This window comes from Micrococcus sp. M4NT (genome assembly GCF_033790745.1).
Lineage (GTDB): Bacteria > Actinomycetota > Actinomycetes > Actinomycetales > Micrococcaceae > Micrococcus.
Window position 1 is genome coordinate 56,804 of the sequence record NZ_JAMYEH010000007.1, and the last position, 109,879, is coordinate 166,682.

The window sequence follows — 109,879 nt, forward strand, 5'->3', positions numbered from 1 at the left end:
GCGGTTCCGCCCCAGGTCGGCGGCCTCGCCGAGTGCGCTCAGGCGCTCGTCCAGGGTGGCGACGGCGCGGCTCATCGGGCGTCCTCCTCGGACTCGGCGACGAGGCGGCCCTCGACGACGTCGGCGGGAGGGGTCGTCCGCTCGGCCGGTGCGGCCGCGGTGAGGTCGACGCCGGGAAGGGCGGGCTCATCGCCCTCCTCACCGGGGTGGCCGTCGAGGCCGGCCTCCACGCCGCGACGCAGGGTCGGGACGAGGGCGCGCAGCGCCGCGGTGTCCGAGGGGTCGCGGTCCAGGGCGAGCAGCGGCAGGAAGCGGCCCGCGAGGACCTCCTCGAGCAGCGTCCGCACCCGGACCTCGAGGAGGTCGTTGGCGCGCTTGGCCATGCGGCGCACGGCGTCCTCGCCGAAGATCGACTCGAGCAGCTTCTGGCCCACCACGGCGGCGCCGCCGGCGATCCCGACCTCGATGCCGGCCAGCCCCGCGGTGGAGGCGAACGAGAGGACCATGAGGGACACGGCGGCCGCGTTGACGCCGAAGGCGGCCAGGCGAGCCCTGGTGCGGCGGCCGGCGCCCTCCTCCTCGATGAGCGACAGCACGTCCTGCTGCCACGTGCGGACCACGGCGGCGGCGCGCTCGGACACGTCCGCGGGCAGCGCGCCGAGGTCACGGCCGGCCACGAGGGCACGGCCCGCGGGCTCGGCCGCCCAGCGGCGCTCCACCTGCTCCGCGGCCGTGGCGACGGCCTCCACCATGACGGCGTGCAGCCCGGTCTCGAGCGCCGACTCGACCTCCTCCACCGGGGCCGGGCGGCCGCGCACGAGGGCGGTCACGCGGTCGCGGATGCGGCCGATCGCGCTCTCGACTCCGCGGAAGAACTCGCCGGTGCCCACGAAGTCCTGCCAGCGGGCCAGCACCTCCCCGCGCAGGAGCGTCCCGTCCGAGGTGGCGTGCTGGACGGTCTCCACCGCCTGCTCGGTGGCGTCCGTGACGGAGCGGGCCAGGCCGGCTGCGGCCACCTGCTGGTCCTCCTCGGCGCGGGCGAGGTCCTCCACCCGGTCCGCGAGCTGCGCGAGGACGCCGTCCACAGTGCGGCGGGCCACGGCGGAGCGGGTCTGGGCGTCGTGCGCGAGCTCCTCGAGCCACGCGCGGAGGCTGGCCACATGCTCCTGCGGGAGCAGGCCCGCCTCGTCGAAGCGCGTCTCCGGGATCACGTGGATGCGGGCGTCGGGCAGGCCGTGCTCGGTGAGCATGCGCTGGAGGTCGGGGGTGATGGACTCGGCGTCGCCCTCGGGCACGCGGCCCAGCACGACGGCGACCGTGATGTCGCGGGCGGCCGCCTGGTCGAGGAGCTGCCACGGGACGGCGTCGGCGTAGCGGTGCGCCGTCGTCGTGAAGATCCACAGGTCCGCGGCCTCGAGGAGCTGGCGGGCCAGGGCGCGGTTCTGGTCGGCCACGGAGTCGATGTCCGGGGCGTCCACCAGCGCGATGCCGGCGGGCAGGGAGGGCTCCGCGACGAGCGCGACCGTGTCCATCGCGTTCGAGTCCGGCTCCACGGGGCCGCCGGCCTCCGTGCGGTGCACGGTCACGCGGGCCAGGTCCGGCAGCACGCGGGGGCCGGTGAACCACGCGGCGTCGGCCGGGTTGTGCAGGAGCAGGGGCTGGCGTGTGGTGGGGCGCAGGGCCGAGGAGCGGGAGACCTGGTGCCCCACGAGGGCGTTGACCAGGGTCGACTTGCCCGCGCCGGTCGAGCCGCCGACGACGGCCAGCAGGGGGGCGTCGAGGGAGTCGAGGCGGGGAAGGACGTAGTCGTCGATCTGGTGGAGGGTGCGCTCGCGCTCGGCCCGGTCCGCCTGCGCGGACGGCGTCTCGAAGCCGAGGTCCAGGTCGGCGACGTGGTCGCGGACGCGGCGGACGGCGGTGTCGATGCCCGGCGTGGCGGTGCCCTGCGGCGGAGTGGCGGCGTTCTCGTCAGTGGGATGCACGCGTCCCATTCTCACACGAGGGGCCCGTCCGGGCCCGGAACAGGACGGGTGGGCACTGCCCCGGAGACGGCGCAAGCCCGGTCCAGATGGACCGGGCTTGCGTCACTCACGTGACCCCAGCGGGATTTGAACCCGCGTTACCGCCGTGAGAGGGCGGCGTACTAGGCCGCTATACGATGGGGCCGAGCTGCCCCCGGCATCGCTGCCGGAAGCGGGTGGAGAGTTCTGTGCGCCTGCCTCTCCGAGCAGGTGGACGGCTCGTATGACCGTCCGTGCACCGCGTCCGTGGACGTGATGCGTGCGTGACCCCAGCGGGATTTGAACCCGCGTTACCGCCGTGAGAGGGCGGCGTACTAGGCCGCTATACGATGGGGCCGTGCGCGCCGACTGCTGTCAGCGCTCACTGAGTCGAAGACTCGCTGGGGTACCAGGACTCGAACCTAGAATGACGGTACCAGAAACCGTTGTGTTGCCAATTACACCATACCCCACTGCATGTCAAGCATCGCTTGACATCAGTGCTATTCACAAGCTGGATGTCCCCGGACCTCTCCGGCAACGAGTAGGAACTCTACCCCATGCCCGGCGCCCACGCAACATCGGCGTCAGAGCCAGGTGAGCAGGCCGCCGATGGCGTCCATCCGCCAGCACTCCCGCTCCGCGTCCCAGCGCGGCGCGACGGGGGCGGCATCGGCCGCCGGGTCCTGATCGGGCTCGGGCGCCGTGGCGTCGCGCGGGACCCCCGCGTCGTCGGGCGCGAGCCAGACGGGGACCAGCCCGGCGCCGCGAGCCCCGGCGACGTCGCTGGACAGGCTGTCCCCCACCATGAGCGTGCGGGCCGGCTCGGTCCCCATCCGCTCGCACCCGGCGAGGAACGGCGCGGGGTCCGGCTTGGGGGCACCGGCCGTGTCCGAGCCGATGAGCACGCGCACCCAGTCCAGGCCGAGCGCGTCCGCCTTGCCCCGCTGGTACTCCTCCACGTTGTTCGTGACGATCCCCACCGCGCGGCCGGACGCGCGCACCGCGGCCAGCACGTCCGCCGTCGCAGGGAAGAGCGCCCAGTGCGCGCGGATCTCGTCCTCGTAGTCCGTGAGCCACAGCGCCTCGAGCGGCTCGGCCGTCTCCGCGGGCGCGCCCAGGCGCTCGAGCGCCGAACGAGCCCGGGCCAGCCGCTGCCCAGCGAAGCTCAGCTCGCCGGCGAGGTAGCGGTCGTAGTGGCCGTCGGCGTCCGCGGCGAACGCCTCGACGGCTGCCGCGAGCACCCCCGGGGCCACGCCGCCCACCCCGGCCCACTGGTGGTGCATGGTGGCGTGGAACGCGGCGTGCTGGGCCGTGCGCAGGTCCAGCAGCGTGTCGTCGAGGTCGAAGAGGACCCCGTCCCACGCGGGGGCCGACGGGCCGCCGGCCCCCGAGGCGCGGCTCACGCGTCCGTGGGCAGCGCGGCGTCGAGGCCCTGCTCCGCGGCGAAGCGGTCCAGGCGGGCCAGCGCGGAGTCGCGACCGAGGATCTCGAGGGACTCGAACAGCGGCGGGGACACCTTGCGGCCGGTCGCGGCCACGCGCACGGGCCCGAAGGCCTGGCGCGGCTTGAGCTCGAGTCGCTCCACGAGGGCCTCGCGCAGCGCGGCCTCGATCCGCTCGGTGGTGAACTCGTCCGCCGGCAGGGCGGCCAGCGCCTCGCGGGCCGCGGCGACGGCGGCGCGCAGGTCCGCGGGCATGCCCTTGAGGGCCCCGGCCTCCGTGGCGATGTCCCCGTCCTCCGTGAAGAGGAAGCGCAGCATCTCGACGGCCTCGCCGAGCAGCTGGACGCGCTCCTGCACGAGCGGCGCGGCGGCGGCGAGGATGCGCTGCTCGCGCTCCGTGAGCTGGGCGTCCACGAGGCCGGCGGCGTGCAGGTACGGCACCAGGCGGGCCTGGAAGTCGGCCGGCTCCAGCATGCGCACGTGGATGCCGTTGATGGCGATCGCCTTCTTCTCGTCGAAGCGGGCGGGGTTGGCCAGGACCTTGTGCACGTCGAAGTTCTCGATGAACTGCTCGGGCGTGAAGATGTCCTCGTCCGCGGAGAGCGACCAGCCCAGCAGGGCCAGGTAGTTCAGCAGGCCCTCCGGGATGAAGCCGTTGTCCCGGTGCAGGAACAGGTTGGACTGAGGGTCGCGCTTGGAGAGCTTCTTGTTGCCCTCGCCCATCACATACGGCAGGTGGCCGAACACCGGCATGTACTGGGCGACGCCGATCGCGTACAGGGCGCGGTAGAGCGCGATCTGCCGGGGGGTGGAGGAGAGCAGGTCCTCGCCGCGCAGCACGTGGGTGACGCCCATGAGCGCGTCATCCACCGGGTTCACGAGCGTGTAGAGCGCCGAGCCGTCCGCGCGGACCACCACGAAGTCCGGCACGGAGCCGGCCTTGAAGGTGATCTCCCCGCGCACCAGGTCGGTGAAGGTGATGTCCGTGTCCGGCATGCGCACGCGCCACACCGGCGTGCGGCCCTCGGCCTCGAAGGCGGCGACCTGGTCCTCGGTCAGGTCGCGGTCGACGCCGTCGTAGCCGAGCTTGGGGTCGCGCCCGGCGGCCCGGTGGCGCGCCTCGATCTCGTCCGGGGTGGAGTAGGAGGGGTAGATGTGGCCGCCGGCCTTGAGCTTCTCGATGACCTCGGCGTAGATCTCACCGCGCTGGGACTGGCGGTAGGGCTCGTGCGGGCCGCCCACCTCGACGCCCTCGTCCCAGTCGATGCCGAGCCAGCGCATGGCCTCGAGCAGCTGCTGGTAGGACTCCTCGGAGTCGCGCTTCGCGTCCGTGTCCTCGATGCGGAAGACGAGCGTGCCGCCGGTGTGGCGGGCCCAGCCCCAGTTGAACAGCGCCGTGCGGACCATCCCGACGTGCGGAGTTCCCGTGGGCGAGGGACAGAAGCGCACGCGCACGGGAGTGTCGGCGTCCACCTGGGGGACGTCGGCGAAGATCGCGGGCGCGTTCTCGGGGGCGGTGGTGTTCTCGGACACGGGGGCGGTGGGCTCAGTCATGATGCCCCGAGTCTACGCGGGGCTCCCCCGGGCTCAGCGGCGGAAGGGGGTGGCGAGCACGCCGATGCCCTCCACCTCGGCCTCGACGCGCTGGCCCTCGGCCACCGTGCCGACGCCGGCCGGGGTGCCGGTGAGGATCACGTCGCCCGGCAGGAGGGTGAAGATCTCCGAGGCGGCGGCCACCAGCTCGCGCACGCCGAAGACCATGTCCGTCGTCGTGCCGTCCTGGCGGGTCTCGCCGTCGAGCCGGGAGGTGACCCGCAGGCCGCCGGCGGCCTCCACGTCCAGCTCCGTCTCGATCCACGGGCCGAGCGGGCAGGCGCCGTCGAAGCCCTTGGCGCGGGCCCACTGCAGGTCGGTCCGCTGGGCGTCGCGGGCGGTGAGGTCATTGCCCACGGTGTACCCGAACACCACGTCGTCCACGCGGTTCAGCGGGACGTCCTTGCAGATGGTGCCGATGACGACGGCCAGCTCGGCCTCGTAGGACACCTCGTCCGACCAGGAGGGCAGGGTCACGGGCTCGTTCGGCCCGACGACCGAGGTGTTGGGCTTGAGGAAGAACTGCGGCGAGGTCGGGGTCTCGTTGCCGAGCTCCTTCGCGTGGTCCGCCCAGTTGCGGCCGACGCCCACGATCTTCGAGCGCGGGATGATCGGCGCGACGAGGCGCACGTCCTCGAGCCGGTGCGTGGTCCGGGTGGGCTGGACCCCGTGGAAGAACGGGTCGCCCTGCAGGGCGGTGATCGTCAGCTCGGAGAGGTCGGCCCCGGCGGGCCCCTCGACGACGCCGTAGGTCGGTTCTGCCTTGTCCACGAAACGAGCGATGCGCATGGGGCCAGCCTAGTGGGCGGGCGCTGCCCCTCAGCAGCAGCGGCTGCCCGGGTTCGCGTCCTGCTTCGCGTACTCGTCGCGCCAGAACTCGCGCTCGCTCATCGGTTCCTCGCCCGGATGATGCGCCCGGTGGTGGGCCAGGTAGGCGTCGTACTTCCCCTCCCCCGTGAGCTGGCGCAGCCACCAGCGGACCGAGGCCCACGCGCCGCGCCGGCCGCCGACGCCGGACGCGGCCTCCGCGGGGGAGGCGACGTCCGGCGTCGTGGTGTGCGGACCGGGCACGTCAGTGCCCCCGCACCGGCTGCTTCTCCACCGGCAGGGCGTCCCACTGACGCTGGATCTCCTTCTCCTCGGCAGTGGCCGCGAGGCCGGCCGGGGCGAAGCGCGTCGAGGGCACGTACGGGTCCTCGTGGTTGGGCGCGTCCACACCGCGCAGCGCGCGCAGGGTGGCGAGCACGGACGTGGTGATCACGATCAGGGCGAGCACCAGGAACACCACCGAGAGCGTGCCCTGGATGGCCGTGTTGCGGACCACCGCGTCCATGGCCTCGGGCGTCTTGGCGGCGCCGAAGCTCGTCTTGCCGGCCGCGATCGCGTCCTGGAACGCACGGTGCTGCGCCCAGTAGCCGACCGCCGGCACCGGCGAGAAGATCTTCTGGAAGCTCGCCACGGTGGTCACCACCGTGATGAACGCGAGCGGCAGGGCCACGATCCACAGGCCCTTCCCGCGGGTGCGGCGCGCCACGATGGTGAGCACGACGGCGAGCGCGATCGCCGCCAGCAGCTGGTTGGCGATGCCGAACAGCGGGAACAGGGTGTTGATGCCGCCGAGCGGGTCGGTGACGCCCATGATCAGGACGGCGCCCCACGCGGCCACCATGATCGCGGTGCACACCCACGCGCCCACGCGCCAGGACGGATCCCGGAAGCGCGGGACGACGTTGCCCAGCGAGTCCTGGAGCATGAAGCGTGCCACGCGCGTGCCGGCGTCGACGGCGGTGAGGATGAACAGCGCCTCGAACATGATGGCGAAGTGGTACCAGAAGCCCATGAGGGCCTCGCCGCCGACCAGCTGGCCCATGATGAGGGAGAGCCCGACGGCGAGCGTCGGGGCGCCGCCGGTGCGCGAGACCACCGTCTCCTCGCCCACGAGGTTCGCGAGCGTGGTCAGGTGCTCCGGGGTGACGTCCACGCCGGCCAGGCCGAGGGACATGACCCAGGCCGCCGCGGACTCCGGGGTGCCGCCCGTGAGCGCGGCGGGGGCGTTCATGGCGAAGTACACGCCGCGGTCGATGGACACGGCCGCCACGAGCGCCATGATGGCCACGAAGGCCTCCATGAGCATGCCGCCGTAGCCGATGAAGCGGGTCTGACGCTCCTTCTCCACCATCTTCGGCGTGGTGCCGGAGGCGATGAGGGCGTGGAAGCCGGAGAGCGCGCCGCACGCGATGGTCACGAACAGGAACGGGAACAGCGAACCCGGCCAGACGGGGCCGGCGTTGCCCGAGGCGAACTCGGAGAACGCCGGGGCGGTGATGCGCGGCTGGACGATGACGATGGCGACAGCCAGGCCCGCGATGACGCCGATCTTCATGAAGGTGGAGAGGTAGTCGCGCGGGGCGAGCAGCAGCCACACGGGCAGCACGGCGGCGATGAACCCGTAGGCGATGATCGCCCAGGAGATCGTGACGCGGTCCAGGGTGAAGAGGGCCGCGCCCCACTCCGTGCCGGCCACCCAGCCGCCGCCGACGATGGCGGCCATGAGCAGGACGAAGCCGATGACCGAGACCTCGGTGATGCGGCCCGGGCGCAGGTAGCGCAGGTACAGGCCCATGAAGAGGGCGATCGGGATGGTCATGCCGACGGAGAAGACGCCCCACGGGGACTCTCCCAGGGAGTTGACGACGACGAGGGCCAGGATCGCGGTGATGATCACCATGATGAGCAGCGTGGCGATGATGGCAGCGGTGCCGCCGAACCGGCCGAGCTCCTCCCGGGCCATCTGGCCGAGGGAGCGGCCGCCGCGGCGCATGGAGAAGAACAGCACGAGGTAGTCCTGGACCGCGCCGGCGAGGATCACGCCCACGATGATCCAGATGGTGCCCGGCAGATAGCCCATCTGCGCGGCGAGCACCGGGCCGACGAGCGGGCCGGCGCCGGCGATGGCGGCGAAGTGGTGGCCGTAGAGCACGCGGCGGTCGGTGGCCACGTAGTCGCGGCCGTCGGCGCGGTACTCGGCCGGGGTGGCGCGGGTGTCGTCCGGGCGGACGATGAGGCGCTCCACATACCGCGAGTAGAAGCGGTAGCCGATCAGGAACGTGGCCACGGACGCGAACACGAACCAGATGGCGTTGATGGACTCGCCGCGGTGCAGGGCGAGCATGGTCCAGGCGACGCCGCCGAGCAGGGCGAGCAGGGCCCAGACGGCGATGCTCACGGGGGTCCAGCGGGGGCGGTGCTCCGCCTCGACGGGCGGCAGCTGTGCCTGGCCCTCCTCGGGGTGGGGGGATGTCCCCTCGGCGGGGGCGGGGATGGAGGAGCGGTGCGAGCTCACGGAGACTCCTGATCGCGGGTGACGGATTCGACCCAGGGAGTGTCTCACGTCTCACCGCGGTACCCGCGCGCCGGTCGCTCGGCGACGGCGGCGCCGTCGGTCGGGCCGCCGTCGGATCTGACGACGTGGACAGGGTCTGCGTCCTGGACGCAGACCCTGTCCATGCATGCAGACCCTGGCTCGGGCCTGCTCAGACCAGGCGGTGCAGCCAGCCGTGGCGGTCCTCGACCGTGCCGGTCTGGATGCCCTCGAGCTCGGCGCGGATCCTGAAGGTGACGTCGGCGCCGCCGGCGGACTCGATGACGTCGTCCCCGTCGAGCAGGCGCCCGATGGGCGTGACCACCGCGGCCGTGCCGCACGCGAACACCTCCGTGATCTCCCCGGAGCGCACGCCCTCGGCCCACTCGGCCAGGGTGATGCGGCGCTCCTCCACCGTCAGGCCCATGTCACGACCCAGCTGGAGGATCGAGGAGCGGGTGACGCCCTCGAGGATGCTGCCGCTCAGCGCGGGGGTGACGAGGCGACCGTCGGAGAACACGAAGAACACGTTCATGCCGCCGAGCTCCTCGATGGCGTCGTCGTTCGCGGAGTCGAGGAAGACCACCTGATCCGCGCCCTTCGACGCGGCCTGCAGCTGCGGGAGGAGGGACGCCGCGTAGTTGCCGCCGGTCTTCGCCGCGCCCATGCCGCCCTTGCCCGCGCGGGCGTACTCGCGGGAGACCCAGATGGTGACGGGCTTGACCTCGCCGCCGAAGTAGTTGCCGGCCGGCGAGGCGATCACCATGTAGCGCACCTCGCGCGCCGGCCGCACGCCGAGGAACGCCTCCGTGGCGATCATGAAGGGGCGCAGGTAGAGGGACTGGCCCTCGCCGTCCGGCACCCACCCCTGGTCCGCCTCCACGATGGCCTTCAGGGAGCCGAGGAAGATCTCCTCGGGCAGCTCGGGGAGGGCCAGGCGCACGGCGGAGCGGTTGAGGCGCGCGGCGTTGGCCTCGGGGCGGAACGTCCACACCGAGCCGTCACCGTGGCGGTAGGCCTTCAGGCCCTCGAAGATCTCCTGGGCGTAGTGCAGCACGGACGCCGACGGGTCGAGGGAGAGGGGGCCGTAGGGCTCCACGCGGGCGTCGTGCCACGCGCCGCCGTCCTCGCTCCACGTCCAGTCCACGGAGACCATGTGGTCCGTGAAGACCTTGCCGAAGCCGGGGTCCTGCAGGATCTCCACGCGCTCCTCCTCCGAGAGCGGGGAGAGGTGCGGCTGCCGGGTGAACACGGTCTCGGACACGAGGGATCCTCCATCGGGGTGGGGCGGGTGGGCGCGGGTCCATCGTAGACCCGTGGGGGCGGCGGTCTGTGGCGCGCGTCTCAGACGCGGCGGGCGACGTCGGCGCCCACCTCGGCGGTCGAGCCCCGATCGCCGTCGGCGCGGTCCTCGAGGTGCGCCCACACCGCAGTGCGCACGCGTCCCGCCGCGCCGGCCTCCCCGACGTGCTCGAGCAGCAGGGCGGCGGAGAGGATCGCGGCGACCGGGTCCGCGACGCCCTGGCCGGCGATGTCCGGCGCGGAGCCGTGGACCGGCTCGAACATGGACGGTGCCGTGCCCTCCACGTTGATGTTGCCCGAGGCGGCGAGGCCGATCCCGCCCGTGATCGCGGCGGCGAGGTCCGTCAGGATGTCGCCGAAGAGGTTGTCCGTGACGATCACGTCGAAGCGGGAGGGGTCCGTCACCAGGAAGATCGTCGCGGCGTCCACGTGCATGTAGTCCCACGTGACCTCGGGGAAGTCGGCGGCCACCGCCTCCACGGTGCGGCGCCACAGGTGCCCGGCGTGCACCAGCACGTTGTGCTTGTGCACGAGGGTCAGGCGCTTGCGCTCCCCCGCGTCCGCGCGCTCGAAGGCGTCCCGCACCACGCGGCGCACGCCGTGGGCGGTGTTGACGGACACCTCGGTGGCGATCTCGTGCTCGGTGCCCTCGCGGATCACGCCGCCGTTGCCCACGTAGGGGCCCTCGGTGCCCTCGCGGACCACCGTGAAGTCGATGTCCCGGGGCTGCGTCAGCGGGCTCTTCGCACCCGGGTACAGGGTGGCGGGACGCAGGTTCACGCCGTGGTCCAGCGCGAAGCGCAGGCGCAGCAGCATCTGGCGCTCGATCAGCCCGGACGGAATGCGCGTGTCCCCGGGGGCGGCGCCCACCGCGCCGAAGAGGATCGCGTCGTGGCCGCGCAGGGCCTCGAGGGTCTCGTCGGTCAGGGTCTCGCCGGTCGCCAGCCAGTGCTCGGCGCCGAGCGCGTAGTCGGTCAGCCGGGCCTCGGGGCGGCCCTCGGCGGCGAGCGCCGCCTGCAGGACGGCCACGGCCTGCTCCGTCACCTCGGGGCCGATCCCGTCACCGCCGATCACGGCCAGGTCCAGGGCCGTCACGTCGGTGCTGCGCAGGGCGTCGGTGCGGGGCGTCTCGGTCATGCGCTCCAGGCTAGGACCGGGCCCCGCCCGGACCACATTGTGTGACGCGGCGTCTCACCTCGTGGACAGCAGGACGGCGACGGCGGCGCGCCGGCCGCCGGACCGGGGCGCCGCCGTCGGGGGCGGGGTGAGGTGCCGCTCAGCCCTCGGCCGCCTCCTCGTGGCGCGGGAAGACGCCCTCGGGCTTCGGCAGGGGCGTTCCGGGGACGAGGTCGTCGCCGAACGCGGCGAACGAGCGGGCGCCGGTGCCCGAGGCGCCGGTGCGGCCGGCGTCGCCCTCGGCGGCCACGCCGAGCAGGTCCAGCAGGCGCGTGGCCGAGCCGGGCATGACGGGCTGCACGAGCAGCGCGACGCGGCGCACGGCCTGCAGCGTCACGTAGAGCACGGTGCGCATGCGCGGCTCGTCGGACTTCTTCAGCACCCACGGGGCCTGGTCCGCGAAGTACGCGTTGACCTCGCCGAGCACGCGCCACGTCTCCTCGAGCGCCGCGTGGAAGTCCTGCTCCGCATAGGCGGCGCGGGACTTCTCCAGGAGCGCGTCCACCTGGGCGAGGATCGCGGTGTCCGCCTCGCTGAGCCCGCCCGGCCGGGGCACGGCGGCGTCGCAGTTCTTGGCCACCATGGAGAGCGAGCGCTGGGCCAGGTTGCCGAGGTTGTTGGCGAGGTCCGCGTTCTTGCGGCCCACCACGGCGTCGTGGCTGTACGAGCCGTCCGCGCCGAAGGGGAACTCGCGCAGCAGGAAGAAGCGCACGGCGTCGAGGCCGTACCGGGCGACCCAGTCGGCGGGCGCCACCACGTTGCCCAGCGACTTGGACATCTTCTCGCCGTTGTTGTTCAGGAACCCGTGGATCATGACGCGCTTCGGCAGCTCGATCCCGGCGGACATGAGGAACGCGGGCCAGAACACGCAGTGGAAGCGGGAGATGTCCTTGCCGATGATGTGCACGTCGGCCGGCCAGTACCGCTCCACCGCGGCCGGGTCCGTCTCCGGCCAGCCGGCGCCCGTGAGGTAGTTCGCGAGCGCGTCCACCCACACGTACATGACGTGGTTCTTCCGGGACTGGGCATCCTCGGCGGACGGGTCGGCCGGTGCGGGCAGCGGGATGCCCCAGTCGAAGGACGTGCGGGAGATCGAGAGGTCGGTCAGGCCGCCCTCCACGAACCGGATGACCTCGTTGAACCGGGAGGACGGCGCGGCGAAGCCGGGGTTCTCCCGGTACATCTGCAGGAGCGGCTCCTGGTACGTGGAGAGGCGGAAGAAGTAGGACTCCTCCTCCGTCCACGTCACCTCGGTGCCGGTCTCGGTCGCGCAGCGGGTGCCGTCCTCGCGGACCTCGGTCTCCTCCTCGGTGAAGAAGCGCTCGTCCCGCACGGAGTACCAGCCGGCGTAGCGGTCCAGGTAGATGTCCCCGTTGGCCTCCATGCGGCGCCAGATCTCCTGGGCGGCGGCGTGGTGGTCGGCGTCCGTGGTGCGGATGAACCGGTCGTAGGAGACGTCCAGGACCTCGTCGTCCATGCGCCGGAACGCTCCGGAGTTGCGCGTGGCCAGCTCCAGGGGCGTGACGCCCTCACGCTCGGCGGTCTGCGCCATCTTCTGGCCGTGCTCGTCCGTGCCCGTGAGGAAGCGCACGTCGCGGCCGTCGAGCCGGGCGAAGCGCGCCATCGCGTCGGCGCCCACCATCTCGTAGGCGTGGCCGATGTGCGGCTCGCCGTTCGGGTAGTGGATCGCGGTGGTCAGGTAGTAGGGCACACGCTCGTCAGTCACGGTCAGCGAGTCTACCGGCGGGGCCCCCGGCCGTCCCGCTCCCCTCCACGACGTCGGCGCGCCACCTCGGGGAGGCGACGCGCCGACGTCGGCGGCGGGCCGGTCGACGCCGGCCGCGGGCTCACTCGGAGAGGTCGATCTCCGCGGCCCGCTCGGCGCCGATGGCCTGCGCGAGGGCGCCGACCGTTCCCGCCGCCATGCCGGCGTCGAGGGTCAGGACCGCGAGCGCGGTGCCCTCCGCATCGCGGGACACGTCCATGCCGGCGATGTTCACGCCCTGCTCCCCCAGCGCCTGGCCGAGGATGCCGACGACGCCCGGGCGGTCGGCGTAGCCGAACACGAGCAGGTGCTCGGCGAGGGGCACCTCGATCTCGTGGCCGTCCACGCCCACGAGCTTCTGCACCTGCTTCGGGCCGGTCAGGGTGCCGGTCACGGAGGTCTTCTCGCCCGTGGACGTCACGCCGCTCACGGTGATGGCATTGCGGTAGGACTCCGCCACCGGGGTCGTGGTGAGGCGGCTCTCCACGCCGCGCTGCTCGGCCAGCACGGGGGCGTTCACGTAGGAGACCTGCTCGGAGACCACGTCGGTGAACACGCCCTTGAGGGCGGCGAGGCGGACGGCCTTCACGTCATGCTCGGCGATCTCGCCGGCCACCTCCACGTCCACCGACTCGAGAGAGGCCTCGCCGACGAGCGCGCGGAGCGTGCGGCCGAGCTTCTCGGCCAGGGGCAGGCCGGGTCGCACGTCCTCGTGGATGACGCCGCCGGCCACGTTCACCGCGTCGGGCACGAGCTCGCCGGCCAGGGCGAGGCGCACGGACTTGGCGACGGCGACGCCGGCCTTCTCCTGCGCCTCGGCGGTGGAGGCGCCCAGGTGGGGGGTGACGACGGCGGAGTCTTGCTGGAAGAACGCGAGGTCCGTGGCGGGCTCGGAGCTGAACACGTCGATGCCGGCGCCGGCGATCGCTCCGGAGTCCAGGGCGCGGGCGAGGGCGTCCTCGTCCACGAGGCCGCCGCGGGCCACGTTGATCACGTACGCGGTGTCCTTCATGCGCGCGAACTGCTCGTCCGCGATCATGCCGACCGTCTCCGGCGTCTTGGGCATGTGGATGGTGACGAAGTCGGACTGCTCGAGCAGGGCGTCCAGGTCCACGAGTCTCGCACCGAGCTGCTGGGCCCGGGCGGCGCTGATGTAGGGGTCGTACGCGAGGATCTCCATGCCGAAGGCCTTCATGCGCTCGGCCACGAGCGCGCCGATGCGGCCGAGGCCGATCACGCCGAGCTTCTTCTCGAACAGCTCCACGCCCGCGTACTTGGAGCGCTTCCACTCCCCCGCCTTGAGGGCGCGGTTCGCCGGGGCGATGTTGCGCGCCACGGAGAGGATGTGGCCGCACGTCAGCTCGGCGGCCGAGACGATGTTGGAGGTCGGCGCGTTGACCACCATGACGCCCGCCGCGGTGGCGGCGGGGACGTCCACGTTGTCCAGGCCGACGCCGGCCCGCGCGATGACCTTCAGGTCCGTGGCCGCGGCGATGGCCTCGGCGTCCATCTGCGTGGCGGAGCGCACGAGGATCGCGTCCACGCCGGGCAGATCCGCCAGCAGGCGGGCGCGGTCGGCGCCGTCGGTGTGGCGGATCTCGAAGTCGGGGCCGAGGGCCTCGACGGTGGCGGGCGAGAGTTCCTCGGCGATGAGGACGACGGGCTGGGCGGCGCTCACGGGCGGCTCCTTGTTCGGCGGTGGCACGGTGGGGCGACGTGGGCAGATGGTGCGCGGCCCGCGTCGCCGCCTCGAGCCTAGCCGCATGGATCTGTCATGGACCGCAGACGACGGCGGCGCCGAAGGGAGTCCCGTGCGACGCCGAAGGGAGTCCCGTTCGACGCCGAAGGGAGTCCCTTTCGACGCCGCAGCCGAGTGGTCACGACACGCCGTCACGTCCGCGGTGCACGTGGCGTGTCGTGACCACTCGAGGGTCCGGGCCGCGGCTCAGCGGGCCGCGGTGCCCTCGGTGTAGTCGTCGTCGGTGTCCTTGAGCCACGCGAACATCTGGCGCAGCTCGCGGCCGGTCTTCTCGATCGGGTGGGCCTCGCCCTTCGCGCGGAGCTCCGTGAACTCCGGGGCGCCGGCCTTCTGGTCCTCCATGAAGCGCTTCGCGAAGGCGCCGTCCTGGATGTCGGCCAGCACGGCCTTCATGTTCTCCTTCACGGAGGGGTCGATCACGCGCGGGCCGGAGACGTAGTCGCCGTACTCGGCCGTGTCCGAGACGGACCAGCGCTGCTTGGCGATGCCGCCCTCCACCATGAGGTCCACGATCAGCTTGAGCTCGTGCAGCACCTCGAAGTAGGCGATCTCGGGCTGGTAGCCGGCCTCCACCAGGGTCTCGAAGCCGTACTGCACCAGCTGGGACGCGCCGCCGCACAGCACGGCCTGCTCGCCGAAGAGGTCCGACTCGGTCTCCTCGGTGAAGGTGGTCTCGATGACGCCGGCGCGGGTGCCGCCGATCGCCTTCGCGTAGGACAGCGCCAGCGCGCGGGCCTCGCCGGAGGCGTCCTGCTCGACCGCGATGAGGGCGGGCACGCCGCGGCCGGCCTCGAACTCGCGGCGAACCACGTGGCCCGGGCCCTTGGGGGCCACGAGGGCGACGTCCACGCCCTCGGGTGCCTTGATGTAGCCGTAGCGGACGTTGAAGCCGTGCGCGAAGAACAGGGCGTCGCCGTCCTGGAGGTTCGGAGCGATGTGCTCGGCGTACACGTCGGCCTGCACCTGGTCCGGGGTGAGGATCATGATGAGGTCGGCTTCCGCGGCGGCGGTGGCCACGTCCACGACGCGCAGGCCCTCGGCCTCGGCCTTCGCACGGGACGTCGAGCCCTCGGCGAGGCCGATGCGGACGTCCACCCCCGAGTCGCGCAGGGACAGCGAGTGCGCGTGGCCCTGCGAGCCGTAGCCGATCACGGCCACGGTGCGGCCCTGGATGATCGAGAGGTCGGCGTCGTCGTCGTAGAACTTCGTGGCGGTCATTGCGGTCTCCTAGCGGTGAGGGGGATCAGAGGGTGTGCGGGCTCGGCGGCCGGCTCAGCGGGCCTGGGCCCGGTCGGTCATGGAGCGCGAGCCGCGGGACAGGGCCACGGTGCCGGAGCGGACGAGCTCGCGCACGCCGTACGGCTCCATGAGGTCCAGGAAGGCCTGGAGCTTCTCCCGGGTGCCGGTGGCCTCGAGGGTGAGCGAATCGGGGGCCACGTCCACCACGTGGGCGCGGAAGAGGTCGGCGGCCTGCACCACCTGGCCGCGGGTGGCGGCGTCGGCGCGGACCTTGACCAGCAGGTGGTCGCGCTGCACCGAGGAGTCGTCGGCCAGCTCCACCACCTTGAGCACGTTGATCAGCTTGTTGAGCTGCTTCGTGACCTGCTCCAGCAGGTGGGCGTCCGCGTCCACCACGACGGTGATCCGGGAGACCCCGGGCACCTCGGTGACGCCCACGGCGAGCGAGTGGATGTTGAAGGCGCGGCGGGCGAACAGGCCGGCCACGCGGGTGAGCGTGCCCGGGACGTCCTCCACGAGCACGGACAGGGTGTGTCGTTCCACGGTCATCGCTCCTCAGTCCTCCTGGTCCCACTCGGGCGTCATCCCTCGGGCCACCTGGATCGCGTCGTTGCTCACGCCCGCGGGGACCATGGGCCACACCATCGCATCGCGGGAGACCACGAAGTCGACGACGACGGGGCGGTCGTCGACCTCCAGGGCCCGGCGGATGGTGTCGTCCAGGTCCTCGGTGCGCTCGCAGCGCAGCCCGACCGCGCCGTAGGCGTCCGCCAGCTTCACGAAGTCGGGCACGCGGGCCGTGCCGTGGCCCGTGTTGAGGTCCGTGTTGGAGTAGCGGCCGTCGTAGAACAGGGTCTGCCACTGGCGCACCATGCCGAGCGAGGAGTTGTTGATCACCGCCACCTTGATGGGGATCCGGTTGATCACGCAGGTGGCGAGCTCCTGGTTGGTCATCTGGAAGCAGCCGTCGCCGTCGATCGCCCAGACCACGCGGGCCGGGTCCCCGACCTTGGCGCCCATCGCGGCGGGCACGGAGAAGCCCATGGTCCCCAGGCCCGCGGAGTTCAGCCACTGCCGGGGGCGCTCGTAGTGCACGAACTGACTGGACCACATCTGGTGCTGGCCCACGCCGGCCACGTACACGGCCTCGGGGCCGGAGAGCGCGGAGAGCCGCGAGATCACGTGCTGCGGGGCCATGAGCCCGTCCGCCGGATCGGTCCAGCCGAGCGGGTAGGTCTGTCGCAGCCGGTCCAGCACGGCCCACCACGGGGCGAGGTCCGGCAGCGGCGCCTGCTCGGCCGCCGCCCGCAGCGCCGCCGTGAGGTCCGGGATGACCTCCTTGACGGACCCCACGATCGGCACGTCCGCGAGGCGGTTCTTCGAGATCTCGGCGGGGTCCACGTCCACGTGGATCACGCGCGAGCCCGGAGCGAAGGACTCGAGGTGCCCGGTCACGCGGTCGTCGAAGCGGGCGCCGAGGGTGATGAGCAGGTCCGCCTGCTGGAGGGCGGCGACCGCCGGCACCGAGCCGTGCATGCCGGGCATGCCGAGGTGCTGGGGGTGGGAGTCCGGGAACACGCCGCGCGCCGTGAGCGTGGTGACCACGGGGGCGCCGGTGGCCTCGGCCAGCTCGCGCAGCTCCGCGGACGCCTCGCCGCGGGCCACGCCGCCGCCCACGTACAGCACGGGGCGCCGGGCCTCGGCGATGAGGCGGACGGCCTCCTTGACCTGGCGGGGATGGCCGCGCAGCACGGGTCGGTAGCCGGGCAGCTCCAGCCGCGGCGGCCAGGAGAACTCGAGCTCGCCCTGTTGGGCGTCCTTCGTGACGTCGATCAGCACGGGGCCCGGACGCCCCGTGGTCGCGATGTGGAAGGCCTCCGCGAGCGCCAGCGGAATGTCCTCCGCGCGGGTGACGAGGCGCGAGTGCTTCGTGATGGGCATCGTGATGCCGACGATGTCCGCCTCCTGGAAGGCGTCCGAGCCGATGGCCGCGGAGGTGACCTGGCCCGTGATGAACACGACCGCCTGGGAGTCCATGTGCGCGTCGGCGATCGCGGTGACGAGGTTGGTGGCCCCCGGCCCCGACGTCGCGATGGCCACGCCGGGACGGCCCGTGGCGAGGTGGTAGCCCTGGGCCGCGTGGCCCGCGCCCTGCTCGTGGCGCACCAGGATGTGGCGGATGACGGAGGAGTCCATCAGCGGGTCGTACGTGGGGAGGATCGCTCCGCCGGGCAGCCCGAAGACGTCCGTGACCCCGAGCTCCTCGAGCGCGCGGATCAGGCCCTCGGACCCCGTCATGCGGGTGGGCTCCACGCGATTCCCCGGGCCGGGGACGCGCGGCGCCGCGGACTCGGGGCGGGGGGTCGGGCTCATCAGTGCACCTCACTGCGCTCATCGCTGCTGGCGTCCGGCATGCGGGGCACGCCGGACGATGGTCCGGGTGATCCGTCGGGGTGGCTGGGGGTGTCCTGCCGTGCCGGGCGGATCGGAGTGCGGTCACGGCCTGAGGTGGGGCCGCCGACCGCCGGGTCGTTCGTCGGTGGCTCCAGTATGGGGACCCCTGCGTGGCGACCACCACTTGAGACATCCATGTCTCGCCATGTGAGACGTGGCCCACGCGGCGCCCCCGTGCGCCCATGCCGCGGCACCTGCGTGCCCGCCCGCTCCCGCCTCCCGACTCAGGCCTCGGGTCTCGGGCCTCCGGCCTCCGGCCTCAGCCCAGGTACGCACCCTCGGCCGCGGAGTGCACGAGCTTGGCGTACTTGCCCAGCACCCCCGTGGTGAACTTCGGCGGGACGGGCGTCCAGTCCGCCCGGCGCGCCTCCAGCTCGGCCGAATCCACCAGGATGTCGAGCGCCCGGCCCGCGATGTCCACGCGGATCCGGTCGCCGTCGCGCACCAGGGCGATCGGCCCGCCGTCGGCCGCCTCGGGCGCGATGTGCCCGATGCACAGGCCCGTGGTGCCGCCGGAGAAGCGCCCGTCGGTGAGGAGCAGGACGTCCTTGCCGAGACCGGCGCCCTTGATCGCGCCGGTGATGGCGAGCATCTCCCGCATGCCCGGGCCGCCGCGCGGGCCCTCGTAGCGGATCACGACGACGTCGCCCGCGGCGATGGTGCCGTCCTCGAGGGCGTCCATGGCGGCGCGCTCGCGGTCGAACACGCGGGCGGTGCCCTCGAAGACGTCCGCGTCGAAGCCGGCGGACTTCACGACGGCGCCCTCCGGGGCGAGGCTGCCCCGCAGGACCGCGATGCCGCCGTTGGGGTGCATGGGCTCGTCCATGCGTCGGATGACGGTGCCGTCCACGGGGTCCGGCGCCAGGGCGGCGAGGTTCTCGGCAAGGGTCTTTCCCGTCACCGTGAGCGCATCGCCGTGGAGCAGCCCCTCGTCCAGCAGCGCCTTCATGACCACGGGCACGCCGCCCACGCGGTCCACGTCCGTCATCACGTAGCGGCCGAAGGGCTTGAGGTCGGCGATGTGCGGGACGCGGTCGCCCACGCGGTTGAAGTCGTCCAGGGTGAGGTCCACGCCGGCCTCCCGCGCGATCGCGAGGAGGTGCAGCACCGCGTTCGTGGAGCCGCCGAACGCCATGGCCACGGCGATGGCGTTCTCGAACGCCTCCTTCGTCATGATGTCCCGGGCGGTGATGCCGAGGCGCAGGAGATGGACGACGGCGGCGCCGGAGCGGCGCGCGAAGTCGTCGCGGCGGCGGTCCGGCGAGGGCGGCGTGGCCGAGCCGGGCAGGGACATGCCGAGCGCCTCGCCGATCGAGGCCATCGTGTTGGCGGTGTACATGCCGCCGCACGCGCCCTCGGTGGGGACGATCGCCTTCTCGATGCGCAGCAGGTCCTCCTCGCTCATGAGGCCGCGGGCGCACGCGCCGACCGCCTCGAACGCGTCGATGATCGTCACCTGCTTCTCGGTGCCGTCGGAGAGGCGCGCGTGGCCGGGCATCGTGGAGCCGGCGTAGACGAACACGCTGGCCAGGTCGAGGCGGGCCGCGGCCATGAGCATGCCGGGCAGGGACTTGTCGCAGCCGGCCAGGAGCACCGAGCCGTCGAGGCGCTCGGCCATCATGACCGTCTCCACGGAGTCGGCGATCACCTCACGGGAGACGAGGGAGAAGTGCATGCCCTCGTGGCCCATCGAGATGCCGTCCGAGACGGAGACGGTGCCGAACTCGAGCGGATAGCCGCCGTCGGCGTGGACGCCCTCCTTGGCCGCCTGGGCGAGACGGTCCAGGGAGAGGTTGCACGGCGTGATCTCGTTCCAGGAGGACGCGATGCCGATCTGGGGCTTGGCGAAGTCGTCGTCGCCCAGGCCCACGGCGCGGAGCATGCCGCGCGAGGCGGCGCGCTCCATGCCGTCGGTGACGTCGCGCGAGCGCGGCTTCATGTCCGGGGCAGGCGTGGCGGGGGCGGTGCTGACGGGGGCTGCGGAGCCCTGGGCCTCGGTGTTCTCCATGGGCGCAGTCTAGGGACGGCGGGCCCGCCGGCCGTGGGACGGGTCACGATGTGACACGACGCGGAGGGGTCCAGCTCGGACGCCTCACGTGGCGCCCTCCTGCCGCGACGCGTAGCGTGGGACACATGGACTCCCCCCGCCTCATGCGCCGTCTCCGCGCCGCATTCGACGCGCGGGTGTTCAACCACGGCGACTACAACCTCGTGTACGGGCAGCCCTCCGGCTCCTCCACGCCCCTCGTGATCGGCTACCGCCACGTGCCTCTCGAGATGGTCCTCTGCCCTGTGGACCCGGCCGCCGAGCCGGTGCTCCGCGCGCCGCAGGAGCCGGACCCCGTGACGGTGGGGCTGCACAACGTGGCGACCGTGGCGGACACGGGCTCCGGTTACCAGGTGGAGACCGTCACCGGCTTCCGCACGTGGTTCGACGTGTCCGAGCACGCGCGTGTCCCTGTGGGGGATCTCACCGAGGACGGTGTCGCGGATCTCGACCAGCGCGCGGACGCCGCGGATTTCCACGGATTCATGACCGCGTTCATGGACGAGCTGGACCGGCTGTATGCGGTCTCGGACCCGGCGGAGGCGGTCACGCCCGACCCAGGCTTGGACGGCGCCCCGAAGACCTGGTAGGGTTTCCACTCGTTGCACGGCGCGCCGGTGAGAATCGGAAGGCCGTACGGCGCCTGCACCTCTAGCTCAATTGGTAGAGCATCTGACTCTTAATCAGCAGGTTCCGGGTTCGAGTCCCGGGGGGTGCACCAGAAGGAGAGGGCCCCGTCATCGCCGCCGCGATGACGGGGCCTTCTCGTCTCCGCGGGTCGTCTCCGCGGACCGCTCGCCTCCGCGCGGGCGCCCCGCCTATCGTGGGCGGCATGACCGACGCTACCTCCTCCCGCCTCCAGCCCGGCGACGTCGCCCCGGCGTTCACCCTCCAGGACCAGGACGGGCGCCCCGTCTCCCTGCGCGACAGCGCGGGCAAGAGCACGATCGTCTACTTCTACCCGGCGGCCTCCACGCCCGGGTGCACCACCCAGGCGTGCGACTTCCGCGACAGCCTCGCCTCCCTCGCCGGCGCCGGCCACGTGGTCCTCGGCATCTCCCCCGACCCGATCGGCAAGATCATCCGCTTCGCGCAGAAGGAGCAGCTCACGTTCCCGCTCCTCTCGGACGAGGACCACGCCGTGGCGCAGGCCTACGGCGCGTGGGGGGAGAAGAAGAACTACGGGAAGGTCTACGAGGGCCTGATCCGCTCCACCGTCGTCGTCGGCCCCGACGGCCGGGTCGTCCACGCGCTGTACAACGTGAAGGCCACGGGCCACGTCGAGCGCCTGCGGCGCCTCCTGGGCGTCACCGACTGAGGGACCGGCCGGTAGGATCTGAGCTCGCCCCCGAGGAGCGGGGCAGGCGGGCGTGGCGGAATTGGCAGACGCGCTGGATTTAGGTTCCAGTGTCGAAGGACGTGGGGGTTCGAGTCCCCCCGCCCGCACAGCACTGACACGAGGAGACGGACATGGAGCTCAGCCGTCGCGGGTTCATGGGCCTCGGCCTGGCCTCGCTCGGCGTGGGCCTGAGTGGGTGCGGGCGGGAGGCCCCGGCCACGCCTGCCGCGTCCACCCCCACTGTCCCGTCCGCGGCGCCCGCAGCCCCCGCGGTCCCTCGGCCGTTCGTGGTGGGCGCGCCGGGCCGCCCGCTCACGCGTGACCCCGCGGGCGCCTGGGACGCGGAGACCTTCCGCCTCTCCCGCCAGGTGCTCGAGACGCTGCTCGGCGTGGACCCGGACACGGGGGCCCCGACCCCCCAGCTCGTGGAGTCCCACACGGTCTCGGACGACGGCCTCACCCACGAGTTCCGCCTCCTCGACGGCCTGGTCTTCGAGGACGGCGCACCGTGCGACGCCGCCGCCGTGGCCGCCAACGTCACGCGCTGGTCCACGCCGCCGACCCCCGTGGACGGGACCGTCGCGATGCCCTCCCCGTTCGTGTCCGCGTTCGGCGGACACGCGGGGACCGAGGAGACCGCCTTCGCGGGCGTCGAGACGCCCGACGAGCGGACCGTCCGACTGCGCCTGCGCTCCCGCCTCCACCACCTCCCCGCGGCGCTGAGCTCCCCGCCCTTCGCCATCTCCTCCCCCGGCTCGTGGGGCCGGACGGTCCGGGTGGGGGACGCCGACGTCGTCACCCCCGCGGGCACCGGGGCCTTCCGCTGGGCCACGGCCGAGGAGGCCGCCGCGCACGCGGCGCGGGAGCCGGCGGCCGCGGACCCCGCCGACGTCACCCTGCTCATGCCCGCCGACCGCCACCGCGGGGACGCGCCCGCCACGGGGCCGGTGGCCGTGCACGCGTGGGGCCGGGCGAGCACCCGCCTGCGGGAGCTGCGCCGGGGCACCGCGGACGTGATCGACGTGGTGGCCCCCAGCCAGCTGCGCCCCCTCGTGGAGGCCGGCACGCAGGTCCTCCCCCGCGATCCCCTGGCCGTGCTCTACCTCGGGATGAACCTGGCCCATCCGCAGCTGCGCTCCCAGCATCTGCGCCAGGCCGTGGCCCACGCGGTGGACCGCGGGCGGCTGGCCTCCAGCGACGTCTTCCTCGAGGGCACCGCCCAGGCCCACGACCTCGTTCCGCCGGCCCTCGGCGTCGGCGACGAGGAGGCGGAGCACCACGACCTCGATCCGGACCGCGCCGAGCGTCTCCGGGAGATGTCCGGGTACGCGGGCGAGCCCCTCGAGTTCCTGTACCCCCTGGCCACGGGGCGCCCCTCCCTGCCCGAGCCCGAGCGCGTCTACGCGATGGTCGCGGCGGACCTGGGCGCGGTGGGGATCACGGTGACCCCCGTGCCGGTCCCGGACGACGAGGACTACCTGCGGGCCGTGGTCTCCCGGCCCACCCGGGCGTTCCACCTCATGGGCCGCGGCGGCGCCTACCGCGACCCCCACGCGTTCCTCGAGCCGATCGCCCGCTCGGGCCGGGCCGAGACCAACTACGTCAATCCCCGGGTGGTGCGCGACCTCGCGGCCGCCGCCGCGGAGCCCGACGACGACCGACGCCGCGAGCTGCACCGCGGCGTCGTGCGTGCGATGGCCCTGGACCTGCCCGCCCTGCCGCTCGTCTACCCCATCTCCGCGCTGGCCACGGGGCCCAGGGTGGCCTCGTACCCGACCTCCCCCCAGCTCGACGAGCCCTTCGCGCGCATCGGCGTCACGGACGCCTGACCCCCTCGGCCCACGCCCCCGGAGCGGGGGCGTCCGGTAGTAGAGTGGGCCACCGCGGCATCGACCCGCGGCCCCCCGCAGAACCGAGGGACCCGCGGTGCCCCACCACCGTCGATCTGTCCCAGGAGTAGACCGTGTCCACCACCTCTTCCACCACCCACGACGTCGTGCTGATCGGCGGCGGCATCATGTCCGCCACCCTCGGCGTGATGCTCCAGAAGCTCGAGCCCACGTGGTCCATCGCCCTGTGCGAGAACCTCGACCAGGCCGGTCTGGAGTCCTCCGACCCGTGGAACAACGCCGGCACGGGCCACGCGGCCCTGTGCGAGCTGAACTACTCCCCGATGGGCAAGGACGGCCGGGTGGACGTCACCAAGGCCCTCGGCATCAACGAGCAGTTCATGCTGACCCGCCAGTTCTGGTCCGCCCTCGTGAAGGACGGCACGCTCAAGGACCCGAAGTCCTTCATCAACCCGCTGCCGCACATGTCCTTCGTGTGGGGCGACGACCACGCCGACTACCTGGGCAAGCGCTACGAGGCCATGTCCGCCGAGCCGCTCTTCGCGCAGATGGAGCACACCGAGGACCCGGCGACGATCGCCGAGTGGGCCCCTCTGCTCATGGAGGGCCGCCCCGCCGGCCCGCGCGTCGCCGCCTCCCGCGTGGCCGGCGGCACCGACGTCGACTTCGGCTCCCTCACCCGCCAGCTCGTGACGAGCATGGCCTCCCACGGTGCCGAGGTGCGCTTCGGCCACAAGGTGACCGGCCTGGAGCGCGGCACCGACGGCCGCTGGGAGGTGACGGTCAAGAACAAGGCCGCCGGCTCCACCGTCACGGACCGCGCCCGCTTCGTGTTCGTCGGCGCCGGCGGCGGTGCCCTGCACCTGCTGCAGAACTCCGGGATCCCCGAGGCCAAGGGCTTCGGCGGCTTCCCCGTGTCCGGCCAGTTCTTCCGCTGCACCGACGACGCCGTGGTGAACCGCCACATGGCCAAGGTGTACGGCCAGGCCGCGGTGGGCGCCCCGCCCATGTCCGTCCCCCACCTGGACACCCGCTTCGTCAACGGCAAGCGCTCCCTGCTGTTCGGCCCCTACGCCGGCTTCTCCACCAACTTCCTCAAGACCGGCTCCTACCTGGACCTGCCGCTCTCCATCCGCCCGCACAACCTGCCGGTGATGCTCGACGTGGCGAAGGACAACATCCCGCTCACGCAGTACCTCGTCTCCGAGGTGCTGAAGCCGCGCTCCAAGAAGGTGGACACGCTCCAGGAGTTCTACCCGGAGGCCGAGGGCTCCGACTGGGAGCTGATCACCGCCGGCCAGCGCGTGCAGGTGATGAAGAAGAAGGGCCGCTTCGGCGGCGTGCTGCAGTTCGGCACCGAGGTCGTCACCCACGCGGACGGCTCCCTCGGCGGCCTGCTGGGCGCGTCCCCGGGCGCCTCCACCGCCGCCCCCATCATGGTGAAGCTGCTCGAGCGTTGCTTCCCCGCCAAGATGGGCGCATGGGACTCCACCCTCAAGGAGCTCATCCCGTCGCTGGGCCACACCCTCAACGAGGAGCCGGAGCTGCTCCGCGAGGTCACCGACGCCACCGCGGCCACGCTGCAGCTCGGCTGACCGACCATGGGAGCGCTCGCCCGGTTCTCACTGTCGCAGCGGGCGCTCGTGGCGCTCATCACCGTGTTCGTCGCGGTGTTCGGCGTCATCTCCGCCGGTCAGCTCAAGCGGGAGCTCATCCCGTCCCTCGAGCTGCCCGTCATCTCGGTGTCCACCACCTACCCGGGCGCAAGCCCGGAGGTGGTGGACGCCACGGTGGGCGAGCCCCTCGAGACGGCCCTGCAGGCCGTCGAGGGGCTCGAGTCCTCCCAGTCCACGTCGCGCTCCTCCTTCAACGCCGTGCAGCTGCGCTTCGAGTACGGCACGGATCTCAACCGGGCGCGCTCCCAGGTGGACCGCGTGATCTCCAACCTCGGCGCCCAGCTGCCGGAGGAGACCGAGACCACCTCCTTCGCGGGGTCGGTCTCCGACTTCCCGGTGGTCTTCCTCGCGCTCTCCGGGGACGAGGACCTCAACGAGCTGCGCCGCCGGGCCGAGGACGTGGTGGCGCCCCGCCTGCAGAAGCTCGACGGCGTCCGCGGCGCCCAGGTGATCGGCGGCACCGAGGAGTACGTCTCCGTCGTGCCGGACCAGCAGGCCCTCGCCGCCGCCGGGATGACCACCCAGGACATCACCACGGCCCTGGAGGAGAACGCCGGCCTGTTCCCCATCGGCCAGGTCACGCAGGACGGGATCACCTATCCGGTCCAGGCCGGCTCCCCGGTCGAGTCCCTCGAGGAGCTCTCCCAGGTGACCGTCACCCCCGGCTCCGGGTCGGACTCCGGGTCCGCGGGCGAGACCTCCGGCGCCGGGGGCGGCGGACCGCCCGCCCCGGGCACGACGACGCCCGATGAGGCCACCGCCCCCGGGACCGGCGCGGCGCCGGCCGCCCCCGCAGCCTCCTCCGAGGGCACCCCCCGGCCGCTGTCGGAGGTCGCCGAGGTGAGCCTCGCCGCCGAGGACCCCACCTCCGTGACCCGCACCGACGGCGCGGACACGCTCTCGCTCTCCGTCACGGCGATCCCGGACGCCGACCTCGTGGCCGTCTCCCAGGCGGTGCGCGACGCGATGCCGGAGCTCGAGTCCCTCCTGGGCGGCGGATCCCACCTCGCGGTCGTGTTCGACCAGGCGCCGTTCATCCAGCAGTCCATCGACAGCCTTCTCGTGGAGGGCATGCTGGGCCTGGCCTTCGCGGTCCTCGTGATCGCCGTCTTCCTCCTCTCGGCCCGCTCCACGCTCGTCACGGCCGTGTCCATCCCGCTCTCCCTGCTGGCCGCGCTGATCGGCGTGAGCGTGGCCGGCTACTCGCTGAACACCCTCACCCTCGGTGCGCTCACCATCTCGATCGGCCGCGTCGTGGACGACGCGATCGTCGTCGTCGAGAACATCCGGCGGCACCTGAGCCTGGGCGAGGACCGGCGCACCGCCATCCTCGAGGGCACGCGGGAGGTGGCCACCGCGGTCACCGCCTCCACCCTCGTCGCCGTGGCCGTGTTCCTGCCCATCGGGTTCGTGGGCGGCCTGGCCGGCGAGCTGTTCCGCCCCTTCGCGGTCACGACGACGATCGCCCTGCTCGCCTCCCTCCTGGTGGCGCTCACGATCATCCCGGTGCTGTGCTGGTGGTTCCTGCGCGCCCCGCGGCGTGCCGCGGACGCGCCGCGCCAGGCCGCCGACGCCCGTCCGACGGCGCACCGCTCGTGGCTCACGGACGCGTACCGCCCCGCACTGCGCTGGACCCAGCGGCACGCCAAGGCCACCCTCGCGGCCGCCGTCGTGCTCCTGGCGGGCACCGCAGCGCTGCTGCCCCTGGTCCCCACCAACCTGCTCGGCGACTCCGGACAGAACTCCTTCGTGGTCACCGCTCAGCAGAGGCGGGGCACCTCGCTGGAGGCCACCGCTGCGGCGGCCGAGAAGGTCGAGCAGTCCCTGATGGACACCGAGGGCGTGGAGACCGTGCAGTTCACGGCGGGTGGCCAGGGAAGCTTCTTCGGTGCCGGCGGCGCCGCGGACAGCGCCCAGTTCACGGTCGTCACGGACGAGGACGCGGACCAGGAGGCCCTGCAGGACACCGTGCGGCAGGGCCTGGCCGCGCTCGAGGGCGTGGGCGAGGTGTCCCTCTCGAGCCAGCAGGGCCCCGGCGGCTCGCAGGACATCGACGTGTCCGTGCGCGCGTCCTCGCCCGAGGCGCTCGACGAGGCCGCGAACACGGTGGCCGAGCGGCTGCGCGGCGTCGAGGGGGCGCGGGAGGTCAGCACGCCCGCCTCGGACACCCGCCCCACCTTCCAGGTGGACGTGGACACCCAGGCCGCCGCCGAGCGGGGCCTGACCGAGGAGGCCGTCTCGGGCCAGGTGGCCGGTGCGCTGCAGGCCCTGCCGGTGGGCGACGTGCGGTTCGGCTTCCAGGAGTACACGGTGCGGCTGGGCGACCCGGAGCCCGTGGAGACCCTCGACGAGCTGCGCGCCGTCCCGGTGCAGACCCCGCAGGGCCCCGTGCCGCTCGAGGAGCTCGCCGCGGTGTCCCAGCGCGAGGTGCCCGCGAGCGTCACCTCCTCCAACGGCGAGCGCACCGCCGTGGTGAGCGTGAAGCCGGAGGGGCAGGACCTCGGCGCGGTCTCCCGGGGCGTGGGCGAGGCCCTCGACGGCCTCGAGCTGCCCGAGGGGGCCACGGCCACCATCGGCGGAGCGGCCACCCAGCAGGAGCAGACGTTCCGGGACCTGGGGCTCGCGCTCCTGGCCGCGATCGCGGTGGTGTACGTGGTCCTGGTGGCCACGTTCAACTCGCTGCGCCAGCCGCTCGTGCTGCTCGTGTCCATCCCGTTCGCCGCCACGGGCGTCGTCCTGGCGCTGCTGGTCACGGGGACCGCGCTGGGCCTGCCCACCATGATCGGCGTGCTCATGCTCATCGGCATCGTGGTGACCAACGCGATCGTGCTGATCGACCTCATCAACCAGTACCGGCGGGACCACGCCATGCCCCTGGACGAGGCCATCGAGCTCGGCGCGCTCAACCGCGTGCGCCCCGTGGTGATGACGGCGCTGGCCACGGTGCTCGCCATGATGCCCACGGCGCTCGGGATCACCGGCCACGCGGGCTTCATGTCCCAGCCGCTCGCCGTGGCCGTGGTGGGCGGCCTGGTCTCCTCCACGCTGCTCACGCTCGTGCTGGTGCCGGTCCTCTACCGCATGATCGAGTCCCGGGGCGAGCGGCGCCGCGTGGCCGAGCTCGAGGAGCGCCGGGCGGCCGAGGCCGAGGAGCGGGAGCGGATCGACGCCGAGCGCCGTGCGGCGGAGGCAGAACGGGCCGCGGCCGGGCAGCGTGCCGGCCAGACCGGGGTGCCGGGGGCCGACGGCTCGTCGGCAGCGGGGTCCTCGGCCGGGGCGGGCTCCTCGGCCTCCGGCGGCGGACGTCGCCGTGGCCTGCCCTCCCGCCTCCGGACGGGGCTGGCCGGGATGGCCGGACGGCGGCGCCGCCGGGCCTGAGACGCCACCGTGCCCGAGGCGCCGCGCGACGGCGCAGGACGAGGGGTCGACCGCTGCGCGGTCGGCTCCTCGCCCGTCGGGCGGCTCCCTCAGGTCCCGTCGTGGACGGCGAGGCTCGAGCCGCGGCGGTCCTTGCGGACCTCGAGGCGCACGCCGATCTCCTGCTTCATGCGGTCCACGTGGGAGACAAGCCCCACCGTTCGCCCGCCCGAGCGCAGGGAGTCCACGACGTCCAGCACGTCGTCGAGCGTCTCGGAGTCCAGCGAGCCGAAGCCCTCGTCCACGAAGAGCGTGTCCAGCTCGATGCCGCCGGACTCCGCCTGCACCGTGTCCGCGAGGCCCAAGGCCAGGGCCAGCGAGGCCATGAACGTCTCCCCGCCCGAGAGCGTGGAGGGGTGCCGCGTCTCGTCGACGTAGTGGTCACGGACCACGAGCTCCAGGCCCTTGTTGCCGCGGCCGCCCACGGCGTCCGAGTACTCGATGCTGTACCGGGCATCCGTCATGGCCAGCAGGCGCTCGGTCGCCGCCGCGGCGACCTCCTCGAGCCGGCCGGCCAGCACGTAGCTGGTCAGCGGCATCTTGAGGCGGTTCTCCCCGCCCCCGCGCACGAGCGCGAGCAGCTGCGTGACCGTGCGGTGCTCCTCGATGAGCGCCGCGGAGCGGCCCAGCACGTCGGTCAGCGCCGCGGACTGACGGCGCACCGTCGCCACCAGGGTGTCCAGCCTGCCGACGGCGGTGGCCCGCTCCGCGCTGGCCGCCTCGGCGGCGGCGAGGCGTTCGGCCGCGGCGGCGCTCTCCTCCTGGGTCGGGGCGGCGGTGCCGGCCTCGGCGAGGGCACGGCCCTCGGCGACGAGCTCGGTGGTTCCGAGCTCGGCCAGGCGGGCGCCCTCCTCGTCCCACGCGCGCACCCGAGCGGTGAGGGCGCTCGCGTCGTCGTCGTCGAGCCGTGCCTGCGCCGCCGCCTCGGCACCGGTGAAGTCCTCCGCGGCGAGGGCGGCGGCGAGGGCCTCCGCGGTCTCCGCGCGCACGGCAGCGGCACGCGCCTGCGCCTCGGCCGCGTCGGCGAGGGCGCGCAGGGCACGGCGGGCGCCGCCGACCTGGCCGCGGCGGACGTCCAGGTCCTCGGCGTCGGCCTGAGCGGCCTCGACCGCGGCCCGCAGCTCGAGGAGCCGCTCGGCGCGCCGCGCCGTGGCCTCCTCGAGGCGCTCGGCCTCGAGCGCGAGGGCGGCGTCCGCCGACTCCGCCGCGGTCTGCGCCGTCTCGAGCTTCGTCAGGGTCCGGCGGTCCGCGGCCAGGGCCTTGGCGACGGCGGCGAGGTCGGCCTGCTCGGCCTCGGCGGCACCCAGGGCCGCCTCGGCCTCCTCCACGCCGAGCCCGCCGGCGGCGTCCCGGGCCTCTCTCAGGGCGGACTCTGCCCGCTCCCGGGCCGCCTCGGCCTGGGCGGCCGCGGCGCCGGCGCGGTCCCGTGCCTTCTCCGCGGCGGCGACGTCGGCCTCGGTCACCGTGGTCGCGGCCGCGGGCGCCGGACGCGGGTGCGCCGGGGACCCGCACACCGCGCACGGCTCCCCCTCGACGAGCTGCTCCGAGAGCTCGGACGCCGCCTGCTCGTAGCGCGAGCGCAGCAGCCCCACGTGCTTCTCCGCGGCCGCGCGCTCCCGCGCGACGAGCCTCTCGTGATCGGCGCGGGCCCTCTCGGCGGCGGCACGACGCTCCTCCGCCAGTCCGGCCGCGGCACGCCGCGTGCGGGCCTCCTCCGCCCGGCCGTCGACGGCCGCGCGGGCGCCGAGCCGGGCCCCACGCGACTCGACGGCCTCCCGCGCGGCCGCGATCGCCGTGGCACGCGCCTCTCGCTCGTGAGCCCCCGCCGCACGTTCCCCGTCGATCGCCTCGCGCCGGGCGCCGCCGGCGGCCTGCTCCTCCTCGAGCCTCGCCATCCGGGCGCGGTCCTTCACGGCGGCCTCGACGGCGTCCGCCGCGCGGTCCGCCCGCTGCAGCGCGGTGCGGGCGAGCGACACCGTGGCGCCGGCGACCTCGTCCTGCTCGCCCTCCCCGGAAGCCTCGCCGAGCCACGAGGCGGCCAACGGCTCGGCGGCGACCCCGGCCGCCGCCGTGGCCGCGCGCTCGCCCTCGGCGTGCTCCGCGTGCTCGGCGCGCCGGGCACGCGCGGCCGCGGCGAGCACGCGGCCCGCCCGCTCATGGGCGAGCACCGCGGCACGGCCCTCCCCGGTCTCCCGCGCGGAGGCCTCGTGCACGGAGAGACGGTCCGTCCATCCGGCCGCGGCCGCGAGGGAGGCCGCCGTGCGCTCGAGCGCGCGCACGGCGGCGCGGGCGTCCCGCTCCGCCGTGTGGGCCGCGGTGAGTCCGGCTCCGGCTGCCTCCCGCGCGGCATCGGCCCGCCGCACGGCGAGGTCCAGGAGGCCCTCGTCCGTCTCGGGGTGCGGCTCGGGCGCGGGCCAGTCCTCGCCGAGCTCCTCGCGCATCGCGTCGCGCAGCTGGGCGCGCGCGGCGTCGGCGATCGCGGCGTCCGCGGCGACGGCTCCGTCCAGGCGGGAGGCCTCCCCCTTGAGATGCTCCTCGACGCCGTCGAAGCGCTGCGTGCCGAAGAGGCGGCGCAGCAGGGCCCGGCGGTCGTCCGACGTGGCGGTGAGGAACTGCGCGAACTGGCCCTGGGGCAGCAGGACGACCTGCATGAACTGATCGGCGTCCAGGTGCATGACGGAGGCGATCAGCTGGCCCACCTCGTCCGCGCGGGTCAGCGGGGCACCCCACTCCCCCTCCGCGTGCTCGCGCAGGGACACCGCGGCCTGCGTGGAGGTCAGGCCGTCACCCTTCTTCTTCTTCCGCAGGTGCTTCGGGGAGCGGAGCACCTCGAAGCGGCGGCCCTGCACCGAGAACTCCAGGAGCACCTCGGGCGTCACGGCCCCGGGCTCGCGCAGCGTGGTGACGAGGGACTCGGGCAAGCGGCCGCCCGGCACCGAGCCGTACAGGGCATAGCAGAGCGCTGCGAGGATGGTGGACTTGCCGGCGCCCGTGGGGCCGTCGAGCAGGAAGAGGCCCGCGGCGTTCAGCGCGGCGAAGTCGACGTCCTGGCGGTCCGCATAGGGGCCGAGCCCCTGCAGCCGCATCCGGTGGATCCTCATGCGCGCACCTCCGCGAGTCTCGACGCCTCGAGGGCGTCCTGGAGCAGGGCCGCCTCGGCCGGACTGGCCGCGCGCTCCCGCACGTGGTCCACGAACCCGGTGGTCAGCGCGAGGTCCGAGGGGGCCTGGCGGAGCGCGTCCGCGTAGGTGCGCTCGCGCGTCCTCCTCCCGCCCGCCGGCTCGTGTCGGAACACGAGGACGTGCGGGAAGCGCGTCTTGAGGCGCTCGAGGGCGCGCTCGGGCCGCTCGTCGTCGGTGACGGTCGCCTGCACCCAGCGGTCCTCGGCGTGGGCGAACTCGGCCGAGCCCAGCAGCGCGTCGAGGGGCCCGGCGATGACCGCCAGCCGGCGGCCGGCCTCCCAGTCCACGGCCTCGACGGCGGGCACGGCCCCACCCTCGACCGTGACCAGCCACGCCCCCTTGCGGTGGTTCGCCTCGGAGAAGGAGTAGGGCAGCGGGGAGCCGGAGTAGCGCACGTGATCGGCGAGGCGCTGCCGCCCGTGCAGGTGGCCCAGGGCGACGTAGTCCAGCCCCGCGAACACGGACACCGGCACCTGGCCGAGCGTCCCCACAAGGGCCTCAGGCGTCCCGCCCGGATGCTCGACGTGCTCACCCTCCCCGATGTCCCGCTCGCTCTCCGAGCCGTGCCCGCCCGCGGCGAACAGGTGCGCCATGACGACGCCCGCGACCGGGCTCGCGCTCTCGGCGCGCCTGGCCTCGAGGTCCTCCCGGATGCGACGGACGGCCTCGGTCATGACGGCCGTGTGGTTCGGCTCCACCTCCCACGCCTGGCCCTGATGGCGTGGCTCGAGGAACGGCACCCCGTACACGGCCACCGTCTGCCCGGGCTCCCCCTCGCCGCGCGCGCCGTCGTCGTGCCTCTGCCGCAGCAGCACCGGGCGCGCCAGGTCCGCCGCGTCCGCGCGCACGTGGACCCCCGCGGCCTCCATGAGGCCGCCGCCGAAGCCGAGCCGCACCGCGGAGTCGTGGTTGCCGCTGGTCAGGACGACCTCGGCGCCCGCAGCCCGGATCTGCCTCAGCGCGCGATCGAGCAGCCGGACCGCGTCCGCCGGCGGGAGCGCGCGGTCGTAGACGTCCCCGGCCAGCAGGACGGCGTCCACCCGGTGCTCCCGGACGGTGTCCACGAGGACGTCGAGGACGTGAGCCTGGGCGTCGAGCAGTCCGGTGCCGTGGAAGGAGCGCCCGAGGTGCCAGTCGGACGTGTGGAGGAGCTTCATGCGACCCACTCTAGGAAGACGCCGGACACGGGAGGAGCATCCGGTCCGCCTCGTACGATGAGCGCATGTCCGAGCAGACCTCTGAGCAGGCCCCCACGCCCGCCGCCGCGCCCGCCCTCCCCGCCGACGAGCACGCCCGCCGCGTCCTCGCCCTCCTCGCGGCCGGCGCGGCCGGAGACGCGCTCGGCGGCGTCGTCGAGTTCACGCCCGCGTCCGGCATCACGGCGCAGCTCGGCCCCTCCGGCGTGACGGACGCGGTCGCGCTCATGGCGCTGGACGGGGCCCGCTCCCTCCCGATCACGGATGACACCCAGATGACCCTCTACGTGCTCGACGGCCTCCTCGAGTGGATCGAGTGGCAGAACGCCGGCCAGGCCTCGGACGCGGCCGCGTGCGTGTGGCTCGCATGCCTGCGCTGGTACGCCACCCAGCGCGGCTCGCTGCCCGAGGGCGCCCCGCCGGTGCCCGGCCGGTGGATCGACGAGCACGAGGAGCTGCGCGTCCAGCAGGCCCCGGGCAACGCGTGCCTGTCAGGGCTGGCGGATCCCGGCATGGGCCTTCCCGGGGACCCCCACAACCCGGAGTCGAAGGGGTGCGGCACGGTGATGCGCTCGGCCCCGTACGGCATGGTCCCGGGGCTCGAGGACCACCACGTCGCCTCGTTCGCGCGCCAGGGCGCCGTGCTCACGCACGGCCACCCCACCGCGTGGGTCAGCGCCGCGACGCACGCGCTCGTGATCGCCGCCCTGCTGCGCGGCGCGACGCTCCCCGACGCCGTCGCGCACGCCCGCGCCTGGGTGGAGGACGCCGGCGAGGACGGCCTGGAGACCGCCGCCGCGCTCGAGGCCGCGGAGCGCCTCGCGCAGGCGGCCTCCCGCGACGACGGAGACCTGGGCGCGCCCGGTTCGCTGCCGCTCGCGCTCGGCGAGGGCTGGGTCGCCGAGGAGGCGTTGGCCATCGCGGTCTTCGCGGCCCTCGTGGCGGACCGGGTCGCGGACGGTCCGGAGGCGGCGCTCGCGCTCGCGTTGCGGATCGGCGTGAACCACGGCGGCGACTCGGACTCCACCGCCTCCCTCGCCGGCCAGCTGCTCGGGGCGCGCCACGGCCTGGCCGTCTTCGGTGCGGAGGCCGACGTCGATCCGGCCTCCGACGCCGCGGCCGCGTGCGTGCCCGCGTGGATCGCCGAGCGCGGCGTGGTGATCGAGGCCGCGCGCCGCTGGAGCGCCGCCACCACCTGAGCGTCCGGCCCTCCCCCACGGTCCGGTGCGCCGAGTCAGCGGGCGGGGCCGGGCCAGTTCTCGTCGAGCATCTGCAGGAACTCCGCCTCCGTCACGAGCGCGACAGGCTGGCCCGCCGCACGGCGGCGCAGGGCGTCCTTCGTCTTGCGGTGCGTGAGGGCGGGGGTGGCCGCCGCCGGGGTGCCGCCCAGCACGTCGGACGCCTCGAAGCCGTCGCCCACCACGAGCATGGTGGTCTGCGCCGAGACGCGACTGGCGGTCTGCGCGCCGAACGCGGCCGCCCGCTCCTTCGCGGCCTGACGGGACATCCCGATCCCGCCGGTGAACACCACCGTCTGGCCGAACAGCGGGTGGGAGGGGTCCGCGTCCGGGTTCGGCACGGGGTTGGCCCCCTCCTGCGGCCAGCGCATGAAGTCGGGCATCTCCCGTTCGTCCCGCAGGGGCACGAGCGCGTCGAACACGCCCGCCGTCAGGCGCGCCTGACGGGTCGCCCGGGACTCCTCACCGACGCCGTGCGGGCGCCCCTCGAGTCGGCCCACGGCGAGGCCGTGGTCGCGCACGAGCGCGTCGATGCGCCGGACGGACGGGGCCGCCGTCGTGCGCGTCTCCGGTGCCTGCTCCGTGCCCGGCGACCGCCGGGCGACGTCGATGAGGATGGCCGCGCAGGCCTCGGCGTCCGCGAGCGCGTCGTGGTGGCGGCCCGGCGTGAACCCCGCCTCGCGCGCGGCCGAGGGCAGGGCGTAGGAGGGCAGGTCGTAGGCCCTGCGGGCCAGCATCAGGCTGCACGCGTAGTCCAGCGTGGGCACGTCGCGGCCCGAGACCTCGAGGGCGGACTCGATGACGCCGAGGTCGAACCGGGCGTTGTGGGCCACGAGCACGTCGGCGCCGACGAACGCCGCGAGGTCGTCGAAGACCTCCGCGAAGCGCGGGGCGCCGCCCACCTGGTCCGGGGTGATCCCGTGGATCCGCACGTTGCGCGGGTCGAAGCGGTCGAAGCCGGCCGGCGGGCGCACGAGCCACGAGGCCCGCTCCACCATGCGGCCGTCCCGCACGCGGACGAGGCCCACGGCGCACGGCGAGCCCCGGAAGCCGTTGGCCGTCTCGAAGTCGATCGCGGTGAAGTCCAGTCCCGCGTGCCCCGCCACGGGGACCCCCGGGCCGCCGCTCACGAGCGGGCGGCCAGGGCGTCCACCAGGTACGGCAGGAGCGCCCGGAACGCGTGGCCGCGGTGGCTGATCGCGTTCTTCTCGGCGGAGCTGAGCTGGGCCGTGGACTCGTCCCGGCCGGTGGGGCGCAGGATCGGGTCGTAGCCGAACCCGCCCTCCCCGACGGGCGCGCGCAGCAGGGTGCCGCGCAGGCGGCCGTGCTCCACGTGGGTGAAGTGGATGCTGTGCACGCCCCGCGCGTCCGGCGTGCTGGGCACCGCGAGCGCCGCGGCGCACACGAACTCGGCGCCGCGGTGCGCATCCGGGACGTCCGCCAGCTGCGCGAGCAGGAGCTCGAGGTTGGCCCGGTCCTCCCCGTGGGCCCCGGACCAGCGGGCGGAGAAGATGCCGGGCGCCCCGCCGAGCACGTCCACGGCGAGGCCGGAGTCGTCCGCCACGGCGATCAGGCCGGTGTGGGCCGCCACCGCGCGAGCCTTCTTGAGGGCGTTCTGCTCGAAGGTGACCCCGTCCTCCACGACGTCCGGGGCGCCCACGGCGCCCGCGTCCACGACGGCGGCGTCCACGTCCAGGCCCGGCACGGCGCCGGCGAGCAGCTGGCGCAGCTCCCGGACCTTGCCGGCGTTGCGGGTGGCGAGCACCACGCGGGCGCCCTCGGGCACCCGGGTCGTCTCCCCTGCGCTCACGCGTCGGCCCCGGCGGCGTGCGCGGCGAGGGTCTGCGCCTGGATGCGGGCGAGCTCGGTGGTGCCCAGGAGCGCGAGGTCGAGGAGGGCGTCCAGCTCGGCGCGGTCGAAGGGAGCGCCCTCGGCGGTGCCCTGCACCTCGACGAAGGTGCCCGAGCCGGTGACCACCACGTTCATGTCCGTCTCGGCCTTGACGTCCTCCACGTAGGGCAGGTCCAGCATCGGCGTGCCGTCGATGATGCCCACGGACACGGCGGCCACGGAGTCCTTGAGGACCGTGGCGTCCTTGCGCAGGATCCCCTGGCGCTGCGCCCAGCCCACGGCCTCGGCGAGCGCCACGTAGGCGCCGGTGATGGCGGCGGTGCGGGTGCCGCCGTCGGCGTCCAGCACGTCGCAGTCCAGGACGATCGTGTTCTCCCCCAGGGCGTCCAGGTCGATCACGGCGCGCAGCGAGCGGCCGATCAGGCGGGAGATCTCATGGGTGCGCCCGCCGATCTTGCCCTTGATGGACTCGCGCTGGTTGCGCTCGGAGGTGGCGCGCGGGAGCATCGCGTACTCGGCGGTGACCCAGCCGGTGCCCTCGCCCTTGAGCCAGCGCGGCACACCCTCGGTGAAGGAGGCCGTGCAGAGCACGCGCGTGTCCCCGAACTCGATGAGGGCCGAGCCCTCGGCCTGCCGGGACCAGCCCCGCGTGATCGTGATGGGACGCAGCTCGTCGACGGCGCGGCCGTCCTGGCGGGAGTTCGGTGCGGGAACGCTCATGCCCCTCAGTCTAGGCGCGCCCTCAGACGCCGTAGCTCAGCCCGGAGACCGCGACGGCGAGCGGGCCCTCGTACGTTTCGCGTGCCTCGGCGGCGGCCCGCTGGGGGTCGTTCCACACGGGCAGGTGGGTCAGCAGGAGGCGGCGGGCACCCGCCTCGGTCGCCATCCGCCCGGCCCGGCGGCCGGTCAGGTGGACCCCGTCGATCCCGTCGTCGCGGCCCTCGTGGAAGGCCGCCTCGCACAGGAACATGTCCGCGTCCCGCGCGGCCTCCACCAGACCCTCGCACGTGTCCGTGTCGCCCGAGTACGTGAGCACGCGGGTGACGACGGCGCCGGTGGCGTCCACCTCGTCGGCCTCCACGCGCAGGGCATAGGCCTCGTCGATGGGGTGGCGGACCGGCACGGGGGTGATGCGGAACGGGCCGAAGGAGACGGTGCTCCCGGCCTGCCACACGCGGAAGTCGAAGTCCTCCCGCATGCCCGGATCCGGGTCCATCCCGTAGGCCTCGGCGAGCCGGTCGGCGGTGGCGGCCGGGCCGTAGACGGGCACGCGGCCCGCGGTCCAGCCCTCCGGGTTCCAGCGGATGGCCACGTGCAGGCCGCACAGGTCCATGCAGTGGTCCGGGTGCAGGTGGGAGAGCATGACCCCGTCGAGGTCCTCGAGGCCGATGTAGCGCTGGAGCACGCCGAGCGAGCCGTTGCCGAGGTCCAGCAGGATCCGCCACGTCCGCGGGGTCACGCCGTCCTCCGCCACGCCCTGGGCGGAGACCAGGTAGCACGAGGCCGGCGAGCCGGGGCCGGGGAAGGAGCCGGAGGCCCCGATGATGGTCAGCTTCACGGCGTGCCCCTTCGTTCGGAGTCCAGACGGGCGATCAGGTCGGGCGTCAGCTGCGCGAGCGCGGCCGTGGGGTAGCGCTCCCGCACCGTGTCCATGCGGGCCACGGACTCCACCTCGGGGCCGAGGAAGCGGCGGGCGAGCGCCTGGAAGTGCCGGGGGTCGCCCGTGGACATGAACCGGTGGGAGGCGGACTGGCCGGAGCCGGCCGCCGAGTGCGGGTGCTCGATGCCGTGGCGCACGAGCGCCCGGTACAGGTCCTTCGCGGTCTCCTCGGCGGAGGAGACGAGGGTGACGTCCTCCCCCATCACGAGGGACAGGGCCCCCGTCAGCAGGGGGTAGTGGGTGCAGCCGAGCACGAGCGTGTCCACCTCCGCCGCCTTGAGCGGGGCGACGTACTCCTCCGCGGTGGCCAGCAGCTCGGGGCCCGTGGTGATCCCGGCCTCCACGAACTCCACGAACCGCGGGCACGCCGCGCTCGTGACGCTCAGGTGCGGCGCCGCGGAGAAGGAGTCCTCGTAGGCGCGGGAGCCCACGGTGGCCTGCGTGCCGATCACGCCGATCCGCCCGTTGCGGGTGGCGGCCACCGCACGGCGCACGGCCGGCTGGATGACCTCCACCACCGGGATGCCGAGCCGGCCCGTGTAGCGCTCCCGCGCGTCGCGCAGCACCGCGGCCGAGGCGGAGTTGCACGCGATGACGAGGGCCTTCACGCCCGCGTCCACCAGCTCGTCCATGATGCCGAGCGCGAGCGCGCGCACCTGCGCGATGGGCCGGGGGCCGTACGGGGAGTGGGCCGTGTCCCCCACGTAGAGGATGGACTCGTGGGGCAGCTGGTCCATGATCGCGCGGGCCACGGTCAGACCGCCCACGCCGGAGTCGAACACGCCGATCGGGGACGCGGCGTCCGCGTGGGGCCGGCTCATGCGTCCTCCCCGTCCGTGCCCTCGGCGGGCAACTCGGTCAGCATCTCGTCCATGAGGGTCTCCAGGAGCCACGAGGTGAAGTTGTAGAGCAGCGCCATCGTGGACTCGACGTCCTCGGCGCGGCGCCAGTCGTCCACGGCGTGCACGCGCCGGGCGTCCTCCTCGGTGGCCACGCCCAGGCGCGTGGCGAGCACGAGGCGGACGTCGTTCAGGGCCCGCGCGAACGCGGGCGCGTCGGCGTGGGGCAGGGTGACCTGCGTGGACTGGAGGGCCGCGAGCGCCCGGCGCGCGTCGTCGAGCTTGGCGGCGGTGAGCGCGTCCTCGGTGAGCGCGCGGTGCTCCGCCTGCTCGTCCGGGTCCGCGTCGGCCAGGGCCTCGGGCAGCAGGCGGGCGACGGCGGCGTCGGTCGGCGCGGCGCGGCGCGGCCGCGGGTCGGCGGAGAGGTGGAGCCCCGCGACGAGGTCCCAGAACGCGGTGTCCTCCTCGGAGAGGCCGGCCGCGGGGCCCGCCTCCTTCCCCGTGGAGTCCGCGGCGGCAGCCTGCTCCGCCGCGGGGGCGTCGGAGGCTGCCGCGGCGCCGGCGGCGGGGTGCTCGGCCGAGGCGACGTCGGCGTCGTCGTGGGCACGGACCTCGTCCTGGCGGTTCTCCAGGAGGGTGACGACGTCCCTGACGAGGCCGCGCAGCAGGCGGACCTCCGGCTTCTCCAGCTGCGCGACGTAGCCGCGCCGCGTCCAGCGGAACCTCTGTGCCATGGCCCTCCTCAGTCCTCTGCCTGCTCGAGCGTCGCCCACAGGCCGAACCCGTGCATCGCGTTCACGTGGACCTCCGCGCTCTCCCGCGAGTCGGTGGACACCACGGAGCGCCCGCGCTCGTGGACCTCGAGCATGAGGGCCTCGGCCTTGGCGGCCGAGTAGCCGAAGTGGGAGCGGAACACGTAGGCCACGTAGCTCATCAGGTTCACGGGGTCGTTCCACACCACCGTGTTCCACGGGCGGTCCGCGCCGAGGTCCTCTCGGGGACGCTCGAGCAGGGCCGTGTCCGTGCCGGAGGCGGGGGCATCGGGGGCGGGCATGCCGTCCAGTCTACGGACCCGCGCCCCTGGCGGGGCCGCCCGCCCCGTTCGGTAGGGTGGCCGCGTGAGCGAGACCACCGCGAAGAGCCCCCGCCCCGCCGCCTCCGTGGAGGCCTGCGTGGACGACTGGCGCATCCCCACCGCCCTCATGACGGACCAGTACGAGCTGACCATGCTCCAGGCGTCGCTGAAGGCGGGCACCGCGCACCGGCGCAGCCGCTTCGAGCTGTTCACCCGCCGCCTGGGCGACGGCCGCCGCTACGGCGTGGTGGCCGGCACGGGCCGCGCGCTGGAGGGACTGAGCCGCTTCCGCTTCGCCACCGCTGAGCTGGACCACCTCGCGGACAACTCCGTGGTGGACGACGCCACGCTGTCCTGGCTCGCGGACTTCCGCTTCTCCGGGGACATCACGGGCTACGCCGAGGGCGAGGCCTACTTCCCGCACTCCCCGCTGCTGCAGGTGGAGTCCACCTTCGCCGAGGCGTGCATCCTCGAGACCTACCTCCTCTCCATCCTCAACTACGACTCCGCGGTCGCCTCCGCCGCCTCCCGCATGACCGCGGCCGCCGGCGGCCGCCCGTGCATCGAGATGGGCTCGCGGCGCACGCACGAGGAGTCCGCCGTCGCCGCCGCCCGCGCCGCGGTCATCGCCGGCTTCGCGGCCACCTCCAACCTCGAGGCCGGCCGCCGCTACGGGATCCGCACCGTGGGCACGGCCGCGCACTCCTTCACGCTCCTGCACGACTCGGAGCGCGCCGCCTTCGAGGCGCAGGTGGACGCCCTCGGCTCCGCCACCACCCTCCTCGTGGACACCTATGACATCGACGCCGGCGTGCGCACCGCCGTCGAGGTGGCCGGGCCGGACCTGAAGAACGTCCGCCTCGACTCCGGCGACCTCGTGCAGCAGGCCCACCACGTGCGCGAGCTCCTCGACGAGCTGGGCAACACCGAGACCGGGATCCTGGTCACCTCCGACCTGGACGAGTACGCGATCGCGGCGCTGCGCTCCGCGCCCGTGGACTCCTACGGCGTCGGCACGCGGCTGGTCACCGGCTCGGGCGTGCCCACCGCCTCCATGGTCTACAAGCTCGTCTCCCGCCATGACGACGACGGTGCGTGGGTCGACGTCGCGAAGGCCTCCTCCGGCAAGGCGTCCCTGGGCGGCCGCAAGGAGGCCGCCCGCCGCCGCGACGCGCGCGGCCGCGCCGTCGCCGAGCTCGTGGGTGTCAACCGCGGCCCCGACGCGGACGCCGACGACCGTCCGCTCATCCAGGAGTTCGTCCGTGACGGCGAACTGCTGCCCGGCTGGACCGGCCCCGAGGCCGTGACCCGCGCCGCCGAGCGCCACGCCGCCTCCCTGCGCGAGCTGCCGCCGAGCGTCGCGCGGCTGCAGTCCGGCGAGCCCGCGATCCCCACCCTCATCCAGGAGCACTGACATGCCCGACCTCACCCGCGCCCTGATCATCGTCGACGTCCAGAACGACTTCTGCGAGGGCGGATCGCTCGCCGTCACGGGCGGCGCCGCCGTCGCCGCGGCGATCAGCGAGCACCTGGACGAGCACGTGGACCGCTACACCGCCGTCGTCGCCACGCGCGACTGGCACGTGGATCCGGGCACGCACTTCGCGTCCGAGGGCGAGGAGCCCGACTTCCGCGCCACGTGGCCCGTGCACTGCGTGGCCGGCACCCGCGGCGCCGAGCTGCACCCGGACCTGGACGCCGAGTACGTGGAGGCGGAGTTCCTCAAGGGCGCCCGCACCGCCGCGTACTCCGGCTTCGAGGGCTTCCTCGGGGAGCCCGACGCCGTCCGGTCCGGTGACGAGGCCGCCGCCCCGGCCGGCCCCCACGGCGCGACCCAGGGGGCGGCCCGCGCCGTCGCCGAGGGCGCTCCGGGCCTGGACGAGTGGCTGCGCGACCAGGAGGTGGAGGCGCTGACCGTCGTCGGCCTCGCCACCGACCACTGCGTGCGGGCCACCGTCCTGGACGCTGTGGACGCCGGCTACGAGGTGACGGTGCTGACCGACCTGTGCGCGGCCGTGGACGAGGCCGCAGGCCAGGCGGCCCTCCACGAGATGGAGGCCGCCGGGGCCGTGCTGGAGCTCGCCGAGGAGCTCTGAGCCGGATGGCCCGGGACGACGCGCCGGACACGCGCGCCTGGGACCGCCCCGTGCGCCGGGTGACGGAGCACCCGCTCTCCCCCGCCGACCGGACCGTGTGGCCTGCCGACATCCCGGCGGTGCGCCACCTGCTGGACCACGGCCTCGACCTCGGCGACGCCACCGTGATCGTCGGGGCGAACGGGGCGGGGAAGTCCACGGTCGTCGAGGCGATCGCGGAGGCGTTCGGCCTCAACGCGGAGGGCGGCACCCGCAACGTGCTCCACGAGACGCGGCGGACCTCCTCCGACCTCGCCGAGCACCTGCAGCTCGCGCGCGGGGCGGGAGCACCCAGGGGCGGCGTGTTCCTGCGGGCCGAGAGCATGTACGGGCTGTTCACGTACCTGGAGTCCACGATTCCGGGATCGACCCTGCACCTGCGCAGCCACGGCGAGGCGTTCCTGCAGTTCTGCGAGGAGCGTGCCGGCGTGCACGGCCTCTGGATCCTCGACGAGCCCGAGTCCGCGCTGTCCTTCGAGAGCTGCCTCGCGCTCCTGGCCCACCTGCGGATCATGGTCGAGGCGGGATCCCAGGTCGTCCTGTCCACGCACTCCCCCGTGCTCGCGGCGCTGCCAGGAGCCCGGATCCTGCTGCTCGACGAGGACGGCATCACGCCGACGGCCTACGACGACCTCCCGTTCGTCCGGCACCACCGCGCGTTCCTCGCGTCTCCCGAGCGGTACCTGCGCCACCTGCGCTGACGTCCGAGCTGGGCTCCCACGGTCGAGCCGAGCCGCATCCAGCCGACCGAGACGTCCAGACGGCCCTGGGTGAGGACGACTCGGTCCGGCGGTCCGCCCTGTCCGGGCCGCCTCCGGCGGCTCACCTCCGCCCGACGAACCACCCGCGGATCGTGGACATCCGCTTCTCCAGCTGGTCCTGGGACGCCTGGGCCACCGCCGGGCCGCCGCTGACCTCGCGGAGCCGGTTGTGGATCACGCCGTGCGGGGTGCCCGAGCGCGCGGACCACGCCGACACCAGCTTGGACAGCTCGGCGCGCAGCTCCTTCATGCGCCGGTGGTCCACCACCTCAGCCGGCTCCTTCGGCTCGGCGGCCTTCGGGCGGCGCTGGACCTGCTCCGCCTGGCGCTGGCGGAGCAGGGCGGAGACCTGGTCGGCGTCGAGCAGGCCCGGGATGCCGAGGAAGTCCTGCTCCTCGGCCGAGCCCACGGCGCCGCCGAGGCCGAACTCGCCGCCGTCGAAGAGCACCTTGTCGAAGCTCGCCCGGGACTCGAGCGCCTCGAACTTGGCGCCCGTCAGGGAGTCCGACCCCTTCTCCTCCCGGTTGGCCTGCGCGATGAGGTCCTCCTCGGGGGCGTCCTCGAGGTCCTCCACCTCGACGGCGCCCTCGCGGCGGTCCAGAGCGTGGTCCCGCTCGAGCTCCATCTCGTTGGCCAGGAGCATCAGCTGCGGCACGGAGGGCAGGAAGACGGATGCGGTCTCCCCACGGCGCCGCGATCGCACGAAGCGGCCCACGGCCTGCGCGAAGAACAGCGGCGTGGACGTGGACGTCGCGTAGACGCCCACGCAGAGTCGGGGCACGTCCACGCCCTCGGACACCATGCGCACGGCCACCATCCAGCGCTCGTCCGAGGCGGCGAACTCGTCGATGCGGTCCGAGGCGCCCTTGTCGTCCGAGAGGATGACGGCCGGCTTCTGGCCGGTCAGCGCCTCGAGCTGGGCGGCGTAGGCGCGGGCGTCGTCGTGGTCCGAGGCGATCACCAGGCCGCCGGCGTCGGGCACGTTGCGCCGCACCTCGGTGAGGCGCTGGTCCGCGGCCTTGAGCACGGAGGGGATCCACTCGCCCTGGGGGTCCAGCGCGGTCCGCCAGGCCGATGCGGTGATGTCCTTCGTGGCGGCCTCGCCGAGCTGGGCCTCCATGACCTCGCCCGTCGAGGTCTTCCACCGCATCTGCCCCGAGTAGGCCATGAAGATGACCGGCCGCACCACGTTGTCCCGCAGCGCGGGCCCGTAGCCGTACGTGTAGTCCGCCTTCGAGCGGGAGAGCCCGTCGGGCCCGTCCACGTACTGCACGAACGGGATGGTGGAGGTGTCCGAGCGGAAGGGGGTGCCGGTCAGCGCGAGGCGGCGCGTGGCCGGCTCGAACGCCTCCCTGATGCCCTCGCCCCAGCTCAGGGCGTCGCCGCCGTGGTGGATCTCGTCGAGGATCACCAGCGTCTTGGCGGCCTCGGTGCGGTTGCGGTGCAGCACCGGCTTGTTGGCCACCTGCGCGTAGGTCAGCGCCACGCCGCGGTACTCGGCGCCGTGCCGTCCGTCCGCGTTCTTGAAGTTCGGGTCGATCGCCAGGCCCACGCGCGCCGCGTTGTCCGCCCACTGCCGCTTGAGGTGATCCGTGGGCGCGACCACGGTCAGCCGCTGCACCACACCGGCGTCCATGAGGATCTTGGCCACGCGGAGCGCGAAGGTCGTCTTGCCCGCACCGGGGGTGGCGACGGCGAGGAAGTCCTGCGGGGAGGCCGAGAGGTACTTCTCGAGGGCCTCCTGCTGCCACTGGCGCAGCTTGGGGGCGGTGCCCCAGGCCGCACGCTCGGGCAGGGCCGGGGGCAGGTCCTCGCCCACGTGGAAGAGATCGGGCTGGACGCCGGCGGACGGGACGGCGCCGGACGCGTCCGAGCCGGCGGGGTCAGGCCCGCCGAAGAGGGTGCCGCTCATCGACGAGCGGCCTCAGCCACGCCCGCGACCGCCGAAGAACCCGCGCTTGCCGCCGCCCGAGCCGGAGTCGCCGTCGCCGTCCTGGGGATCGCGCAGTCCCTCGTAGATCTCCTTGCACGTGGGGCACACGGGGAACTTCTCCGGGTCGCGGCCCGGCACCCACACCTTGCCGCACAGCGCGATCACGGGCGCGCCGGACAGGGCGGACTCCATGATCCTCTCCTTGCGCACGTAGTGCGCGAATCGCTCGTGGTCGCCCGGCTCGATGTCCTGGAGCTGCTCCTCGCGCTCCAGGACGGAGGTGCCGCCGCCGGCGGGCGCGAAGGGGTCGTTCAGGTCGGGTTCGCCGGTCACACTCATGCGGCCCATCCTAGCCAGTCGGTCAGAACGCCTTCACGGCCTGGAAGGTCTCGGCCTGCGCCCGGTCGTACCAGCGGGCGCCGAGCCGAACGCCCAGCCAGAGCAGCAGCGCGCCCCACGCCAGGCCCACCGCGAGCGCGACCCAGGACCACACGGGCTCCCGCGTCACGGAGAACACGATCGCGGGGACGAGCATCGGCAGGGCCATGGCCGCCGAGGCCAGGAGCGCGCCGAACTGCACGACCATGGTGCGGACCATCGCGCCCTGCGGCTGCTGGAACGGGCTGTCGCCGGGCTTCGGCACCGGGTAGACCCAGCGCGCGGAGACGAGCGCGGCGAGGCCGCACACGGAACCGAGGAGACCGAGGGACAGGCCCAGCACGGCGGGCAGCGCGCCCCAGTCCCCCGCTGCGGCGCACGTGGCCACGGCCACCACGACGACGAGCGGGACGCCCCAGCCGAGCATGCCCATGAGCCGCCCGATCCGGTCGTCGATCCCCTTCACGCCGGCGACGACGTGCAGGTGGAACGCCGTGTGGTCGTAGGCGATGTCCGCCGAGAGGGAGTAGGCGAGCGCCCACGCCGTGATGGGCGCCATGGCCAGGAACACGGCCGGTCCGGCGCCGTCCTCGCCGATGCTGCCCGTGAACCACAGGAGCACGGCCATGAGCGGGATGGTGATGAGGCCGGCCATGTAGCGCGGGTCCGTGAACCAGTAGTGCTGCGCGCGGGCCGCGATCGCGGTGCGGGGGCCCGTGGCGGGGCGCCCGAGCCAGCGCAGCGGACGCGGGTCGGCGGCGGCCGCCTTCGCCTCACGCGCCGGCCCGCCCCCGACGCCCACGGGTCGCACCGTGCGGCGGACGGCCAGGTGCCACAGGGCGAGGGCCAGGGCGCACCAGAGGAGGGCGACGGCGAGCCGCACGGCCGCCAGCCCCCAGCGTCCCTCGGCGGCGGCCCAGGCGGCGGCCGCCCCGGCGCCGAACGGCGTCCAGGAGGCGGCCTCGGCCACGGGCGGCGCGCCGGCCATGAGCGTGTCGAAGGACTCGGCGGCCTGGGCGACGGCGATGCCGCCGAGCATGAGCGGGATCATGAGCAGCACGGAGACCGTCTCGCGCACCCGGCGGCGGCCGGCATAGGCCGAGATCATCCCCGTGACGCCGTAGCCCAGGGAGACGGCGGTGACCGCGCTGATCACGGCCCCGACCACGCCGAAGGCGAGCGCGGCCGGCTGGTCCCGCCAGGACGCCGCGACGCCCAGGGTGACGATCAGCGTGGCGATCCCGACCGGCGTCGTGAAGGCGCTGAGGAGCAGACCGCGGACGAGCGTGCCGACGGGCACCGGGTAGACGAGGAAGCTGCGGGGGTCCAGAGTGGCGTCCACGCCGGTGACGAGCGGCGGCAGCACGAGCCACAGCAGGACGACCACCGAGGTGGCCAGGACGGTGAGCACCCCGCGGAAGGCGACGTCCTCGCCCGGCAGGCCCACGGTGAGCCCGACGACGAGGAAGACCGCCGCCCCGAGGATGTACAGCGCCCCGATGATGCTCATCACGAGCGTGAACAGGGAGCGGCGCCACTGGTTGACGGTGAGCGCCCAGCGCAGGCGGACAAGGGTGGCGGCCATGCCGTTCACAGCCATGCGAGGCCCTCCCCCGTGTGGCGCCCGCCGACGAGGTCCACGAAGCGCTCCTCGAGGTCGCGCCCGGCGCGGACCTCCTCCACCGTGCCGGTGGCGCGCAGGGTGCCGTCGGCGATGACGGCGACGTGCGTGCACATGCGCTGCACGAGGTCCATCACGTGGCTGGAGACGATCACGGTGCCGCCGCGGCCGACGTAGTCGTTCAGGATGTCGCGGATGTTCGCGGCGGAGACGGGGTCGACGGCCTCGAACGGCTCGTCGAGCACCAGGACGTCCGGGGCGTGGACCATCGCGGCGGCCAGGTTGACCTTCTTGGTCATGCCCGCGGAGTAGTCCACGACGAGCTTGCGGCCGGCGTCCTGCAGGTCCATGACGCGCAGCAGGTCGGCGGTGCGCTGGGCCACGGTCTCGGCGTCGAGGCCGTGGAGCAGGCCCGCGTAGGTGACCAGCTGCGCGCCGGTGAGGCGGTCGAACGTGCGGACGCCGTCGGCGAGCACGCCCACGCGGCGCTTGGCCTCGAGGGGCTGCGCCCACACGTCCACGCCGTGGATCCAGGCCTGGCCGTGGTCCGGGCGGAGCAGGCCCGTGGCCATGGACAGCGCCGTGGTCTTGCCCGCACCGTTCGGGCCCACGACGCCGAAGAACGAGCCCGCCGGAACCTCCAGGTCCAGGCCCGCGAGGGCCGTCCTGTCCCCGAATCGCTTGGCCAGCGCCCGGGTGACGAGGGCGAGGTCCGGGTCAGGGCTGTCGTGGGCGCGACGGAGCGGAGGCTCGGGGGCGGCGATCATGCCGCCGACGCTAACAGCGCGCTGACAGGCTTCGCCTCCGCCCTGGGGATGATCTCGCCGGCCCCTCCTCCCCCACCTGGCGGAGCCGCGGGGCGCTCAGGACACGCCCGCGGGGCGTCGCCGCGCCGTGACGCTCAGTACAGGGCGGCGGCGAGGCGGCGTCGCGAGGCCTGCACGCGCGGGTCGTCCACGCCCACCACGGTGTAGAGGTCGACGAGGTGGGAGCGCACGTCCTCGCGCACGTCGCCGTGATGGCCGGCGATGAAGCGGACCAGGCGGGCGAACGCGTCCTCGACGTGGCCGCCGAGCACGTCGAGGTCCGCCACCGCGATCTGCGCGGCCGCGTCGTCGGGACGCTCGGCCGCCCCCGCGCGCACCGCGGCGGCGTCCGCGTCCTGCGTGCGCAGGAGCAGCTGGGCGGCGGAGCGGCCCTGCAGGGCGACGGCGTCCGCCGGGTTCTCGGCGAGCGCCCGTTCCCACGCGGCGACGGCGGCGGGCATGTCGTCGGCGGCGAGGGCCTCGTGGGCTGCCCGGTGCAGCGGGGGCACGGGGGGCGCCGCCGGTGCCGGCTCGCCGCCCGCGCCGGGACGCGCGTCCGCGACGGGAGGCACGGTGCCGGACACGCCGTTCTGGCGAGCGACCTCGAGGATCTCGCCCAGGAGCTGGGCGAGGGTCTCCTCCGGCACGGCTTGGTTCACGAGCGGCACGGGCTGGCCGGCCACCACCGCGAGGACGGCCGGGCCCGCGGGCAGGCCGATGGCCTGCAGCAGCCCGGGGTCTGCCACGACGTCCAAGCGCGCCATGACGAGGCGGCCCGCCTGGGCGTCCACGGCGTCGGCGAACTGGGTGTACAGGGCCTCGCTCGTCTGGTCCCCCGGGACGTGGAGGTGCAGGAGGACGGGGACCTGCGCGGAGAGCTGCACGAGCTGCTGGAACATCTGCTGGTCCGCCTGCGGGATCACCCATGAGCCCTCGGGCATCGCGTCCGGGCTCGGTCCCGCCGTGCCGGTGCCCGCGGCGGGCCGGGGCGAGCGCAGAGAGGACAGGTCGACAGCCCCGCGCAGGTGGGACGGGGCGGCGGAGGAGGGCTGGGAGGTCACGGTGCACGGTCCTTTCGAGACGGTCTGGGATCCACGGTAGACGCTCGACCGGCCGGGGCGCCCGCGGCCACCTCCGCCGCGGCCCCTGCCGTACCCTGGTCCCGTGCATCATCCCGAGGACCAGGCGCCCCAGGCCGCGCCGGACGCCGCCTTGCCCACCCACGGCGCGTCCACGAGCCCGGCCCGTGCCTCCGCGCACCCGTCCACCCCGGCCGGCTCCAGCCCGGTCGGCGCTCCGCCGGAGGGCTCCCCGGTCCGCGGCCGCCTGAGTCTGCGCCCCCTCGCCTGGCGCCGCTCCGGCCCGGCGACCGCGCCCGGCGACGACGCCGCACAGGACGAGCCGGTCCCGGAGCCCACCGAGGCGACCCCCACGGTCTCGTTCCGATCGCCGGTGAGCACCGGTTTCCTGCTCACGACGGGCGTCCTGCTCGCCCTCGCCGTCCTGGGATTCCTGGCCACCAACCAGCAGCTGCTCGTGATGATCATGGCCGCCCTGTTCATCGCCCTCGGCCTGGACCCCATCGTGCGCCGCTTCGAGCGATGGGGAGCCCCCCGCTGGGCCGGAGTCCTCGTGGCCGCCCTGGGCCTCGCAGCCGTCGCGGCCGCCTTCATCTCCCTGCTGATCCCCACCGCGGTGGAGCAGTCCACCCAGCTCGCGGAGGAGATCCCCGCGACGGTGGAGGAGGTGATGCGCTCGGAGTGGTTCCTCGCCCTCGACGCCCAGTTCCACGTCCAGGACGCGGTGCGCCAGCACACGGACCAGCTCAACGGCGACGGAGCCTCGGTGGCCGCCCTCTTCGGCGGGATCGTGGGCCTCGGCCAAACCGTGCTGAACTCCCTGTTCGTCACGGTGGTCGTGGTGGTCCTGACCCTGTACTTCCTCTCCTCCCTGCCGCACATCAAGCACTGGGCCTACCGCCTGGCGCCCCGCTCGCGCCGCGCGCGTGTCCGTGAGCTCTCGGAGGAGATCACCTCCTCCGTGGGCCTCTACGTCATGGGCCAGACCCTCGTGGCCGCGCTGAACGCCACGGTCGCCTTCATCGCCATGAGCATCGCCGGCACCCCGTTCGCGGCCCTGCTCGCGTTCTTCGCCGCCATCATGGCGTTCATCCCGCTCGTGGGGGCGATGATCGGCGGGACGGTCATCACCCTCATCTCGCTCCTGGACTCGTGGCAGTCCGCCGCGCTGTTCGCGGCGATCTACTTCGTCTACCTGCAGGTCGAGGCCTACGTCGTCTCCCCCCGCGTCATGTCCCGCGCGGTGGACGTGCCCGCCGCCGTCGCGGTGATCGCCGTGATCGCGGGCGGCACCCTGCTCGGCGTGCTCGGGGCGCTCATGGCCATCCCGACGGCGGCCGCCCTGCTGCTGATCGTCCGCGAGGTGTTCATCCCGCGGCAGGAGACCCGGTGACCGGGACGATCCTCAGCGGCTGGCCCTCGTGCGCCAGCACACGGGGTGCCAGTGGCGCCGGTCCTCTCCGGCGTCCGCGTCTCCCATGATCCAGTCGGAGCGCCACGCCACGAGGTGGGCCTGGCCCTGGCGGATCACGCGTCCGCAGCCGGGGCAGGAGTAGTCCTTCACCGCGCGCCACGCGGGGATCTGGCGCACGTGCCAGCCGCCGTCGCTGCCGCTCTCGTGCGCGTAGCCCGGGTCCAGGCCGAGGCGCTCCTCGAGGGGATCGACCCGGCCTGGACCGGGGCGGGAGCGTCGTGAGGCGTCCCCCGACCCCGGCCGCCCGCCCCGGCGCGGAGCGGACGAGCGGCGCGGGCGGTGGGAGCGGGGCATGCGTCCATGCTGGCACAGCGCCGTCCGCTGCGGCGCCGAGGGGCGGGCCCGCCCCTAGACTGGACCGGTGCGCCTCGTCATTGCCCGCTGCTCCGTGACCTACGAGGGCCGCCTCAACGCCCACCTGCCCTCCGCCACCCGCCTCCTCATGGTGAAGGCGGACGGCTCGGTGCTGGTCCACTCCGACGGCGGCTCCTACAAGCCCCTCAACTGGATGAGCCCGCCGGCCACCCTCCATGTCGAGGAGCCGAGCGAGGAGCAGGCGGCCCAGGGCGTCGTCGCCGTGTGGCGCGTCCAGGCGAAGAAGTCGGACGACCGGCTGCTGGTGCTGCTCGAGGAGATCCTCTCGGACGTCTCCCACGAGCTCGGCGTGGACCCGGGGCTCGTGAAGGACGGCGTGGAGGCGGATCTGCAGCGCCTGCTCGCGGAGCAGATCGAGCTGCTCGGCGACGGGCACACGCTCGTGCGCCGCGAGTACATGACGGCCATCGGCCCCGTGGACATCCTGGCCAAGGGCCCGGACGGCACCGTGGCCGTGGAGCTCAAGCGCCGCGGGGACATCGACGGCGTGGAGCAGCTCACCCGCTACCTCGAGCTGATGAACCGCGACCCCCTCCTCGCGCCCGTGCGCGGCGTGTTCGCAGCGCAGCAGATCAAGCCGCAGGCCCGCACCCTCGCCGAGGACCGCGGCATCCGCTGCGTCACCCTCGACTATGACGCGATGCGCGGCGTGGACGATGCCGAGTCCCGCCTCTTCTGATCCGGCGCCCCCGACGGGCCCGCTGCGCTCCGCCTGCGCGCCGTGGGTGGCCGCGGACCCCGGAGCGGACCCGGTGGAATGGCTGGTGACGTGGGCGGAGGCTCCGGAGGCAGGACCAGGCGACGACGGCGCGCGCCTCGTGTGGGCCGGCCCCGCCGAGGCGGCGCCGCGCGAGGTGCTGGCCGCCGCGGCGGAGGCGGGCGTGAGCCGGGACGCCGTGCGCGTGACCGGACCGCTCCTGGACCATCACGTCCACGGGGGCGCCGGGGTGGACCTGGCGACCTCTCCCGTCGGAGACGTGGCCGCCTGGCTCGAGCGCGGGCGCCGCGCCGGGGTGGGGACCGTGATCGGCTCGCTGCCGGCGCTGCCCGCCGCGGACCTGGCCTCCGCCCTCGACCGGCTGCGGCCGCTGTGGGAGGAGGGCTCGCTGGCCGGCGTGCACCTCGAGGGCCCGTTCCTCTCCCCCGCCCGCGCCGGCGCCCACGACCCGGCCGCGCTGTGCACGCCCGCCTCGGCCGCCGGCCACGCGGTCCGTGCGGCGCTGCGTGGCCGGCCGCGCGGCCTCGTGCGCACCATGACGCTGGCCCCGGAGCTCGCCGGGTCGGCCGCGCTGGAGCGGGAGCTGGCTGCGGCCGGGACCGTGCCGTGCCTCGGCCACACCGACGCGGACCTGCCCGCGGCGAGGGCGGCGCTCGACCGGTGGGAGGCGTTGCGCCGGAGGACGGAGCGGTCCGGCGGACGGGCTCCGCGCCCCGTGGTCACCCACCTGTTCAACGCGATGCGCGGCTTCCACCACCGCGAGCCGGGACCGCTGCCGCTGCTCCTGGACGCCGCCCGCCGGGGGCGGCTCCGCCTCGAGCTCATCGCCGACGACGTCCACGTCTCCCGCCACCTCGTGGACCTGCTGCTGGGCGATCCGGCCCTGGCCCCGGCCGTGTGCCTCGTCTCCGATGCGGTCGCCGCGACCGGCGCCGCGCCGGGAACGCGGCACCGCCTCGGCCCGCGCACGATCCACGCGGGCCACGACGCGCCCCGGCTGGGGCGCACGCCGGCGTCGACCGGAGCGGAGGAGGCCCCGCTCGCGGGCGGCCGCCGGTCCCTCGCGGACTCCGTCGCGGCGCTGCTGCGCCGCGGTCTCGACCCCGACGCCGTCCTGCGGGCGGCGACCCACGTGCCCCGCGAGAGCCTCGGCGCGGAGGCCTGCGACGGGGACGACCCGGCGCGGGCCGGCGTCGTGGTGTGGGGCCCCGCGGGGACGCGGACCGTGCTCGTGCGGACGCCGGAACGGGTCACGCCGGCAGGATGAGGCCCTCTCCGTTCAGCGGGCCGACCGGGGTCAGCGGCGCGTGCGGGGGGTGGACCCGTCGCTGCGCCACCACAGCTGCGCGGCCTGGGACGGCCCGGCCTCGCACCACGCGCGGAGGGCGCCGGCGTCGGCCTCGTCCACCGTCAGGCGGACCGGCTCGCTGCCCCCGTGGACGTCGAGGACCGTCTGACCCTCGGGCGCCGCATCCGGCACCCGGTCCATCTGGAGCGCCCAGCGCTCCCCCCGCCACGCGAGCGGGCCGGCGGGCATGAACCCGTTGAACACCAGGACGCGCTCGTCGTAGCGGCCGATCACCCGCCGGGGCCGTCCCCGACCGGTGACCGCGATCCCCGGGAACGACCCCGGCGCACGCAGAAGGGCCCGGTGCCGCACCAGTCCGGCGACGGCCAGCAGTCCGAGGACTGCCAGCACGCCGACCAGGACGATGAGCACCGGGCCCCTCATGGTCGTGCCTGGACCGCGCGGCTCAGACGGCTGCGGCGTCGCCCAGGCGGGCGGACGTCGCGGCGATCACCACGCGGTCGTGGTCGACGGAGAAGAACCCGCCGTTGGCCTGCGCGGTCACGGTCCCGCCGTCGGCGGTGCGCACCACGACCTCGCCGTCGCCGAGCACGGCGAGCAGCGGGGTGTGGCCCGGCAGGATGCCGATCTCACCCTGGTAGGTGCGCGCCGAGACGGCCGACGCCGCGCCCTTCCAGATGGACCTCTCCTCGGAGACGATCTCCACCTCGAGCTCAGCCATGACGGATCAGCCCTCGGCCTGGATCTTGGCCCACTCGCGCTCGACGTCGTCCAGGCCGCCCACGTTGTAGAAGGCCTGCTCGGCGACGTGGTCGAGCTCGCCGTCGGCGATCGCCTTGAAGCCCTCGACGGTGTCCTTGACCGGCACGGTCGAGCCCTCGACACCCGTGAACTGCTTGGCGGTGTAGGTGTTCTGCGAGAGGAACTGCTCGATCTTGCGGGCGCGCGCCACGGTGATCTTGTCCTCCTCGCCGAGCTCGTCCACGCCGAGGATGGCGATGATGTCCTGCAGCTCCTTGTTCTTCTGGAGGATCTGCTTCACGCGGATGGCGGTGTCGTAGTGGTCCTGGCCCACGTACTGCGGATCCAGCAGGCGCGAGGTCGAGGCCAGCGGGTCCACGGCGGGGTACAGGCCACGGGACGCGAGGTCACGGGTCAGGTTGGTGGTCGCGTCGAGGTGCGCGAACACGTTCGCCGGGGCAGGGTCGGTGTAGTCGTCCGCGGGGACGTACACGGCCTGCATCGAGGTGATGGAGTGGCCGCGCGTCGAGGTGATGCGCTCCTGGAGCACACCCATCTCGTCCGCGAGGTTCGGCTGGTAGCCCACGGCCGAGGGCATGCGGCCCAGCAGCGTGGAGACCTCGGAGCCGGCCTGCGAGAAGCGGAAGATGTTGTCGATGAAGAGCAGCACGTCCTGGTTCTGCACATCGCGGAAGTACTCCGCCATGGTCAGGGCCGAGAGGGCCACGCGCAGGCGCGTGCCCGGCGGCTCGTCCATCTGGCCGAACACCAGGGCGGTGTCCTTGAGCACGTCGGCCTCGTCCATCTCGACCCAGAGGTCGTTGCCCTCGCGGGTGCGCTCGCCGACGCCGGCGAACACGGAGGTGCCGCCGAAGTTGCGGGCCACACGGGTGATCATCTCCTGGATGAGCACGGTCTTGCCCACGCCGGCGCCGCCGAACAGGCCGATCTTGCCGCCCTTGATGTAGGGGGTCAGCAGGTCGATGACCTTGATGCCCGTCTCCATCATCTCGGTGGAGCCCTCGAGGGAGGCGAAGTTGGGGGCCGGGCGGTGGATCGGCCAGCGCTCGACGTCGCCGAGCTCCGAGGTCGGCATGTCCAGGGTCTCGCCGAGCACGTTGAAGATGTGGCCCTTGACCGCATCGCCCACGGGGACGGAGATGGGGGCGCCCGAGTCCAGCACGTCGGCGCCGCGGACGAGGCCGTCGGTGGACTGCAGGGAGACGGCGCGGACCATGTTGTCGCCCAGGTGCTGGGCGACCTCGAAGGTCACGGTGCGCTTCTGGCCGTTGAGCTCGATCTCGGTGGTCAGGGCGTTGTAGATCTCGGGCATGGCGTTGCCGGGGAACTCGGCGTCGATCACGGGGCCGATGACCCGGGCGACGCGCCCGGTGGCGCCACGGGCCGGGGTGCCGGTGCCGTGGTCGGTGATGGTGGCAGTCATCTCTCTCACTTCTATCGTGTGTGGATGGCGGGTCAGTCGAGCCGAGGGAAGGCTCAGGAGTTGTTGAGCGCGTCCGCGCCCGCGATGAGCTCGGTGAGCTCCTGGGTGATCTCGGCCTGTCGGGCGTTGTTCATCAGGAGCGTGTACTCCTTGATGAGGCTCGAGGCGTTGTCGCCCGCCGACTTCATGGCCCGCTGACGGTTGGCGAGCTCAGAGGCCGCCGACTGGAGCATGGCGTTGAAGATGCGCGACTCGATGTACTTCGGCAGCAGGGCGTCGAGGACCTCCTCGGCGTCCGGCTCGAACTCGTAGAGCGGCAGGACCTCCTCCGCGGTCGCGACGTCCTCCTCCACGACCTCGAGCGGCAGGAGCCGCACGACGTGCGGGTTCTGCTTCACGAGGGAGACGAACTCGGTGAAGACCACGTGGATCTCGTCCACGCCGCCCGCCGCGGTGTCCGTGAGGAAGGCCTCGACGAGCGTCTCACCGATCTCGGTGGCGCGCTCGGCGACGGGGGCGTCGGTCTGGCCCGTCCACAGGCGCTTGTACTCGCGCCCGCGGAAGTCCATGTACGTCTGCGCCTTGCGGCCGACGACGTAGATGTCGACCTCGCGGCCCTCCCCGTGCAGACGCGTGAGCAGCTGCTCGGCCTTGCGCAGCACGTTCGCGGAGTATGCGCCGGCGAGGCCGCGGTCCGACGAGAGGATCAGCACGGCCGCCCGCGTGGGGTTCGGGGACTCGGTGGTGAGGACGTGGTCGATGTCGTGCTGGCTCGACACGGCCGAGACGGCGCGGGTGATCGCGTTCGCATACGGCAGCGACGCGTTGACGCGCTCACGGGCCTTGGTGATGCGGGACGTGGCGATCAGCTCCATCGCCTTGAAGATCTTCTTCATCGACGAGGTCGATGCGATCTTCTGACGGTAGACCCGGATCTGGGCTCCCATGGTGATCCTTTCCCTGGCGGGAGGGCGGCCCGGCGTCGTCCCCGTGGGGGGCCCGACGCCGGACCGCTGACCTCACCGACCTTCGGTCAGCGCTTCTGCTTGGTGATCTGCTCCTGCGCGACCTGGTCCTGGCCGATCGCGGCGTGCTTCTCGTTGTCGGCGACGCCGTGGCCCGAGACCTGGAAGCCCTTCTTGAAGTCCGCGATCTCCGCCTCGAGGGAGGAGAGGGTCGCGTCTTCGAGCTTGCCCGTGGCGGCGATGTCGCCGAGCACGGTGTCGCGGCGGCGCAGGTGATCGAGGAACTCCCGCTCGAAGCGGAGCACGTCCTCCACCGGCACCTCGTCCAGGTGGCCCTTGGAGCCGGCCCAGATGGACACGACCTGCTCCTCGACCGGGTACGGCGAGTACTGGGGCTGCTTCAGGAGCTCCATGAGGCGCTCGCCGCGGGCGAGCTGGCGGCGCGTGGCCGGATCCAGGTCCGAGGCGAACATGGAGAACGCCTGCTGGTCGCGGTACTGCGCCAGGTCCAGCTTCAGCGTGCCGGAGACCTTCTTCATGGCCTTGACCTGCGCGGCGCCGCCGACGCGGGACACCGAGATGCCCACATCCACGGCGGGACGCTGGTTGGCGTTGAAGAGATCCGACTGCAGGAAGATCTGTCCGTCGGTGATGGAGATGACGTTGGTCGGGATGTACGCCGAGACGTCGTTCGCCTTGGTCTCGATGATCGGCAGGCCGGTCATGGAGCCCGCACCCAGCTCGTCCGAGAGCTTGGCGCAGCGCTCGAGCAGGCGGGAGTGGAGGTAGAACACGTCTCCGGGGTAGGCCTCGCGTCCCGGCGGACGACGCAGGAGCAGGGACACGGCGCGGTAGGCCTCGGCCTGCTTGGAGAGGTCGTCGAAGATGATCAGCACGTGCTTGCCGCCGTACATCCAGTGCTGGCCGATGGCCGAGCCGGCGTAGGGGGCGAGGTACTTGAAGCCGGCCGGGTCGGACGCCGGGGAGGCCACGATGGTGGTGTACTCCAGGGCGCCGGCCTCCTCGAGGGTGGCGCGGACGCCGGCGATGGTCGACGCCTTCTGGCCGACGGCCACGTAGACGCAGCGGACCTGCTTCTGAGGATCTCCGGTGGCCCAGTTGGCGCGCTGGTTCAGGATGGCGTCCACGGCGATGGCGGTCTTGCCGGTCTGGCGGTCGCCGATGAGCAGCTGACGCTGGCCGCGGCCGATCGGGATCATGGCGTCGATCGCCTTGATGCCGGTCTGGAGCGGCTCGTGCACCGACTTGCGCTGGGTCACCGTGGGGGCCTGCAGCTCGAGGGCACGGCGGCCCTCGGACTCGATCGGGCCCAGGTCGTCCATGGGCTCGCCCAGCGGATCCACCACGCGACCGAGGAAGGCGTCGCCCACCGGCACGGAGAGGATCTCCCCGGTGCGCTGGACCTCCATGCCCTCGCGGATGTGCTGGAACTCTCCGAGGACGACGACGCCGATCTCGCGGCTGTCCAGATTCTGGGCCAGGCCCAGGATCCCGTTCTCGAAGCGCAGCAGCTCGTTCGCCATGACGGAGGGGAGGCCCTCCACACGCGCGATGCCGTCCGCCGCGGAGATGACGCGGCCGACCTCGGTGCGCTCGGTGCCGGACGGTTCGTAGGATGCCGCGAAATCGTTCAAGGCATTGCGGACGTCGTCGGCATTGATGGTCAATTCGGCCATCTGCAGTCCCTGCTCTCTGTGCTTGGTGATCATCGACGTGACGATGATGCGGTGGTGTGTTCTGCGGTGCGTCCGGGGCCGACCGAGGGGTCAGCCGGCCATCCGGCGCTGGAGGTCGTTGAGACGGCTGGCCACGGAGGCGTCGATCACGTCGTCGCCCACCTGGACCCGGATGCCCCCCACCACGGCGGGGTCGACCGTGACGTCTACGACGAGGTCGCGGCCGAAGGTCCGGCGCAGCCCGTCTGCGAGCCGCTCCTGCTGGACCTGCCCCAGGGGACGGGCGACCGTCACCTCGGCGATCCACTGGCGCTGACGCTCGGCGACGACGTCCGCGTGCGCGCGGACGGCCACGGAGGGCTTGACGCCACGGGGAACCGTGACGGCGCGCTCGACGAGCAGCTGCCCGGCCGGGCTGGCGGTGCTGCCCAGCAGGCGACGGGCCAGCGCGGCCCGCGCCTCGACGGGGGCCTGCCGGTCGGTCAGTGCGCGCTGCACCTCGTGCGACTCCTCGGTGAGGCGGTTGAAGGCCAGCAGCTCGCCCGAGAGGGCGGACAGGCCGTCATGGCCGCCACGCGCGGACTCGGCGGCCGCGGCATGCGCGGCCACCGTCTCCAGCGCATCGCCGAAGTCACGTTCCGCCGACCAGCGGCGGCCGGCCAGGTCCTTGAGGACCTGCAGAGCACCGGGGGTCGCCCGGGTGCCGAACAGGGAGTCCACGAGGCCGTGACGGCGCTCGGTGCTCCAGGCGGGGTCGGTCAGGGCACGCCGCAGCGCCCCCTGCTCGTCCACGACGTCCAGCGCGCTGAACAGCTCGCGTGCCAGGGCGACGCCGCCCTCGTCCAGCACCGGACCGACAGCCTGCAGAGAGGCGGTCAGGGAGTCCCTCGATGCACCCGTCATCATTCGGCCACACCCGCGCTCTGGTGCCGATCGAGATCAGCCAGGAAGCGGTCGACCACGCGCTGCGCGCGCGCATCGTCGTTCAGGGACTCGCCCACGATCTTGCTCGCGAGCGTCGTGGCCAGCGTGCCGACCTCGCCCTTGAGCTGCGTCGCGGCCTGGGCGCGCTCCGCGGCGATGTGGGCCTGGGCCTGCTCGGAGACGCGGTTCGCCTCGGCGACGGCACGCTCGCGGGCCTCGGCCACGATCTGGGTGGCCTCGGTGCGAGCCTCCTCGCGGATGCGGTTCGCCTCGGTGCGGGCGTCCGCCAGCTGGGACTCGTAGTCCGCCATCATCGCGTTCGCCTCAGCCTGGGCCTTCTCGGCCTTGGCGAGACCGCCCTCGATCGCCTCGACGCGGTCCGTGTAGGACTTCTCGAGGGTCGGGACGATGAACTTGATGACGATGAACATGAGCAGGGCGAAGCCCACCGCGACGACGAGGATCTCCCACGGATTGGGGATCAGGGGGTTGGCCCCCTCGGCCGCCGCGAGGATCAGTCCATTGCTGATCATGTTTCAACCATCCTTCGGTCGTGTGTCCTACAGGGCGTGAGGTGCGGACGACGTGGACACGGCGTCCCGCCCCGTGCGGTGCAGGGGATCAGAGGACGAACGCGAAGACCAGGCCCAGGATGGCGAGGGCCTCGGCGAGGGCGAAGCCGAGCAGCGCGATCGGCTGCAGGATGCGCTGGGCCTCGGGCTGACGGGCGACGCCGTTGATGTAGGCGGAGAAGATGAGGCCCACGCCGATGGCGGAGCCGATGGCGGCCAGGCCGTAGCCGATGAGGTTGAGGGAGCCCGAGATTTCCATGGTGTTCCTTTCACGGTGCCGGGGAGCCGGCAGGGTTGTGGAGGTAAGTCCGCCCGGGCGGCGCCCGTGGGGCGCTCCGAGTGGTCGGGTGGCGGCGAACCGCCGGACCGTGGCGACGATCTCGGATGAGGTCGCCGCCCGGCTGGTCAGTGGTCGTTCGCGTCGATCGCGCCCTGCACGTAGATGGCGGTGAGGAGCGTGAACACGAACGCCTGGAGGTACATGATGAGCAGCTCCAGGAAGTAGAGGGCCACGGAGCCGAGGATCACGAGGATGCCGGTCCCCTGCAGCGCGAGGTTGTGCGTCTGCGTGATCAGGAAGGCGGCGCCCGCGCCGGCGAGCATGACGATCATGTGGCCGGCGAGCATCGTCGCCATCAGACGCAGGGAGTGGGTCAGCGGACGCACGAGGAAGTTGGAGATGAACTCGAGCGGCACGAGCAGCGGGAGGATCCAGCCCGGCACGCCGCTGGGGACCACGGCGAGCTTGAGGTAGCGCGGGCCGTGGTGGCGCAGGCCGACGCCGATCCAGATCACATAGACGATGAGCGCGAGGCCGTAGGCGGCGCCGGCGTGGGAGAAGGAGGGCAGCTGCAGCAGCGGGATGGCGCCGAACAGGTTGTTCACCAGCACGAAGAAGAAGAGGGCGAACAGCAGGGGCACCCACTGCTTGAAGTGCTTCTCCCCCAGGATGTCCTTGGCGATGGAGTTGCGCACGAAGGAGTAGCCCGACTCGGCGAGCCACTGGGCCTTGCCCGGCACCAGCTTCGGGCGGCGCATCGCCCACGCGAAGAAGCTCGTGATGAGGACGACGCTCAGGAGGACGAGCAGCATCTGCTTGCCGAAGCCCGTGCCGTAGTGACCCATCCACGGGAAGATCTCCGGGAGGTGGCCGTCACTGATGGACGGGGGCACGAATTCCTTGGTGGCCAGCACGAGGGGTAGCACGCGGTTCCTCTCCGAAGTGATGCGTCGACTGGACGGCGGCATCGCCCCGTGCCGCGCTCGAGACCCGCGTCGATGCGGGGCTGAGAGGCGGTGCCGGAGGCGAGAGGCGGCACGAACATGCCGTCGAAGTGTTCGCTGGCAACGATACCAAACGGCGGCCCTTGTTCCGTACCGCACACGCGGCCCGCTGGCCAGGCGTCATGCACCGTCGATCGCGCCCTCCGCGGCGGGCGGACGGCCGGAGGCGCCGCGGCTCAGTCCGCGTAGATGGAGCGGCGCGTGCGGGCGAAGACGAGCACCTCGGCGGCCTGCCACGCCACGATCACCACGAGGGCGGCGACGGCGGCCGGCGTCGCCTCGAGCCACCCCGGCCGCGGCGCCATCCCGACCAGGATGCCGAACACGGCGATCTTCACCACGAACATCCCGATGCTCACCGGGAGCACGGCCTCGCGGGCGTGGTCCCACGCGAGCGCCGTCGTCGCGCCGGTGACCGCGGAGAGCGCCAGCACGATCCCCCCGCCGGTGAGGACAGAGGGCACGCCGCCGGGCCCGGAGAGGGTCAGGAACGCGAGCGCGGTCAGCGCGAGGGCGGCGCCGGCGCCGCACACGCTCCACCAGAGGATCCCCCACCACCCCGCGCGGTTCTCCCAGCGGCGGCGTGGTCGGGCGGTGCGGGCGGTCATCGGACCTCCTGGTCGGGGCGGGCGTCACGACGACGGCGCGCGAGGGGCCGCAGCGTGAGCCACCCGGCTGCGGCGAGCGCGAGGGCGAGCACGGGGAGGACGATCGCGTCGTCCACGAAGTTGAGGGACACCACGCCCCAGGCCACGAGGAAGGCCCACAGCCACAGCAGCCAGACCGCCTGCGCGTGCGTGTACCCCCCGTCCACCAGCTTGTGGTGCAGGTGGCCGCGGTCCGCGGAGAAGGGGCTCGTGCCGCGGGCCGTGCGGCGCAGCACGGCGAGCACGAGGTCGGCCAGCGGCAGGGCCAGCACGGCGAGCGGCAGGAGGATGGGCATGTAGGCCGGCACGTTGCGGAAGCGGAGCCCGGCCAGGGAGTCGAGGTCCGCGGTCACGGCGACGGCGGCCGAGGCCATGAGCAGGCCGAGCAGCAGCACGCCCACCTCGCCCATGAAGATGCGGGCCGGATGGTGGTTGGACGGCAGGAAGCCGATGCACGTGCCGATCAACAGGGCCATCAGCAGCGTGGCGAGGTTCGAGTAGTCGAACTGGTCGATCGTGCGCGTGAGCAGGTAGGAGTAGACGAAGAACGCCGACCCGCCGATGAGGGCCATCCCGGCGGCCAGCCCGTCCAGCCCGTCCACGAAGTTGATGGCGTTCATGGTGAGCACGATGGCGAACACCGTGAGCCCGACCTGGACCGTCGGACTGCCCACGGGGATCCATCCCACCGGCATGGCCTCGATCCGGATCCCTCCGAACGCCACGGCGAGGGCCGCGGCGCACTGGCCGAGCAGCTTGATCCACCAGCGCAGGTCCCACAGGTCGTCGGCCATGCCCACGAGGATCACGATCCCCACCGCGACGAGCAGTCCGCGCACGGCGGCATCGTCGGTGAAGATGCCGTGGAAGAAGGGGACGGTGCCGGCCGTCGCGAGGCCGATCAGCACCGCGGCCGCCATCGCCACGCCGCCCAGCTTGGGCACGGGGGCACGGTGCATGTCCCGCTGGCGGGCGGGCGTGTACACGTGCGCCGCGGTGCCCACGCGGCGCACGAGCGGCGTCAGTGCTGCGCACGCGACGGCGGTGACCACCACCACGAGGAGGTAGGCGCGCATGGGCGGGGCTCAGGCCTCGCGGGTGTCGGACGCCCCGGGCTCGGCGGCGGTCGGCGCGGGCTCGGCCGATTCGACCTCGGCGGCGGTCGTCGCAGGGCCGTCGGCGCCGCCGGTGCCCTGCGGCGTCAGCATGGCCTCCGGGACGGGCGGCTCCTCGCCCTCCGCCAGCAGGTCCGGCACGATCTCGCGCAGCTCCTCGAGCGGGACGGCGCCCTGCCGGGCCACGCGGAACGGGGTCACGGTGCAGTCCACGATCGTGGACGGCGCCTGCTCGGCGCGGTCCCCCGCATCCAGGTACAGCGCGACGGACTCCCCGAGCATCTCCTGCGCGGCCACCGCCGTGGTGGCCGCGGGCAGGCCGGTGCGGTTGGCGCTCGAGACCGCCATGGGCCCCACGGCGTAGAGCAGCTCGCGGGTGACGGCGTCGTCCGGCACGCGCAGTGCCACGGTGCCGCGTGTCTCCCCCAGGTCCCACGTCAGGGTGGGCTGGGACTTCAGGATCAGGGTGAGGGCGCCGGGCCAGAAGCGATCGGCGAGCTCCTCGGCCTCCGCGGGGACGTCGTAGGCCAGCCCCGCCATCACCTTGGCGTCCGCGATGAGCACGGGCGGCGGCATGGTGCGCCCCCGGCCCTTGGCGGCGAGCAGCACGGCCACGGCCAGGGGGGAGAAGGCGTCCGCGCCGATCCCGTACACGGTGTCCGTGGGCAGGACCACACACGCGCGGTCGGCGAGGACCTCGCGGGCCCGGGCGATGCCCTGTTCCAGCGCGGCGGGGTCGGAGACGTCGAAGAACTCACTCACGGCGCCCATTCTTCCACTACTGTCCCGCGGGACGGGCCCCGGCTCGCCCCGCCCGCCGCGGGACGGTCCGTGCGCACGGCGCCGATCCAGCGGTCACGGCCGGTCAGGTCCTGGTGGACCCGCACGTCGGAGAACGCCCCGGAGTCGAGGAGGGCCGCCGTCAGCGCGGCCCCCTGGGTCTCGTGGTGCTCCATCGCGAAGACGCCGCCCGGGCGCAGCAGGACGGCCGCGCGTCCGGCGATCCCCAGCGGGAGGCGCAGCCCACGGTCGTCTCCCCCGTACAGCGCGCGGGGCGGGTCCGCCAGCGCCTCGGGCTGCACGGCGAGCTCCGCCTCCGGGACGTAGGGAGGGTTGGACAGGACCACGTCCACGACGCCGGCCAGGTCCTCCCCCGCCAGCAGCGCGTCCTCGTGGCGCAGGTCCACGCCCCACGGCTCGAGGTTGCGCCGCGCCCACGCGTGGGCGGCGTCGTCCAGCTCGACGGCGGTGACCGCCACGTCCCGCCCGTGCGCGCGGGCCCACGCGGCGAGCGCGGCGGCGAGGGCGCCCGAGCCCGTGCACAGGTCCACCGCGCGGGCCGGGCGGTCGAGGGCCCTGAGCGCGCGGACGCCCTCGGCGGCGAGGAGCTCCGTCTCCGGCCGCGGCACGAAGACGCCGGGACCCACCGCGAGGTCCACCCCGTGGAAGTGCGCCACGCCGGTGATGTGCTGGAGCGGGTCGCGCCGCACGCGCCGGGCCACGGCGAGCTCGAAGCGCCGGGCCTGGTCCTCGCTCGGGCGCGCGCCGGCGAAGACGCGGGCGAGGGCCACGCCGCGGTCGGCCTCCATCACCGGGGCCAGGAGGGCCTCGGCGTCGGCGCGTGGGGCCTCGACGCCGGCCTCGGCCAGACGGGCGACGGCGACCCGCAGCAGCTCGGACCACTCGGGGAGCGCCCCCGTGTCGCGCGGCGCGGTGCTCACGCCCCCTCCCCCAGGGCGGCGAGACGGCGCTCCTCGTCGAGGGCGATGCAGGAGGCGACGACGGCCTCGAGCTGGCCGTCGAGGACGGCGTCGAGGTTGTGCGCCTTGTACCCCGTGCGGTGGTCGGCGATCCGGTTCTCCGGGAAGTTGTAGGTGCGGATCCGCTCTGAGCGGTCCATCGTGCGCACCTGGGCGGCGCGCGCGGCGGAGTCCTCGGCCTGCTGCTCCGCGCGCTGCCGTTCGAGGAGCCGGGAGCGCAGCACGCGCAGCGCCGCCTCGCGGTTCTGGATCTGCGACTTCTCGTTCTGCATCGAGACGACGATGCCCGTGGGCACGTGGGTGAGCCGGACCGCCGAGTCCGTGGTGTTCACGGACTGACCACCGGGGCCCGAGGAGCGGAACACGTCCGTCTTGACGTCGTTCGGGTCGATCTGGACCTCATCCGGGGCGTCCACCTCGGGCAGCACGAGGACGCCGGCGGCGGAGGTGTGGATGCGCCCCTGCGACTCGGTGACGGGCACGCGCTGGACCCGGTGCACGCCGCCCTCGAACTTCAGCCGGGCGTAGACGCCCTCGGCCGGGTCCGTGGCACTGCCGCGGATCGCCACGTGGACGTCCTTGTAGCCGCCGAGGTCCGAGTGGGTGGCGGAGAGGACCTCGGCCTTCCAGCCGCGGGACTCCGCGTAGCGCAGGTACATGCGCAGCAGGTCGCCGGCGAAGAGGGCCGCCTCCTCGCCGCCCTCGCCGCCCTTGATCTCCAGGATCACGTCGCGGGCGTCGTCCGGGTCGCGCGGGATGAGCAGTCGGCGCAGCCGCTCGGCGGCCTCCGCCTCGGCGGCCTCGAGGCCGGGGAGCTCCTCGGCGAACGCCGCGGCGTCGTCGCCGCCCTCCCCCGCGAGCTCCCGCGCGTCGGCGAGGTCCGCCGCCGCGACCGTCCACACCTCGTGCGCGGCGGCGACCGCGCCGAGCTCGGCGAAGCGCCGGCCCAGGCGTCGGGCGAGCGCCGCGTCCGCGTGCACGGCGGGATCCGAGAGCCGGCGGGTCAGCTCGCGGTGTTCGTCCAGCAGCGTCTGAACGGAGTCGAACACGTCGGTCAGGCCTCTCGTCGTCGGAAGGATGGGGCGCCGTCGTCCCTCGGGGCCGGCGCGGCGCCCCACCACGACGGCCCCGCCCCGCGCCGGTCAGGTCGCGGGACGGGGCCGAGGCGGTCACGCCGGGATCAGTCGTCGCCCTTGGCGCCGGGCGTGTTCTTGGAGACCATCATGAGGAACTCCGCATTGGACGCGGTGTCCTTGATCTTGTTGGTCAGCAGCTCGAGGGCCTGCTGCTGCTCGAGGCCCGAGAGCACACGACGCAGCTTCCACATGATCTTGATCTCCTCGGCGGAGAGCAGGGCCTCCTCGCGGCGCGTGCCGGACGCGTTGACGTCCACGGCCGGGAAGATGCGGCGCTCGGCGAGCTGGCGGGACAGGCGCAGCTCCATGTTGCCGGTGCCCTTGAACTCCTCGAAGATCACCTCGTCCATGCGCGAGCCGGTCTCGACGAGCGCGGTGGCCAGGATGGTCAGCGAGCCGCCGTTCTCGATGTTGCGGGCGGCGCCGAAGAACTTCTTCGGCGGGTACAGCGCGGAGGAGTCCACGCCGCCGGAGAGGATGCGGCCCGAGGCCGGTGCCGCCAGGTTGTATGCGCGGCCCAGGCGGGTCATGGAGTCCAGGAGCACGACGACGTCGCGGCCCATCTCCACGAGGCGCTTCGCGCGCTCGATGGCGAGCTCGGCCACGGTGGTGTGGTCGTCGGCCGGGCGGTCGAAGGTGGAGGCGATGACCTCGCCGGCCACCGAGCGCTGCATGTCGGTGACCTCCTCGGGACGCTCGTCGACGAGCACCATCATGAGGTGCACCTCGGGGTTGTTCGTGGTGATCGCGTTGGCGATCGACTGCAGCACCATGGTCTTGCCCGCCTTGGGCGGGGAGACGATGAGGCCGCGCTGGCCCTTGCCGATGGGGCTGACCAGGTCGATCACGCGCGGGCCCACGAGCTTGTGGTCCGTCTCCAGGCGCAGGCGCTCCTGCGGGTAGAGCGGCACGAGCTTGGCGAACTCCACGCGGTCCGGGTTCTCCGTGGCGGGCACGCCGTTCACCGTGGTGATCTTGGCCAGCGCATGGAACTTCTGGCGGTTGCCGCTCACGCTCTGCGAGGGCTTCTCGCCCTCGCGGGGGGCACGGATCGCACCTACGACGGCATCGCCCTTGCGCAGGCCGTAGCGCTTGACCATGGCCAGCGAGACGTAGACGTCGTTGTTGCCGGGCAGGTAGCCCGAGGTGCGCACGAACGCGTAGTTGTCCAGCACGTCGAGGATGCCGGCCACGGGCTGCAGGACGTCGTCCTCGGCCAGCTCGACCTCGTCCACCTCGGGGTTGTTGCGGCCCCGGCGGGCACGGCCGCGCTCGTTGCGATTGCGACGATTGCGGCGCCCGCCCTCGTCGTTGCGGTCCTCGCGGCGGGAACGGCCGGAGCCGCCCTCGGAGCGGTCGCGGCCGCCGTCGTCGCCACGGTCGTTGCGATCCCGGTCGTTGCTGCGGTCACGATCGCGGTCCCCGCCACGGTCACGATCGCGGTCGTTGCGCTCGCGGTCCCCGCCACGGTCACGATCGCGGTCGTTGCGCTCGCGGTCCCCGCCACGGTCACGATCCCGGCCTCGGCCACGTCCGCGGCCGGAGTCCTCGCGGGTGCCCTCACGCCCGCCGCGGTCGTCCTCGCCGGAGGCCGAGGAGTCCTGCTCGCCGCGCTCGGCGGCGCGGTCCTCGCCGGAGGCGGCGTCGGCGTCCTCGGAGCGGCCGCGGGCGTCCTCGTCCCCGGCGCGACGGCGGCCACGGCCCCGACGCTCCTGGCGGGAGTCATCGCCGCGGGTGTCGTCGGCACGGGTGTCCTCGCCGCGGGAGTCGCCGCCACGGGCGGTCTCCACGGCATCCTGCTCGGCGCGCTCGGCGACGGGGGCCGTCTCGACGGAGCCCGAGGACTCCGCGCGGCGGGAGCGGCGGCGGGCCGGACGCTCGGCGGGGGCCTGCTCGGCGTCGCCGGAGGCGGCGGGAGCGGCGGCCGGCGTGTCAGCGGGCTTCTCGACCGGCTTCTCCGCGCGGGCCGCGGCATCGCGGTCGGCGACGGAGCCGCCGCGCTGATGGTCGGAGATCGCGGTCACGAGGTCCGACTTGCGCATGCGCGAGCCGCCCGTGATCCCGAGCTGCGAGGCCAGGGCCTGCAGCTGCGCGAGCTTCAGCGAGGCAAGGCCTCCGCCGGTGGTCGGCGTGGACTGTTCCGTGGATTCGGTCACGAAGGTTCCTTCTCCCTCGACAGCAGCTTCGGGGGCGCGGTGCGCGGTGAGGCTGCAGTGTGCGTCCGGCCGGGCACGCAGTGGTGCCCTGAGAACCGGGTCTGATGGTCTTCCCTGGGGTGGCCCCTCCCCGGCTCGCGCGCAGTCACTGCGTGGCGGAGCGGAGGAGCCGGAACTCGACCGGGCCGGGAGGCGGGGTGGCGACGCGCTCCGTGGATTCCACGGAAGCGGGGTGCCGCGTCCACTCAGCCGGCGGCGGGCTGGCGCGCGATCCTCACGAGGATCCCGCACCGGCGACGAGGCCGTGGGCCGGCCAGGTCAGCCGCGGTGGAGTGCTTCCACCCTAGCACCCTCGGTGGCCACGCCCGGCACCAGCACGCGCCACGCACGGCCCGTCTCCGCCGTCAGCGCACGGGCCGCGGCGGCCGCCTCCTCCCCGGCGCCAGCGCCGTGGGCGAGGACGAGCACGGTGGGACCGGCCCCCGAGACGACCGCGGCGTGGCCGCGGGCGCGCAGCCCGGCCACGAGGGCCGCGCTGTCCGGCATCGCCGCGGCGCGGGCGTCCTGGTGCAGCCAGTCCCGCGTCGCCGGCAGGAGCAGTTCGGGCGCAGCGGCGAGCGCGTGGACGAGCAGCGCCGCACGGCCCGCCTGCGCCGCCGCCACCGCGTGCGGCACGGTCGCGGGGAGCGCGGCGCGCGCGGCGCGCGTGGAGAGCTGCACGTCCGGGATCGCGATGACCGGAGTGAGGTCCGGGTGCAGGGTCAGGGGCGCCGTCTCGAAGCCGTCGCCCTCGTCCCGCGTCCATGAGACGGAGGCGCCGCCCGCGAGGGCGGGCGCCACGTTGTCCGGGTGTCCCTCTCGCCGGGCCGTGGCGTCCAGCAGCGCCGCGGTGGGCAGCCGCTCCTCCTCCGGCAGCAGCGCCTCGGCCGCCACGCACGCCGCCACCACGGCCGCCGCCGAGGACCCGAGCCCCCGCGCATGCGGGATCCGGTTGACGGCGCTCAGGCGCAGCCCCGGCGCCCGGAAGCCGCGGAGCCCGAGGTGCTCGTGGGCCAGGCGAAGGATCAGGTGGCTCCCGTCGGTCGGGAGCGTGCCCGCCCCCTCCCCCGTCACGGATGCCCGGTCCGGGCCGTCCACGACGCTCAGCCGGACCTCGTCCCTCAGCTCGACGGCCAGGCCCAGGGAGTCGAAGCCGGGACCGATGTTGGCCGACGTCGCCGGGACCGCGACGACGGACTCGGCACCGACGGGGAGCTCACGCAGCGCAGCCATGCGCTCAGGCGAGCCCGAGGGCGTCGGCCACGGTCACGACGTCGAACGGCACCGAGCGGGGCGTGATGTCGTCGCCCTCCGCCGTCTTGAGGGCCCACTGCGGGTCCTTCAGGCCGTGGCCCGTCACGGTGATGACCCAGGTCTTGCCCGCGGGGACGTCCCCGGCGGCGTGGTGCTTGAGCAGGCCCGCGACGCCCGCGGCGGAGGCCGGCTCCACGAAGACGCCCTCCTTCGAGGACAGCCAGCGGTGCGCCGCGAGGATCTCCTCGTCCGTGACCGAGTCGATCAGGCCGCCGGAGGCGTCACGCGCCGCCGTGGCCATGTCCCACGAGGCGGGGTTGCCGATGCGGATGGCGGTGGCGATCGTGTCCGGATCGGTGACGGGGTGGCCGAGCACGATCGGGGCCGCGCCGGCGGCCTGGAAGCCCCACATCACCGGGGTCTTCGTGGCCACGGCCGGCAGCTCCTCGTCCGAGGTGCCCGGGTGCGGGTTCACGTAGGGGCGGGCGTACTCCTGGTAGCCCTTCCAGTACGCCGTGATGTTGCCGGCGTTGCCGACGGGCAGCAGATGGTAGTCCGGGGCGTCGCCCAGGAAGTCCACGACCTCGAAGGCACCGGTCTTCTGGCCCTCGATGCGCGCCGGGTTCACCGAGTTCACGAGGAACACGGGGTAGTTCTCGGACAGCTTGCGGGCCACGTCGAGGCAGTCGTCGAAGTTGCCCTGCACCTGGAGGAGCTCGGCGCCGTGCGCGACGGCCTGGGACATCTTGCCCATCGAGATCCGGCCCTCGGGCACGAGGACAGCGCACGTGATGCCGGCCTGGGCCGCGTAGGCCGCGGCCGAGGCGGAGGTGTTGCCGGTGGACGCGCACACCACCGCCTTCGCACCGTTCTCCACGGCGGCGGTGATGGCCATGGTCATGCCGCGGTCCTTGAACGACCCGGTGGGGTTCATGCCCTCGAACTTGACGTGCACCTCGCCCTCCACGAGCGCGGAGAGGTGCGGCGCGCGGATGAGCGGGGTGCCGCCCTCCCCCAGCGTGATGACGCGGGTGTCCTCGGTGACGGGCAGGCGGTCGGCGTACTCGCGGATGACTCCGCGCCACTGGTGGGCCATGGTTCAGTTCCCTTCGACTTTCAGGACGGAGACGACCTCATGGACGGCGTCCAGGGCGGCGAGCGCGTCCACCGTGGCGTCGAGGTCGCGCTGGCGCGCTCGGTGGGTGATGAGCCGCAGCGAGGCGCCCGGGGCGGCGGCGCGGTCGGACTGCACCTGGCGCAGGGTCTCGAGGGACACGCCGTGCTCCTCGAACACCGCGGCCACCCGCCGCAGCACGCCGGGCTCGTCCGCCACGTGCAGCACCACCATGCAGGAGGTGCTGGCCTCGGCGGCGTCGAGGGCGGGGAGCTGCGCGACGGGGGTGCGCAGCCGCGCCGGGCCCCCGCGCACGATGCGCTGGGCGATCGAGACGACGTCGCCCATCACGGCGGACGCGGTGGGCGCCCCGCCCGCGCCGGGACCGTAGAACATCAGCTGGCCGGCGTTCTCCGCCTCCACGAACACGGCGTTGTACGCGCCCCGCACGGAGGCGAGCGGGTGCTCGCGGGGAAGGAGCGTGGGATGCACGCGCAGCACGGCGCCGGACGTGCCGTCCTCGGCGGTGGCCCGCTCCGCGATCGCCAGCAGCTTGATGACGTAGCCGGCGTCCGCGGCCGCCGCGTTGTCCTCCGCCGTGATCGCGGTGATGCCCTCCACCGCGACGTCGTCCAGCGTGTAGGGCGCGCCGAAGGACAGCGTGGCCAGGATCGCCGCCTTCGCGGCGGCGTCGAGGCCGCCGACGTCGGCGGTGGGGTCCGCCTCCGCGTAGCCCAGGCGCTGCGCCTCGGCGAGGGCGTCCGCGAAGTCCGCGCCCTCGGTGTCCATGCGGTCCAGGATGAAGTTCGTGGTGCCGTTGGCGATGCCCATCACGCGGGTCACGGTGTCGCCCGAGAGCGAGTCGCGCAGGGGGCGGAGGATGGGGATGGCGCCGGCCACGGCGGCCTCGAAGCTCAGCTGCGCGCCGGTCTCGGAGGCCAGGGCGAACAGCTCCTCGCCGTGCTGGGCCAGCAGCGCCTTGTTGCCCGTGATCACGGAGGTGCCGGCGGCCAGGGCGCGGCGGATGAGGGTGCGGGCGGGCTCGATGCCGCCCATCAGCTCGATCACGATGTCCGCGCCGTCCACGAGCGCCTCGGCGTCCGTGGTGTACAGCGCCGGGTCGGCCCGCCAGTCGCGCTCGGCCCCGCGGGAGCGCACCGCGATGCCGGTGAGCTCGAGCGGGGCGCCCACGCGGTCGCGGAGCGCCTCGGCGTCCTCGGTCAGGATGCGCGCCGCCTGGGAGCCCACGGTGCCGCCGCCCAGCAGGGCGACCTTGAGGGCGGCGGGGCCGGATGCCGCAGGGGCGTCCTGTGCAGGGTTCGTCATGCTCGGGTCTCCTCGTTGTGGGGATCCGCCTCGCGGGCGAAGAGGTCGTCCTCGGTCTCGCGCCGGATGATCACCCGGGCGGCGCCCTCGCGCACGGCGACGACCGCCGGGCGCGGCAGCGCGTTGTAGTTCGAGGACATCGCGTGGGTGTAGGCGCCCGTGGCGGGCACGGCGAGCAGGTCACCGCGGCCCAGGTCGGCCGGCAGGTAGACGTCGCGCACCACGATGTCGCCGGACTCGCAGTGCTTGCCCACCACGCGGGAGAGCACCGGCTCGGCCTCCGAGGTGCGGCGCGCCGAGACTGCGGTGTAGTCGGCGTCGTAGAGCACGGGCCGCGGGTTGTCGGACATGCCGCCGTCGACGGCGACGTACCGGCGCGAGGCCGTCCCGCCGTCGGGGGCGTCCGCGTCCACCGTCTTGGTCACGCCCACGGTGTACAGCGTCAGGCCCGCCGGCCCGGAGATCGCGCGGCCGGGCTCGAGCGAGATGCGCGGGCACGCCAGGCCGAGGCGCTCCACCGCCCTCTGCACGTCCGCCGCGAGGGCGTTCGCGATCTCGGCGGCCGGGCGCGGGGAGTCCACCGCGGTGTAGGCGATGCCGTGGCCGCCGCCGAGGTCCAGCTCGCCCAGCTCCACGCCGTGGCGCTCCTTCACCTCGGCCAGGAACGCGAGCACGCGCTCGGCGGCCAGGCCGAAGCCGTCCGCCTCGAAGATCTGCGAGCCGATGTGGCAGTGCACGCCCAGCAGCTCGACGCCCGGCGCCGCCAGGGCGGTCTCCACGGCGACGGCGGCCGGGGAGCGCCCGGCCGCGTTGCCGTCCGCGTCCTGCACGGACGGGGCGAGCGAGAGGCCGAACTTCTGGTCCTCGTGCGCGGTGGCGATGAAGTCGTGCGTGTGGGCGTGCACGCCCGGCGTCAGGCGCAGCATGACCGGGGCGGTGCGGCCCGTGGCCTCCGCGAGCGCGGCGAGGTGCGTCAGCTCGTCCACCGAGTCCACGATGATCCGGCCCACGCCGACCTCGAGGGCACGGCGCAGCTCGGCGTCGGACTTGTTGTTGCCGTGCAGGCCGATGTGCGCGGGGTCGACGCCGGCGCGCAGGGCGATGGCCAGCTCTCCGCCCGAGGCGGTGTCCACGCGCAGCCCCTCCTCGGCGGCCCACCGGGCGGTGGAGACCGTGAGGAAGGACTTGCCGGCGTAGTACACGTCCGCTCCCCCGCAGAGCTCGCGGAACGCGGCGTCGAAGCCGTCGCGGAAGGCGCGGGCGCGAGCACGGAAGTCGTCCTCGTCGATCACGAGCAGCGGGGTGCCGAACTGCTCGGCGAGCGCCGAGGCGGCGATCCCCTGCACCGTCAGCTCGCCGGAGGCGTCGCGGTCCACGCCGGCGGCCCACAGGACGGGCTCGAGGCGGTCCGGATCCCCGGGCGCAGGCAGCCAGGCGGGGGCCAACGGGGAGGCGGCGGAGGCGCCGTCGTTCGTCGTCGCCATCCGCGCGCTCACATCGTCTCCGGCGCGGACACGCCGAGCAGGCCGAGGCCGTTGGCCAGCACCGTGGTGGTGGCGTCGTTCAGCCACAGGCGGGTGCGGTTCAGCGTCTCGACGGGACGGGGCGTGCCGTCGTCGGTGGGCAGCGGCACGATCCGGCACGCGGCGTACCACGCGTGGTACGCGCCGGCGATCACCTCGAGGTGCCGGGCCACGCGGTGCGGCTCCCGCAGGCGCGCCGCGGACGCGACGACGGCGGGGAACTCCGCCAGCTGGGCCAGGAGCTCGGACTCGGTCTCGTGGGTGAGCAGGGCGCCGTCGAACTCCGTGCGCTCCACGCCGTGGGCCACGGCCGTGCGCGCCGCGCCGCGGGTGCGGGCGTGGGCGTACTGCACGTAGTACACGGGGTTGTCGTTGGTGTTCGAGCGCAGCTTCTCGGGGTCGATCGTGATGGGCGAGTCGGCCGGGTAGCGCGCCAGGTCGTAGCGCAGCGCGTCCTTGCCGAGCCACTCGACGAGGTCCTTGAGCTCGATGATGTTGCCCGCGCGCTTGGAGAGCTTCGCTCCGTTCACCGAGATGAGCTGGCCGATGAGGATCTCGATGTTCTTCGCGGCGTCGTCGCCGGCGGCGGAGGCGATCGCCTTGAGGCGGTTCACGTAGCCGTGGTGGTCGGCGCCGAGCAGGTAGACCTTCTCCTCGAAGCCGCGGTCCCGCTTGTCCAGGTAGTAGGCGGCGTCGGCGGCGAAGTACGTGGGCTCGCCGTTCGCGCGGATGAGCACGCGGTCCTTGTCGTCGCCGAAGTCGGTGGTCTTCAGCCACACGGCGCCCTCGCGGTCCTCGATGTGCCCCTGCTCGCGCAGACGGGCGACGGCGGACTGGATGGCGCCGGACTCGTGGAGGGTCCGCTCCGAGGTGAAGACGTCGAAGTGCACGCCGAACGCGGTGAGGGTGTCCTTGATGTCCTGCATCTGCAGCCGGTAGGCGGTCTCGCGGACCACGGGGCGAGCGGCCTCGTCCGTCAGCTCGCGCACATCCGGGTGCTCGGTGAGGACCGCGTCGGCGAGGTCCTTGACGTAGCCGCCCGGGTAGCCGCCCTCCGGCACGTCGCGGCCGTGGAGGCGCGCGAGGACCGAGTCGGCGAAGACGTTCATCTGGTTGCCGGCGTCGTTGACGTAGTACTCGGCGGTGACCTCCGCGCCCGAGGCGCGCAGCAGGCGGGCGATCGCGTCGCCGAGCGCGGCCCAGCGGGTGTGGCCGATGTGCAGGGGGCCCGTGGGATTGGCGGAGACGAACTCCATGTTCACCACGTGGCCGGTCAGCGCCGTGTTCCGGCCGTAGGACTCGCCGGCCTCGACGATCTGGCGGGCCAGCTCGCCCGCGGCGGCGGCGTCCAGGGTGATGTTCAGGAAGCCCGGGCCGGCGACGTCCACGGAGGCGATGCCCTCGGCGGCGGCGAGGCGCTCGGAGAGCAGGGCGGCGAACTCCCGCGGGGCCATCCCGGCCTTCTTGCCCAGCTGGAGGGCGACGTTGGTGGCCCAGTCGCCGTGCTCGCGGCTGCGGGGTCGCTCCACCTTCACGCGCGCGGGGGTGATCTCCTCCCGCAGCGCGGCGGGGAGGTCACCGGCATCGACGGCGTCGGTGAGGACAGCGGACAGCAGGGCGGAGAGGTCTTCGGGCTTCACCCGGGCAAGTCTAGTTTGGCGGCGGGCGCCGTCCGCGCGGGTGAAGGCGGGAGACCCGCCGGGCCGGCCGGACCCATGGTGTAGTGTTGGGGAGTCCGCCGCGCGATCGACTCAGCCGCGCGTGCGCACCCCCGCCTCCGTAGCTCAGGGGATAGAGCGTCTGCCTCCGGAGCAGAAGGTCGTAGGTTCGAATCCTATCGGGGGCACCAGCCACGGGCGGCCACCACACGGTGGCCGCCCGTCGTCGTCCCCGCCCCGCCGGCATCGTGAGAACCTGGAGCAATGCCCCAGGTCACATCCGCCAGCCCAGTCCCGACCCCGACGTCGGAGCCCGCGTCCGCCCTGCGCCCCACCTCGGCGCTCGGGATCGCGGCCACGTTCATCGGCACCACGATCGGCGCCGGCTACGCCTCCGGCAACGAGATCCTGCAGTACTTCGTGAGCTTCGGGCTCTGGGGCGGAACGGGGGCGCTCATCATCGCGGGCGCCCTCTTCTTCCTGCTCTCGGCCATCGTGCTGCGCCTGGCGCAGACGCTGCGCACCACGGACATCCACCGGCTCGTGAACCCCACGACGTCGCGCATCCCCACGTGGTTCGCGGACCTGTGCATCACCACGTCCCTGCTCGGCACGCTCGTGATCATGCTGGCCGGGGCCGGCGCGGCGGTGCAGACCTCCTTCGGCCTGCCGCACCTCGTGGGGTCCCTGCTCATGGCGGGCGTCTGCGTCGTCACCGTGCTGGCCGGCATCAGCGGACTCGTGAAGGTCCAGGGGATCGTGGTGCCCCTGATCATCGTCGTCGCCGTCGGCGTCGCGTGGTGGGGGCTCGCGCACCCCGCTCCCCCCGTGGCCGACGTCGCCGCGCTGGTGACCTCGTCGCCGCTGATCAACCAGTGGTGGATCTCCGGCATCCTCTACGTGGCGTTCAACGTCCAGCTCGCCTACGCCGTGCTGGCGCCGATCGGCAAGGAGAGCTCCTCGTCCGGCCGCACCCTCGTCGCCGGCGCCGGGCTCGGGGCGATCGGACTCGTGGTCATGGCCGGCGCGATCATGGTCGCGATGAGCGCCCACGCGGACCTCATCGGCCGCGCCGAGCTTCCCATGGTGGAGCTCGCCGCCATGATCGGCGGCTGGGCCGCCCTCCTGTACACGGTCATCCTCCTGCTCGCCCAGTTCACGACGGCGGTCTCCTGCCTGTACGGCGGCGTGGAGCGCCTGAAGATGCTCAGCAGCCTCCAGGCCGTGCCGGGCTGGGCGATCGCCGTCGCGACGGCGATCGCGGCCACCCTGCTCTCGAGCGTCGGCTTCTCCGAGCTCGTGGGCACCGTCTACCCCGTGCTCGGCTACGCGGGCATCGTGATCGTGGTGATGCTCGTCATCACCGGGATCATCGAGCGGACCACGGTCCGCCGCCGGGCGGCGCGGGCCGCCCGCACCTGAGCCTCGCCACGGCGTCGACGCTCAGTCCCGCTCCCGCTCCCACGCCGCGTACCCGCCGGACAGGGAGAGCACCCGGCCGGTCAGCTCGGGTCGGGCGGCGAGGATGAGGTCCCGGGCCTTCGCGGAGCGCACCCCGGCGGCGCAGTGCAGCACCCAGCGTGCCGGCTCGCCGTCCCCCGCGCGCGCCAGAACTGCCGCAGGATCCCGTTCGATCGCCCCGAGCGGCACGTGGACCGAGCCCTCGATGGCGCCGAGCCGGCGCTCCCAGTCCTCGCGCACGTCCACCACCACGACGTCGCCGCCCGGCTCGGCCAGCGCCCGCGCCAGCGCCGCGGCCGAGACCGCCTCCCCCGCCGACGGGGCCGCGCAGCCGACGTCGCCGCGGACGGCCTGGTGCGCGTCCAGCGAGGTCACGGGCGAGCGGTCCGGATCCGGGGCGAGGGCCAGCGTGGTGAACCGCATGGTCAGCGCGTCGACGGTCAGGAGGCGCCCGAGGAGCGTCTCCCCCACGCCGGCCAGGTGCTTGATCGCCTCCGCCGCCATGAGCGTGCCGATGATCCCCGGCAGGACGCCGAGCACCCCCGCCTGCGCACACGTGGGGACATCGCCGGGCTCCGGCGGCTCGGGGAACAGGTCGCGGTAGACGGGGCCGTGGCCGGCATGGAACACGCTCACCTGCCCGGAGAAGCGCAGGATCGCGCCCCACACCACCGGCACGCCGAGGATCTCGCACGCGTCGGCCACGAGGTAGCGGGTGGCGAAGGTGTCCGTCCCGTCGACGACGAGGTCCACCGCGCGGACCAGCTCCAGCGCGTTCTGCGCCGTGAGGCGCTCGCGGTGCTCCACGACGCGCAGCTCGGGGTGCAGCGCGCGCATGCGGGCGGCGGCCGAGGCGGTCTTCGGCCGCCCGAGGACGTCCTCGCCGTGGATGACCTGGCGGTGCAGGTTCGAGCGCTCGACGACGTCGTCGTCGATCACGTGGACCTCCCCCACCCCGGCCGCGGCCAGGTAGGTGAGCACGGGCGCACCGAGGCCGCCGGCTCCCACCACCAGCACGCGGGAGCGCAGCAGCGCGAGCTGGGCCTCGGGGCCGAAGCCCTCGAGGGCGATCTGCCGGGAGAAGCGCTCGAGCTGCGTGTCGGCGAGCTCGTCGAGGCCGTGCGGCGCGCGGCGCTCGCGGGGGTCCGCGGCGCTCACCTCACCACCACCCCGTCCGGTCGTCGCCCTCGCCCACGGGGGCGATCCGCCCGGCCATCGGCGAGGACGCCGTGGCGAGCGGACGCGGCGGGATGCGCCCGGCGTGGGCGGCCTCCCAGCCGGACTCGACCGCGAGCGCGAGCGCCCGGGCCATGCGCGCCGGATGCGCGGCGCGCGTGATGGCGGACGCGGCCAGGACGGCGTCGCACCCGGCCTCCATCGCGAGGACCGCGTCCGAGGCGGTGCCCACGCCGGCGTCGAGGATGATCGGCACGGACGCGCGCTCGCAGATCAGCTCGAGGGAGTGGCGGTTGAGGATGCCCAGGCCGCTGCCGATCGGCGAGCCGAGCGGCATGACGGCGGCCGCGCCCGCCTGCTCGAGGCGCCGCGCGGCCACGGGGTCGTCCGAGGTGTAGGCCAGCACGGTGAAGCCGTCGGCGACGAGCCGCTCGGTGGCCTCGAGGGTCTCGACGACGTCGGGCAGCAAGGTGCTCTCGTCGGCGATCACCTCCACCTTGACCATGTCCGTCTCGAGCGCCTCGCGGGCCAGCTGCGCGGTGAGGACGGCATCGCGCGCCGTGTGGCAGCCCGCCGTGTTGGGGAGAACCGCAATGCCGAGACGGTCCAGCAGCGGGATCACGCCCGAGCCCTCGCCCACGGCGTGGCGGCGCATGGCGACTGTCGTGAGCGTGGTGCCCGAGGCGACCAGGGCGGCCTCGAGCGCGGCGAGGTCCGTGATGCCGCCCGTGCCCATGATGAGGCGCGAGCCGATCTCGCGACCGCCGACGGTGAGGGGCGGGACGACGTCCGGTGCTCCCACGCGCTCAGCCACCCTGCACCGCCGTCACGATCTCGAGACGCGCACCGGCCTCGGGCACGATGGCGTCCCAGCGGGAGCGCGGCACGACGGCCTCGTCCACCGCGACCGCGACGCCGAGCCGACCGCCGTCGGCGGCCGTGCCATCGGGGCGGATCTCGCGGCCGGTCAGCTGCGCGACCACCGCGCGGAGGGAGAGCGGCGCGTCGAACGCTCTCACCTCGCCGTTGACCGTCAGGGTGTGCGGGCTCATGCGGGGACCTCCTGCGTGGGGGCGGGGGACGACTCGGCGGACGGCGCCGAGATGGCGAAGCGGTCGGGGCGGACGAGGTCGAGCAGCCCCTCGTCGTCGGCGGTCCAGGCGGGGCCGGCCCCGCCTGGCCTGCCCGGCTCCCCCGCCGCCCGGCGAACCAGCTCCAGCGCGGCGTGCGCCGACCACGCCGCGAGCAGCACCCCGTGCCGGTGGTGGCCGGTGCAGACGATCACGCGGGGCGCATCCGGCAGCGGGCCGAGGAACGGGGCGTCGTCGGGGCTGCCGGGGCGGGCGCGCGTGGTGACCTCCTCGAGCAGGCAGTCCCGGATGGCGGGCAGGATGCGGGCGGCGTCCTCGAGGAGGTCGAGCACGGCGCCGGCGGGGGTGCCGGCCTCGCGGTCCTCGCGGCTCGTCGCGCCGAGCACGAGCCCGCCGCCCGCGCGCGGGACGAGGTACACGGGCCGTCCGCCCACCAGAGCGCGCACGGTCCGGCTGAGCAGGTGCTCCTCTCCCGGGGCCAGCAGGGACGCCGGCACCCGCAGGCGCAGGATGTCCCCGTGCACGGGGCGCAGCGGCAGGGGCAGGGCGGCGGGGTCGCCCCCGAGCGCGGCGTGGCCGAGCCCCGCGGCCAGCACGGCGACGTCGGCGGTGATCGGCTGCGCGGTCCCGGCACACCCGGCGGCGGTCACCTCCACCTCCTCGCCCACCTGGTGCACCGTCACGGCACGGGCGGGGACCAGGTGCACGCCGTCGTCGGCGGCGAGGCGCGTCAGGGCCGCGGCACGGGCCCGGCGGGGGTCGAGCTGATCGTCGTCGGGGGCGTCGAGGGCGCCGGCGAGGGCGGGTGAGAGGGCCGGCTCGGCGCGGCGCAGCGCCGCGACCGTCACCGGGGCGACGGGACGCGGCAGCCGCAGGGCGGTGCCGGGCTCCGCGGCGGGGGCCTGATCCGCGCCCGCGGCGTCGACGGGCGAGAGCGTCTCGCGCCAGCGCCGCGCGTCGGCAGGCTCGGCGCCCACGAGCCACGCACCCTCCACGCGGTGGCCCGCGGAGGCGCCACCGGCCTCGATCCGGGCGACGAGGTCGCCGGTGAGCGCCCAGGACCGGGCGAGGAGCGCGCCGAGCCCGGACTGCGAGTACTGGGTCTCCCCGAGCGGGGCGAGCATGCCGGCCGCGGCGTGGGTGGCGGCGTCGCCGGCGGCGGGCGCGTCCAGGTCCGGGGCGATCACGGTCACCTCGTGGCCGGCGTCCCGCAGGCGCACGGCCGTCGCGAGGCCGACGATCCCGGCCCCCACCACCACGCAGCGCATGGGCTCCTCCTCACGGCGGCATGATCCGCATCGAGTCTGATGGTCGGCGCGCCCCGCGCGTGCGCGGACTGCGTCCCTCTCAGCCCGCTGTGGCGCGGGCTCCCATGGATGCCGCCCAGCATACGCCGGGTGGGCGGACGTGGCAGGGTGGGCGCATGCCGCACCGCCCCGCCGCCCTCGCCACACGCGCCGAGCGCGCCCGCCGCCTCGCGGGCGCCCGCCTGTACGTCTGCACGGACCTCTCCCGCCACGTCCGCGACGACGGCGCCCTCGACGCCGGCGCGTTCGCCGCCTTCGCGGCCGCGTGCTTCCGCGGCGGCGTGGACGCCCTGCAGGTGCGGGACAAGCGGGTCGAGGTGGGCGTCGAGCTCGAGGCCCTGGCGATCGTGGTGGAGCTGGCGCGCGAGCACGGGGCGCTGTCCGCCGCGAACGACCGGGCCGATGTCGCACTCCTAGCCGGCGTGGACGTGTTCCACGCGGGCCAGGACGACCTGACGAGCACGCAGGCGAGGCGCGTGCTCGGCCCCGAGGTGCTGCTCGGGCGGTCCTGCCGCACCGAGGAGCAGGTGCGCGGGGCCGCGGCCGATCCGGAGCTGGACTACTTCTGCACCGGGCCGGTGTGGGAGACGCCGACCAAGCCCGGCCGGGCCGCCGTGGGGCTCGCTCTGCCGCGGTTCGCGGCGGAGATCACCGCCCCCGGCGGCGAGGCGGCGGGACGTGTGTTCTTCGCGATCGGCGGGATCGACGAGGACCGTGTGCCCGCGGTGCTGGGCACGGGCGCCGAGCGGATCGTGGTGGTGCGGGCCGTGACCGGCGCCGACGATCCGGAGGCGGCGGCGCGGAGTCTGCGTGCGGCGGTCACGGGCTGACGCTGCCGCGCCCGGGTGGGAGCGGCGCGGCAGCGCCGCGTGGACGACCCCCGCCCTCGCCACGGGGTCATCGACCGTGACCATGACGCGGTCGTGCTCCTGCGTCTCGTCGAGGGGGACCTCCAGGAGCGGCCTCGTCGAACTCCCTGGGTCTGCCCATGGTTCGAGGGCAGCCATTCCAGAACGATCAGTCCCGATCGCCCGCCCCCCGGTCCCGATGGCTGTGGTCGAGCGGGCCGTGCCAGCGGTCGGTGCGCCGGCCGACGTCGAGCCGCTCCCCCGCCGCGATGGCCTCCGCGAGCCACGGCTTGGCCGTGCGCAGGGCGTCCTCCCAGGCCGTCCCGCCCGCGGCGAGCACCGCGAGCGCCGAGGAGAGCGTGCAGCCCGTTCCATGCGTCGACCGGGAGGAGACGCGCGCGCCGCGCACCTCGGTGACCCGGCCCTCGGGGCCGATCACGGCGTCCGGGACCCCTTCCGCGAGGTCCGCGGCATGCCGGAGGTGGCCGCCCTTCAGGACGACCGTCACGCCGTGCTCCGCGGCGAGGCCGCGGGCCAGCTCCAGGGCGTCCACCCACCGCGCGGGGACGTCCGCGCCGGTCAACGCCGCGAGTTCGGGCAGGTTGGGCGTGACGACGTCCACCGCTGCGAGCAGCGGCGCCCACCCGGCGGGCACGGCGGCGTCGGAGAGCGCGTCCCCCGAGCTCGCCACCATCACGGGATCCAGCACGACGCGCGGGGGCCGGACCCGCTCGAGCCAGTCGCGGACGGCATCCCGGAGCTCGGGCGAGCCGAGCATGCCGATCTTCACGGCGTCGAGCCCAATGTCCGCGGCGACCGAGTCCAGCTGGGCGCGGACGACGTCGACGGGCAGCGGATGCACCGCCTGCACGCCCTGCGTGTTCTGCGCCGTGACGGCCGTGATCGCGGTGAGCCCATAGCCGCCCCACGCCGCGATGGTCTTGAGGTCGGCCTGGATGCCGGCGCCGCCGCCGGAGTCGGAGCCGGCGATGGACAGGACGCGGGGCACGGACCGGCAGTCGGGGGCGCTCATGCGGCCCAGGGTGCCACGTCCGGCGCCCCCGCCGTGCGGTTCGACACACGCGGCCCGGATGGTCTAGCGTCCGTGGCATCCCCACGGGGGCCCCTGGCATGGGGCTGAGATCGGACTGACGCCGTCCGACCACCGTCTGAACCTGTCCGGGTCATGCCGGCGAAGGAAGAAGGAGACACGGCCATGGCCGTTTCCGAGCGCACCGCTCCGCCCACCACCCCTGCCCCCGCCGAGGCCGCCGCGTCCGAGTCCGCCGAGGCCGGCGCCGCCGTCGTCGCGGAGGAGAACTACCCCACGCACCGCCTGGGCTTCCTCGAGGACCCCGAGCACGGCATCCGCGTGCCGGTGACCCGCGTGCACCAGGACGACTCCCCCGACGGCACCCCGAACGAGCCGCTCACCGTGTACCGCACCATGGGCCCGGGCGCCGACCCCACCCGCGGCCTTCCGCCCCTGCGCGCGGAGTGGATCCGCACGCGCGGCGACGTCGAGGAGTACGCGGGCCGCGAGCGCGACCTGCTCGACGACGGCCGCTCGGCCGTGCGCCGCGGCGCCTCCACCCAGGAGTGGCAGGGAGAGAAGCGCGCACCCCTGCGCTCGGCCGAGGGCCGGCGCGTGACCCAGATGCACTACGCCCGCCGCGGGGAGATCACTCCGGAGATGCGCTTCGTGGCGCTGCGCGAGGGCCTGGACGTCGAGCTGGTCCGCTCCGAGGTGGCCGCCGGGCGCGCCATCATCCCCGCGAACGTGAACCACCCCGAGGCCGAGCCGATGATCATCGGCAGGGCGTTCGCCGTGAAGGTCAACGCGAACATCGGCAACTCTGCGGTCACCAGCTCGATCGCCGAGGAGGTCTCCAAGCTCGAGTGGGCCACCCGCTGGGGCGCGGACACCGTCATGGACCTCTCCACGGGCGACGACATCCACACCACCCGCGAGTGGATCCTGCGCAACTCCCCCGTGCCGATCGGCACCGTGCCGATCTACCAGGCCCTCGAGAAGGTCGGCGGCGACCATCAGGCGCTGACCTGGGACGTCTTCCGGGACACCGTGATCGAGCAGTGCGAGCAGGGCGTGGACTACATGACGATCCACGCGGGCGTGCTGCTGCGCCACGTGCCGCTCTCCGCGGACCGCGTCACGGGGATCGTCTCCCGCGGCGGGTCGATCATGGCCGGCTGGTGCCTGGGGCACCACAAGGAGAACTTCCTCTACGAGCACTACGACGAGCTCTGCGAGATCTTCGCGCGCTACGACGTGTCCTTCTCCCTCGGCGACGGCCTGCGCCCCGGCTCCGTGGCGGACGCCAACGACGCCGCCCAGTTCGCCGAGCTGGACACGCTCGCCGAGCTGACGCGGCGCGCCTGGGAGCACGACGTCCAGGTCATGGTGGAGGGCCCCGGGCACATCCCGCTGCACCTCGTGCGCGAGAACGTGGAGCGCCAGCAGGAGCTGTGCCAGGGCGCCCCGTTCTACACGCTCGGCCCGCTCGTCACGGACATCGCCCCGGCGTACGACCACATCACCTCGGCCATCGGCGCCACGGAGATCGCCCGCTACGGCACGGCGATGCTCTGCTACGTCACGCCCAAGGAGCACCTGGGCCTGCCGAACCGCGACGACGTGAAGACGGGCGTGATCACCTACAAGATCGCGGCGCACGCCGCCGACGTCGCCAAGGGACACCCGGGCGCCCGCGACCGCGACGACGCCCTCTCCAAGGCCCGCTTCGAGTTCCGCTGGCGCGATCAGTTCGGCCTGGGCCTGGATCCGCAGCTCGCCGAGGAGTACCACGACGAGACGCTGCCCGCCGAGCCGGCCAAGACCGCGCACTTCTGCTCGATGTGCGGGCCGAAGTTCTGCTCGATGCGCATCAGCCAGGACATCCGCTCCGAGTTCGGCACGGCCTCGGACCAGGCGCGGATCGCGGAGGCGGGCATGGCCGCGAAGTCCGCGGAGTTCCGGGCCGCCGGTGGGTCCGTGTACCTGCCCGAGCCGAGCCTGCGCCGGCCCGAGGGGGACGGGGTGCTCGCGAGGGACTGAGCGGTCCGTGCCGCGACGCGGGGGCCAGGGTGCCGGCCATGAGCACCTCCCCCCGCGCGCGGTGCGAACCTGCCCGCGATCGCGGCGGCCACCGGCTACCCCTGGGCGGAATGGAGGCGCGTCCGCCGGCCGACGGGAAGCCCGCGAAGGCCGCAGTCACCGCCACGCAGTCCAAGGTCGCTTCCCCCGAGGAGACGGCCGCCTGGAGGGGGCTCTGGAAGGACCTGCTGGGGCGACTGTGACCAGCCTTGAGGGGCCAGCAGGAAGGGTGCGAGTGAGCTCTTGACACACACACACTTCTTAGCGTTCGGTTCGACACCTGTGCTGTGTGTCACATTCGCCCGCGAGGGCCCTGTGGAGGGAATCCGCCATGGACAAAGTCGCTCTTTCATTCACGGCGCCGAGAACTCGCATGACCGACAGCCTGAACCGTGCACCCGTGGGGGCCGTCGGCATTCCGGCCGACCGCATCGTGGAGGTTGAGGTGACGTGACCGCCCATTCAATCCTGACGCGTCCTCCCAGACGCCGCCCGTGACACGGTTGTTCGCCTCGCGGTTCCTCCTTCTCCTGATCGCGCTCGGAACAGCAGCGCTCCTCGCGTCCTACGTCGGGGTGGAGAAGGAGGAACGCTGGCACCTGGACGGCACGGTGTACGAGATCTCGGCATTCCCCGCTGCCGAGGCCTGGCTCATGATCCGGACGTCGCTGACGGGACCGGACTCCGGTTCTGCGGCCACGTCCACGAGCCCCCACGTGACTGCCCTCGCCGGCCGGCCTGCCCTGGACGTGCTCCCGGATGGCGTCGCCCCGACCGCGGTCGTCCCCAGCACCTCCCCCTTTGCCGCACGTGCCGCTGCGGGCGAGCTGAGCTGGCCGGACGTCGATCGGGTCGTCGTCCGAGACCTCTCCTCCGCGCCGGATCGCGCCACCGAAGCAGACCTCCTGGTCCCGTTCCTCTCCACCGACAGTTCGTCCCTTGCCGGCGTGATCGGCGGATCACCGGCCCAGGTCGACGAGCTCGTCCAATCGCTGCGGCGGGCCGGTGTCGTCGTCGACGTCGTCCCGCTCCCGCCGCCGTGGGAGGCAGCGATGCGACGCAGTGTCCACGTGCCCCTGCTCGCCGTGATCGCCGGCTTCGCCCTGCTGGGCGCACAGGTCGTCTGGCGCACGACCCTGCGCAGTCGACTGCTCCCTGCCGTCACCTCGCACCGCCTCGTCGGTGCCTCCCCGCTGCGAGCGGCCCGGCTCGGTGTCCGGCCCGCCATGCTCGCCTGGGCGACCGCCGCCGCGAGTGCCGGCGGAGTCTGGCTCGTGGCATGGCCCCGGTGGGACGCGGAGATCGGGCTCACGGGGGACACCGCTCTCCTCTGGTCCGCCGTGCTCATCGTGGACGCCATCCTCATCCTCGGCACGACCCTGTCCACCCTCTGGGTCCGAAGGGCACACGCATGATGGCAGCCATGCGGGCCGTTGCGGACGGCCTCCGCGACCTGTTCGACACGCCCGGACTGCTGTTCCTGTCCCTGCTGCACACGACCGTGGCGTCGGTCGTGTTCGGACTGGCCCTGGGCGTCGCCGGCGGGGTGACCACGGCGCTCGAGGTGCTCGAGGACGCCGAGTCGTCGGGCCTGGTGACAGCCAGGATTCTGGACCCCGCCGTCACGACCGACCTCCGCCCCCGCGCCGTCGACACCGTCTCCCGGGCGTTCGCCGCCCATGTCGACGGAGTCGACCCCCGTGCCTTTCTCGTGACGGACGCCATCGGAATCGAGGACCCCCGGCTGCAGGGGGCGGTCATCGCCACGCCTGGTCTGGCCCGGGAGTTCGGCGCTGCCGCTGCCGTCAGTCCCGCCGAGGGTGTGTACTTCGCTCCCGCCGCGATCACCTCCGGGGGGGGCCGGGCGGCACCGTGTATGTGGGGTCCACACCCCACAGCTATGCCGGCCCACTCCCCGCGGACGCGGCCGCGCCGCGGGCCGACGGATCCCTCTGGCCCCTGGGTGAGTCGCCCGTCATCGTCACCAGCACGACGACCATGGCCGGCCTGATCGAACCGGCCCAGCTCACGGCGGTCTACGGTTCCGTCGTGGCACGCCAGGACGCGGCCTCCGAGGTGAGAGCGGCACTCGACGTCCTCGAGGACGAGACGGGCGTGGTCGCCGAGTTGGCCCCGATCGCCTCGGCCAGGTCTCCGATCGCCCGAGAAGCCCGCGCTGCCGCGCTCATGGTCACCGCCTACACCGCCGGGCTCGCCAGCGCCGTCGTGACGGTGGTGAGCCTCCTGACGACCATGACCCGTCGGCTCACGCCCACGTGGCTGGCGCACCTGACGGTCGGGGCGCCCAGACGACTGATCCGGCTCCGGATCGCCACATCCGTGGCCGCGGTGTGGGGCATTCCGGCCGTGCTCGGATCGTTGCTCGGCCTCGGCATCGCCTCGGAAGCGGGCGAACTGCGGCCGGCACCTGCCGTCGTCGTGGTCGGGCTGGCGCTCGTCCTGGCGATCGCCGCCGCATGCACCCGCCATCCCCTCCGCCAGCTGCACCGGGCCGTCCGCACGGCGGCACTCGTCGAAAGGACCGTGTGATGTCCCTGCTCACCGTGCACGACGTGCACCGTTCCTACCGCGGCCCTGCCGGGGATGTCCCCGTGCTCCGCGGCGTCTCACTCCAGGTCCCCGAGGGCGGCGTCCACGCGATCATGGGACCCTCCGGGTCCGGCAAGTCCACCCTGCTGCGGCTCCTCGCCTGCCTCGACACACCGGACGCCGGGAGCATCCGTGTGGCCGGGCGGAGCCTGCCGGCACCGTGGTCGTCCGACGGCGACGCCTACCGGAACCGGACGTGCGGCATCGTGCTCCAGGACCATCTGCTCATCGATCGGGCGACCGCCGTGGACAACGCGGCGTTGCCGCTGCTCTACGCGCGGCCGCGCACCTCGAAGCGCGTGCGCCGCACCATGGCCGCCGAGCTTCTGACGTGCCTCGGGCTCGGAGACCGTCTCCGGCACCCCGTCGGCCGGCTCTCCGGTGGCGAGCGCCAGCGCGTGGCCATCGCCCGGGCCGTGATCATGGGGCCCTCCCTGCTGCTCGCCGACGAGCCGACGGGCGCTTTGGACGAGGAGCGCACCGACGAGGTGATGGGGCTCTTCCGCTCCATGTCCCAGCCGGGGCGGGCGATCGTGATCGTCACGCACGACCCCGCCGTAGCGGCCCGGTGCGACCACACGTGGCGGCTGCGGGCCGGGCGCCTCGAGTGACGAGGTCCGGCCGTGCCTCCTGCACAGGTGTCCGCAGACGGCGTGGCGTCCCCGGGCGTCGCGTTCCGGCTCCGGATGTCCGGAGCCGCTCCTAGGCTCAGGTGCATGAGCGCGCACCACGCCGACGACGGCCTCCTCACCCTCGCCGAGGATCCACCGGCCGACGGGCGACAGGCACCGCCGAGTGGCGTCGTCGTGGGTGGGGATGGGCGAGCCCGCCCGCCGTGGGCGGCACGGGATCCGCTGCTGCGGGAGTACTACGACACGGAGTGGGGCCTGCCCGTCACGGACGAGCAGGGCCTGTTCGAGCGCCTCGTGCTCGAGGCGTTCCAGTCGGGCCTGAGCTGGCGGACCGTCCTGGCCACGCGGCCGCGGTTCCGGGAGGTGTTCGCGGGCTTCGACCCGGACGCCGTCGCGGCGTTCGGGGACGCGGAGGTCGAGGCGCTGCTGGCGGACCCCGGCATCATCCGGAACCGGCGCAAGATCGAGGCCGCGGTCGCGAACGCGCGGGCCGTCGTGGGCATGCGCGGCGAGCGGTTCGCCCCGCTGAACCCGGGCTCCCCCGGTGCGGGCCCCGCCTGGCACGGCGACGGCGACCGGCCGGCCCGCGGTCTGCCGGGGCTGGTCTGGGCTCACCAGCCTGCCGCGACCCCATGGCCGGAGACGGTGGCGCAGGTCCCCTCGGCCTCGGACGAGTCGCGCGCGCTCGCGAAGGCGCTGAAGGCGCACGGCTGCCGATTCGTGGGGCCGACCACGTGCTTCGCCCTGATGGAGGCCGCCGGGGTCGTGGACACCCACCTTCTCGGCTCGTGGCGAAGAGGGGCATCCGGGATCTGGGAGTGAGCGGGGGCCTCCGGCAGGATGGGGAACTCAACGCAGGACGTCCACACGAAAGGGTGACGACTGATGACCACCACCTCCGCCTCTCAGGGCTACCGCACGATCAACCCGGCCACCGGGGAGCTGCTGAAGTCCTTCGACAACGCCACGGATCAGCAGATCGCCGACGCCCTCGACGCCTCGCAGGCCGCCTACGAGCAGTGGTCCCAGAAGTCGGTGGCGGAGCGCGCCGCCGTCGTGAAGCGGATCTCCGAGCTGCTGGCCGAGCGCTCCAAGGACATCGCCGCGCTGATCACCACGGAGATGGGCAAGTCCCTCGGCGCTGCAGTCGGCGAGGTGCGCTACGGCGCCCAGATCTTCGGGTACTACGCGGACGAGGCCGAGGAGCTGCTCGCGGACCAGCCGATCAAGCAGTTCTCCGGGCAGGAGGCGTTCGTCCAGAGGCTGCCGATCGGCCCGCTGCTGGGGATCATGCCGTGGAACTTCCCGGTGTACCAGGTGGCCCGTTTCGTGGCGCCGAACCTCGTGCTAGGCAACACCATCCTGCTCAAGCACTCCGAGATCAACCCGCAGGTGGCGCAGCTGCTGCAAGAGCTCTTCACCGAGGCCGGCCTGCCGGAGGGCGTGTACCAGAACGTGTTCGCCACCCACGACCAGATCTCCACGATCATCGCCGATCCGCGCGTGCAGGGCGTGTCCCTCACCGGTTCGGAGCGGGCCGGCGCCTCCGTCGCCGAGCAGGCCGGCCGGCACCTCAAGAAGGTCGTCCTCGAGCTCGGCGGCTCCGATCCGTACATCGTGCTCTCCGCGCCGGACGCCCGCGCGGCCGCCCGCGACGCGCTGGCCACCCGGATGGGCAACTGGGGCCAGGCCTGCAACTCGAACAAGCGCATGATCGTCATGGAGGACCTCTACGACGACTTCGTGGACGAGCTGGTCCAGCGCTCCTCAGCGATGAAGCCCGGCGACCCGACCTCGCGTGAGGCCGACGTCTACGGTCCGCTGTCCTCCGAGTCCGCGGCCGACGGGCTCACCGAGCAGATCGCCGCGGCCAAGGAGGCCGGCGCCACCGTCCACGTGGGCGGCGAGCGCGTCTCCGGTCCCGAGGGCGAGGGCTTCTACGTCTCCCCGGCCGTGATCACGGACGTGGACCAGGAGAACCCCGCCTACACGCAGGAGCTGTTCGGCATGGCCGCCGTGGTCTACAAGGTGTCCTCGGCCGAGGAGGCCGTGGCCCTGGCCAACGATTCCCAGTACGGCCTCGGCGGCGCCGTCTTCTCCACGGACCTGGACGAGGCCAAGCGCGTGGCTGGCCAGCTCGAGGTGGGCATGGCGAACGTGAACCTCGCCTCCGCCGCCGGCGCGAACCTGCCCTTCGGCGGCGTGAAGCGCTCGGGCTTCGGCCGCGAGCTCGGCCCCATGGCCGTGGACGAGTTCGCCAACAAGCGCCTGTACGCGGTGCAGGGCCCCCTGGAGGGCTGACCCCGGGCCGGGTCGGCCGGACGGGTCCCCCGCTCCGGCCGCCCCGTCGGCCGCCTGAGACACGCAGAGTGGTCACGACACGCCGTCACCGGACTCCGGTGGCGGCGTGTCGTGACCACTCTGTTCGTCGGGGCCTGCTCGTCGGCCCCTCAAGCCGCGCAACGGGACGGTCGCCAGAAGGGCGGTGGCCGGCGCTGTCCAGGGCCGGCTCGAGGTGGTCGAGCACGGCCCTCGGCGGAACGGTCAGCGAGAGGTCAGGCGGTCGGCGCGGCGGTGGAGCCGGCCGGGCCGCTGTTCGCCACGGCCGGACCGGAGCCGGTGACCGGCTCGCGGCCCTGCACGATGTCGATCGCGCCGGTGAACTCACGCTCGATGTGCGCCTGGACGTGGCGCGAGCGCTGGGTGAACAGCGAGACGAGGACGCCCGCGATCAGCGCGGCCACGAAGCCGGGCAGGAGCTCGTAGAGGCCGAACCAGCTCCACGTGTCCGCGGAGGCCTCGGACCAGGACCACGCCACGGCGGCGCCGACGACCATGGCGGCCATCGCGCCCCACGAGGTGAACTTCTCCCAGTACAGGGCGAGCAGGATCACGGGGCCGAACGCGGCGCCGAAGCCGGCCCACGCGAAGGACACGAGGTCGAGCACGGAGGAGTCCGGGTTCAGCGCGAGCAGGCCGGCGATCAGGGCGATCACGAGCACACCGAGGCGGCCCATCCACAGCAGCGTCTTCGGGGAGGCGGTGCGCCCGCCCACCTTGAACAGGTCCTCCACGAGAGCGGAGGAGCACACCACGAGCTGCGAGGACAGGGTGGACATGACGGCGGCGAGCACGGCCGCCAGCACGAGGCCCGCGATGAACGGGTGGAACATGATGGAGGAGAGCACGAGGAACACGGTCTCCGGGTCGGCGAGCGTGGTGCCCGGGTTGGCCTGGAAGTACGCGATGCCCACGAGCGCGGTGAGGACGGCGCCGAACACGGAGAGCGTCATCCACGTGATGCCCACGCGCCGGGCGACGGTCGCATCCTGGGCGGTGCGCAGCGCCATGAAGCGCACGATGATGTGCGGCTGGCCGAAGTAGCCGAGGCCCCACGCGAGCGAGGAGAGGACGCCGATCAGTGTCGCGTTGGCGAACAGCGAGAAGTGGTCCACGGGGTCACCGGCCGCCGCCGAGGCGGCATCGGCGGCACGCAGGCCCTCCACGACGGCGTCCCAGCCGCCCATGGAGATGATCACGACGATCGGCACGATCACCAGCGCGAGGAACATGAGGATGCCCTGGGCCACGTCGGTCAGGGATGCGCCCAGGAAGCCGCCGAAGAGGGTGTACAGCACGGTGATGCCGGCCACCACGATCATGCCGGTGAGGTAGTTGATGCTGATGCCCTCGGCGTAGAGCGAGTCCGGCCCGAAGGTCGACTCGATGAACTTGCCGCCGGCCACCATGCCGGAGGACACGTAGAACGTGAAGAAGACGAGGATGATGAGGCCGGCCACGATGCGCAGGATGTGCGTGCGGTCCTTGAAGCGGTTCTCCAGGAAGGAGGGGATCGTCACGGAGTTTCCGGAGACCTCGGTGTAGGAGCGCAGGCGCGGGGCCACGACCTTCCAGTTCACCCAGGCGCCGACGACGAGGCCGACGGCCATCCAGCCCTCGACGAGGCCGGCGGCATAGATGGCGCCGGGCAGGCCCATGAGCAGCCAGCCGGACATGTCCGAGGCGCCGGCGGAGAGAGCGGCCACCGAGGGCTTCATGTTTCGCCCGGCCAGGAGGTAATCGTCCAGGTCGGAGTTCTGTTTCGAGGCGTACAGGCCGATTGCCACCATGGCGGCGAAGTACAAGCCGATTGCCAATAACAAATAGATCGTGTTCATGTCCATTATTCCAGAGTTCCACAGATCGTCCCTGAACCCCAGCCGAAAGTCCGTGTGACAGAATGCCCGGCTCACGGCGATGACGAGGCCCACACCCGCCGGGACGTCATCCCTCCGCGGCGAACACCCCGCGCGGCGCCGACCGGCCTCCGTAGACTGGTCCGGCCATGACCGACTCCTCACGCCCCGGGACCCCCGACGCCGCCCCCACCGCGCCCGTCGACGCCCCCGGCAGCACCCCCACCTCCCCCGCCCCGCGCGAGCTCTCCTTCCCCGAGCACCTGCCGGTGGCGGAGCGCCGCGCGGAGATCATGGCGGCCATCCGCGACCACCAGGTGGTGATCGTCGCGGGCGAGACCGGCTCCGGCAAGACGACCCAGCTGCCCAAGATGTGCCTGGCCCTGGGCCTCGGGGACGCCGGGACGATCGGCCACACCCAGCCCCGCCGCCTCGCCGCCCGCTCGGTGGCCGAGCGCATCGCCGAGGAGATCGGCGAGCCGATCGGCCAGACGGTCGGCTACCAGGTGCGCTTCACGGCGCAGACCTCCAAGCAGACCCGGGTCAAGGTCATGACGGACGGCATCCTGCTGGCCGAGATCCCCCACGATCCGCTCCTGAAGCGCTATTCGGTGATCATCATCGATGAGGCGCACGAGCGCAGCCTCAACATCGACTTCCTCCTGGGCTACCTCCGGCAGCTGCTGCCGCAGCGCCCGGACCTGAAGGTGATCATCACCTCGGCCACGATCGACCCCGAGTCGTTCGCGCGCCACTTCGGCCGACCCGCCACGGACGCCGAGCGCGCCGAGCGCGTGGCGGACGGGGTGCCGGAGGAGGAGGCCGGCGTCGTCCCCGCCCCGGTCATCGAGGTCTCGGGCCGCACGTTCCCGGTCGAGATCCGCTACCGGCCGCTCACCGACGAGCCCTCCCCCGACGATCCCGACGACGACGCCGACGACGCCGCGGAGACGCGTGACCCCCTCGACGCGATCGGCGATGCCGTCCTCGAGCTGGCCGCGGAGCCGGCCGGGGACATCCTCGTGTTCCTGCCCGGCGAGCGGGAGATCCGCGACGCCGCGGACCACCTAGCCGGCGTCGTCGCGGGCTCGAAGCGCCTCGCCGGGACAGAGATCCTGCCCCTGTTCGGCCGCCTCTCGATGGCAGAGCAGCACCGCGTGTTCGGCCGCGCGGCGTCCGGGGTGCGCCGGCGGATCGTGCTGGCCACCAACGTCGCCGAGACCTCGCTGACGGTGCCGGGCATCAAGTACGTGATCGACACGGGCACGGCCCGCATCTCCCGCTACTCGAACCGCACGAAGGTGCAGCGTCTGCCGATCGAGCGCGTGTCCCAGGCGAGCGCCAACCAGCGCTCGGGGCGCTCGGGCCGCACGAGCGACGGCATCGCGATCCGCCTGTACTCGCAGGAGGACTTCCTCTCCCGCCCCGAGTTCACCGACCCGGAGATCCTGCGCACCTCGCTGGCCTCCGTCATCCTCCAGATGATGTCCCTCGGCGTCGCGCGGACGCCCGCGGACGTGAAGGACTTCCCCTTCCTCCAGCCCCCGGACGGCCGCCAGGTCACCGACGGCGCCACCGCGCTCACCGAACTCGGCGCGCTCGCCGCCAAGGCGGGGACCATCACGCCGATCGGACGCCGGCTGGCCCGCCTGCCCGTGGACCCGCGCCTGGGCCGCATGATCCTGGAGTCGGGCGAGCGCGGCTGCGTGCGGGAGGTCATGGTGATCGCCGCCGCGCTCACCATCCAGGACCCCCGGGAGCGCCCCACCGAGCAGCGCGAGGCGGCGGACGAGATGCACCGCCGGTTCGCGGACGAGAACTCGGACTTCTCCGCGATCCTCCGTCTGTGGGCCTACCTGCGAGAGCAGCAGAAGGAGCTCTCCGGCTCGCAGTTCCGCAAGATGTGCCGCCGCGAGCACCTGAACTGGCTGCGCGTGCACGAGTGGCAGGACCTCGTCCAGCAGCTGCGCCAGATCGCCAAGGACGTGGGCGTCACGGTCCAGGCCGGTCCCGTGGACCCGGTGGGCCAGCACGAGGCCGTGCACAAGTCGCTGCTGACGGGCCTGCTCTCGCAGATCGGCTCCTACGACGAGCGCCGCCGCGAGTACGCGGGCGCGCGCGGCACCCGGTTCGCCGTGTTCCCCGGCTCCGCACTGTTCAAGAAGCGCCACCCGTTCGTCATGGCGGCCGAGCTCGTGGAGACCTCCCGCCTGTGGGCGCGCTCCGTCGCCCGGATCGAGCCGGAGTGGGCCGAGGAGGTGGCGGGCGACCTGGTGAAGCGCACCTACAACGAGCCGCACTGGTCGCGCCGCGCGGGCTCCGTCGTCGCGCAGGAGAAGGTCACGCTCTTCGGCGTCACCCTCGTGCCGGACCGCTCCGTGCGCTTCGGTCGCATCGACCCGGGGCTCTCCCGCGAGCTCTTCATCCGCCACGCCCTCGTGGAGGGCGACTGGCGCACACGCCACCACTTCTTCGCCCGCAACCGCCGCGCCCTCGAGGAGGTCGAGGCCCTCGAGACGCGCCTGCGCCGCCGCGACCTGCGCGTGGGCGACGAGGACCTCTTCGCCTTCTACGACGCGCGGGTCCCCGCGAACGTCGTCTCCGAGCGCCACTTCGACGCGTGGTGGAAGAAGGCACGCCAGGAGCAGCCGGGCCTGCTCGACCTCGACGTGGACGCCCTCCTCACGCAGGACGCCGCGGACCTCGACACGGACGCGTTCCCCACGACCTTCCGCTATCCGCTGCCCGGCGGCGACGTGGACCTCGACCTCGAGTACACGTTCGACCCCACGGGCGCCTCCGGCACGGACGGCGTCACGGTGGCCGTTCCGGTCCTCCTCCTGAACCAGGTGGCCCCGAGCCCGTTCGCGTGGCTCGTGCCCGGTCTGCGCGTGGAGCTCGTCACGGCGCTCATCAAGGCCCTCCCCAAGGCCGTGCGCAGGAACCTCGTGCCCGCCCCGGACGTGGCCCGGCAGCTCGTGGCCGACCTCGCAGAGCACGCGGACCCGCTCACGGACGACCTGCCCGCGGCGCTCTCGGCCGCCGTGCGCCGGGTCCGCGGGATCGTGGTGGAGCCGGAGCTCTGGGCGCCCGACGCGGTGCCCCCGCACCTGCGGATGGACTACCGCGTGGTGGACGCCCGCGGCGCCGTCATGGGCGCCGGCCAGGACCTCCCCGCCCTCCAGTCTCGCCTCGCCCAGGCGAACCGCTCGGCCATCGCGGCCCGCCTGGCCGGCACGGACGACCCCGCGAACGCGCGCCCGGGACCCCGCCAGGACGGCCGGGGCTCGGATCGTGGGGGCGCCGACGGTCGCGACGGCGGCCGGGGACGCCGTGGGCAGGGGAAGGACCGTCAGGGTGCCGAGTCCTCCGCCCAGGCGGCGGGTCACGGGGACGGTGGGCCGTCGTCGTCCGCGCCCGACGCCGGCCGTGCCGCCCCCGCGTTCGCGGAGCGCCATGGACTGACCACGTGGAGCGTGGGCACCGTTCCCCGCAAGATCACCACGGAGGCGGGCGGCCGCGGCCCCGCGATCACGGGCTACCCCGCACTCGTCCCCGAGACGACGCCGGAGGGCCGCCCCGCGGCGGGGCTCACCGTGGCCCGCTCGGCCGAGGACCAGGCCGCGTGGCACCGCGCCGGCGTGATCCGGCTCCTGCTGGCCGCCCTTCCCAGCCCGCAGCGCTACGTGCTGGACCACCTCGACAACCGGGAGAAGCTCGCGTTCACGCAGAACCCGCACGGCTCGGTGGACTCGCTCGTGGCGGACTGCACGCAGGCCGCTGTGGACCGGCTCGTCGGCCCGGAGCTCCCGTTCAGCGAGGCCGAGTTCCGGGCGCTGTTCGACCGGGTCCGCGCCGACCTCATCGACACCGTGTTCGCGGTCACGAAGCTCGTGGAGCAGGTGCTCTCCCGCGCCGCGGAGGTGCGCCGCCGGCTCAAGGGCTCCGTCTCCCTCGCGACGGCGCCGGCGAAGTCGGACGTCAAGGCCCACCTCGAGCAGCTCGTGTTCCCCGGCTTCGCGGCCACCACGGGGTGGGAGCAGCTGCAGCACCTGCCCCGCTACGTGCAGGGCATGCTGACGCGCCTGGACCGCCTCGACGCCGGCGGGCACCTGCAGCGCGACGGCCAGGCCATGGCGGTGGTCCAGCGCCTCGAGGACGACTTCGACGCCGCCGTGGCCGCGCACCGCGCCCGCTTCGCCGGCACTCCCGTGCCGGCGGAGCTCGAGCGCGTGCGCTGGCTCATCGAGGAGCTGCGCGTCTCCTTCTTCGCCCAGGAGCTGGGCACGGCCGTGTCCGTCTCGGAGAAGCGGGTGCGCCAGGCACTGGCCGCCGCCGCCCGGGCCTGAGGCCCGGGCGGCACCGGCGGCGTCAGTCCTGCGGGACGGCGGCGGAGTTGCCGGCTGAGCGCAGTCCGTCGCGGATGCGCCGCGCGGCCTCCTCGAGGTCCTTCGGCTCGGGCGAGTTGTCCACGCGGGCCATGTCGTAGTCGTCCATGGAGTTGGACGGCCACACGTGCACGTGCAGGTGCGGGATCTCGTAGCCGGCCACCATCAGGCCGGCGCGCTGCGCACCGAACGCATCCACCTGCGCGCGGCCGATCCGCTGTGCGACCTGCATGAGGTGGGCGAGGAGCCCGGGGTCGGCGTCGACCCACTGGTCCACCTCCTCGCGGGGCACCACGAGCGTGTGCCCCTGGGCCAGGGGGCCCGCCGAGAGGAAGGCGACGCACTGCTCGTCCTGCCAGACGAAGCGGGCGGGGAGCTCTCCGGCGATGATGCGGGTGAAGACGCTGGTCATGGGGTGTCCTTCCGATCTGCGGGGTGGGCGGGCGCACGGCCCGCCGAGGGTCCGCCCTCAGTGTCCGTCAGGAGAGGCCCCCACGGCCACCGGCCGGGCCGGATCGTGGACCCATGAGGACCAGGAGCCGGGGAAGAGCGCCGCCCCGGGATGGCCCGCCACGGTCATCGCGAGGACCTGATGGGCGGCCGTGACGCCGGATCCGCAGTAGACGGCCACCCGGACGTCGTCCCGCACCCCGGCCGCCGCGAAGCGCGCCGCGAGCTGCTCGGGCGGCAGGAGGCGACCGTCGGGTCGGAGGTTCTGCGCGGTCGGCAGACTGCGGGCGCCGGGGATGTGGTCGGCCACCGGGTCGAGGGGCTCGACCTCTCCGCGATACCGTTCGGCCGCGCGGGCGTCGAGGAGCAGGCCGTGCTCGGCGATCTCCTCGGCGCCGGCGGCGTCCACCACGGGCATGCGGCCCCACTGGATGGTCGCCGAGCCCGGCGTGGGGATCACCTCGCCCGACTGCAGCGGCAGTCCGGCCTCTCGCCACGCGTCCAGCCCGCCGTCGAGCAGCAGCACGTCGGGCAGCCCCCCGTGGCGCAGCAGCCACCAGGCGCGCGCGGCGGCGAGGCCGCCGATGTCGTCGTACACGACCACGGTGTCGCCGTCGTCGATCCCCCACATGCGCACCGTCTCCGCGAAGTCCGCCGGATCCGGCAGCGGGTGACGGCCCTCCAGGGTCCCGGGCGGGCCGGCGAGCCGGCTCGGCAGGGCCACGTAGACGGCGCCGGGCAGGTGGCCGTGGAGATAGCCCTCATGGTCGGTCGCACCGCTGCCGAGCTCGTAGCGGATGTCGAGGAGCACGAGGCGCCGCGGTGCGGGGGCGTCGGCCTGCACGTAGGCGGGGACGGCCGGGACCGGCTCCGCCTCCAGCGCGGGGGCCAGTCGGAGCCAGCCGGCCAGCACGTCCACCGTGACGACGGACGCCGCGGAGGCGGGGCGGATCGGGGCCGGGGCGTCGGAGGGAAGGGTGTGCACCCGCACACCATACGTGACGGTCCGTAACGCTCACCGCGAGGCGGACGCCCCGCGACGCGCCCCGTGTGCCCGGGGCACCACGCCGGATCCGGCCCCGCTGATAGCCTGGGACGAGTGCCCAGGAGCCGGTCATCGGCTCCGCGAAGCCCCCCGGGACCGTTCGGATCCGGCCGCGGAAGGAGGACCGTCAGCGTGACCAGCACCGCTCCCGACCCCCGCGCCGGACGCGTGCGCGCCACCCGCCAGAAGGCGGCTGTGGACCGTGCCCTGGACGAGCTCGAGGACTTCGTCAGTGCCCAGGAGCTCCACGCCCACCTCAAGGACGCCGGCGAGCGCGTCTCCCTCGCCACCGTGTACCGCACGCTGCAGCAGCAGCTCGAGGACGGCACCGTGGACGTCCTCCGGCGCGAGGACGGCGAGTCCGTGTACCGCCGGTGCGCCGCGCAGGGCCATCACCACCACCTCGTGTGCCGCTCGTGCGGGGCCACCGTGGAGCTCACGGCCCCGCCCGTCGAGCGGTGGGCGGCCGCCGTCGCCGCCGTGCACGGGTTCACGGCCACGGACCACACCGTGGAGATCACCGGCCTCTGCGCCGCGTGCACGGCGGCCGCGGCGAGCTGAGCCCCTGGGCGCCTAGAGCGCGTCTGAATATGCCAAGCTGACGTACTGGCTGCCCCTGTCACTGTGGTGCACCAGGCCCTGCCGGCCACGGCTGGCTCCCGTGCTCACGAGGGCGTGCTCGAGGGCGAGCAACGGCAGCCCCGCGGTGTGAAGGTTGCCCGAGACCGCCCATCCCACGATGCGCCGGGAGTAGACGTCGGTGATGAAAGCGACGTAGCAGAACCCGCCCAGGATCCTGACGTAGGTGATGTCAGCGACCCACAGCTGGTTCGGCCGCTGGGCGGTGAAGCAGCGCTCCACGAGGTCAGGACGAGCATCCGGCTCGCCTGCCGGCCTCGTGGTGATCGGCGTGCGGCCGCGCCGAACCCCTTCCACGCTGGCGAGCTTCATCAGCCGGGCGACCTGGTCACGGCCGATCTCCCACCCGGCGCGGCGCATCGCATGGTGCATCTTCCGGACGCCGTAGAGGCTGTAGTTCTCCGCGTGGATCCGGCGGAGTTCCTCCACGAGGATCTCGTCCCGCAGCGTTCTCGAAGACCTGGGGCGTGTCTTCGCGGCGCGGTAGCCCACGTCGAGGTGATGAGCCCACACTCTGTCGCACGCAGGGTGCGGCAGATGGCCTCGACCCCGAACTGATCGCGGTGTTCGTCAATGAACGCGATCATCTCGTCGTGGGGCGGCCTGGCTCCGCTGCGAAAAAAGCCGAGGCGGCTTTGAGGATCTCGTTCGCGCGCCGCGCCTCGGCGAGCTCGCGTTTGAGCCTGCGGATCTCCTCCGCAGGGGTCTGTGAGGCCGATGCCGGGGCTACTTCGGGGCCGTGGCGGTTGCACCACATGCGCAGGGTCTCCTCGCCGACGCCGAGCTGCGGGGCCACAGCCCGGATCGAGTGTGAGCGAGGGCCTCCCTCGGCCACTTGGCGCTCGAGGACCATCCGCACAGCGCGCTCACGCAGCTCGGGGGTGTACTTCTTGGGCATGTTCCGATTCTCCTTCGTTGGGATCGGAACGAAACCCAGGGCGCTTCAATGTGAGCCGACTCGGACAGGGGCAGCTGCTCCGGGGACACGCCGATCTTCAGCGACATGTCCTGATTCGCCTGGTGGTTGACCAGGAACATCGCGGTGCGGGCGATGGTCGCCGGCCACTCCTCCAACTCGATCCCGTTGAAGTGCGACATCCGCACCCGCACTCTCTCGTCCTCGTCCATCACCAGCGAGGTCTGCACCTGCTTGCCCGACAGCTCCTGCAGACGCACCAGGATCTGAAGCTCCAGAGCCCGCAGCTCCCGGTAGGCCACGATCAGGAAGTTCCCACACCCACATGCCGGGTCCAGGAACCGCATGCCCCCCAGTCGTTCGTGCAGCTTGCGCAGCCCGGGACGGGAGTGGATGTTCGCCACGAACTCAGCACGCAGCTCGTCCAGGAACAACGGGCCGATGAGCTTGAGGATGTTCTCCTCGGTCGTGTAGTGCTCCCCCAGCTCCCGGCGGGCCTCCTTGGACTTCACCGCCTGGAACAGCGACCCGAAGATCGCCGGAGAGATCGACCCCCAGTTGAACAAGCACGCCGCGATCAGCTTCTCCCGCATGGAAGAGGTGAAGTACGGGATCGACACGGCCTCCCCGAACACGGACCCGTTCACATACGGGAAGCGCAGCATCAGCTCATCCGTGCCAGCCATCCGCTTGTTCACCGGCCGGTTCAGCACCTGGAAAAGCGCGGTCAGCTGCGCGCCCAGATCCGAGCCATCCTCGGCGGTGCGGGTCTGGATGAACTCCAGGAACAGGTCCCGCTCCCACAACCCCGAGTCGTCAGCGAACAGGGCGAACAGGGTCCTCACCAGGAACACGGACGCCTCGTGCTCGTCGTAGCCGGAGCCCTCGAGCTCGACGTAGAGGTCGGCCATCAGCTGCGCGGCCTTCACGGAGGCCGCGGCCTGCTCAGCCGAGCCGAACGTGCGCTTCTGGTAGCCGGCGATGAACCCGAACCGCTCCGCCTCCACCGGCAGATCGGCCAACGCGAACTCGATCACCGCGTCCTCGGCGCCCGGTGCGGCCTCGAGGTCACGCAGCCGGAACGTGGCGAAGTCGCAGGTGATCACGTAGCGGGGCTGCTCGGCCTCCGGGACGCCCGCCAGATATCTCAGCGCCTGGTCCTCAGCCTCCACCAGGTCCTTGCCCAACGACTTCTGCTCAGCGATGAGCATGCCGGGCCAGAACACGTCAATGAACCCGGCCCCACCATCGGCCTTGCGCGCCCTCGCCTCGAAGCGAGCCACCGCCCGCCGGCGCACCCCGTACACCGCGAACAGGTCCGTCCAGAAGGACTGCGATTCGCCCCGCTCGTAGGACTCTCCGGCCCACTCGCGCACGAATGCGGCCGCGTTCGCCCGGATCTGACCCCAAGACAAGGGCTTGGTCTGCACAGGAATACCCTCTCAATTACAAAGTTTCCGACTATTCATTCACGGAGACAATAGGCACACTACCCCCGTCGTCTGGGGCGACGTAAAAACCGGTACTATTTACGAGAGATTCCCGGGCCCGCTCTGTAGATACTTCGCCGATCTCCACAGATCGAATCAAGCGGAAAAGTTCCACCGTGGAGACAACCAAACCATTGGCATCTGCGAAGCTTTGCACCGCATCGGGAACCGAATCAAATGGACCAGGACGCGACCCGAGAGATTTACTTATATAAGCATTTACCACATACCAGTTCCGATCTGGCGCTTTTCTCGTCTCGCGCACATATTCCGCATTATATCGGATGAACTTATTGAAGTCGTTCGACTTTCCTCCATTGGTGTAGCCCTTGACCTCTACTACTGCGGTCCACTCCAGCCCGGGGGAAGAGACCCTTAGGTCCTCTAACCTAGCCTTACCTTCCAGATCCCTAGACTCCACGTGGAACCCCAGAACAGAAAACGCATGGTGAACTGCCCGTTCGAGCTCCTCTCCCTGTTGCGTTAATAGACGTCTCATACCACTTTCGGCTACAGACGACGCCACCTCGAGGCGACCGCGGGCCTGGTGAATCTTTTCAGAGAGGCTCGAGGTGACATTCCGGAGTTCTGCCTCCAGTTCTCGCATCGCGTCAAACTCGGCAATCTCTGCGGCGGTCATCCAGTCGCGCAGTTCAAAACCGTCACTAGGAAGGGGCACCTCCAAGGTCCCATCTGCTACCCAGGCCCTCCATGCCGCGAGAAGCCAGGCACGCTTGTTCATGGTCCAAGAAGGAAGCATGAGCAGGGGAAAGCGTTCTTGCGTCATAGACCTGGCAGCCAACACGGCACCATCCCGGAAGTGCATTAAGGGAATTAATGCCTCAGCCGGAGGTTCGGCATACACGAACTCCCCCCGGGCATCCTGAAGAACAAAATTAGACGTGCTGATCGACAGGAGGCCATCCCGGTTGCTTTCAATTGCAGAACTTATGCCTTCTTTTACCAGAGAGGCCCACGGCTCTTCGGTAGTATTCACTTGGTAAATCGAACCAAATGCATACTTTGAAGTCCCCACAACATAGCCGTCGCGCACCATCCTCCCGTGCCAAATGGCGTTCAATCGAGCCTCGTCAGAGTGAGCGAGGTGCTGACCGGCCGCGTCGCCAAAGATTACTACGGGACATTCCGCTCCATTTACCGGGATACCGAAGGAGACAATAATGTCGTAGTCAGGAAGGTGTAGCTCAGAAGGGTACTGCGCATGCATAACTTCCGGAAAAACATCGACTGCGGAGATATCCTCGCCCGATGGAGAAATGCACGCCACTAAAGGATGACGATAGACGCCCTCGCTATCTGGCGATATTCGCCGCTCCTGAGGGGGAAGTTCTTGGGGGGCTAGACGGACAATTTGGGTGCCATTCATAAAATCACATCCTAGGGGGTATACGGGTCCCACCCGCTCGACACACGAGCCGCGGCCCTCGGTGCGAAGCGACTGAGCGGACCAGGCCTGCTTCGTGGTGTGCGGGTAAGCGTGCAGAACCTACCGTCCGTAGAGCCGGTCTCCGCAATCAGTGTGCTCCGCCCGCCCGGGTCAAAGACGTGTACAGCGTCTGCCGGCTCACCCCGAAGGTGCGCGCCACCTCAGCCTTCGGGATCCCCATGTCGATCATCACGCGCGCCTGCTCCACGTCGGTGTCCGAGAGCTTCGGGGCCTGCACGTACTTGCCGCGGGCCTTGGCCAGGGCGATGCCCTCGGCCTGACGCTCTTTGATCCGCCGCCGCTCGAACTCAGCGAACGCCGCCAGGATCCCCAACATCAGCCCGTCCACCGGGGAAGTGCCGGACTTGTCCACGGTGATCCGTTCGGAGATGAACTGCACCGCGCACCCCTTGTCCGTGAGCTCATCCACGAGTGCGTACAGGTCCCGGGTATCCCGGCCCAGCCGGTCCATCGAGGCGACTTTCACCAGGTCCCCCTCCCGCACGTACCTCATCAGCTCAGCCAGACCCGTGCGCTTGGCCCTCGAGCTGCCCGAGATCTTGTCTTCGAAGATCCGGTCGCACTCCCCCACCGCCTCGAGCTGACGGTCCAGGTTCTGCTCCGCCGAGCTCACCCGCACGTACCCTACGATCTGTCCAACCACGTTTAAGACCCTCCGTCAGGTGTGTCCAACGGGCCCGAACTGAACCCACTCTGACGTGATCCTCTCGTGGCGGCGGGGGGCGTGTAAAGGGGTATACCCGGCTCGACGGCCAATAGGACGAGCGCGGGCAGCGGAGCCACCCTGCGCGAGACATCGGGATCGGTGGCCAAGCGCGCTGACCAGGAGGGGAGTCGTCCTGGCGCGCTGGGGAGCACGGTGGCGCCATGCGGCGGGCACTGGTGGATATGTGGTTAGGCAGTGAGCGGCGGCAGCCCGAGCAGGACGTAGATCGTGCTGAGGACCGGGATGATGCGCTGTGCAGACTCGTCCGCGAGGGTCTCAACGGCCTTGTTTCGGAAGCGCTGGATCAGGCTGGCCGGGATCCTGCCGTCGCCGTCCTCCACCTGCTCCTCAAGCATGTTCACGCGCGTCAGCAGGTCACGTACAGCGTCAGAATCGCTGACGCCTGTGACCGAGTGTTCAGTTCGCGCTGTATAGTTCAGTCCATGTTGACTATTGCTTCGCGTCTCGACGTGATGAACCGCCTGGGTCGTGCACTGGCCGACCCCACTCGATCCCGGATCATCTTGACCCTGCTCGACCATCCCGCTTACCCGGCGGAACTGGCCCGAGATCTGGACCTGACACGCCCGAACGTGTCCAACCACCTGGCATGCCTGCGCGATTGCGGGATCGTCGTCTCCGAGCCCGAGGGTCGTCGGACACGATATGAGATCGCCGATTCGCACCTGGCGCAGGCGCTGACGGCACTGGTCGATGCCACCCTGGCAGTGGACGAAGACGCCCCGTGCATCGATCCCGCCTGCTCGCTTCCCGGATGCGACGCAGCTGGGGAGGGCGCATGATCCTCACCTCGGTCTTGCAGGCGATGGGCCTGTTCGCAGCGACCAACATCGACGACATCATCGTGCTCTCCCTCTTCTTCGCGCGAGGGGCAGGCCAGCGCGGCACTACCGCCCGCATTCTGGCCGGCCAGTACCTCGGATTCGCCGGCATCCTCGGTGCCGCGGTCCTGGTGACCATCGGCGCCGGAGCATTCCTGCCCTCGGCAGCCATCCCGTACTTCGGTCTCATCCCTCTGGGCCTCGGCCTATGGGCCGCATGGCAGGCCTGGCGCGGAGACGATGACGACGATGACGACGAGGCCAAGGTTGCCGGCAAGAAGGTCGGCGTGTGGACAGTCGCAGGCGTCACCCTTGCCAACGGCGGCGACAACATCGGCGTCTACACCCCTGTCTTCCTCAGCGTGAAACCTCTCGCAGTAGTCGCCTACTGCATCGTCTTCCTCGCGCTCGTCGCGGTCCTGGTGGCCCTGGCAAAGTTCGTCGCCACCCGCCCCCCGATCGCCGAAGTGCTCGAACGCTGGGAGCACGTCCTCTTCCCCATCGTTCTCATCGGCCTCGGCATCGTGATCCTCGTCAGCGGCGGAGCCTTCGGACTCTGACGTAGCGGCAGCGATCCAAACGGCCCCGACCGGGCGCACCCCTCTCGGTTCAGACCGCGACACCTACCTGCAGCCAGTCCTGCGTGATCGGGACTGCCGCACCGATAGGTGACAGGTGGGGTCTTATGCCGGGAGGGTCACGGCGGGCTTCATCATGGTCTCGTACTCGATGGGGGTCAACCGCCCGAGACGGGCTTGTCGACGGCGCCGGTGATAGGTGCGCTCGGTCCAGGTGACGATCGCGATCCGTAGCTCATCCCGGGTCGTCCAGGACCGCCTGTCGAGGACGTTCTTCTGCAGCAGGGCGAAGAAGCTCTCCATGGCGGCGTTGTCCCCGGCCGCACCCACTTTGCCCATCGAGCCGACCAAGCCGTGCCGGTTGAGGGCATGGACGAATTTCCGGGATCGAAATTGCGACCCGCGGTCCGAATGAACGATGCAACCGGCCACATCCCCGCGCCGAGCAACGGCGTTCTGCAGTGCCTGGACGGCCAGCCGGGCTTTCATTCGCGAGTCGATGGAGTAGCCGACGATCCGCCCGGAGAAGACGTCTTTGATCGCGCACATGTAGAGCTTGCCCTCGGCGGTCCTGTGCTCGGTGACGTCGGTCAACCACAGCTGGTTTGAACCGCCAGCAGTGAAGTCCCGCTCCACCAGGTCATCGTGCACCGGCGGACCCGGCTTCTTCCCGTTCTTGCCGCGCTTCTTCCCGAACACCGACCACCAGCCGTTGTCCCGGCAGATCCGCCACGCGCTGCGCTCACACATCACCTCGCCGGCTTCCTTGGCCTCATCGACCAGGAAGCGGTAGCCGAACTCCGGATCGTCCTGATGGGCGTCGAACAACGCGTTCGCCCGGTACGCCTCGGCCAGCTCGGCGTCGGTGACAGGGTCCGCCAGCCAGCGGTAGTAGGGCTGGCGGGAGAGCTTGAGCACCCGGCACGTCACCGCGACGGGGATCCCGACGGCGGCGAGCTCCTTCACGAGCGGGTAGAGCCTTTTCCCGGCAGGTTCGCCTGGGACAGGTAGGCCGCCGCCCGTCGTAGGACCTCGTTCTCCTGCTCGAGCAGGCGGATCCGCTTCTTCAGCTCACGGTTCTCGGCCGACTCGGCTTTGGTTGTCCCAGGCTTCGCGCCGTCCTCGACGTCGGCCTGGCGCATCCACTTCGACAGGGTCATCTCATGGATGCCAAAGTCCTTGGCGATCTGCGCGAGCGTCACACCCTCTTCGCGGCTGCGGGCCACGCGCACGACGTCGTCACGGAACTCTTGGGGATAGGGAGCAGGCACAGCAACATCCCTCCAGGCCGCCCTGCGGGCAAGCCAGATCAGGTGTCACCTATTCGTGCGGCAGTCCCCATCTTGTTCCCGCTCGTCCTGATCGGCCTAGGCGTCTTCATCCTGATCAGCGGCGGAGCCTTCGGCCTCTGAGCACACCCGTCACCGACCACTCAGGGCCCTCGTCCCCGTCCCATCGGCCCGGTCACTCCTCAGTAACCGGTCCGGTGGGGCGGGGTTTCTGGTTTTAGACGGGGGTGGTGAAGGTGCCGGCGAGGCTCTGCAGCTGGTACATCCACAGCATCCAGAGCCCGGAGACCATCAGAATCCCGACCCCCACCAGCAGGGATCCGCCGAGGATGTTGAATACCCGGATGTTGCGGCGGACGTAGGACAGGGCGTTGGTGACCCAGCTGATCCCCGCCGCGGCCAGCAGGAATGGGATGCCCAGTCCCAGGCAGTAGAGGAAGCCCAGCAGGGCCCCGCGCCAGGGATCGCCGGTGGTGGTGCTCAATGCCAGCACGGCGCCGAGTGTCGGGCCGATGCAGGGAGTCCAGCCCAGCCCAAAGACGACCCCGAGCACCGGGGCCCCGGCCAGGCCCGTCCGGGGGGCCAGGGTTGGTTTGATCGTGCGCTGGAAAAAGGGCAACTTGCCAACCATGGCCAGGCCCATAACGATCACCAGGACGCCCAGGACGCGGATCATCGGGTCCTGCCAGCGCACCAGCCAGTGACCGATCGTGCCGAAGGCGGCCCCGTAGAGGGTGAAGACCGCGGCGAAGCCCAGGATGAACAGCCCGACCCCGGTCAGCACCCGGCGGCGGTTGTCCGGATGTGTGGGGTTGGCCAGCCCGGAGACGTAACCGAGGTAGCCGGGCACCAGCGGCAGGATGCACGGGGACAGAAACGAGACGATCCCTGCGATCATCGCCAGCGGTGCGGCAATGAGCAGAGCCCCGGAGTTGACGGTCTCGGCGAAGTAGTTCCCGATGCTCACACCGAGCCCCTTCTCCTGCCGTCCGACAATGGGACGGGCAGGAGCCGGGATGGTTCGGTCAGCGGGACATCAGAGTGGGGCACGGTTGCGCGGACCTCCTGGGATCGGGCCATGGTGCCGGCCGCTTGCCGGGCGGCATCCCGACAAGGGTACACGCTATGCTGTACCGTTCTAGGCATGAGCACCACGACCCTCACTCATGTCTCGGCGTTGTCCCGACTGGGCCATGCCCTCTCTGATGACACCCGGACCCGGATCCTGCTGGCCCTGCGTGATGGGCCGGCCCGCCCGTCGGCGCTGGCCGGGGAGCTGGGGGTGTCCAAGCAGGTGATGTCCAACCAGTTGGCCTGCCTGCGCGGCTGCGGGCTGGTGACCACTACCGCCGAGGGCCGCAACGTCTGGTACGTCCTGGCCGACCCCCGGCTGGGCCAGACCCTTGGGGAGCTGCTGGAGTTGACGCTGACCATCGACCCGGATTGCTGCTCCGCTGCGGGATGCACCTGCGCATGAGCACCCTCACGCTGAGCTCCAAGCCCCTCACGGACGACCGCCGTGCGGTCCTGCACCGCCGGATCCGCTGGATCGTGGCCGGAACCATCACCTACAACGTGATCGAGGCGGCCATCGCCCTGGCCGCCGGCACCGTGGCCTCGTCCTCCGCGTTGATCGGCTTCGGCTTGGACTCCATCGTGGAGGTCCTCTCCGCCGCCGCGGTGGCCTGGCAGTTCGCCACCCCGGACCCGCACCGCCGGGAGAAGGTGGCGCTGCGCCTGATCGCCTTCTCCTTCTTCGGCTTGGCCGCCTTCATCACCGTCGACGCCGTGCGCACCCTGTTCGGGGCCGGGCAACCGGAGCATTCCACGGTGGGGATCGTGCTGGCCGCCGTGAGCTTGGCCATCATGCCGTTCCTGTCCTGGTTCGAGCGGCGCACTGGCCGCGAACTCGGGTCCGCCTCCGCGGTGGCCGACTCCAAACAGACCCTGATCTGCACCTACCTCTCGGCGGTCCTGCTGGTGGGCCTGGTCCTCAACAGCACCCTGGGCTGGACCTGGGCCGACCCAGTCGCGGCCCTGGTGATCGCCGCCGTCGCCCTCAAGGAAGGGGTGGAGGCCTGGCGCGGGGATGCCTGCTGCACCCCCGCCTCCGCGCTGATCGCCGGGGACCAGAACGAGAAGGACGGCGATGGCTGCGGGGCGGATTGCGCCTGCTGTGCGCATTGAGCATGCCTTCAGTATCGCCGGACAGGATGGTGACGTTCAGCTGATGATTCATCGAGTGGAAGAGACCCTGGTATGAGCGGACACGATCATTCCCATGCTCTTCCGGCGGCGGGCCGGCGGGGCCGGCTGGCCGTGGTCTTCTCCATCACCGCGACGATCATGGTCGCCGAGGTCATCGGCGCGCTGGCTTCGGGCAGTCTGGCCCTGCTGGCCGACGCCGGGCACATGTTTACTGACTCAGCCGGGTTGCTGATCGCCCTGACCGCCACGACCCTGGCGCTGCGCCCGGCCACGGACAAGCGCACCTGGGGGTACAAGCGCGCCGAGATCATCGCCGCGGCCGCGCAGGCCGCGGTGCTGCTGGCCGTGGGCGGCTTCGTAGCCGTGGAGGGCGTACGCCGGCTCATCGAACCCCCCGAGGTCGAATCCACCGCGATGCTCTGGTTCGGGGTGATCGGTTTGGCTGGCAACCTCATCGGTCTGGCGATCCTGGCCTCTTCCCGAGGTGAGAACCTGAACATGAAGGCCGCGTTCCTGGAGGTACTCAACGACGCCCTGGGATCGGTCGCAGTGATCGTTTCGGCGATCGTGATCGCCACCACCGGCTGGAATCGCGCCGATGCGGTGGTGTCCCTGTTGATCGCCGCACTGATCGTGCCCAGAGCCCTGATCCTGCTTCGCGACACCATCGACGTACTCATGGAGACCACCCCCAAGGGCTTGGACCTGGAGGCGGTCCGCATCCGGCTATCGGAGCTGCCGCACGTGCTGGAGGTCCATGACCTGCACGCTTCACGCATCGACTCCGACACCCCCGTGCTCTCCGCGCACGTCACCGTGCACAACGGCTGCCTGACCGCCGCGCACCTGGGCACTGTGCTGACCGACCTGCAACGGTGCGTGGCCCAGGATTTCCAAGTACCCATCGAACACTCCACCTTCCAAATCGAACCGGCCACCCACCCCCACACTGAGACCCTCCACCCCTGACCCACCCCTGCATCCCAGCCCCAGCTCATTCCCACCCCGACGGCACGGTGCCGTCGCCACCGACCGAAACGGATCCCTTCGTGAGCACACCGACCCGCAATCCGACCCCCTCTGACCCGTCAACACCGGGCACCACATCCCGCAAGGCCAAGACCATCGTCTGGGTCGTACTGGCCGCTGTGGTGCTGGCCGGGCTGATCGTCGGAGTGGTGGCCGCCAGCGGCCCCCGCGACGCCGCCCCCCAGGGCTCCGGGCAAACTGCCTCCTCCGGGACCGGGCAGAGCGCCCCCTCGGAGGCCACGCCGGTGATGCGCCCAGACAGCCGGGTACTGTCCAAGGCCCCGAACGAGCAGGCCGTGCTGGTGGAGTTCCTGGACTTCGAGTGCGAGGGCTGCAAGGCCGCCTACCCGGTCGTGGAAGAACTGCGCGCCGAGTACGCCGACACGGTGACCTTTGTGCACCGCTACTTCCCGCTGCCCGGACATCCCAACTCGATGACCGCCGCCGTAGCCGTGGAAGCCGCCGGCCAGCAGGGACAGTACGAGGCGATGTATCAGCAGATGTTCGACACCCAGGAGCAGTGGAGCCATACCACTGAGGACCGGAGCCCGGTGTTCCGCGGTTACGCCGAGGATCTCGGCCTGGACATGGCCGCCTACGATGCCGCGGTGGCTGACCCGGCCACCCGCGACCGCATCGAGGCCGACGTGGCCGACGGGACCGCGCTGGGCGTGCAGGGCACCCCGACCTTCTTCCTGGACGGACAGATGCTCACTCTGAACACCCTCGAGCAGTTCCGCGCCGAGGTCGACGCCGCCGCCACGACGGACTGACCGGGCCCATGAGTGTCCCCGACACCGACACCAATTCACCCGTGACGATCCCCATGACCACCACCGACCGCCCTGCCGGTACCGGGCAGGCCTCCGACGTAGCGGGGATACCGACTGTCGCCCGGCACCGTCCGTTCGGCCTGGTGCTGTTGATCACCGGGGTGGTCGGCTGGGTGGCCTCGGCGATCCTGGTGCTCGAACGCCTGGAGCTGTACGAGGATGCCGGGTACATCACCAGCTGTGACATCAACCCCTGGGTGTCTTGCGGGAAGGTGATGGGGACCTGGCAGTCCGAGCTGTTCGGCTTCCCCAACCCGTTGATCGGCATCGTGGCGTTCGCCGTGGTCATCACCACCGCCATGGTGACCCTCTCCGGGGCGAGCCCCGGGCGCTGGTACTGGGCCGGCCTGCAGGCCGGGGTCACCGCCGGCACGGTGTTCACCATCTGGCTGTGGTCCCAGGCGTTGTTCGAGATCCACATCCTGTGCCTGTACTGCATGATCGTGTGGGCGGCGATGATCCCGCTGTTCATCCTGCTCACCGTGCGCAACCTCGCCCACGGCGTGATCCCCGCGCACGCCGCGGTGGTGCGGTTCTCCGCCGGCTGGGCCGGAACCCTGGTGGCCATCGCCTATGTGGCCGTGGCCGCCTCGGTGTTCTGGACCTTCTTCCCGGCCCTCACCGGTTACTGACACACCAGCCGCACTACGGCCCGCCCACGCGCCCGCAACGAGGAGAAACCACACCATGGCCGAGACCGACGTGCTAGTGATCGGCGCCCGCCAAGCAGGGCTGGCGCTCGGGCACTACCTGAGGCGTGAGGAGCCGAGCTGTCGGCAAAGCCGGACACAGGTTGGGAAACCGAGAAGGGCAGGCAGTAGGTTGCTTGTCCAACAGGCCCTCTACCGCCACGTCGCGACAACCGGGCAGCTCCGTGAGGATGGAGGCAAGGTCCTCGCCCGGAAAGGAAGTACATGATCGGCTGGCTGGAGCGGTGGCAGATTCCCTTGTACCTGGTTGCCCTGGGAGCCGGTGCCGCTTGCGGAAGCGGCATAACCGAACCGACACCGTGTCCACGATCAAGGGCCAAGGCCCCACTCCTACTCCGGCCTCACCTGACCCCGCTCCGGCACCACCACCGCGGCCGAAGTCGCCGACGTTTGATCGCCTCGATGAAGGGAAATTCGCTATGCCGCCGATCGACCAGTGGGTCACGTTCGAACCCCTCACCGGCTCACCCGTCGGCATCGCCGCTCTGCTGTTCGCGGCACTGTATCTGCGAGGAGCGATCTGGATGTGGCGAAACAGGCGCCGTTGGGCGATCGCCCGCACAGCATCGTTCCTGATCGGGTGCGCCCTGATCTTCGCTATCACGATGTTCGGTGTGAACCGTCTCGCGACGGAATCCATCACAGCGCTGGTGTTCCAGCAGATCACCCTGCTGACCGTCGTTCCGCCGCTCCTCATCGCAGGGTCACCCGGGCTGCTGCTCCTGCGCAGCACACCGCACACCGGCCTCGGGCGTCTCGTGCTCCGTGCCGCGCACGGGGGACTGCGCTCACGATTCTGGAGCGCCGCACTGCACCCTGTGGTCGCCATCGTCATTGCGATACTGCTGTACCCGGTCCTCTACCTGACCGACGCGATCAGCGTCATCATGCGCATCCCCTTCGGCCAGGACGCCTTGCTCTTCGTCATCCTCGTCCTCGGCATCGTCTCGGCAACACCGCTATGGTCCTCCGATCCGCTACCGCGCCAACCCTCCTTCGCCGCACGATTCGTCGATATCGCCGTCGAGATCCAGATCCACGCCATTTTCGGCCTGATCCTGCTCCGTACCGCCACACCGCTGTTCAGCGCATACGCCACCCCCACAGGCAGCCATGACCCCGTCATCGACCAGGCGATCGCCGGCACGCTGGTATGGACCTACGCGGAGCTGCCGATGTTCGTAGTGCTCATCGTCTGCCTGTCCCGCTGGCGAGCCCGCGACGTGCGCACCTCGAGACAGCGACAGAAAGCCGAGGACGCCGAACTCGACTCTTACAACGAGTACCTCGCCAGCCTCTCCCGAAGACGGAACGAGAGCTAGGGCATGTCTGACAATCGTTTGGACCACGCGAGCACAGCGTTCAACACCACGGCGGCCCGGTAGACGATCGCGTACTTGTCGTACCGGGTCGCCAGGCCCCGCCATTGCTTCAGGTGCGCGTAC

At 72.7% G+C, this 109,879-nt stretch carries 98 protein-coding genes, 6 tRNA genes, 1 pseudogene and 2 riboswitches (1 of these 107 only partly in view); of the genes and pseudogenes, 35 read left to right on the top strand and 70 right to left on the bottom strand.

Going from position 1 to position 109,879, the window contains the following annotated elements; translation table 11 throughout:
• The 18 genes from NJC10_RS06160 to ilvD all read right to left on the bottom strand — a co-directional run.
• On the bottom strand, positions 1–75 hold the 5' end (the start) of the coding sequence (locus NJC10_RS06160) for a GTPase family protein (RefSeq protein ID WP_319075277.1). 1,689 nt of this gene lie to the left of the window's left edge; the window shows 75 of its 1,764 coding nt (coding positions 1–75); the start codon lies at positions 73–75; its stop codon lies beyond the left edge, outside the window.
• Entirely contained in the window at positions 72–1,991 is a 1,920-nt protein-coding gene (locus NJC10_RS06165; protein WP_413466404.1) for a dynamin family protein, read from the bottom strand. The genes NJC10_RS06160 and NJC10_RS06165 overlap by 4 nt, the downstream gene beginning before the upstream one ends.
• 102 nt (positions 1,992–2,093) lie before the next feature.
• Positions 2,094–2,166, bottom strand: a tRNA-Glu gene (locus NJC10_RS06170).
• 119 nt (positions 2,167–2,285) lie between these two features.
• Positions 2,286–2,358: transfer RNA gene (locus NJC10_RS06175), tRNA-Glu, on the bottom strand.
• A gap of 43 nt (positions 2,359–2,401) precedes the next feature.
• A tRNA-Gln gene (locus NJC10_RS06180) sits at positions 2,402–2,473 on the bottom strand.
• Between the two features lie 114 nt (positions 2,474–2,587).
• The gene (locus NJC10_RS06185) at positions 2,588–3,406 is read right to left on the bottom strand and encodes an HAD family hydrolase (protein ID WP_319075282.1); all 819 of its coding nucleotides are present in this window, start codon (positions 3,404–3,406) and stop codon (positions 2,588–2,590) included.
• Positions 3,403–4,998 (bottom strand): glutamate--tRNA ligase, encoded by a 1,596-nt coding sequence (gene gltX / locus NJC10_RS06190; protein ID WP_319075284.1) that lies wholly within the window; start codon positions 4,996–4,998, stop codon positions 3,403–3,405. Before gltX ends, NJC10_RS06185 begins: the two co-directional genes overlap by 4 nt.
• A gap of 33 nt (positions 4,999–5,031) precedes the next feature.
• Entirely contained in the window at positions 5,032–5,826 is a 795-nt protein-coding gene (locus NJC10_RS06195) for a fumarylacetoacetate hydrolase family protein (RefSeq protein WP_319075287.1), read from the bottom strand.
• 30 nt (positions 5,827–5,856) lie between these two features.
• Positions 5,857–6,108: a YbdD/YjiX family protein gene (locus NJC10_RS06200; protein WP_319075290.1), complete on the bottom strand. Its 252-nt coding sequence runs from the start codon at positions 6,106–6,108 to the stop codon at positions 5,857–5,859.
• A 1-nt stretch (position 6,109) separates the two neighbouring features.
• A complete protein-coding gene (locus tag NJC10_RS06205) occupies positions 6,110–8,380 on the bottom strand; it encodes a carbon starvation CstA family protein (RefSeq protein ID WP_413466405.1) in 2,271 nt (756 codons plus the stop codon).
• 190 nt (positions 8,381–8,570) lie between these two features.
• A complete protein-coding gene (locus NJC10_RS06210) occupies positions 8,571–9,662 on the bottom strand; it encodes a branched-chain amino acid aminotransferase (protein WP_298713101.1) in 1,092 nt (363 codons plus the stop codon).
• Positions 9,663–9,742: 80 nt separating this feature from the next.
• Positions 9,743–10,837, bottom strand: coding sequence for a 3-isopropylmalate dehydrogenase (locus NJC10_RS06215; RefSeq protein ID WP_319075293.1), 1,095 nt, complete (start codon positions 10,835–10,837; stop codon positions 9,743–9,745).
• A gap of 139 nt (positions 10,838–10,976) precedes the next feature.
• Positions 10,977–12,602, bottom strand: a complete 1,626-nt coding sequence (metG, locus tag NJC10_RS06220) for a methionine--tRNA ligase (protein ID WP_319075295.1) — start codon at positions 12,600–12,602, stop codon at positions 10,977–10,979.
• Positions 12,603–12,723: 121 nt separating this feature from the next.
• Positions 12,724–14,319 (bottom strand): phosphoglycerate dehydrogenase, encoded by a 1,596-nt coding sequence (gene serA / locus NJC10_RS06225; RefSeq protein ID WP_319075296.1) that lies wholly within the window; start codon positions 14,317–14,319, stop codon positions 12,724–12,726.
• 267 nt (positions 14,320–14,586) lie between these two features.
• Positions 14,587–15,618, bottom strand: a complete 1,032-nt coding sequence (gene ilvC, locus NJC10_RS06230) for a ketol-acid reductoisomerase (protein WP_319075298.1) — start codon at positions 15,616–15,618, stop codon at positions 14,587–14,589.
• 54 nt (positions 15,619–15,672) lie between these two features.
• A complete protein-coding gene (ilvN, locus tag NJC10_RS06235; RefSeq protein WP_248115130.1) occupies positions 15,673–16,182 on the bottom strand; it encodes an acetolactate synthase small subunit in 510 nt (169 codons plus the stop codon).
• A 12-nt stretch (positions 16,183–16,194) separates the two neighbouring features.
• Positions 16,195–18,012, bottom strand: coding sequence for an acetolactate synthase large subunit (locus tag NJC10_RS06240; protein WP_319075301.1), 1,818 nt, complete (start codon positions 18,010–18,012; stop codon positions 16,195–16,197).
• 340 nt (positions 18,013–18,352) lie between these two features.
• On the bottom strand, positions 18,353–20,032 hold the full coding sequence (gene ilvD, locus NJC10_RS06245) for a dihydroxy-acid dehydratase (RefSeq protein WP_319075428.1): 1,680 nt from the start codon (positions 20,030–20,032) through the stop codon (positions 18,353–18,355).
• Positions 20,033–20,226: 194 nt separating this feature from the next.
• On the opposite strand from ilvD, the gene NJC10_RS06250 reads away from it, so the two are divergent.
• The 7 genes from NJC10_RS06250 (at position 20,227) to NJC10_RS06280 (ending at position 28,383) form a co-directional block, all read left to right on the top strand.
• Positions 20,227–20,730: a hypothetical protein gene (locus NJC10_RS06250; RefSeq protein WP_319075303.1), complete on the top strand. Its 504-nt coding sequence runs from the start codon at positions 20,227–20,229 to the stop codon at positions 20,728–20,730.
• Positions 20,731–20,785: 55 nt separating this feature from the next.
• A tRNA-Lys gene (locus NJC10_RS06255) sits at positions 20,786–20,861 on the top strand.
• A 111-nt stretch (positions 20,862–20,972) separates the two neighbouring features.
• The gene (bcp, locus tag NJC10_RS06260) at positions 20,973–21,458 is read left to right on the top strand and encodes a thioredoxin-dependent thiol peroxidase (RefSeq protein WP_248115133.1); all 486 of its coding nucleotides are present in this window, start codon (positions 20,973–20,975) and stop codon (positions 21,456–21,458) included.
• A 46-nt stretch (positions 21,459–21,504) separates the two neighbouring features.
• Positions 21,505–21,586: transfer RNA gene (locus NJC10_RS06265), tRNA-Leu, on the top strand.
• A 24-nt stretch (positions 21,587–21,610) separates the two neighbouring features.
• On the top strand, positions 21,611–23,308 hold the full coding sequence (locus NJC10_RS06270; RefSeq protein ID WP_319075304.1) for an ABC transporter substrate-binding protein: 1,698 nt from the start codon (positions 21,611–21,613) through the stop codon (positions 23,306–23,308).
• A gap of 134 nt (positions 23,309–23,442) precedes the next feature.
• Complete coding sequence (locus tag NJC10_RS06275) at positions 23,443–24,924, top strand: malate:quinone oxidoreductase (RefSeq protein ID WP_319075305.1); 1,482 nt, start codon at positions 23,443–23,445, stop codon at positions 24,922–24,924.
• Between the two features lie 6 nt (positions 24,925–24,930).
• A complete protein-coding gene (locus NJC10_RS06280) occupies positions 24,931–28,383 on the top strand; it encodes an efflux RND transporter permease subunit (RefSeq protein WP_319075307.1) in 3,453 nt (1,150 codons plus the stop codon).
• Positions 28,384–28,472: 89 nt separating this feature from the next.
• On the opposite strand, the gene NJC10_RS06285 is transcribed toward NJC10_RS06280, so the two are convergent.
• Positions 28,473–31,523 (bottom strand): SMC family ATPase, encoded by a 3,051-nt coding sequence (locus NJC10_RS06285; protein WP_319075309.1) that lies wholly within the window; start codon positions 31,521–31,523, stop codon positions 28,473–28,475.
• A complete protein-coding gene (locus NJC10_RS06290) occupies positions 31,520–32,761 on the bottom strand; it encodes an exonuclease SbcCD subunit D (protein WP_319075311.1) in 1,242 nt (413 codons plus the stop codon). The genes NJC10_RS06285 and NJC10_RS06290 overlap by 4 nt, the downstream gene beginning before the upstream one ends.
• A 65-nt stretch (positions 32,762–32,826) precedes the next feature.
• Here NJC10_RS06290 and NJC10_RS06295 point away from each other — a divergent pair, with 65 nt between their 5' ends.
• Positions 32,827–33,999, top strand: coding sequence for an ADP-ribosylglycohydrolase family protein (locus NJC10_RS06295; RefSeq protein WP_319075313.1), 1,173 nt, complete (start codon positions 32,827–32,829; stop codon positions 33,997–33,999).
• A gap of 35 nt (positions 34,000–34,034) precedes the next feature.
• Here NJC10_RS06295 and NJC10_RS06300 read toward each other — a convergent pair whose 3' ends face one another.
• From NJC10_RS06300 to clpS, 7 genes are read right to left on the bottom strand one after another with little or no spacing between them, the layout of a single operon-like run.
• Positions 34,035–35,144, bottom strand: coding sequence for an exonuclease domain-containing protein (locus tag NJC10_RS06300; protein ID WP_319075315.1), 1,110 nt, complete (start codon positions 35,142–35,144; stop codon positions 34,035–34,037).
• Between the two features lie 20 nt (positions 35,145–35,164).
• On the bottom strand, positions 35,165–35,848 hold the full coding sequence (locus tag NJC10_RS06305; RefSeq protein ID WP_319075317.1) for a non-canonical purine NTP pyrophosphatase: 684 nt from the start codon (positions 35,846–35,848) through the stop codon (positions 35,165–35,167).
• Positions 35,845–36,609, bottom strand: coding sequence for a ribonuclease PH (rph, locus tag NJC10_RS06310; protein ID WP_248115141.1), 765 nt, complete (start codon positions 36,607–36,609; stop codon positions 35,845–35,847). Before rph ends, NJC10_RS06305 begins: the two co-directional genes overlap by 4 nt.
• A gap of 22 nt (positions 36,610–36,631) precedes the next feature.
• A complete protein-coding gene (locus NJC10_RS06315) occupies positions 36,632–37,447 on the bottom strand; it encodes an MBL fold metallo-hydrolase (RefSeq protein ID WP_319075319.1) in 816 nt (271 codons plus the stop codon).
• Positions 37,444–38,370: a glutamate racemase gene (gene murI, locus NJC10_RS06320; protein WP_248115143.1), complete on the bottom strand. Its 927-nt coding sequence runs from the start codon at positions 38,368–38,370 to the stop codon at positions 37,444–37,446. The genes NJC10_RS06315 and murI overlap by 4 nt, the downstream gene beginning before the upstream one ends.
• Entirely contained in the window at positions 38,367–39,122 is a 756-nt protein-coding gene (locus tag NJC10_RS06325) for a DUF2017 family protein (protein ID WP_319075321.1), read from the bottom strand. The genes murI and NJC10_RS06325 overlap by 4 nt, the downstream gene beginning before the upstream one ends.
• An 8-nt stretch (positions 39,123–39,130) precedes the next feature.
• A complete protein-coding gene (gene clpS / locus NJC10_RS06330) occupies positions 39,131–39,442 on the bottom strand; it encodes an ATP-dependent Clp protease adapter ClpS (protein WP_319075323.1) in 312 nt (103 codons plus the stop codon).
• Positions 39,443–39,548: 106 nt separating this feature from the next.
• Here clpS and NJC10_RS06335 point away from each other — a divergent pair, with 106 nt between their 5' ends.
• From NJC10_RS06335 to NJC10_RS06345, 3 genes are read left to right on the top strand one after another with little or no spacing between them, the layout of a single operon-like run.
• Positions 39,549–40,877 (top strand): nicotinate phosphoribosyltransferase, encoded by a 1,329-nt coding sequence (locus NJC10_RS06335; protein ID WP_319075429.1) that lies wholly within the window; start codon positions 39,549–39,551, stop codon positions 40,875–40,877.
• Between the two features lies 1 nt (position 40,878).
• The gene (locus NJC10_RS06340; RefSeq protein ID WP_319075324.1) at positions 40,879–41,559 is read left to right on the top strand and encodes an isochorismatase family protein; all 681 of its coding nucleotides are present in this window, start codon (positions 40,879–40,881) and stop codon (positions 41,557–41,559) included.
• A gap of 5 nt (positions 41,560–41,564) precedes the next feature.
• Positions 41,565–42,299, top strand: coding sequence for an AAA family ATPase (locus NJC10_RS06345; RefSeq protein ID WP_319075326.1), 735 nt, complete (start codon positions 41,565–41,567; stop codon positions 42,297–42,299).
• A 121-nt stretch (positions 42,300–42,420) separates the two neighbouring features.
• Here the strand turns inward: NJC10_RS06345 and NJC10_RS06350 are convergent, their stop codons facing one another.
• The 5 genes from NJC10_RS06350 to NJC10_RS06370 form a co-directional block, all read right to left on the bottom strand.
• Positions 42,421–44,271 carry a DEAD/DEAH box helicase gene (locus NJC10_RS06350; RefSeq protein ID WP_319075328.1) on the bottom strand — a complete coding sequence of 617 codons (1,851 nt, stop codon included), beginning with the start codon at positions 44,269–44,271 and terminating at the stop codon, positions 42,421–42,423.
• A gap of 12 nt (positions 44,272–44,283) precedes the next feature.
• The gene (locus NJC10_RS06355; protein WP_248115149.1) at positions 44,284–44,631 is read right to left on the bottom strand and encodes a DUF3039 domain-containing protein; all 348 of its coding nucleotides are present in this window, start codon (positions 44,629–44,631) and stop codon (positions 44,284–44,286) included.
• A 22-nt stretch (positions 44,632–44,653) separates the two neighbouring features.
• Entirely contained in the window at positions 44,654–46,270 is a 1,617-nt protein-coding gene (locus tag NJC10_RS06360) for a Tat (twin-arginine translocation) pathway signal sequence (protein WP_319075330.1), read from the bottom strand.
• Positions 46,261–47,058: an ABC transporter ATP-binding protein gene (locus NJC10_RS06365; protein WP_248115151.1), complete on the bottom strand. Its 798-nt coding sequence runs from the start codon at positions 47,056–47,058 to the stop codon at positions 46,261–46,263. Before NJC10_RS06365 ends, NJC10_RS06360 begins: the two co-directional genes overlap by 10 nt.
• Before the next feature lie 134 nt (positions 47,059–47,192).
• Positions 47,193–48,158, bottom strand: coding sequence for a co-chaperone YbbN (locus NJC10_RS06370; protein ID WP_319075332.1), 966 nt, complete (start codon positions 48,156–48,158; stop codon positions 47,193–47,195).
• Positions 48,159–48,261: 103 nt separating this feature from the next.
• Here NJC10_RS06370 and NJC10_RS06375 point away from each other — a divergent pair, with 103 nt between their 5' ends.
• Positions 48,262–49,569 (top strand): AI-2E family transporter, encoded by a 1,308-nt coding sequence (locus NJC10_RS06375; RefSeq protein ID WP_319075334.1) that lies wholly within the window; start codon positions 48,262–48,264, stop codon positions 49,567–49,569.
• A 12-nt stretch (positions 49,570–49,581) separates the two neighbouring features.
• Here the strand turns inward: NJC10_RS06375 and NJC10_RS06380 are convergent, their stop codons facing one another.
• Positions 49,582–49,944: a hypothetical protein gene (locus tag NJC10_RS06380; RefSeq protein ID WP_298984682.1), complete on the bottom strand. Its 363-nt coding sequence runs from the start codon at positions 49,942–49,944 to the stop codon at positions 49,582–49,584.
• Between the two features lie 67 nt (positions 49,945–50,011).
• On the opposite strand from NJC10_RS06380, the gene nucS reads away from it, so the two are divergent.
• Positions 50,012–50,704: an endonuclease NucS gene (gene nucS, locus NJC10_RS06385; protein WP_319075336.1), complete on the top strand. Its 693-nt coding sequence runs from the start codon at positions 50,012–50,014 to the stop codon at positions 50,702–50,704.
• A gap of 85 nt (positions 50,705–50,789) precedes the next feature.
• The gene (locus NJC10_RS06390; RefSeq protein ID WP_319075338.1) at positions 50,790–52,010 is read left to right on the top strand and encodes an N-acetylglucosamine-6-phosphate deacetylase; all 1,221 of its coding nucleotides are present in this window, start codon (positions 50,790–50,792) and stop codon (positions 52,008–52,010) included.
• Between the two features lie 30 nt (positions 52,011–52,040).
• Here NJC10_RS06390 and NJC10_RS06395 read toward each other — a convergent pair whose 3' ends face one another.
• From NJC10_RS06395 to argS, 20 genes are all read right to left on the bottom strand, one after another.
• Complete coding sequence (locus tag NJC10_RS06395) at positions 52,041–52,463, bottom strand: DUF2550 domain-containing protein (protein WP_319075341.1); 423 nt, start codon at positions 52,461–52,463, stop codon at positions 52,041–52,043.
• Between the two features lie 34 nt (positions 52,464–52,497).
• Positions 52,498–52,773 (bottom strand): F0F1 ATP synthase subunit epsilon, encoded by a 276-nt coding sequence (locus tag NJC10_RS06400; RefSeq protein ID WP_248115158.1) that lies wholly within the window; start codon positions 52,771–52,773, stop codon positions 52,498–52,500.
• A gap of 6 nt (positions 52,774–52,779) precedes the next feature.
• Positions 52,780–54,237 carry a F0F1 ATP synthase subunit beta gene (gene atpD / locus NJC10_RS06405; protein ID WP_248115159.1) on the bottom strand — a complete coding sequence of 486 codons (1,458 nt, stop codon included), beginning with the start codon at positions 54,235–54,237 and terminating at the stop codon, positions 52,780–52,782.
• A gap of 53 nt (positions 54,238–54,290) precedes the next feature.
• Complete coding sequence (locus NJC10_RS06410) at positions 54,291–55,184, bottom strand: F0F1 ATP synthase subunit gamma (RefSeq protein ID WP_298713007.1); 894 nt, start codon at positions 55,182–55,184, stop codon at positions 54,291–54,293.
• Positions 55,185–55,270: 86 nt separating this feature from the next.
• Positions 55,271–56,899 carry a F0F1 ATP synthase subunit alpha gene (atpA, locus tag NJC10_RS06415; RefSeq protein WP_248115319.1) on the bottom strand — a complete coding sequence of 543 codons (1,629 nt, stop codon included), beginning with the start codon at positions 56,897–56,899 and terminating at the stop codon, positions 55,271–55,273.
• A gap of 90 nt (positions 56,900–56,989) precedes the next feature.
• Entirely contained in the window at positions 56,990–57,805 is an 816-nt protein-coding gene (locus tag NJC10_RS06420; RefSeq protein ID WP_248137989.1) for a F0F1 ATP synthase subunit delta, read from the bottom strand.
• A complete protein-coding gene (locus tag NJC10_RS06425; protein ID WP_248115162.1) occupies positions 57,802–58,356 on the bottom strand; it encodes a F0F1 ATP synthase subunit B in 555 nt (184 codons plus the stop codon). Before NJC10_RS06425 ends, NJC10_RS06420 begins: the two co-directional genes overlap by 4 nt.
• A gap of 88 nt (positions 58,357–58,444) precedes the next feature.
• Entirely contained in the window at positions 58,445–58,654 is a 210-nt protein-coding gene (gene atpE / locus NJC10_RS06430) for an ATP synthase F0 subunit C (protein WP_248115163.1), read from the bottom strand.
• Between the two features lie 146 nt (positions 58,655–58,800).
• The gene (atpB, locus tag NJC10_RS06435; protein ID WP_319075346.1) at positions 58,801–59,601 is read right to left on the bottom strand and encodes a F0F1 ATP synthase subunit A; all 801 of its coding nucleotides are present in this window, start codon (positions 59,599–59,601) and stop codon (positions 58,801–58,803) included.
• 254 nt (positions 59,602–59,855) lie between these two features.
• Positions 59,856–60,287, bottom strand: coding sequence for a hypothetical protein (locus NJC10_RS06440; protein ID WP_319075347.1), 432 nt, complete (start codon positions 60,285–60,287; stop codon positions 59,856–59,858).
• Complete coding sequence (locus tag NJC10_RS06445) at positions 60,284–61,402, bottom strand: MraY family glycosyltransferase (RefSeq protein WP_319075349.1); 1,119 nt, start codon at positions 61,400–61,402, stop codon at positions 60,284–60,286. Before NJC10_RS06445 ends, NJC10_RS06440 begins: the two co-directional genes overlap by 4 nt.
• A gap of 9 nt (positions 61,403–61,411) precedes the next feature.
• Complete coding sequence (locus NJC10_RS06450; RefSeq protein WP_248115167.1) at positions 61,412–62,212, bottom strand: L-threonylcarbamoyladenylate synthase; 801 nt, start codon at positions 62,210–62,212, stop codon at positions 61,412–61,414.
• Positions 62,200–63,162 (bottom strand): N5-glutamine methyltransferase family protein, encoded by a 963-nt coding sequence (locus NJC10_RS06455; RefSeq protein ID WP_298984695.1) that lies wholly within the window; start codon positions 63,160–63,162, stop codon positions 62,200–62,202. The genes NJC10_RS06450 and NJC10_RS06455 overlap by 13 nt, the downstream gene beginning before the upstream one ends.
• Complete coding sequence (gene prfA, locus NJC10_RS06460; protein WP_298712992.1) at positions 63,159–64,250, bottom strand: peptide chain release factor 1; 1,092 nt, start codon at positions 64,248–64,250, stop codon at positions 63,159–63,161. The genes NJC10_RS06455 and prfA overlap by 4 nt, the downstream gene beginning before the upstream one ends.
• Positions 64,251–64,381: 131 nt before the next feature.
• Positions 64,382–66,493: a transcription termination factor Rho gene (gene rho / locus NJC10_RS06465; RefSeq protein ID WP_319075350.1), complete on the bottom strand. Its 2,112-nt coding sequence runs from the start codon at positions 66,491–66,493 to the stop codon at positions 64,382–64,384.
• Between the two features lie 318 nt (positions 66,494–66,811).
• Positions 66,812–67,765 (bottom strand): homoserine kinase, encoded by a 954-nt coding sequence (thrB, locus tag NJC10_RS06470; RefSeq protein ID WP_319075351.1) that lies wholly within the window; start codon positions 67,763–67,765, stop codon positions 66,812–66,814.
• Positions 67,766–67,769: 4 nt separating this feature from the next.
• Positions 67,770–68,882, bottom strand: a complete 1,113-nt coding sequence (gene thrC, locus NJC10_RS06475; protein ID WP_319075353.1) for a threonine synthase — start codon at positions 68,880–68,882, stop codon at positions 67,770–67,772.
• A gap of 3 nt (positions 68,883–68,885) precedes the next feature.
• Entirely contained in the window at positions 68,886–70,226 is a 1,341-nt protein-coding gene (locus tag NJC10_RS06480; RefSeq protein ID WP_298712981.1) for a homoserine dehydrogenase, read from the bottom strand.
• Positions 70,223–71,710, bottom strand: a complete 1,488-nt coding sequence (gene lysA / locus NJC10_RS06485; protein WP_319075354.1) for a diaminopimelate decarboxylase — start codon at positions 71,708–71,710, stop codon at positions 70,223–70,225. Before lysA ends, NJC10_RS06480 begins: the two co-directional genes overlap by 4 nt.
• 8 nt (positions 71,711–71,718) lie before the next feature.
• Complete coding sequence (gene argS, locus NJC10_RS06490; protein WP_319075355.1) at positions 71,719–73,389, bottom strand: arginine--tRNA ligase; 1,671 nt, start codon at positions 73,387–73,389, stop codon at positions 71,719–71,721.
• Positions 73,390–73,522: 133 nt separating this feature from the next.
• On the opposite strand from argS, the gene NJC10_RS06495 reads away from it, so the two are divergent.
• Positions 73,523–73,598: transfer RNA gene (locus NJC10_RS06495), tRNA-Arg, on the top strand.
• 73 nt (positions 73,599–73,671) lie between these two features.
• On the top strand, positions 73,672–74,829 hold the full coding sequence (locus NJC10_RS06500; RefSeq protein WP_319075356.1) for a hypothetical protein: 1,158 nt from the start codon (positions 73,672–73,674) through the stop codon (positions 74,827–74,829).
• A gap of 21 nt (positions 74,830–74,850) precedes the next feature.
• On the opposite strand, the gene moeB is transcribed toward NJC10_RS06500, so the two are convergent.
• The 4 genes from moeB to NJC10_RS06520 are packed head-to-tail and all read right to left on the bottom strand — an operon-like array spanning position 74,851 to position 78,403.
• Complete coding sequence (moeB, locus tag NJC10_RS06505) at positions 74,851–76,026, bottom strand: molybdopterin-synthase adenylyltransferase MoeB (RefSeq protein WP_319075357.1); 1,176 nt, start codon at positions 76,024–76,026, stop codon at positions 74,851–74,853.
• A gap of 1 nt (position 76,027) precedes the next feature.
• Positions 76,028–76,846, bottom strand: a complete 819-nt coding sequence (locus tag NJC10_RS06510; RefSeq protein WP_319075358.1) for a thiazole synthase — start codon at positions 76,844–76,846, stop codon at positions 76,028–76,030.
• A 4-nt stretch (positions 76,847–76,850) separates the two neighbouring features.
• Positions 76,851–77,096 (bottom strand): sulfur carrier protein ThiS, encoded by a 246-nt coding sequence (thiS, locus tag NJC10_RS06515; protein ID WP_319075359.1) that lies wholly within the window; start codon positions 77,094–77,096, stop codon positions 76,851–76,853.
• Positions 77,093–78,403, bottom strand: a complete 1,311-nt coding sequence (locus tag NJC10_RS06520; protein WP_319075361.1) for an FAD-dependent oxidoreductase — start codon at positions 78,401–78,403, stop codon at positions 77,093–77,095. Before NJC10_RS06520 ends, thiS begins: the two co-directional genes overlap by 4 nt.
• 4 nt (positions 78,404–78,407) lie before the next feature.
• Positions 78,408–78,512: riboswitch (TPP riboswitch) on the bottom strand.
• 46 nt (positions 78,513–78,558) lie between these two features.
• Here NJC10_RS06520 and NJC10_RS06525 point away from each other — a divergent pair.
• Positions 78,559–79,272, top strand: coding sequence for a thiamine phosphate synthase (locus NJC10_RS06525; protein ID WP_319075362.1), 714 nt, complete (start codon positions 78,559–78,561; stop codon positions 79,270–79,272).
• 187 nt (positions 79,273–79,459) lie between these two features.
• Here NJC10_RS06525 and thiD read toward each other — a convergent pair whose 3' ends face one another.
• Entirely contained in the window at positions 79,460–80,323 is an 864-nt protein-coding gene (gene thiD / locus NJC10_RS06530) for a bifunctional hydroxymethylpyrimidine kinase/phosphomethylpyrimidine kinase (protein WP_319075364.1), read from the bottom strand.
• Between the two features lie 73 nt (positions 80,324–80,396).
• A riboswitch (TPP riboswitch) is annotated at positions 80,397–80,508 on the top strand.
• Here thiD and thiC point away from each other — a divergent pair.
• From thiC to NJC10_RS06570, 8 genes are all read left to right on the top strand, one after another.
• Positions 80,507–82,366 carry a phosphomethylpyrimidine synthase ThiC gene (gene thiC / locus NJC10_RS06535; RefSeq protein WP_319075365.1) on the top strand — a complete coding sequence of 620 codons (1,860 nt, stop codon included), beginning with the start codon at positions 80,507–80,509 and terminating at the stop codon, positions 82,364–82,366. It overlaps the preceding riboswitch by 2 nt.
• A 38-nt stretch (positions 82,367–82,404) precedes the next feature.
• Positions 82,405–82,608 (top strand): hypothetical protein, encoded by a 204-nt coding sequence (locus NJC10_RS06540; RefSeq protein WP_319075366.1) that lies wholly within the window; start codon positions 82,405–82,407, stop codon positions 82,606–82,608.
• Between the two features lie 291 nt (positions 82,609–82,899).
• Positions 82,900–83,820, top strand: coding sequence for a hypothetical protein (locus NJC10_RS06545; RefSeq protein ID WP_319075367.1), 921 nt, complete (start codon positions 82,900–82,902; stop codon positions 83,818–83,820).
• 8 nt (positions 83,821–83,828) lie between these two features.
• On the top strand, positions 83,829–84,416 hold the full coding sequence (locus NJC10_RS06550; protein WP_319075369.1) for a hypothetical protein: 588 nt from the start codon (positions 83,829–83,831) through the stop codon (positions 84,414–84,416).
• Positions 84,404–84,955, top strand: a complete 552-nt coding sequence (locus NJC10_RS06555) for a hypothetical protein (protein WP_319075370.1) — start codon at positions 84,404–84,406, stop codon at positions 84,953–84,955. The genes NJC10_RS06550 and NJC10_RS06555 overlap by 13 nt, the downstream gene beginning before the upstream one ends.
• Positions 84,955–85,626 carry an ABC transporter ATP-binding protein gene (locus NJC10_RS06560; RefSeq protein WP_319075371.1) on the top strand — a complete coding sequence of 224 codons (672 nt, stop codon included), beginning with the start codon at positions 84,955–84,957 and terminating at the stop codon, positions 85,624–85,626. The genes NJC10_RS06555 and NJC10_RS06560 overlap by 1 nt, the downstream gene beginning before the upstream one ends.
• 105 nt (positions 85,627–85,731) lie before the next feature.
• Positions 85,732–86,469 carry a DNA-3-methyladenine glycosylase I gene (locus NJC10_RS06565; protein WP_319075373.1) on the top strand — a complete coding sequence of 246 codons (738 nt, stop codon included), beginning with the start codon at positions 85,732–85,734 and terminating at the stop codon, positions 86,467–86,469.
• A 63-nt stretch (positions 86,470–86,532) separates the two neighbouring features.
• Positions 86,533–87,948, top strand: coding sequence for an NAD-dependent succinate-semialdehyde dehydrogenase (locus NJC10_RS06570; RefSeq protein WP_319075375.1), 1,416 nt, complete (start codon positions 86,533–86,535; stop codon positions 87,946–87,948).
• A gap of 254 nt (positions 87,949–88,202) precedes the next feature.
• Here NJC10_RS06570 and putP read toward each other — a convergent pair whose 3' ends face one another.
• Positions 88,203–89,831, bottom strand: coding sequence for a sodium/proline symporter PutP (putP, locus tag NJC10_RS06575; protein ID WP_319075376.1), 1,629 nt, complete (start codon positions 89,829–89,831; stop codon positions 88,203–88,205).
• 161 nt (positions 89,832–89,992) lie between these two features.
• Between putP and hrpA the strand changes: the two genes are divergently transcribed.
• Positions 89,993–94,192, top strand: coding sequence for an ATP-dependent RNA helicase HrpA (hrpA, locus tag NJC10_RS06580; protein ID WP_319075378.1), 4,200 nt, complete (start codon positions 89,993–89,995; stop codon positions 94,190–94,192).
• Between the two features lie 22 nt (positions 94,193–94,214).
• Here the strand turns inward: hrpA and NJC10_RS06585 are convergent, their stop codons facing one another.
• Positions 94,215–94,643, bottom strand: a complete 429-nt coding sequence (locus NJC10_RS06585; protein ID WP_319075379.1) for an HIT family protein — start codon at positions 94,641–94,643, stop codon at positions 94,215–94,217.
• 57 nt (positions 94,644–94,700) lie between these two features.
• Complete coding sequence (locus NJC10_RS06590) at positions 94,701–95,666, bottom strand: sulfurtransferase (protein WP_319075380.1); 966 nt, start codon at positions 95,664–95,666, stop codon at positions 94,701–94,703.
• A gap of 192 nt (positions 95,667–95,858) precedes the next feature.
• Between NJC10_RS06590 and NJC10_RS06595 the strand changes: the two genes are divergently transcribed.
• Positions 95,859–96,287: a Fur family transcriptional regulator gene (locus tag NJC10_RS06595; protein WP_248115189.1), complete on the top strand. Its 429-nt coding sequence runs from the start codon at positions 95,859–95,861 to the stop codon at positions 96,285–96,287.
• A 12-nt stretch (positions 96,288–96,299) separates the two neighbouring features.
• On the opposite strand, the gene NJC10_RS06600 is transcribed toward NJC10_RS06595, so the two are convergent.
• From NJC10_RS06600 to NJC10_RS06620, 6 genes are all read right to left on the bottom strand, one after another.
• On the bottom strand, positions 96,300–96,878 hold the full coding sequence (locus NJC10_RS06600; protein ID WP_319075382.1) for an IS3 family transposase: 579 nt from the start codon (positions 96,876–96,878) through the stop codon (positions 96,300–96,302).
• Between the two features lie 70 nt (positions 96,879–96,948).
• Positions 96,949–97,200, bottom strand: coding sequence for a transposase (locus tag NJC10_RS11260; protein ID WP_413466406.1), 252 nt, complete (start codon positions 97,198–97,200; stop codon positions 96,949–96,951).
• A complete protein-coding gene (locus NJC10_RS06605) occupies positions 97,092–98,711 on the bottom strand; it encodes a type IIL restriction-modification enzyme MmeI (protein WP_319075383.1) in 1,620 nt (539 codons plus the stop codon). The genes NJC10_RS11260 and NJC10_RS06605 overlap by 109 nt, the downstream gene beginning before the upstream one ends.
• Before the next feature lie 31 nt (positions 98,712–98,742).
• Positions 98,743–100,158: a hypothetical protein gene (locus NJC10_RS06610; RefSeq protein ID WP_319075384.1), complete on the bottom strand. Its 1,416-nt coding sequence runs from the start codon at positions 100,156–100,158 to the stop codon at positions 98,743–98,745.
• Positions 100,159–100,306: 148 nt separating this feature from the next.
• Entirely contained in the window at positions 100,307–100,882 is a 576-nt protein-coding gene (locus tag NJC10_RS06615; RefSeq protein WP_319075386.1) for a recombinase family protein, read from the bottom strand.
• A 251-nt stretch (positions 100,883–101,133) separates the two neighbouring features.
• A complete protein-coding gene (locus NJC10_RS06620) occupies positions 101,134–101,307 on the bottom strand; it encodes a hypothetical protein (protein WP_153236551.1) in 174 nt (57 codons plus the stop codon).
• An 81-nt stretch (positions 101,308–101,388) separates the two neighbouring features.
• Between NJC10_RS06620 and cmtR the strand changes: the two genes are divergently transcribed.
• Entirely contained in the window at positions 101,389–101,748 is a 360-nt protein-coding gene (cmtR, locus tag NJC10_RS06625) for a Cd(II)/Pb(II)-sensing metalloregulatory transcriptional regulator CmtR (protein WP_006590980.1), read from the top strand.
• Positions 101,745–102,347: a cadmium resistance transporter gene (locus tag NJC10_RS06630; protein ID WP_017488125.1), complete on the top strand. Its 603-nt coding sequence runs from the start codon at positions 101,745–101,747 to the stop codon at positions 102,345–102,347. Before cmtR ends, NJC10_RS06630 begins: the two co-directional genes overlap by 4 nt.
• 123 nt (positions 102,348–102,470) lie before the next feature.
• Here NJC10_RS06630 and NJC10_RS06635 read toward each other — a convergent pair.
• Both NJC10_RS06635 and NJC10_RS06640 read right to left on the bottom strand, forming a co-directional pair.
• Positions 102,471–103,636, bottom strand: a protein-coding gene (locus NJC10_RS06635) for an IS3 family transposase (protein WP_113914520.1) whose coding sequence is annotated in 2 segments (ribosomal slippage) — positions 102,471–103,349 and positions 103,352–103,636 — 1,164 coding nt in all. Because the reading frame shifts where the segments join, the coding sequence is not laid out codon by codon here.
• A 235-nt stretch (positions 103,637–103,871) separates the two neighbouring features.
• Positions 103,872–104,621 carry a cytochrome c biogenesis CcdA family protein gene (locus NJC10_RS06640; RefSeq protein ID WP_319075401.1) on the bottom strand — a complete coding sequence of 250 codons (750 nt, stop codon included), beginning with the start codon at positions 104,619–104,621 and terminating at the stop codon, positions 103,872–103,874.
• A 177-nt stretch (positions 104,622–104,798) separates the two neighbouring features.
• Between NJC10_RS06640 and NJC10_RS06645 the strand changes: the two genes are divergently transcribed.
• From NJC10_RS06645 to NJC10_RS06670, 6 genes are all read left to right on the top strand, one after another.
• Positions 104,799–105,131 (top strand): ArsR/SmtB family transcription factor, encoded by a 333-nt coding sequence (locus NJC10_RS06645; RefSeq protein WP_319075404.1) that lies wholly within the window; start codon positions 104,799–104,801, stop codon positions 105,129–105,131.
• Positions 105,128–105,841, top strand: a complete 714-nt coding sequence (locus NJC10_RS06650) for a cation diffusion facilitator family transporter (protein WP_036317504.1) — start codon at positions 105,128–105,130, stop codon at positions 105,839–105,841. Before NJC10_RS06645 ends, NJC10_RS06650 begins: the two co-directional genes overlap by 4 nt.
• A 72-nt stretch (positions 105,842–105,913) precedes the next feature.
• The gene (locus tag NJC10_RS06655) at positions 105,914–106,831 is read left to right on the top strand and encodes a cation diffusion facilitator family transporter (RefSeq protein WP_036317488.1); all 918 of its coding nucleotides are present in this window, start codon (positions 105,914–105,916) and stop codon (positions 106,829–106,831) included.
• 80 nt (positions 106,832–106,911) lie between these two features.
• On the top strand, positions 106,912–107,664 hold the full coding sequence (locus NJC10_RS06660) for a DsbA family protein (protein WP_036317487.1): 753 nt from the start codon (positions 106,912–106,914) through the stop codon (positions 107,662–107,664).
• A 53-nt stretch (positions 107,665–107,717) separates the two neighbouring features.
• Entirely contained in the window at positions 107,718–108,356 is a 639-nt protein-coding gene (locus NJC10_RS06665; RefSeq protein WP_319075421.1) for a vitamin K epoxide reductase family protein, read from the top strand.
• A gap of 497 nt (positions 108,357–108,853) precedes the next feature.
• Entirely contained in the window at positions 108,854–109,756 is a 903-nt protein-coding gene (locus tag NJC10_RS06670; protein ID WP_036317477.1) for a cytochrome c oxidase assembly protein, read from the top strand.
• Here NJC10_RS06670 and NJC10_RS06675 read toward each other — a convergent pair.
• Positions 109,753–109,879: pseudogene (locus NJC10_RS06675) on the bottom strand (IS5/IS1182 family transposase); the annotation flags it as partial. The gene NJC10_RS06670 and the pseudogene NJC10_RS06675 sit on opposite strands and share 4 nt — an antisense overlap.

Excerpts from the sequence above, each read along its gene's own strand:
- NJC10_RS06630 (WP_017488125.1), top strand. The coding sequence starts at position 101,745 with ATGATCCTCACCTCGGTCTTGCAGGCGATGGGCCTGTTCGCAGCGACC.
- NJC10_RS06295 (WP_319075313.1), top strand. The coding sequence starts at position 32,827 with ATGTCCGAGCAGACCTCTGAGCAGGCCCCCACGCCCGCCGCCGCGCCC.
- NJC10_RS06480 (WP_298712981.1), bottom strand. The coding sequence starts at position 70,226 with ATGACGAACCCTGCACAGGACGCCCCTGCGGCATCCGGCCCCGCCGCC.
- NJC10_RS06345 (WP_319075326.1), top strand. The coding sequence starts at position 41,565 with ATGGCCCGGGACGACGCGCCGGACACGCGCGCCTGGGACCGCCCCGTG.
- NJC10_RS06650 (WP_036317504.1), top strand. The coding sequence starts at position 105,128 with ATGAGCACCCTCACGCTGAGCTCCAAGCCCCTCACGGACGACCGCCGT.
- murI (WP_248115143.1), bottom strand. The coding sequence starts at position 38,370 with ATGAGCCGGCCCCACGCGGACGCCGCGTCCCCGATCGGCGTGTTCGAC.
- NJC10_RS06570 (WP_319075375.1), top strand. The coding sequence starts at position 86,533 with ATGACCACCACCTCCGCCTCTCAGGGCTACCGCACGATCAACCCGGCC.
- NJC10_RS06500 (WP_319075356.1), top strand. The coding sequence starts at position 73,672 with ATGCCCCAGGTCACATCCGCCAGCCCAGTCCCGACCCCGACGTCGGAG.
- NJC10_RS06360 (WP_319075330.1), bottom strand. The coding sequence starts at position 46,270 with ATGGCTGTGAACGGCATGGCCGCCACCCTTGTCCGCCTGCGCTGGGCG.
- ilvC (WP_319075298.1), bottom strand. The coding sequence starts at position 15,618 with ATGACCGCCACGAAGTTCTACGACGACGACGCCGACCTCTCGATCATC.
- NJC10_RS06165 (WP_413466404.1), bottom strand. The coding sequence starts at position 1,991 with ATGGGACGCGTGCATCCCACTGACGAGAACGCCGCCACTCCGCCGCAG.
- NJC10_RS06585 (WP_319075379.1), bottom strand. The coding sequence starts at position 94,643 with ATGACCAGCGTCTTCACCCGCATCATCGCCGGAGAGCTCCCCGCCCGC.
- NJC10_RS06340 (WP_319075324.1), top strand. The coding sequence starts at position 40,879 with ATGCCCGACCTCACCCGCGCCCTGATCATCGTCGACGTCCAGAACGAC.
- NJC10_RS06440 (WP_319075347.1), bottom strand. The coding sequence starts at position 60,287 with ATGACCGCCCGCACCGCCCGACCACGCCGCCGCTGGGAGAACCGCGCG.
- NJC10_RS06215 (WP_319075293.1), bottom strand. The coding sequence starts at position 10,837 with ATGACCGAGACGCCCCGCACCGACGCCCTGCGCAGCACCGACGTGACG.
- NJC10_RS06410 (WP_298713007.1), bottom strand. The coding sequence starts at position 55,184 with ATGGGAGCCCAGATCCGGGTCTACCGTCAGAAGATCGCATCGACCTCG.
- rph (WP_248115141.1), bottom strand. The coding sequence starts at position 36,609 with ATGAGCGTTCCCGCACCGAACTCCCGCCAGGACGGCCGCGCCGTCGAC.
- NJC10_RS06270 (WP_319075304.1), top strand. The coding sequence starts at position 21,611 with ATGGAGCTCAGCCGTCGCGGGTTCATGGGCCTCGGCCTGGCCTCGCTC.
- NJC10_RS06560 (WP_319075371.1), top strand. The coding sequence starts at position 84,955 with ATGTCCCTGCTCACCGTGCACGACGTGCACCGTTCCTACCGCGGCCCT.
- thiD (WP_319075364.1), bottom strand. The coding sequence starts at position 80,323 with ATGAGCGCCCCCGACTGCCGGTCCGTGCCCCGCGTCCTGTCCATCGCC.
- NJC10_RS06610 (WP_319075384.1), bottom strand. The coding sequence starts at position 100,158 with ATGAATGGCACCCAAATTGTCCGTCTAGCCCCCCAAGAACTTCCCCCT.
- thiC (WP_319075365.1), top strand. The coding sequence starts at position 80,507 with ATGGCCGTTTCCGAGCGCACCGCTCCGCCCACCACCCCTGCCCCCGCC.
- atpA (WP_248115319.1), bottom strand. The coding sequence starts at position 56,899 with ATGGCCGAATTGACCATCAATGCCGACGACGTCCGCAATGCCTTGAAC.
- NJC10_RS06290 (WP_319075311.1), bottom strand. The coding sequence starts at position 32,761 with ATGAAGCTCCTCCACACGTCCGACTGGCACCTCGGGCGCTCCTTCCAC.
- NJC10_RS06540 (WP_319075366.1), top strand. The coding sequence starts at position 82,405 with ATGAGCACCTCCCCCCGCGCGCGGTGCGAACCTGCCCGCGATCGCGGC.
- NJC10_RS06355 (WP_248115149.1), bottom strand. The coding sequence starts at position 44,631 with ATGAGTGTGACCGGCGAACCCGACCTGAACGACCCCTTCGCGCCCGCC.
- thrC (WP_319075353.1), bottom strand. The coding sequence starts at position 68,882 with ATGGCCCACCAGTGGCGCGGAGTCATCCGCGAGTACGCCGACCGCCTG.
- clpS (WP_319075323.1), bottom strand. The coding sequence starts at position 39,442 with ATGCCCGCCCCCGATGCCCCCGCCTCCGGCACGGACACGGCCCTGCTC.
- NJC10_RS06365 (WP_248115151.1), bottom strand. The coding sequence starts at position 47,058 with ATGATCGCCGCCCCCGAGCCTCCGCTCCGTCGCGCCCACGACAGCCCT.
- NJC10_RS06655 (WP_036317488.1), top strand. The coding sequence starts at position 105,914 with ATGAGCGGACACGATCATTCCCATGCTCTTCCGGCGGCGGGCCGGCGG.
- NJC10_RS06645 (WP_319075404.1), top strand. The coding sequence starts at position 104,799 with ATGAGCACCACGACCCTCACTCATGTCTCGGCGTTGTCCCGACTGGGC.
- NJC10_RS06420 (WP_248137989.1), bottom strand. The coding sequence starts at position 57,805 with ATGATGACGGGTGCATCGAGGGACTCCCTGACCGCCTCTCTGCAGGCT.
- NJC10_RS06325 (WP_319075321.1), bottom strand. The coding sequence starts at position 39,122 with ATGGCACAGAGGTTCCGCTGGACGCGGCGCGGCTACGTCGCGCAGCTG.
- NJC10_RS06195 (WP_319075287.1), bottom strand. The coding sequence starts at position 5,826 with ATGCGCATCGCTCGTTTCGTGGACAAGGCAGAACCGACCTACGGCGTC.
- atpE (WP_248115163.1), bottom strand. The coding sequence starts at position 58,654 with ATGGAAATCTCGGGCTCCCTCAACCTCATCGGCTACGGCCTGGCCGCC.
- NJC10_RS06380 (WP_298984682.1), bottom strand. The coding sequence starts at position 49,944 with ATGCCCCGCTCCCACCGCCCGCGCCGCTCGTCCGCTCCGCGCCGGGGC.
- NJC10_RS06425 (WP_248115162.1), bottom strand. The coding sequence starts at position 58,356 with ATGATCAGCAATGGACTGATCCTCGCGGCGGCCGAGGGGGCCAACCCC.
- putP (WP_319075376.1), bottom strand. The coding sequence starts at position 89,831 with ATGGACATGAACACGATCTATTTGTTATTGGCAATCGGCTTGTACTTC.
- cmtR (WP_006590980.1), top strand. The coding sequence starts at position 101,389 with ATGTTGACTATTGCTTCGCGTCTCGACGTGATGAACCGCCTGGGTCGT.
- NJC10_RS06520 (WP_319075361.1), bottom strand. The coding sequence starts at position 78,403 with ATGCGCTGCGTGGTGGTGGGGGCCGGGATCGTCGGCCTCGCGACGGCC.
- lysA (WP_319075354.1), bottom strand. The coding sequence starts at position 71,710 with ATGGCGACGACGAACGACGGCGCCTCCGCCGCCTCCCCGTTGGCCCCC.
- hrpA (WP_319075378.1), top strand. The coding sequence starts at position 89,993 with ATGACCGACTCCTCACGCCCCGGGACCCCCGACGCCGCCCCCACCGCG.
- NJC10_RS06550 (WP_319075369.1), top strand. The coding sequence starts at position 83,829 with ATGCGGGCCGTTGCGGACGGCCTCCGCGACCTGTTCGACACGCCCGGA.
- NJC10_RS06555 (WP_319075370.1), top strand. The coding sequence starts at position 84,404 with ATGGCCGGCCTGATCGAACCGGCCCAGCTCACGGCGGTCTACGGTTCC.
- NJC10_RS06525 (WP_319075362.1), top strand. The coding sequence starts at position 78,559 with ATGCCGCACCGCCCCGCCGCCCTCGCCACACGCGCCGAGCGCGCCCGC.
- NJC10_RS06400 (WP_248115158.1), bottom strand. The coding sequence starts at position 52,773 with ATGGCTGAGCTCGAGGTGGAGATCGTCTCCGAGGAGAGGTCCATCTGG.
- NJC10_RS06250 (WP_319075303.1), top strand. The coding sequence starts at position 20,227 with ATGGACTCCCCCCGCCTCATGCGCCGTCTCCGCGCCGCATTCGACGCG.
- NJC10_RS06445 (WP_319075349.1), bottom strand. The coding sequence starts at position 61,402 with ATGCGCGCCTACCTCCTCGTGGTGGTGGTCACCGCCGTCGCGTGCGCA.
- atpD (WP_248115159.1), bottom strand. The coding sequence starts at position 54,237 with ATGACTGCCACCATCACCGACCACGGCACCGGCACCCCGGCCCGTGGC.
- NJC10_RS06670 (WP_036317477.1), top strand. The coding sequence starts at position 108,854 with ATGCCGCCGATCGACCAGTGGGTCACGTTCGAACCCCTCACCGGCTCA.
- NJC10_RS06665 (WP_319075421.1), top strand. The coding sequence starts at position 107,718 with ATGACCACCACCGACCGCCCTGCCGGTACCGGGCAGGCCTCCGACGTA.
- NJC10_RS06565 (WP_319075373.1), top strand. The coding sequence starts at position 85,732 with ATGAGCGCGCACCACGCCGACGACGGCCTCCTCACCCTCGCCGAGGAT.
- gltX (WP_319075284.1), bottom strand. The coding sequence starts at position 4,998 with ATGACTGAGCCCACCGCCCCCGTGTCCGAGAACACCACCGCCCCCGAG.
- NJC10_RS06240 (WP_319075301.1), bottom strand. The coding sequence starts at position 18,012 with ATGAGCCCGACCCCCCGCCCCGAGTCCGCGGCGCCGCGCGTCCCCGGC.
- NJC10_RS06450 (WP_248115167.1), bottom strand. The coding sequence starts at position 62,212 with ATGGGCGCCGTGAGTGAGTTCTTCGACGTCTCCGACCCCGCCGCGCTG.
- NJC10_RS06280 (WP_319075307.1), top strand. The coding sequence starts at position 24,931 with ATGGGAGCGCTCGCCCGGTTCTCACTGTCGCAGCGGGCGCTCGTGGCG.
- thrB (WP_319075351.1), bottom strand. The coding sequence starts at position 67,765 with ATGGCTGCGCTGCGTGAGCTCCCCGTCGGTGCCGAGTCCGTCGTCGCG.
- NJC10_RS06350 (WP_319075328.1), bottom strand. The coding sequence starts at position 44,271 with ATGAGCGGCACCCTCTTCGGCGGGCCTGACCCCGCCGGCTCGGACGCG.
- ilvD (WP_319075428.1), bottom strand. The coding sequence starts at position 20,032 with ATGAAGCCGCGCTCGCGCGACGTCACCGACGGCATGGAGCGCGCCGCC.
- NJC10_RS06285 (WP_319075309.1), bottom strand. The coding sequence starts at position 31,523 with ATGAGGATCCACCGGATGCGGCTGCAGGGGCTCGGCCCCTATGCGGAC.
- thiS (WP_319075359.1), bottom strand. The coding sequence starts at position 77,096 with ATGAGCCCGCACACCCTGACGGTCAACGGCGAGGTGAGAGCGTTCGAC.
- bcp (WP_248115133.1), top strand. The coding sequence starts at position 20,973 with ATGACCGACGCTACCTCCTCCCGCCTCCAGCCCGGCGACGTCGCCCCG.